Source organism: Streptomyces yatensis (assembly GCF_018069625.1).
Classification (GTDB): Bacteria; Actinomycetota; Actinomycetes; order Streptomycetales; family Streptomycetaceae; genus Streptomyces; species Streptomyces yatensis.
In genome coordinates this window covers 8,067,929-8,181,170 of the sequence record NZ_CP072941.1, presented here as the reverse complement: position 1 = coordinate 8,181,170, position 113,242 = coordinate 8,067,929, and the positions used below count along the sequence as shown (strand labels likewise).

Annotated in this window: 104 protein-coding genes, 1 tRNA gene and 5 pseudogenes (2 of these 110 cut by a window edge); 52 read left to right on the top strand and 58 right to left on the bottom strand. The window is 71.6% G+C overall.

What is annotated here, in order from left to right; translation table 11 throughout:
- From tatA to J8403_RS34150, 9 genes are all read right to left on the bottom strand, one after another.
- A protein-coding gene (gene tatA / locus J8403_RS34190) for a Sec-independent protein translocase subunit TatA (protein WP_059148647.1) crosses the window boundary here: on the bottom strand, window positions 1-30 show its 5' end (the start). Its footprint begins 258 nt before the window's first position; 30 of the gene's 288 nt are visible here — the first part of the coding sequence; it begins with the start codon at window positions 28-30; its stop codon lies beyond the left edge, outside the window.
- 310 nt (window positions 31-340) lie between these two features.
- Window positions 341-544, bottom strand: coding sequence for a hypothetical protein (locus J8403_RS34185; RefSeq protein WP_211126519.1), 204 nt, complete (start codon window positions 542-544; stop codon window positions 341-343).
- 10 nt (window positions 545-554) lie between these two features.
- Window positions 555-797, bottom strand: coding sequence for a hypothetical protein (locus J8403_RS34180; RefSeq protein ID WP_211126518.1), 243 nt, complete (start codon window positions 795-797; stop codon window positions 555-557).
- A gap of 13 nt (window positions 798-810) precedes the next feature.
- Window positions 811-1,770, bottom strand: a complete 960-nt coding sequence (locus J8403_RS34175) for a helix-turn-helix transcriptional regulator (RefSeq protein ID WP_211126517.1) — start codon at window positions 1,768-1,770, stop codon at window positions 811-813.
- 19 nt (window positions 1,771-1,789) lie between these two features.
- Window positions 1,790-2,755, bottom strand: coding sequence for a helix-turn-helix transcriptional regulator (locus tag J8403_RS34170; RefSeq protein ID WP_211126516.1), 966 nt, complete (start codon window positions 2,753-2,755; stop codon window positions 1,790-1,792).
- A gap of 114 nt (window positions 2,756-2,869) precedes the next feature.
- Window positions 2,870-3,244, bottom strand: a complete 375-nt coding sequence (locus tag J8403_RS34165) for an FKBP-type peptidyl-prolyl cis-trans isomerase (RefSeq protein WP_059148601.1) — start codon at window positions 3,242-3,244, stop codon at window positions 2,870-2,872.
- A gap of 39 nt (window positions 3,245-3,283) precedes the next feature.
- Complete coding sequence (locus J8403_RS34160) at window positions 3,284-4,279, bottom strand: FKBP-type peptidyl-prolyl cis-trans isomerase (protein WP_211126515.1); 996 nt, start codon at window positions 4,277-4,279, stop codon at window positions 3,284-3,286.
- 113 nt (window positions 4,280-4,392) lie between these two features.
- Complete coding sequence (pafA, locus tag J8403_RS34155; RefSeq protein WP_078640498.1) at window positions 4,393-5,754, bottom strand: Pup--protein ligase; 1,362 nt, start codon at window positions 5,752-5,754, stop codon at window positions 4,393-4,395.
- Window positions 5,755-5,763: 9 nt separating this feature from the next.
- Complete coding sequence (locus tag J8403_RS34150) at window positions 5,764-7,047, bottom strand: MFS transporter (RefSeq protein WP_211126514.1); 1,284 nt, start codon at window positions 7,045-7,047, stop codon at window positions 5,764-5,766.
- Window positions 7,048-7,534: 487 nt separating this feature from the next.
- Here J8403_RS34150 and J8403_RS34145 point away from each other — a divergent pair, with 487 nt between their 5' ends.
- Window positions 7,535-8,515: a LacI family DNA-binding transcriptional regulator gene (locus J8403_RS34145; RefSeq protein WP_211126513.1), complete on the top strand. Its 981-nt coding sequence runs from the start codon at window positions 7,535-7,537 to the stop codon at window positions 8,513-8,515.
- 138 nt (window positions 8,516-8,653) lie between these two features.
- Here the strand turns inward: J8403_RS34145 and prcA are convergent, their stop codons facing one another.
- From prcA to arc, 5 genes are all read right to left on the bottom strand, one after another.
- Window positions 8,654-9,427, bottom strand: coding sequence for a proteasome subunit alpha (gene prcA, locus J8403_RS34140; RefSeq protein WP_211126512.1), 774 nt, complete (start codon window positions 9,425-9,427; stop codon window positions 8,654-8,656).
- 53 nt (window positions 9,428-9,480) lie between these two features.
- Window positions 9,481-10,326, bottom strand: coding sequence for a proteasome subunit beta (prcB, locus tag J8403_RS34135; RefSeq protein WP_211126511.1), 846 nt, complete (start codon window positions 10,324-10,326; stop codon window positions 9,481-9,483).
- A gap of 109 nt (window positions 10,327-10,435) precedes the next feature.
- Window positions 10,436-10,654 carry a ubiquitin-like protein Pup gene (locus tag J8403_RS34130; RefSeq protein ID WP_059148607.1) on the bottom strand — a complete coding sequence of 73 codons (219 nt, stop codon included), beginning with the start codon at window positions 10,652-10,654 and terminating at the stop codon, window positions 10,436-10,438.
- Window positions 10,655-10,789: 135 nt separating this feature from the next.
- On the bottom strand, window positions 10,790-12,301 hold the full coding sequence (gene dop / locus J8403_RS34125) for a depupylase/deamidase Dop (protein WP_079059857.1): 1,512 nt from the start codon (window positions 12,299-12,301) through the stop codon (window positions 10,790-10,792).
- 259 nt (window positions 12,302-12,560) lie between these two features.
- Complete coding sequence (arc, locus tag J8403_RS34120) at window positions 12,561-14,327, bottom strand: proteasome ATPase (RefSeq protein ID WP_137965053.1); 1,767 nt, start codon at window positions 14,325-14,327, stop codon at window positions 12,561-12,563.
- A gap of 224 nt (window positions 14,328-14,551) precedes the next feature.
- Between arc and J8403_RS34115 the strand changes: the two genes are divergently transcribed.
- Window positions 14,552-14,875 (top strand): ferredoxin, encoded by a 324-nt coding sequence (locus tag J8403_RS34115; protein ID WP_086705815.1) that lies wholly within the window; start codon window positions 14,552-14,554, stop codon window positions 14,873-14,875.
- A gap of 18 nt (window positions 14,876-14,893) precedes the next feature.
- Here J8403_RS34115 and J8403_RS34110 read toward each other — a convergent pair whose 3' ends face one another.
- The 3 genes from J8403_RS34110 to J8403_RS34100 form a co-directional block, all read right to left on the bottom strand.
- Window positions 14,894-15,523 (bottom strand): hypothetical protein, encoded by a 630-nt coding sequence (locus tag J8403_RS34110; RefSeq protein WP_211126510.1) that lies wholly within the window; start codon window positions 15,521-15,523, stop codon window positions 14,894-14,896.
- A 96-nt stretch (window positions 15,524-15,619) separates the two neighbouring features.
- On the bottom strand, window positions 15,620-16,585 hold the full coding sequence (locus tag J8403_RS34105) for a tRNA (adenine-N1)-methyltransferase (RefSeq protein ID WP_211126509.1): 966 nt from the start codon (window positions 16,583-16,585) through the stop codon (window positions 15,620-15,622).
- 49 nt (window positions 16,586-16,634) lie between these two features.
- Window positions 16,635-17,885 (bottom strand): site-2 protease family protein, encoded by a 1,251-nt coding sequence (locus J8403_RS34100; RefSeq protein ID WP_211128571.1) that lies wholly within the window; start codon window positions 17,883-17,885, stop codon window positions 16,635-16,637.
- Between the two features lie 128 nt (window positions 17,886-18,013).
- On the opposite strand from J8403_RS34100, the gene J8403_RS34095 reads away from it, so the two are divergent.
- Window positions 18,014-18,922 carry a RecB family exonuclease gene (locus J8403_RS34095; protein ID WP_374212232.1) on the top strand — a complete coding sequence of 303 codons (909 nt, stop codon included), beginning with the start codon at window positions 18,014-18,016 and terminating at the stop codon, window positions 18,920-18,922.
- 158 nt (window positions 18,923-19,080) lie between these two features.
- Window positions 19,081-19,752 (top strand): response regulator, encoded by a 672-nt coding sequence (locus J8403_RS34090; protein ID WP_009719179.1) that lies wholly within the window; start codon window positions 19,081-19,083, stop codon window positions 19,750-19,752.
- A gap of 78 nt (window positions 19,753-19,830) precedes the next feature.
- Here the strand turns inward: J8403_RS34090 and J8403_RS34085 are convergent, their stop codons facing one another.
- The 4 genes from J8403_RS34085 to metH form a co-directional block, all read right to left on the bottom strand.
- Window positions 19,831-21,423: an ABC transporter substrate-binding protein gene (locus J8403_RS34085; protein WP_211126507.1), complete on the bottom strand. Its 1,593-nt coding sequence runs from the start codon at window positions 21,421-21,423 to the stop codon at window positions 19,831-19,833.
- 51 nt (window positions 21,424-21,474) lie between these two features.
- Window positions 21,475-23,073: an ABC transporter substrate-binding protein gene (locus tag J8403_RS34080; RefSeq protein WP_211126506.1), complete on the bottom strand. Its 1,599-nt coding sequence runs from the start codon at window positions 23,071-23,073 to the stop codon at window positions 21,475-21,477.
- Window positions 23,074-23,411: 338 nt separating this feature from the next.
- Window positions 23,412-24,113 (bottom strand): HAD family hydrolase, encoded by a 702-nt coding sequence (locus J8403_RS34075; RefSeq protein WP_211126505.1) that lies wholly within the window; start codon window positions 24,111-24,113, stop codon window positions 23,412-23,414.
- Between the two features lie 149 nt (window positions 24,114-24,262).
- On the bottom strand, window positions 24,263-27,766 hold the full coding sequence (metH, locus tag J8403_RS34070) for a methionine synthase (RefSeq protein ID WP_211126504.1): 3,504 nt from the start codon (window positions 27,764-27,766) through the stop codon (window positions 24,263-24,265).
- A gap of 236 nt (window positions 27,767-28,002) precedes the next feature.
- On the opposite strand from metH, the gene J8403_RS34065 reads away from it, so the two are divergent.
- The 6 genes from J8403_RS34065 (at window position 28,003) to J8403_RS34040 (ending at window position 34,679) form a co-directional block, all read left to right on the top strand.
- Window positions 28,003-28,767, top strand: a complete 765-nt coding sequence (locus J8403_RS34065; RefSeq protein ID WP_211126503.1) for an IclR family transcriptional regulator — start codon at window positions 28,003-28,005, stop codon at window positions 28,765-28,767.
- Between the two features lie 276 nt (window positions 28,768-29,043).
- Window positions 29,044-29,838 (top strand): MIP/aquaporin family protein, encoded by a 795-nt coding sequence (locus J8403_RS34060; RefSeq protein ID WP_211126502.1) that lies wholly within the window; start codon window positions 29,044-29,046, stop codon window positions 29,836-29,838.
- Window positions 29,839-29,871: 33 nt separating this feature from the next.
- Window positions 29,872-31,419 (top strand): glycerol kinase GlpK, encoded by a 1,548-nt coding sequence (gene glpK / locus J8403_RS34055; RefSeq protein WP_211126501.1) that lies wholly within the window; start codon window positions 29,872-29,874, stop codon window positions 31,417-31,419.
- Between the two features lie 3 nt (window positions 31,420-31,422).
- Window positions 31,423-33,033 carry a glycerol-3-phosphate dehydrogenase/oxidase gene (locus tag J8403_RS34050; RefSeq protein ID WP_211126500.1) on the top strand — a complete coding sequence of 537 codons (1,611 nt, stop codon included), beginning with the start codon at window positions 31,423-31,425 and terminating at the stop codon, window positions 33,031-33,033.
- A 344-nt stretch (window positions 33,034-33,377) separates the two neighbouring features.
- Window positions 33,378-33,848, top strand: coding sequence for a hypothetical protein (locus J8403_RS34045; RefSeq protein WP_059148619.1), 471 nt, complete (start codon window positions 33,378-33,380; stop codon window positions 33,846-33,848).
- Window positions 33,849-34,007: 159 nt separating this feature from the next.
- On the top strand, window positions 34,008-34,679 hold the full coding sequence (locus J8403_RS34040) for a FadR/GntR family transcriptional regulator (protein ID WP_093460521.1): 672 nt from the start codon (window positions 34,008-34,010) through the stop codon (window positions 34,677-34,679).
- 22 nt (window positions 34,680-34,701) lie between these two features.
- Here the strand turns inward: J8403_RS34040 and J8403_RS34035 are convergent, their stop codons facing one another.
- The 7 genes from J8403_RS34035 to J8403_RS34005 form a co-directional block, all read right to left on the bottom strand.
- Window positions 34,702-35,553, bottom strand: a complete 852-nt coding sequence (locus tag J8403_RS34035) for an amidohydrolase family protein (protein ID WP_211126499.1) — start codon at window positions 35,551-35,553, stop codon at window positions 34,702-34,704.
- Window positions 35,554-35,555: 2 nt separating this feature from the next.
- Window positions 35,556-36,578: an aldo/keto reductase gene (locus J8403_RS34030; protein ID WP_211126498.1), complete on the bottom strand. Its 1,023-nt coding sequence runs from the start codon at window positions 36,576-36,578 to the stop codon at window positions 35,556-35,558.
- A 20-nt stretch (window positions 36,579-36,598) separates the two neighbouring features.
- A complete protein-coding gene (locus J8403_RS34025) occupies window positions 36,599-37,636 on the bottom strand; it encodes an ABC transporter permease (protein ID WP_059148622.1) in 1,038 nt (345 codons plus the stop codon).
- A complete protein-coding gene (locus tag J8403_RS34020) occupies window positions 37,633-39,219 on the bottom strand; it encodes a sugar ABC transporter ATP-binding protein (RefSeq protein ID WP_211126497.1) in 1,587 nt (528 codons plus the stop codon). The genes J8403_RS34025 and J8403_RS34020 overlap by 4 nt, the downstream gene beginning before the upstream one ends.
- A gap of 2 nt (window positions 39,220-39,221) precedes the next feature.
- Window positions 39,222-40,256, bottom strand: a complete 1,035-nt coding sequence (locus J8403_RS34015; RefSeq protein WP_208517858.1) for a sugar ABC transporter substrate-binding protein — start codon at window positions 40,254-40,256, stop codon at window positions 39,222-39,224.
- A 117-nt stretch (window positions 40,257-40,373) separates the two neighbouring features.
- Window positions 40,374-41,150, bottom strand: a complete 777-nt coding sequence (locus J8403_RS34010) for an SDR family NAD(P)-dependent oxidoreductase (protein ID WP_211126496.1) — start codon at window positions 41,148-41,150, stop codon at window positions 40,374-40,376.
- Window positions 41,147-42,595, bottom strand: coding sequence for an enolase C-terminal domain-like protein (locus J8403_RS34005; protein ID WP_425519852.1), 1,449 nt, complete (start codon window positions 42,593-42,595; stop codon window positions 41,147-41,149). The genes J8403_RS34010 and J8403_RS34005 overlap by 4 nt, the downstream gene beginning before the upstream one ends.
- Before the next feature lie 218 nt (window positions 42,596-42,813).
- On the opposite strand from J8403_RS34005, the gene J8403_RS34000 reads away from it, so the two are divergent.
- Window positions 42,814-43,956 carry a PAC2 family protein gene (locus tag J8403_RS34000; RefSeq protein WP_211126495.1) on the top strand — a complete coding sequence of 381 codons (1,143 nt, stop codon included), beginning with the start codon at window positions 42,814-42,816 and terminating at the stop codon, window positions 43,954-43,956.
- Window positions 43,957-44,164: 208 nt separating this feature from the next.
- Here J8403_RS34000 and mshC read toward each other — a convergent pair whose 3' ends face one another.
- From mshC to J8403_RS33980, 4 genes are all read right to left on the bottom strand, one after another.
- The gene (gene mshC / locus J8403_RS33995; protein WP_211126494.1) at window positions 44,165-45,394 is read right to left on the bottom strand and encodes a cysteine--1-D-myo-inosityl 2-amino-2-deoxy-alpha-D-glucopyranoside ligase; all 1,230 of its coding nucleotides are present in this window, start codon (window positions 45,392-45,394) and stop codon (window positions 44,165-44,167) included.
- Between the two features lie 263 nt (window positions 45,395-45,657).
- Window positions 45,658-46,614 (bottom strand): SCO1664 family protein, encoded by a 957-nt coding sequence (locus tag J8403_RS33990; RefSeq protein ID WP_211126493.1) that lies wholly within the window; start codon window positions 46,612-46,614, stop codon window positions 45,658-45,660.
- Entirely contained in the window at window positions 46,578-47,168 is a 591-nt protein-coding gene (locus J8403_RS33985) for a DUF3090 domain-containing protein (protein ID WP_078640529.1), read from the bottom strand. Before J8403_RS33985 ends, J8403_RS33990 begins: the two co-directional genes overlap by 37 nt.
- 123 nt (window positions 47,169-47,291) lie before the next feature.
- A complete protein-coding gene (locus J8403_RS33980) occupies window positions 47,292-47,987 on the bottom strand; it encodes a histidine phosphatase family protein (RefSeq protein ID WP_211126492.1) in 696 nt (231 codons plus the stop codon).
- Window positions 47,988-48,084: 97 nt separating this feature from the next.
- Here J8403_RS33980 and corA point away from each other — a divergent pair, with 97 nt between their 5' ends.
- Window positions 48,085-49,077, top strand: coding sequence for a magnesium/cobalt transporter CorA (gene corA, locus J8403_RS33975; RefSeq protein ID WP_211126491.1), 993 nt, complete (start codon window positions 48,085-48,087; stop codon window positions 49,075-49,077).
- A gap of 130 nt (window positions 49,078-49,207) precedes the next feature.
- Here corA and J8403_RS33970 read toward each other — a convergent pair whose 3' ends face one another.
- Window positions 49,208-50,014, bottom strand: a complete 807-nt coding sequence (locus J8403_RS33970) for a ferritin-like domain-containing protein (RefSeq protein WP_211126490.1) — start codon at window positions 50,012-50,014, stop codon at window positions 49,208-49,210.
- A gap of 332 nt (window positions 50,015-50,346) precedes the next feature.
- The gene (locus J8403_RS33965) at window positions 50,347-51,396 is read right to left on the bottom strand and encodes an LLM class F420-dependent oxidoreductase (protein WP_211126489.1); all 1,050 of its coding nucleotides are present in this window, start codon (window positions 51,394-51,396) and stop codon (window positions 50,347-50,349) included.
- A 127-nt stretch (window positions 51,397-51,523) separates the two neighbouring features.
- On the opposite strand from J8403_RS33965, the gene J8403_RS33960 reads away from it, so the two are divergent.
- Together J8403_RS33960 and J8403_RS33955 are read left to right on the top strand one after the other, a co-directional pair.
- Window positions 51,524-52,504: an aldo/keto reductase gene (locus J8403_RS33960; protein ID WP_059148632.1), complete on the top strand. Its 981-nt coding sequence runs from the start codon at window positions 51,524-51,526 to the stop codon at window positions 52,502-52,504.
- Complete coding sequence (locus J8403_RS33955; RefSeq protein WP_246586116.1) at window positions 52,501-55,326, top strand: helix-hairpin-helix domain-containing protein; 2,826 nt, start codon at window positions 52,501-52,503, stop codon at window positions 55,324-55,326. The genes J8403_RS33960 and J8403_RS33955 overlap by 4 nt, the downstream gene beginning before the upstream one ends.
- A gap of 113 nt (window positions 55,327-55,439) precedes the next feature.
- Here the strand turns inward: J8403_RS33955 and J8403_RS33950 are convergent, their stop codons facing one another.
- Entirely contained in the window at window positions 55,440-56,120 is a 681-nt protein-coding gene (locus J8403_RS33950) for a hypothetical protein (protein ID WP_211126488.1), read from the bottom strand.
- A gap of 47 nt (window positions 56,121-56,167) precedes the next feature.
- On the opposite strand from J8403_RS33950, the gene J8403_RS33945 reads away from it, so the two are divergent.
- Complete coding sequence (locus J8403_RS33945; protein ID WP_014059547.1) at window positions 56,168-56,356, top strand: DUF5703 family protein; 189 nt, start codon at window positions 56,168-56,170, stop codon at window positions 56,354-56,356.
- 226 nt (window positions 56,357-56,582) lie between these two features.
- Here the strand turns inward: J8403_RS33945 and J8403_RS33940 are convergent, their stop codons facing one another.
- Both J8403_RS33940 and J8403_RS33935 read right to left on the bottom strand, forming a co-directional pair.
- The gene (locus tag J8403_RS33940; protein ID WP_211126487.1) at window positions 56,583-57,452 is read right to left on the bottom strand and encodes a chaplin; all 870 of its coding nucleotides are present in this window, start codon (window positions 57,450-57,452) and stop codon (window positions 56,583-56,585) included.
- Between the two features lie 327 nt (window positions 57,453-57,779).
- Entirely contained in the window at window positions 57,780-59,117 is a 1,338-nt protein-coding gene (locus J8403_RS33935; protein ID WP_211126486.1) for a M20/M25/M40 family metallo-hydrolase, read from the bottom strand.
- 233 nt (window positions 59,118-59,350) lie between these two features.
- On the opposite strand from J8403_RS33935, the gene J8403_RS33930 reads away from it, so the two are divergent.
- Window positions 59,351-59,438: transfer RNA gene (locus J8403_RS33930), tRNA-Leu, on the top strand.
- A gap of 130 nt (window positions 59,439-59,568) precedes the next feature.
- Here the strand turns inward: J8403_RS33930 and J8403_RS33925 are convergent.
- Window positions 59,569-59,722: pseudogene (locus J8403_RS33925) on the bottom strand (short-chain dehydrogenase); the annotation flags it as partial.
- 71 nt (window positions 59,723-59,793) lie between these two features.
- Between J8403_RS33925 and J8403_RS44640 the strand changes: the two are divergent.
- The 7 genes and pseudogenes from J8403_RS44640 to J8403_RS33890 form a co-directional block, all read left to right on the top strand.
- Window positions 59,794-59,892 (top strand): annotated as a pseudogene (locus J8403_RS44640) (transcriptional regulator); the annotation flags it as partial.
- Window positions 59,893-60,027: 135 nt separating this feature from the next.
- Window positions 60,028-60,279 (top strand): annotated as a pseudogene (locus tag J8403_RS33915) (short-chain dehydrogenase/reductase); the annotation flags it as partial.
- 128 nt (window positions 60,280-60,407) lie between these two features.
- Window positions 60,408-61,001, top strand: a complete 594-nt coding sequence (locus tag J8403_RS33910; protein ID WP_211126485.1) for a TetR/AcrR family transcriptional regulator — start codon at window positions 60,408-60,410, stop codon at window positions 60,999-61,001.
- Window positions 61,002-61,306: 305 nt separating this feature from the next.
- A complete protein-coding gene (kdpF, locus tag J8403_RS33905) occupies window positions 61,307-61,396 on the top strand; it encodes a K(+)-transporting ATPase subunit F (protein ID WP_037770757.1) in 90 nt (29 codons plus the stop codon).
- Between the two features lie 32 nt (window positions 61,397-61,428).
- Window positions 61,429-63,090 (top strand): potassium-transporting ATPase subunit KdpA, encoded by a 1,662-nt coding sequence (gene kdpA / locus J8403_RS33900; protein WP_211126484.1) that lies wholly within the window; start codon window positions 61,429-61,431, stop codon window positions 63,088-63,090.
- A complete protein-coding gene (gene kdpB / locus J8403_RS33895) occupies window positions 63,090-65,228 on the top strand; it encodes a potassium-transporting ATPase subunit KdpB (RefSeq protein ID WP_211126483.1) in 2,139 nt (712 codons plus the stop codon). Before kdpA ends, kdpB begins: the two co-directional genes overlap by 1 nt.
- 5 nt (window positions 65,229-65,233) lie before the next feature.
- Window positions 65,234-65,902, top strand: a complete 669-nt coding sequence (locus J8403_RS33890; RefSeq protein WP_211126482.1) for a potassium-transporting ATPase subunit C — start codon at window positions 65,234-65,236, stop codon at window positions 65,900-65,902.
- 113 nt (window positions 65,903-66,015) lie between these two features.
- On the opposite strand, the gene J8403_RS33885 is transcribed toward J8403_RS33890, so the two are convergent.
- On the bottom strand, window positions 66,016-66,543 hold the full coding sequence (locus tag J8403_RS33885; protein ID WP_246586115.1) for a MarR family winged helix-turn-helix transcriptional regulator: 528 nt from the start codon (window positions 66,541-66,543) through the stop codon (window positions 66,016-66,018).
- Between the two features lie 80 nt (window positions 66,544-66,623).
- On the opposite strand from J8403_RS33885, the gene J8403_RS33880 reads away from it, so the two are divergent.
- The 6 genes from J8403_RS33880 (at window position 66,624) to J8403_RS33855 (ending at window position 72,409) form a co-directional block, all read left to right on the top strand.
- Entirely contained in the window at window positions 66,624-67,139 is a 516-nt protein-coding gene (locus J8403_RS33880) for a flavin reductase family protein (RefSeq protein ID WP_211126480.1), read from the top strand.
- A gap of 63 nt (window positions 67,140-67,202) precedes the next feature.
- A complete protein-coding gene (locus tag J8403_RS33875) occupies window positions 67,203-68,222 on the top strand; it encodes an Ldh family oxidoreductase (RefSeq protein ID WP_211126479.1) in 1,020 nt (339 codons plus the stop codon).
- Complete coding sequence (locus tag J8403_RS33870) at window positions 68,215-68,727, top strand: PaaI family thioesterase (protein WP_211126478.1); 513 nt, start codon at window positions 68,215-68,217, stop codon at window positions 68,725-68,727. Before J8403_RS33875 ends, J8403_RS33870 begins: the two co-directional genes overlap by 8 nt.
- Before the next feature lie 10 nt (window positions 68,728-68,737).
- On the top strand, window positions 68,738-69,769 hold the full coding sequence (locus J8403_RS33865) for an LLM class flavin-dependent oxidoreductase (protein WP_211126477.1): 1,032 nt from the start codon (window positions 68,738-68,740) through the stop codon (window positions 69,767-69,769).
- Window positions 69,766-71,409 carry an AMP-binding protein gene (locus J8403_RS33860; RefSeq protein WP_211126476.1) on the top strand — a complete coding sequence of 548 codons (1,644 nt, stop codon included), beginning with the start codon at window positions 69,766-69,768 and terminating at the stop codon, window positions 71,407-71,409. The genes J8403_RS33865 and J8403_RS33860 overlap by 4 nt, the downstream gene beginning before the upstream one ends.
- 19 nt (window positions 71,410-71,428) lie before the next feature.
- Window positions 71,429-72,409, top strand: coding sequence for a beta/alpha barrel domain-containing protein (locus J8403_RS33855; protein WP_246586114.1), 981 nt, complete (start codon window positions 71,429-71,431; stop codon window positions 72,407-72,409).
- A 15-nt stretch (window positions 72,410-72,424) separates the two neighbouring features.
- Here the strand turns inward: J8403_RS33855 and J8403_RS33850 are convergent, their stop codons facing one another.
- From J8403_RS33850 to J8403_RS33835, 4 genes are all read right to left on the bottom strand, one after another.
- The gene (locus J8403_RS33850; protein ID WP_211126475.1) at window positions 72,425-73,222 is read right to left on the bottom strand and encodes a hypothetical protein; all 798 of its coding nucleotides are present in this window, start codon (window positions 73,220-73,222) and stop codon (window positions 72,425-72,427) included.
- Entirely contained in the window at window positions 73,219-73,767 is a 549-nt protein-coding gene (locus J8403_RS33845; protein ID WP_211126474.1) for a sigma-70 family RNA polymerase sigma factor, read from the bottom strand. Before J8403_RS33845 ends, J8403_RS33850 begins: the two co-directional genes overlap by 4 nt.
- Window positions 73,764-73,922, bottom strand: a complete 159-nt coding sequence (locus tag J8403_RS33840) for a hypothetical protein (RefSeq protein WP_211126473.1) — start codon at window positions 73,920-73,922, stop codon at window positions 73,764-73,766. Before J8403_RS33840 ends, J8403_RS33845 begins: the two co-directional genes overlap by 4 nt.
- A 225-nt stretch (window positions 73,923-74,147) precedes the next feature.
- The gene (locus tag J8403_RS33835; RefSeq protein ID WP_211126472.1) at window positions 74,148-74,987 is read right to left on the bottom strand and encodes a helix-turn-helix transcriptional regulator; all 840 of its coding nucleotides are present in this window, start codon (window positions 74,985-74,987) and stop codon (window positions 74,148-74,150) included.
- Window positions 74,988-75,090: 103 nt separating this feature from the next.
- Between J8403_RS33835 and J8403_RS33830 the strand changes: the two genes are divergently transcribed.
- Window positions 75,091-75,798: an SDR family NAD(P)-dependent oxidoreductase gene (locus J8403_RS33830; protein WP_211126471.1), complete on the top strand. Its 708-nt coding sequence runs from the start codon at window positions 75,091-75,093 to the stop codon at window positions 75,796-75,798.
- Window positions 75,799-75,826: 28 nt separating this feature from the next.
- Here J8403_RS33830 and J8403_RS33825 read toward each other — a convergent pair whose 3' ends face one another.
- Window positions 75,827-76,570 carry a CDP-alcohol phosphatidyltransferase family protein gene (locus J8403_RS33825; protein ID WP_211126470.1) on the bottom strand — a complete coding sequence of 248 codons (744 nt, stop codon included), beginning with the start codon at window positions 76,568-76,570 and terminating at the stop codon, window positions 75,827-75,829.
- 117 nt (window positions 76,571-76,687) lie between these two features.
- Between J8403_RS33825 and J8403_RS33820 the strand changes: the two genes are divergently transcribed.
- From J8403_RS33820 to J8403_RS43925, 5 genes and pseudogenes are all read left to right on the top strand, one after another.
- Window positions 76,688-77,686 carry a zinc-dependent alcohol dehydrogenase gene (locus tag J8403_RS33820; protein ID WP_211126469.1) on the top strand — a complete coding sequence of 333 codons (999 nt, stop codon included), beginning with the start codon at window positions 76,688-76,690 and terminating at the stop codon, window positions 77,684-77,686.
- 78 nt (window positions 77,687-77,764) lie between these two features.
- Window positions 77,765-78,163, top strand: a complete 399-nt coding sequence (locus tag J8403_RS33815) for a 6-pyruvoyl trahydropterin synthase family protein (RefSeq protein ID WP_211126468.1) — start codon at window positions 77,765-77,767, stop codon at window positions 78,161-78,163.
- Complete coding sequence (locus J8403_RS33810) at window positions 78,160-79,266, top strand: glycosyltransferase family 4 protein (protein ID WP_211126467.1); 1,107 nt, start codon at window positions 78,160-78,162, stop codon at window positions 79,264-79,266. Before J8403_RS33815 ends, J8403_RS33810 begins: the two co-directional genes overlap by 4 nt.
- Window positions 79,194-80,099: a class I SAM-dependent methyltransferase gene (locus J8403_RS33805; RefSeq protein WP_425519851.1), complete on the top strand. Its 906-nt coding sequence runs from the start codon at window positions 79,194-79,196 to the stop codon at window positions 80,097-80,099. The genes J8403_RS33810 and J8403_RS33805 overlap by 73 nt, the downstream gene beginning before the upstream one ends.
- Window positions 80,096-80,938, top strand: a pseudogene (locus tag J8403_RS43925) (lysylphosphatidylglycerol synthase transmembrane domain-containing protein); the annotation flags it as partial. The gene J8403_RS33805 and the pseudogene J8403_RS43925, both read left to right, overlap by 4 nt.
- Before the next feature lie 276 nt (window positions 80,939-81,214).
- On the opposite strand, the pseudogene J8403_RS43920 reads toward J8403_RS43925, so the two are convergent.
- Window positions 81,215-81,853: pseudogene (locus tag J8403_RS43920) on the bottom strand (RibD family protein); the annotation flags it as partial.
- Window positions 81,853-82,602: a creatininase family protein gene (locus J8403_RS33795; RefSeq protein WP_211126464.1), complete on the bottom strand. Its 750-nt coding sequence runs from the start codon at window positions 82,600-82,602 to the stop codon at window positions 81,853-81,855. The gene J8403_RS33795 and the pseudogene J8403_RS43920, both read right to left, overlap by 1 nt.
- Before the next feature lie 97 nt (window positions 82,603-82,699).
- On the opposite strand from J8403_RS33795, the gene ribA reads away from it, so the two are divergent.
- The 9 genes from ribA to J8403_RS33750 all read left to right on the top strand — a co-directional run bounded on the left by ribA (window position 82,700) and on the right by J8403_RS33750 (window position 93,956).
- Window positions 82,700-83,356: a GTP cyclohydrolase II gene (ribA, locus tag J8403_RS33790; protein WP_093460564.1), complete on the top strand. Its 657-nt coding sequence runs from the start codon at window positions 82,700-82,702 to the stop codon at window positions 83,354-83,356.
- A gap of 169 nt (window positions 83,357-83,525) precedes the next feature.
- Window positions 83,526-84,032: a 2Fe-2S iron-sulfur cluster-binding protein gene (locus J8403_RS33785; protein ID WP_093460566.1), complete on the top strand. Its 507-nt coding sequence runs from the start codon at window positions 83,526-83,528 to the stop codon at window positions 84,030-84,032.
- The gene (locus tag J8403_RS33780; protein ID WP_211126463.1) at window positions 84,029-85,018 is read left to right on the top strand and encodes an FAD binding domain-containing protein; all 990 of its coding nucleotides are present in this window, start codon (window positions 84,029-84,031) and stop codon (window positions 85,016-85,018) included. The genes J8403_RS33785 and J8403_RS33780 overlap by 4 nt, the downstream gene beginning before the upstream one ends.
- Window positions 85,015-87,147 (top strand): xanthine dehydrogenase family protein molybdopterin-binding subunit, encoded by a 2,133-nt coding sequence (locus tag J8403_RS33775; protein WP_211126462.1) that lies wholly within the window; start codon window positions 85,015-85,017, stop codon window positions 87,145-87,147. Before J8403_RS33780 ends, J8403_RS33775 begins: the two co-directional genes overlap by 4 nt.
- A 2-nt stretch (window positions 87,148-87,149) precedes the next feature.
- Window positions 87,150-88,064: an NmrA family NAD(P)-binding protein gene (locus tag J8403_RS33770; protein ID WP_211126461.1), complete on the top strand. Its 915-nt coding sequence runs from the start codon at window positions 87,150-87,152 to the stop codon at window positions 88,062-88,064.
- Between the two features lie 42 nt (window positions 88,065-88,106).
- On the top strand, window positions 88,107-89,192 hold the full coding sequence (locus J8403_RS33765) for a hypothetical protein (RefSeq protein WP_211126460.1): 1,086 nt from the start codon (window positions 88,107-88,109) through the stop codon (window positions 89,190-89,192).
- A gap of 42 nt (window positions 89,193-89,234) precedes the next feature.
- On the top strand, window positions 89,235-91,787 hold the full coding sequence (locus tag J8403_RS33760; RefSeq protein WP_211126459.1) for a SpoIIE family protein phosphatase: 2,553 nt from the start codon (window positions 89,235-89,237) through the stop codon (window positions 91,785-91,787).
- A gap of 205 nt (window positions 91,788-91,992) precedes the next feature.
- Window positions 91,993-92,940 carry a DMT family transporter gene (locus J8403_RS33755; protein ID WP_211126458.1) on the top strand — a complete coding sequence of 316 codons (948 nt, stop codon included), beginning with the start codon at window positions 91,993-91,995 and terminating at the stop codon, window positions 92,938-92,940.
- Between the two features lie 65 nt (window positions 92,941-93,005).
- Window positions 93,006-93,956 carry a LysR family transcriptional regulator gene (locus J8403_RS33750; RefSeq protein WP_211126457.1) on the top strand — a complete coding sequence of 317 codons (951 nt, stop codon included), beginning with the start codon at window positions 93,006-93,008 and terminating at the stop codon, window positions 93,954-93,956.
- Window positions 93,957-93,972: 16 nt separating this feature from the next.
- Here the strand turns inward: J8403_RS33750 and J8403_RS33745 are convergent, their stop codons facing one another.
- Window positions 93,973-95,166, bottom strand: coding sequence for a glycosyltransferase (locus J8403_RS33745; protein WP_211126456.1), 1,194 nt, complete (start codon window positions 95,164-95,166; stop codon window positions 93,973-93,975).
- Window positions 95,167-95,443: 277 nt separating this feature from the next.
- On the opposite strand from J8403_RS33745, the gene J8403_RS33740 reads away from it, so the two are divergent.
- A complete protein-coding gene (locus tag J8403_RS33740; protein WP_211126455.1) occupies window positions 95,444-97,363 on the top strand; it encodes a glycosyltransferase family 2 protein in 1,920 nt (639 codons plus the stop codon).
- Between the two features lie 31 nt (window positions 97,364-97,394).
- Here J8403_RS33740 and J8403_RS33735 read toward each other — a convergent pair whose 3' ends face one another.
- The 4 genes from J8403_RS33735 to J8403_RS33720 all read right to left on the bottom strand — a co-directional run bounded on the left by J8403_RS33735 (window position 97,395) and on the right by J8403_RS33720 (window position 101,773).
- Entirely contained in the window at window positions 97,395-98,375 is a 981-nt protein-coding gene (locus J8403_RS33735) for a glycoside hydrolase family 6 protein (protein ID WP_246586113.1), read from the bottom strand.
- Between the two features lie 162 nt (window positions 98,376-98,537).
- Window positions 98,538-99,287, bottom strand: coding sequence for a cytochrome b/b6 domain-containing protein (locus tag J8403_RS33730; protein ID WP_425519850.1), 750 nt, complete (start codon window positions 99,285-99,287; stop codon window positions 98,538-98,540).
- Window positions 99,271-100,005 carry a molybdopterin-dependent oxidoreductase gene (locus J8403_RS33725; RefSeq protein ID WP_211126452.1) on the bottom strand — a complete coding sequence of 245 codons (735 nt, stop codon included), beginning with the start codon at window positions 100,003-100,005 and terminating at the stop codon, window positions 99,271-99,273. The genes J8403_RS33730 and J8403_RS33725 overlap by 17 nt, the downstream gene beginning before the upstream one ends.
- A gap of 112 nt (window positions 100,006-100,117) precedes the next feature.
- Window positions 100,118-101,773, bottom strand: coding sequence for an FAD-binding dehydrogenase (locus tag J8403_RS33720; RefSeq protein ID WP_211126451.1), 1,656 nt, complete (start codon window positions 101,771-101,773; stop codon window positions 100,118-100,120).
- A 274-nt stretch (window positions 101,774-102,047) separates the two neighbouring features.
- On the opposite strand from J8403_RS33720, the gene J8403_RS33715 reads away from it, so the two are divergent.
- From J8403_RS33715 to J8403_RS33700, 4 genes are all read left to right on the top strand, one after another.
- A complete protein-coding gene (locus J8403_RS33715; RefSeq protein WP_211126450.1) occupies window positions 102,048-102,779 on the top strand; it encodes a hypothetical protein in 732 nt (243 codons plus the stop codon).
- A gap of 29 nt (window positions 102,780-102,808) precedes the next feature.
- Window positions 102,809-103,345, top strand: coding sequence for an NUDIX domain-containing protein (locus tag J8403_RS33710; RefSeq protein ID WP_211126449.1), 537 nt, complete (start codon window positions 102,809-102,811; stop codon window positions 103,343-103,345).
- Window positions 103,346-103,452: 107 nt separating this feature from the next.
- A complete protein-coding gene (locus tag J8403_RS33705) occupies window positions 103,453-103,818 on the top strand; it encodes a YidH family protein (protein WP_093470166.1) in 366 nt (121 codons plus the stop codon).
- A gap of 18 nt (window positions 103,819-103,836) precedes the next feature.
- Complete coding sequence (locus tag J8403_RS33700) at window positions 103,837-104,175, top strand: DUF202 domain-containing protein (protein WP_211126448.1); 339 nt, start codon at window positions 103,837-103,839, stop codon at window positions 104,173-104,175.
- Window positions 104,176-104,273: 98 nt separating this feature from the next.
- On the opposite strand, the gene J8403_RS44440 is transcribed toward J8403_RS33700, so the two are convergent.
- The 3 genes from J8403_RS44440 to J8403_RS33685 all read right to left on the bottom strand — a co-directional run bounded on the left by J8403_RS44440 (window position 104,274) and on the right by J8403_RS33685 (window position 106,273).
- Window positions 104,274-104,408, bottom strand: coding sequence for a hypothetical protein (locus J8403_RS44440; protein WP_281427957.1), 135 nt, complete (start codon window positions 104,406-104,408; stop codon window positions 104,274-104,276).
- A gap of 115 nt (window positions 104,409-104,523) precedes the next feature.
- Complete coding sequence (locus J8403_RS33690) at window positions 104,524-105,450, bottom strand: NADP-dependent oxidoreductase (RefSeq protein ID WP_211126447.1); 927 nt, start codon at window positions 105,448-105,450, stop codon at window positions 104,524-104,526.
- A gap of 169 nt (window positions 105,451-105,619) precedes the next feature.
- The gene (locus J8403_RS33685; RefSeq protein ID WP_211126446.1) at window positions 105,620-106,273 is read right to left on the bottom strand and encodes an NADPH-dependent F420 reductase; all 654 of its coding nucleotides are present in this window, start codon (window positions 106,271-106,273) and stop codon (window positions 105,620-105,622) included.
- Window positions 106,274-106,493: 220 nt separating this feature from the next.
- On the opposite strand from J8403_RS33685, the gene J8403_RS33680 reads away from it, so the two are divergent.
- From J8403_RS33680 to J8403_RS33670, 3 genes are all read left to right on the top strand, one after another.
- On the top strand, window positions 106,494-106,898 hold the full coding sequence (locus J8403_RS33680; RefSeq protein ID WP_211128568.1) for a winged helix-turn-helix transcriptional regulator: 405 nt from the start codon (window positions 106,494-106,496) through the stop codon (window positions 106,896-106,898).
- Window positions 106,899-107,061: 163 nt separating this feature from the next.
- Complete coding sequence (locus tag J8403_RS33675) at window positions 107,062-108,084, top strand: phosphotransferase family protein (protein WP_211126445.1); 1,023 nt, start codon at window positions 107,062-107,064, stop codon at window positions 108,082-108,084.
- 7 nt (window positions 108,085-108,091) lie between these two features.
- A complete protein-coding gene (locus J8403_RS33670) occupies window positions 108,092-109,306 on the top strand; it encodes an acyl-CoA dehydrogenase family protein (protein ID WP_093460587.1) in 1,215 nt (404 codons plus the stop codon).
- Window positions 109,307-109,445: 139 nt separating this feature from the next.
- Here J8403_RS33670 and J8403_RS33665 read toward each other — a convergent pair whose 3' ends face one another.
- From J8403_RS33665 to J8403_RS33650, 4 genes are all read right to left on the bottom strand, one after another.
- Window positions 109,446-110,039, bottom strand: coding sequence for a TetR/AcrR family transcriptional regulator (locus J8403_RS33665; protein WP_014059592.1), 594 nt, complete (start codon window positions 110,037-110,039; stop codon window positions 109,446-109,448).
- Window positions 110,040-110,078: 39 nt separating this feature from the next.
- Window positions 110,079-111,722, bottom strand: a complete 1,644-nt coding sequence (locus J8403_RS33660; RefSeq protein WP_211126444.1) for a class I adenylate-forming enzyme family protein — start codon at window positions 111,720-111,722, stop codon at window positions 110,079-110,081.
- A 72-nt stretch (window positions 111,723-111,794) separates the two neighbouring features.
- Window positions 111,795-112,577 (bottom strand): SDR family oxidoreductase, encoded by a 783-nt coding sequence (locus J8403_RS33655; protein WP_211126443.1) that lies wholly within the window; start codon window positions 112,575-112,577, stop codon window positions 111,795-111,797.
- 113 nt (window positions 112,578-112,690) lie between these two features.
- Window positions 112,691-113,242, bottom strand: partial view of a LysR family transcriptional regulator gene (locus J8403_RS33650; protein WP_211126442.1) — the 3' portion only. Its footprint extends 489 nt past the window's final position; the window shows 552 of its 1,041 coding nt (coding positions 490-1,041); its start codon lies off the right edge, out of view; the stop codon is at window positions 112,691-112,693.

Below are 113,242 nucleotides of genomic sequence, written 5' to 3'. Positions count from 1 at the left end.
AATCTCGGGAACGCCGATCTTTCCGAACAGCATAAGCGTCTTCCTTCTCACCGAGGCGGCTGGGGGTGGGGCTGCCCGACCGGTCGGACAGGTGTCCGGCAGCCGTGCTGTCAGCGATCGTAGCGCGCAGGGGTAAACCGGAAGCAATCCCCGTGCGGACTCCGGGTTGCGGCCCTCCGCCTCGCTACCAGGGCCGCGAAATCTCAGCGTACCCCGCTTGGCTGTGGCACAGCAGAGCGCCCGGGCTCTCACCCGCGACGCAGAGCGGCACTCACCCCCGACGCAGAGCGGCACTCACCCGCGGCGCAGAGCGGCTCCTACTCGCGACGCAGAGCGGCTCTCACTCGCGACGCAGAGCGTCGACCGTTGACCCCAGCGGAGCCGAGGCCCGCTCCAGGTCCTCGGCGGCCCGGGTGATCCGCTGCGAGCTGTCCGACACCTGCCGGGCCAGCCTGCGGACCTCCGCGTGGACCCGCACCGCGAGCACGGCGAGTACGGCGATTCCGCAGAAGGCGAGGGCGAGGGCGAGCATCGGCCAGAGCATGCGCCAGAGCCTAGACGGTGGAGTGCAGCCGCAGCGTACGCACCCCGCCACCGGTGAGCAGCTCCACGATCCGCTCCCCGGCCGGTTTGCGCACCATGGTTCCGCAGTCGGGGCAGGTGAACGAGTAGAAGGTGGTGCGGTCGCTGGCCCCGATCGCCAGCCGCAGCGCGCCCGCGGCCAGCTCGAAGCGGCCCCGGCACTCCGGACAGGCTGCCTTGAAGACAACCGAAGCGGCACTCCCCCGTGTGGTCACCGTGTGTGTCCCTTCACTCACCGTACGCCGCGAGCGCCTGCCGCGCCGCGTCCCGGGCACTGTCCGCCAGACCCTGCGGCGAGACGATCCGGCCGTCCCTGCCCAGCCGCAGCGCCAGGCGCCGCAGCGAGCCGGGGTCGGGCGCGCGCAGGGTGATCCGGAGGCCGCCGTCGGGCAGCTCGTCCGCGCTGTCGTGCGGGTAGTACTCGGCGACCCAGCGCCCGCCGGGGCCGACCTCGACGACCACCTCGGGGTCCTCGGCGCCGGTCTGCACCAGCGCGGAGGACAGCTCCGACAGATCGCGCAGCTCGATCGGCGGCGGATCGGACGCCTCGTCGAGCAGCTTGATCTCGACGACCCGGTCGAGCCGGAAGGTCCGCCGCGCCTCGGAGAGGCGGCACCACGCCTCCATATAGGTGCGGCCCACGGCGAAGAGCCGGATCGGGTCGACCTCGCGCTCGGTGATCTCGTCGCGCGCCGGCGAGTAGTAGCGCAGCCACAGCCTGCGGCGCTCGGAGATGGCACGGTCGACGTCGGCGAAGACGCCGCCCTCCGACTCGAAGATCACCGAGAGCCGGGAGCTGGCGCCCGCCGCCTCGCCCGCCGCGGCCTCCAGCTTGGCGGTGGCCCGCAGCAGCGCCTCCCGGTCGCCCTCGCGCAGCCCGGGGAGGGTGGCGACGGCGCGGGCGGCGACCAGCAGCGCGGTGGCCTCGTCGGCCGCCAGCCGCAGCGGCTCGGCGACGTCATCGGGGTTGTGCCACCAGATCCGCTCCCCGTCGGTGTCGATGTCCAGCAGATCGCCGCCGCGGAAGCTGGTGCCGCACAGCGGCAGCACATCGAGGTCGGCGATCAGCTCGTCCTCGCTGATGCCGAAGGCCCGGGCGACATCGGCGACGCGGGCGCCGGGGCGCTCGCGCAGATAGGTGACCAGGGAGAGCATCCGCCGGGTCTGGTCAATGGCGTTTCCGGCCATGATGAAGTGATCCGTCCCCTCAGCCCTTGGCGACCGCGCGCAGCCGGTCCACGACATCCGCCCGCAGTTCCTCGGGCCCCAGTACGACCACGTCCGGGCCGAACTCCACGAGCCAGGCGTCCAGGCCGTGCCCGTAGGGAATCTCCAGCTCGTCCCAGCCGTCGCCGGCCGCCCGGGTGGACAGCGCCTTCGCCCGCAGCGGATAGCCGTGGCCCGAGCGCAGCCTGATCCGGGCGGTGCCGGTGGCGGTCTCGCCCGCCCAGGTCTCCACGGTCTCCCGGACGGTGACGTGGTCGGGCACCTCGGCGGTGAACGCGTCGGACCGCAGCCGGACCCGGCCGGTGATCCGGGAGAGCCGGAAGACCCGCTCGGCGGCGCGCTCGCGGTCCCATCCGGCGAGATACCAGTGGCCGCGCCAGGACTCCAGGGTCCAGGGCTCGACCTGCCGCTGCTCGGGGCGGGCGGCGTTCGACTTGCGGTAGTCGAAGAGCACGGGGCGGCGGTCGCGGCAGGCGAGCATCAGCGGCTCGAAGGCGGCCTCGTGGACCGGGATCCGCGGCTCCAGCGCGCTGTGCCCCGGTGTGTCGTACGGATCCTCGGCGACCGGCATCCCGGCGGCGCGCAGCTTCTGCAGCGCGCCGCTGGCGGCGCCCGCGAGCCGGGCCTGCTGCCAGACCTTGGCGGCCAGGCCCAGGGCGGCGGCCTCCTCGGCGTCGAGGGTGATCGGCGGGAGGCGGTTGCTGTCCCGGCGGGCGAGATAGCCGATCTCGCCGTCGAGGCCCTCAACCGTCTCGATGATCAGGCCGAGTTCGCGCAGATCGTCCTTGTCACGCTCGAACATGCGGTTGAACGCTTCGTCGTTCGCCGCGTCGGTCTGGAGGTACGCCTCTATGGAGCCCCGCAACTCCCGTTTGGTCAGCGGGCGCCGCGTTCCCAGCAGGCACAGGGCCAGGTTCATCAGCCGCTCGGCCTTGGCAATCGCCATCGACGCCCTTTCTTCGTGACCTTACGCACGTGACCGTACCGCTACCGGGACGCGCGGCAAAAGCCGAGGGCCCCTGCCCATCGGCAGGAGCCCTCGGCGCGACGGACCGCCGTCTCAGACGGAGACCAGATCGCAGACGAAGATCAGCGTCTCGCCCGGCTTGATCCGGCCACCGCCTGCGCCCCGGTCCCCGTAACCGAGGTGCGGCGGGACGATGAGCTGCCGGCGGCCGCCGACCTTCATCCCCTGGAGGCCCTGGTCCCAGCCGGTGATGACCTGGCCGACCCCGAGCTGGATCCGCAGCGGGGTGCCGCGGTTGTAGCTCGCGTCGAACTCCTCACCCGTGCTGAAGGAGACGCCCACATAGTGCACGGCGATGTTGTCGCCGGCCTTGGCCGTGGGCCCGTCGCCCTCCCAGATGTCCTTGATCTCCAGCTCGGCCGGCGGCTCGCCGCCCGGGAAGTCGACCTCGGGCTTCTCGATGCTCACGAAATTGCTCCTTGTGACGTTGTGGGCAACCCGCACAGGCTACAGAACGGCCAGGATGTCCACGGAGAACACCAGCGTGGAGTTGGCGGGGATGCCCTTCTGGGCCGCCTTGCCGTAGCCGAGGTCCGGGGGCACGACGACCAGCACCCGGCTGCCGACCTTCTTGCCGGTGAGCCCCTGCGACCAGCCCTTGACGACCTGCTGCAGCGAGAACTGGGCGAGCTCACCGCGCTTGTAGGTGGAGTCGAACTCCTTGCCGCCGTCCCACAGCACGCCCTTGTACTGGACGAGCAGCGCGTCGGTCTTCTTGACCTCCTGGCCGTCGCCCTCGATGACGTATTCGGAGACCAGCTTCTTCGGCGCGGGCTTCTTGGGGACGGTGATGGTGGGCGCCTTGCCGTCGGTGTTGGCGGACACCTTGGGCAGGTCGGCGTCGGTCTGCTCGACCTTGCGGCCCTTGGCCGAGCTCTTGGCGTTGAAGGCATCGACGAGGTCGATGACGAAGACCAGCGTGTCGGTCCCCTTGATACCGGCCTGGGGCTGGCCCTGCTTGCCGTAGGCGTAGGCGGGCGGGACGGCCAGCTCCAGCCGGCTGCCGAGGTTCCGGCCCAGCAGTCCCTGGTCCCAGCCCGGGAGGACCTGGCCCTTGCCGATCGGGAAGGCGGCGGTCTTCTTCTTGTCGAAGGTGTTGTCGATGACCTTCCCGGTGTCCCAGATCTGCGCCAGGTAGTTGATCTGGACCCAATCCCCCTTGACCGTCTTCCTGCCGTCCCCTTGGCTGATCGTCTTGACCGCGAGATCGTGCGGCGGCTTACCCGTGCCCTTGGCCACCTTCGGCTTCTCACCGAACTTCTTACCGGCGGTAATGGGCGGCACCGGTCCGGAGACGATCTTGCCGCTGGGGGCCGGTGAGGGACTCTGGCTCGTCGGCTCCTGTGACGGCTTGGTCTTGTCGGACCCTGATTTGTCGTCACCACAGCCCGCGAGTGTCAGCAGGCCCGCGGGCACGGCAAGGAGTACGGAGCGTCGGCGCACGGAGTCCTCGTTAGGTAGATCTTGCGATGGCCAATGCGCGCCACTCTACGACGTGACTCGGGCCCCGTCCGGAGAACGCACGGGGCCCGAGGGCAAGGTAAGCCGTACGCCGGTCACATACCGGCGATGAGTTTCTCCACCCGGTCGTCGACCGAACGGAACGGGTCCTTGCACAGCACGGTGCGCTGTGCCTGGTCATTGAGCTTCAGATGTACCCAGTCGACGGTGAAGTCGCGGCGCTGCTCCTGGGCCCGGCGGATGAAGTCGCCGCGCAGCCGGGCGCGGGTGGTCTGCGGTGGCACCGACTTGCCCTCGAAGATCTTCAAGTCGTTGCAGACCCGGGCCGCCTGGCCGCGCTTCTCCAGCAGGTAGTAGAGGCCGCGGCGGCGGTGGATGTCGTGGTAGGCGAGGTCTATCTGGGCGATCCGCGGATGGGACATGGTGATGTTGTTCTTGGCCCGGTACCGCTCGATGAGCTTGTACTTCATCACCCAGTCGATTTCGGTGCCGATCCGGTCGAGGTCCTCGGTGCGGATCGCGTCCAGGGTGCGGCCCCACAGCTCGAGGACGCGCTCGACCATGCCGGTGCGGATGCCGCGGCGCTCGCAGAAGTCCACGGCCTTCTCGTAGTACTCCTGCTGCACTTCCAGGGCGGACGCCTCGCGCCCGCTGGCGAGCCGCACCTTGCGCTGCCCGGTGATGTCATGGCTGACCTCGCGGATCGCCCGGATGGGGTTCTCCAGGGTCAGGTCACGCATCACGGTGCCCGCCTCGATCATGCGGAGCACCAGATCGGTGGCGCCGACCTTGAGCAGCATGGTGGTCTCGGACATGTTGGAGTCGCCCACGATGACATGCAGCCGGCGGTAGCGCTCGGCGTCGGCGTGGGGTTCGTCGCGGGTGTTGATGATCGGCCGGGAGCGGGTCGTCGCGGAGCTGACGCCCTCCCAGATGTGCTCGGCGCGCTGGCTGACGCAGTAGACCGCGCCACGCGGGGTCTGGAGCACCTTGCCCGCACCGCACAGCAGCTGCCGCGTCACCAAGAACGGGATGAGAATGTCGGCGAGCCGGGAGAACTCGCCGTGCCGTGCCACCAGATAGTTCTCGTGGCAGCCGTAGGAGTTGCCCGCGGAGTCGGTGTTGTTCTTGAAGAGATAGACGTCGCCCGCGATTCCCTCCTCGTGCAGGCGACGCTCCGCGTCCACGAGCAGACCCTCGAGAATGCGCTCGCCTGCCTTGTCGTGGGTGACCAGCTCGGTCACGTTGTCACACTCGGGGGTTGCGTATTCCGGGTGCGAGCCCACGTCGAGATAGAGGCGGGCGCCGTTGCGCAGGAAGACATTGCTGCTGCGGCCCCAGGAGACGACACGGCGGAAGAGGTAGCGCGCCACTTCGTCAGGAGACAACCGGCGCTGTCCCCTGAATGTGCACGTGACGCCGTACTCGTTCTCCAGCCCGAAAATGCGGCGGTCCATGCCTGAACATTACGCCTGATGGCGTGCTCTGAAACCGGGTTCGACGGCACGGTTGCGATCATTTTCCGCACAGGGTTCATCCGGTGTTGGGGGAACGGTCGGCCGGACGACGGGGCGTGGCCGGTCCAGGAGGAACCGCTGGGCCGCCAGCAGCACCGCCAGCGCGGCCACTCCACCGGCCGCGGGCACCGCGAATCCGGGTGCCACTCCGCCGAACTGGACCGCGGGCCCCGCCACGGCGGTGCCGACCGCGTTGCCCACCACGAACGTGGTCACCAGCCAGGAGAACGCCTCGGTGACCGTGCCGCTGGGCGCGTGGCGGTCCACGACGACGAACGCGCAGGCCAGCGCCGGGGCCAGGAACACCCCCGCCACCCCGGCGAGGACGGTCATCATGACGACGCCCGGCACCAGCACGAGCGGCAGATAGCCGAGCGCCAGCGCGGCCACCAGCAGTCGCAGTCGCCGCTCGGGCGCGCCGGGCCAGGTGCGGCCGCCGTAGACGATGCCACCGACCAGCGCGCCCGCGCCGAGGGCGGAGAGCAGCGCGCTGGAGACCACGCCGCCGCCGTGCTCGTCGGCGTAGGCCACCGCGGCCACCGCGATCGCGCCGAGGGCGAGCCCGATGAAGAAGAACGACCCGAGCAGCACCAGCAGCCCGGGCGAGCGCAGCGCGCCCAGCCAGTGCGCCTCGCGGGGCGCCGAGCGCCACTGCCGCGACGGCCGCGAGACCACGACCCAGAGCGCGCCCGCGACCCCGATGGCGTTGATGACCAGCAGCGCGGCCGCCTCGGACCACACGGCCACACTCAGGGTGACCAGCAGCGGGCCGACGGCGAACATCACCTCCTGGGCCACGGCGTCCAGCGCGTACGCGGTGTGCACCTGGTCCTCGCGCCGCAGCACCGAGGGCCACAGGGCCCGCAGCCCGCCCTCCAGCGGCGGCGTGAACAGACCGGCGATCAGCATCGCGGCGTACGCCACGGGCAGCGGCTCGAGCCCGACGACGGCGAACAGGACCATCCCGAGCGCGGAGGTCACGGCGGCGGGGAGCATCACCCAGGTCTGGCCGAAGCGGTCCACGGCCCGGCCCAGCAGCGGCTGGCCCACCGCGTTGGCCACGCCGTAGACGGCCGACAGCCCGCCGGCGAGGGCGTAGCTGCCGCCCTCGGCGCGGGCGAAGAGCAGCACGGCGAGGGCGGCGGTGGCGTTCGGGAGCCGTCCCAGCAGCGTGCCGATGAGCAGCCGTGCCGCGTGCGGGGTGCGCAGCAGTTCCCCGTAGCCAGCCGCCATGTACCTGCCCCTTCCTTGCCAGATCCTGTTTCGGGTCCTGCGTCAGGGTCCTGTTTCGGGTCCTGCGTCAGGGTCCTGTTTCAGGTCCTGCCGATTTCTCCGGGTTGTCGCGAACGCGTCGCGGGTGCGGCGCGGGTCGGTTGTGACGTTGTACGTATAACTGCCAGCGTCATACGTACCATGGCCGCCACCGCGGGTCCACTCGCGGGCCGAAATGAGCAGCCGCGCGGCGGGACGTGTGGCGGCGGAGGGAGCGGAGGCGATGGTGGCGAGCGCGGACCGCGCCCACGCGGCGGAGGGGGCCGCCGGGAAAGGTTCCCGGGCAACCGGCCGGACGGGTGAGCCCGCGCGGCGCGAGGGCCCGGGCGGGGGCGCGGCGGCTCGCTCAGGGGGCGCGACGGCTGGCTCAGGGGACGCGGCGGGCGCCGGTCCGGGTGGCGCGGCGGCCGCGGGACGCCCGGCCGCGGGACGGGCGACGAGCCGGGATGTGGCGCGGGTGGCGGGCGTGTCCCAGGCGACCGTGTCCCTGGTGCTCGGCGAGAAGTGGCCCGGACGGGTCTCCGAGCGCACCGTGGAGGCCGTGCGGGCCGCCGCGCGCGATCTCGGCTACCGCCCCAACCTCGCGGCCCGCAGCCTCCGCCTGGGCCGCACCAGGACCGTCCTCCTCGTGGTGCCCGCCCTGACGACCGAGTTCTTCGCCCGCGTCTACACCGGCGCCGAGCGGGTCGCCGCCGACCACGGCTTCGGGGTGGTGCTCTATCCGTCCCCCGAGGGCGTGGGCCCGGCCCGGGACCCGTTCGACCCGGCGCGCGCCTCGCTCGACGGGGTGATCGCCTCCTCCATGGCGGCCGGCGCGCTGGCCGCGGTGCGCGGCGGCGGGCTGCCGCTGGTGATGCTGGACAGCGACCCGGACGACGCGGCCGCGGCGGCCACCGTCAACCTCGACATCGCGGACGGGGCGCGGCAGGCGGCGGGGCATCTGCTGGCGCTCGGGCACCGCCGGGTGGCCCATCTCGCGGCGGCGGTGGACTCCTGGACCTTCCAGGTCCGCGCCCGGGCCCTGGCGGAGGCGATGGACGAGGTCCCGGGCACCGCGTTGGGCACCGAAGCGGCGGGGCTGACCGTCGAGGAGGGCCGCCGGGCCGCCGAACGCGTCCTGGCCCGCCCCGGGCCCCGGCCGACCGCGCTGGTCTGCGACGACGACATCCTGGCCGCGGGCGCCTGCAAGGCGGCCCGGCGGCTGGGGCTGCGGATCCCGGACGACATCTCGGTGACCGGCTTCGACGATCTGGCGCTGGCCACGGCGGTGGAACCGGAGCTGACCACGGTGCGGCTCCCGGCGGAGGCGGTGGGCGCGGCCGGTATGCGGGCCCTGATGACGCTCATGGACGGCGAGACGCCCCGGGACACCGTGCTGCCCGTCGAGCTGATCCCCCGGGGTTCCACGGCCCCTCCCCCACGGTCCTGACCGGCCCCGGGGCCACCGCTCCGGCTGGGACGCGGTCTGGGCGCGGGGACCGTGGGGTCGCGTCGCCGCCACGACGTCGCCGCCGCCCCGGGTGGGCCCGGGACGGCGGCGACGGAGAAACGAACGGCGGCGGGCGGGTCAGTCCTCGGACTCCGAGGTGGACTCCTCGGTCCCTTCGGAGTCGGACGACTCCTCCGAGGCCGCGGCGCTCTCCCCCGACTCCAGGAGCCGGGAGAGCTGACCGCCCAGGACGCGCTTGAACTTGCGCTTCTGGGGGCGGTTGCGGTCCAGGATCGCGACCTCGAGCTGCTCGGCGGTGAGGCTGCGCTCCCCGCCGTTGTTGTCACGGGAGAGCGAGTCGACGGCCAGCTTGAGGGCCTCGGCGAGGGTCATGCCGTCCCGGTGGCGCTGGTCGAGATAGCTGCTGATCTGGTCGGCGTTGCCACCGACGGCGACCGAGCCGTGCTCGTCCACGATGGAGCCGTCGTGCGGGAGCCGGTAGATCTGGTCGTCCTCGGGGCCCTCCCCGACCTCGGCGACGATCAGCTCGACCTCGTACGGCTTCTCGGCGGCGCTGGAGAAGATCGTGCCCAGCGTCTGGGCGTAGACATTCGCCAGTCCGCGGGCCGTGACATCCTCACGGTCATAGGTATAGCCACGCAGATCGGCGTAACGGACACCGCCGATGCGCAGATTCTCGAATTCGTTGTACTTACCGACCGCCGCGAAGGCGATCCGGTCATAGATCTCGCTGACCTTGTGCAGCGCGCGGGACGGGTTCTCCGCAACGAACACGATGCCGTCGGCGTACTGCAGCACGACCACGCTGCGGCCGCGCGCGATGCCCTTACGGGCGTATTCGGCGCGGTCGGCCATGGCCTGCTGAGGAGAAACATAGAACGGCGTCGTCACCGGCTGTCCGTCCCTTCTGTCAATGGCGAATGCATTCCGGCTGGACCGTCCTCTCAGAGAAGGGCGGCGCGGGGGCCGTCCGGCTCTTCGAGGCGCCGTTCATGGATGGCACGGGCGAGCTCGGACACCTCGTCCTCGCCGAACCTCTTGAAACCGTCCTCGGTGATGGAGGTGATGATCGGGTAAATGCGGCGGGCGAGATCCGGCCCTCCGGTCGCCGAATCGTCGTCGGCGGCGTCATAGAGCGCCTGGAGCACGGCGGTGGCGGCCTGCTCCTCGGTCAAATCCTGGCGATAGAGCTTCTTGAGCGCGCCCCGGGCGAACATCGAGCCCGAGCCGGTGGCGGCGAAGCCGCGCTCCTCCGAACGCCCTCCGGTCACGTCGTAGGAGAAGATGCGGCCCTTCTCCCGGTCGACGTCCCACCCCGCGAAGAGCGGGACCACGGCGAGGCCCTGCATCGCCATGCCGAGGTTGCCGCGGATCATGGTCGAGAGCCTGTTCGCCTTGCCCTCGAGCGAGAGGACGGTGCCCTCGACCTTCTCGAAGTGCTCCAGCTCGAGCTGGAAGAGCTTGACCATCTCCACGGCGATACCGGCGGTCCCCGCGATCCCGACGGCCGAATACTCGTCGGTGGGGAAGACCTTCTCGATGTCACGCTGCGCGATGACATTGCCCATGGTGGCGCGGCGGTCACCGGCGAGCACCACGCCGCCGGGGAAGCTCACCGCCACGATGGTGGTGCCATGGGGGGCCTCGATGGCGCCCTGCACCGGGGGCAGCGGACGGTTCCCCGGAAGCAGCTCGGGCGAGTGCTCGCCCAGGAAGTCCATGAACGACGAGGAGCCGGGCGTCAGGAAGGCAGCCGGCAGACGCCCTGTGCTACGAGTGTTGGCTTCCACACGTTTCCTTCCACCAGATCTTGAAATACTGCACGGACCATACCCCTGGCCATGGAAGTCATCCGTCCTGCGCCCCCTTCGCGGGGACGCAGGACGGAGAAGACGCGCTTTACTGCCCGCCCTTCTGGACGAACGACCTCACGAAGTCCTCCGCGTTCTCCTCGAGCACGTCGTCGATTTCGTCCAGCACGGAGTCGACGTCGTCGGAGAGCTTCTCCTGCCGCTCCTTCAGATCCTCCGCGGCCTGCGCGTCCTGCGCCTGCTCCTCGACCTCTTCGGTCGAGCGCGACGCCTTCTGCTGACCGCCGCCGGTGTCCTTGGTCGCCATATCCCTCACCCCGCTCGGTTCGCCCGCTGATTCGATCGGTCTCAAGATCAGACCCTACAAGCCGGGTCCGACATCGGCCTCCCACTCGCTACAACGTACGGAGGCCACCTCGATGATTCCCGGATGGGGGGCATTTCAGCCGCCGGACAGCACCCGGACCAGGTCCTCGGCCGTGCGGCAGCGGTCCAGCAGCTCCTTGACGTGGTTGCGGGTGCCGCGCAGCGGCTCCAGCGTGGGGACCCGTTGCAGAGAGTCACGACCCGGCAGATCGAAGATCACCGAGTCCCAGGAGGCCGCGGCGACGTCGTCCGCGTACTGCTCCAGGCAGCGGCCGCGGAAGTAGGCGCGGGTGTCCTCCGGGGGCTTGTTCTGGGCGCGGGCGACCTCCTGGTCGTCCAGCAGCCGCTTCATCTTGCCGCGGGCCGCCAGCCGGTTGTACAGGCCCTTGTCGGGGCGTACGTCGGCGTACTGCAGGTCCACCAGGTGCAGCCGGGCGGCGTCCCACTCCAGGGTGTCGCGCCGGCGGTAGCCCTCCAGCAGCTCCCGCTTGGCGATCCAGTCCAGCTCGCCGGACAGGCTCATGGGATCGCGCTCCAGCCTGTTCAGCACGTCCTCCCAGCGGGTCAGGACGTCCCGGGTCTGCTCGTCGGCGTCCGCTCCGTAGCGGTCCTCGACGTATTTGCGGGCGAGCTCGAAGTACTCCATCTGGAGCTGCACCGCGGTCAGTGTGCGGCCGCTGCGCAGCGTGATCAGACGGCGCAGCGTCGGGTCGTGCGAGACCTGGTGCAGGGTGCGCACCGGCTGGTCCACCGCGAGGTCCACGGCGATGAAGCCGTCCTCGATCATCGACAGCACCAGGGCGGTGGTGCCGAGCTTGAGGTAGGTCGAGAGCTCGGAGAGGTTGGCGTCCCCGATGATCACGTGGAGCCGGCGGTACTTCTCGGCGTCCGCGTGCGGCTCGTCGCGGGTGTTGATGATCGGGCGCTTGAGCGTGGTCTCCAGGCCGACCTCGACCTCGAAGTAGTCGGCCCGCTGGCTGATCTGGAAGCCGTGCTCATGGCCGTCCTGGCCGATGCCGACACGGCCGGCGCCGGTGACGACCTGGCGGGAGACGAAGAAGGGCGTCAGGTGGCGCACGATGTCCGAGAAGGCGGTCTCCCGCTTCATCAGGTAGTTCTCATGCGTGCCGTAGGAGGCGCCCTTGTTGTCGGTGTTGTTCTTGTAGAGGTGGATCGGCTGTCCGCCGGGCAGCTCGGCGGCGCGGAGCGCGGCCTCGGCCATGATGCGCTCGCCCGCCTTGTCCCAGAGCACCGCGTCCCGGGGATTGGTGACCTCGGGGGCCGAGTACTCGGGGTGGGCGTGGTCCACATAGAGCCGCGCGCCATTGGTGAGGATCACATTGGCCAGGCCGATGTCCTCGTCCGTGAGCTGGCTGGCGTCGGCGGTCTCGCGCGCGAGGTCGAAGCCGCGGGCGTCCCGCAGCGGGTTCTCCTCCTCGAAGTCCCAGCGGGCGCGACGCGCCCGGTGCATCGCCGCCGCGTAGGCGTTGACGACCTGGGATGAGGTGAGCATGGCATTGGCGTTCGGGTGCCCGGGGACGGAGATCCCGTACTCCGTCTCGATTCCCATTACGCGCCGTACGGTCATGCGGCCCTCCTTGCCCGGCGCCGCCCCCGGCTGAGGTCGGCGCTCAAGTACCGCTGCGCTCCCGGTCCATATGCGGCCCCCGATCCCCCGTGCCGCGATCGTGCGGTACCGAAGAGCCTAGAACGGCCAAGCGGTGCTGCGGAGATCATTTCAGTCATTGCTCCGGTCGGGCTCGTAGGACTCATACGAAGAATGCGGTCCGAAAAGCGCATCCGGCTGCGGATGCCCCGTCCAGGACATCCGCAGCCGGACTGCGGTGTTACAGGTACTGACCGGTGTTCGCCACCGTGTCGATGGAGCGTCCCGTGTCCGCGCCCTGCTTTCCGGTGACCAGGGTGCGGATGTAGACGATCCGCTCACCCTTCTTGCCGGAGATCCGGGCCCAGTCGTCCGGGTTCGTGGTGTTCGGCAGGTCCTCGTTCTCCTTGAACTCGTCCACGCAGGCGGCGAGCAGATGGGAGACGCGAAGGCCCTTCTGGTTGTGGTCCAGGAAGTCCTTGATCGCCATCTTCTTGGCGCGGTCCACAATGTTCTGGATCATGGCGCCGGAGTTGAAGTCCTTGAAGTAGAGGACTTCCTTGTCGCCATTGGCGTAGGTGACCTCCAGGAAGCGGTTCTCCTCGGACTCGGTGTACATCTGCTCGACCACCGACTGGATCATCCCGCCGATCGCGGCCTTGGGCGACTGGCCGTGCTCGGTGAGGTCGTCCGTGTGGATCGGCAGGGACTCCGTGAGGTACTTCGAGAAGATGTCCTTGGCGGCCTCGGCGTCCGGACGCTCGATCTTGATCTTCACATCGAGACGGCCGGGGCGCAGGATCGCGGGGTCGATCATGTCCTCGCGGTTGGAGGCACCGATCACGATCACGTTCTCCAGGCCCTCCACGCCGTCGATCTCGGAGAGCAGCTGGGGGACGATGGTGTTCTCCACGTCCGAGCTGACCCCGGAGCCACGGGTGCGGAAGAGAGAGTCCATCTCGTCGAAGAAGACGATGACGGGCGTGCCCTCGCTGGCCTTCTCCCGAGCCCGCTGGAAGACCAGCCGGATGTGCCGCTCCGTCTCACCGACGTACTTGTTGAGCAGCTCGGGACCCTTGATGTTGAGGAAGAAGCTCTTCCCCGCGGGCTTGCCGGTCACCTCGGCGACCTTCTTGGCAAGGGAGTTGGCCACGGCCTTGGCGATCAGCGTCTTGCCGCAGCCGGGCGGACCGTACAGCAGCACACCCTTGGGCGGCCGCAGTTCGTGCTCCTTGAAGAGGTCGGGGTAGAGGTAGGGGAGCTCGACCGCGTCGCGGATCAGCTCGATCTGGTTTCCCAGACCGCCGATCTTGTTGTAGTCGATGTCCGGAACCTCTTCGAGGACGAGCTCCTCGACCTCGCTCTTCGGAACGACCTCGTAGACATAGCCGGACCGGGACTCGAGCAGCAGGGCGTCACCGGGGCGGATCGTGGTGTGCAGCAGCGGCTCCGCCAGCCGCACCACCCGCTCCTCGTCGGTGTGCCCGATCACCAGGGCGCGCTCGCCGTCCTCAAGGACTTCCTTGAGGGTGACGATGTCCCCGGCGCGCTCGAACTCCATGGCCTCGACCACATTGAGCGCCTCGTTGAGCATGACCTCCTGGCCGCGCTTGAGGTCGTCGAGCTCGACGCTTGGGCTGACATTCACCCGGAGTTTACGGCCCCCGGTAAAGATGTCGGCCGTACCGTCCTCGTTCGCCTGCAGAAAGGCTCCGAAACCGGCCGGCGGCTGGGCAAGCCGGTCGACCTCCTCCTTGAGGGCCACGATCTGGTCGCGGGCCTCACGGAGTGTGTTCGCGAGCCGCTCGTTCTGTGCGGACACTCCCGCCAGATTGGTCTGCAGCTCGACGATCCGCTCTTCGAGAATCCTCGTATGACGCGGAGAGTCGGCGAGCTTGCGGCGCAGGACGGCGATTTCCTGCTCGAGATAGGCAACCTGGCCGGCAGGGTCGTCAGACCCCCGCCCCGGCCGGATGCCGCGGTTGATGTCGTCGTCGTGGGCTGCCACGGTCCTCACCTCCTCCAAGGGGAGCTGGACGCTTCCTGACCCTACCTGGGCCGGTGCGGGTTGAAACCCCTAGATCACAAACCCGGTCGGCGTGTGTCCGATCTTCACCCTTGCGCACTCCCTCACACCAGCCGAATACCCACCCAACAACATCGGAAAGCGACCGGTTGTATCGTCGACACGGTCAACACCCGTCAGGGCTGGCGATATTTAGACACTGTTGAATGGCGTATCGAAGGAACAGCAGGGGGCACACCGTGCGAAACGAGGAGCTCGGCGATCTTGAAGTGTGGATTGACCAGGACCTGTGCACCGGCGACGGCATCTGCGCCCAGTACGCTCCCGAGGTCTTCGAACTCGACATCGACGGTCTAGCCTACGTCAAGAGCGCCGACGATGAGCTGCTACAGGAGAAGGGTGCCACCGCTCCGGTGCCCCTGACCCTGCTCACCGAGGTCAAGGATTCGGCCAAGGAATGCCCCGGCGACTGCATCCACGTACGCCGCGTCACGGACCGGGTCGAGGTCTACGGCCCCGACGCGGAGTGACGCTCCGCGAGCGACCGCTCACACACTCCCCGGAACCGGCAGCGCCTTCAGAACGAACCGGCCGTCCCGCCACTGCCAGTTGACCTTGCGCTGCTGATCCGGACAGCACCGCGGCACCTTGGCCGAGGAGTAGCCGAGCAAGGTGGCCGAAACCGTCTTTCCGCGCACCGCGAAATCGCTGACGCTCATCCCTTCCTCCGGGTCCACGAAGGTGGCCACCACGCGGGGCGCGGCGCCCGCGCGGGCCGGCTGGGAGAGCACATACACGCCACTGGGCGGGGTGCCGAACGCCGTCCGGCAGCGCACCACGACGGCGGTCTCCGGCCGCCCGTCGCCGTCCAGGTCCGCCGAGGCCCGGTCGATGATGTCGGGCCCGGCCCGTCCGCAGTCCATCGGATAGTCCGCGGCGCGGGGGTCGGGGGCCTTGGCCGCAGGAAGCCCCCCGGCACGCGGGGCGGAGGCGGCGGTGGACGTGGTGGCCTTCGCGTCGGAGGGCTGGAAGAACGACCCCCCGGCGATGACGGCGGCCACGGCGGCCGCGGTCGCGACCCAGTGCACCGGACGGGGATGGGTGTGCGCGAGATCCGGGCCCAGAGGCTGCACGCGGGATGACTCCAGGTAAGAGCTGATGCGGGAGATGCCCCGCATCGTGCCACATCTCACAGGGGCGCGGCCACCGCCCGCACACGGGGAATTCGGTGGCCGCGCCGAGCCGTTGTGGCGCCGGTGTCCGTCAGGCGGCTCTCAGGCGTCGCCGGACGGGGCGTCCTGGCCACCGGAAGCGCTCCGGCCGCCTCCTGAGGCGTCCGCGGCGCCGGTGTCCTTCGCGGTGCCCCAGCCCACGTAGTCCTCGCCGTAGGCGCCCTTGGCGGGCCTGCGGCGGCGCATCGGGGGCTCCACACCGTCGGCGAGCCGGCGGGCGGTGAGCAGGAAGCCGGTGTGGCCGATCATGCGGTGGTCGGGCCGTACGGCCAGGCCCTCGACGTGCCAGGTGCGGACCATGGTCTCCCAGGCCGACGGCTCGTTGAAGGTGCCGTGCTCGCGGATGCACTCCACGGTGCGGGCGAGCTGGGTGGTGGTGGCGACGTAGGCACACAGGATGCCGCCGGGGACGAGCGCCTTGGACACCGGCTCCAGGCACTCCCAGGGGGCGAGCATGTCCAGGATCACACGGTCGACCTCGGTGTCGCTGAGGTTGTCCTGGAGGTCGCCGACGGTGAGCCGCCAGGCGGGGTGCGGGGCGCCGAAGTAGCGCTCGACGTTCTGGGCGGCGATCTCGGCGAAGTCGGCCCGGCGCTCGTAGGAGTGCAGCATGCCCTGGTCGCCGATGGCCCGCAGCAGAAACATGGAGAGCGAGCCGGAGCCGACGCCCGCCTCGACGACACGTGCGCCGGGGAAGATGTCGGCCATCGCCAGGATCTGCCCCGCGTCCTTGGGGTAGACCACGGCGGCACCGCGGGGCATGGACAGGACATAGTCGGGGAGCAGGGGGCGCAGCGCGAGATACGCGACGTTTCCCGTGGTACGCACGACGGTTCCCTCGGGGGCACCGATCAGCTCGTCATGGGGGAAGGATCCCTTGTGGGTGTGGAAGTTCTTCCCGGCCTCGAGCGTGAAGGTGTAGTGGCGTCCCTTGGGGTCGGTGAGCTGGACCTGGTCCCCGACCTGGAAGGGCCCGCGACGGCGGGCGGCACCGGTCGGTTCGGACATGTGAACAGCCTACCGGGCACTTCACCCTGCCCGGACCACACCGGCGGCCTCAGGCGGGGCCGGCGGGCGTCCTGGCCATGGCCGCCACGAAGGCACGCTCGACATCGGCCGTGGAGAGCACCCCGTAGATCTCGCCGCTCTCCTCCACCACCAGGTACTCGGTGGCGGGGGTGGCCCGCAGGGTGTCCAGCAGCTCCTCGCCGGTGAGCTCGGCGGAGACCCGCATACCGTCCTTGAGGTCCTGGGCGAGACCGCTGACCGCGACCCAGGGGCGGCGGTGCTCGGGGATGCCCACGATGGCGGCCTCGCGCACCACGGCGGTCGGGGTGCCGTGGCCGTCCACCACGACAAGGGCGCGGGCCCCGGCCTCGTTCGCCCGGCGCAGCGCCTCGGAGAGCGGGGTGTCGGCCGCCACGGGGACGGCGCGCCGGGTGAGCGTACGGGCGCGCAGGTCCGGCAGCCGCTCCCGCAGCCGGGCCATCCGCAGGCTGTTGCCCGCGCCGGTCCAGATGATCGCGGCGAGTATGGCGGCCAGCAGCGCGTCGGTGAGCGAGTCGACGCTGCCGAAACTCTCGGGCTCCTCGCCGAGCCCGCCCGCCTGGGTGAGCAGCGGCAGTCCGACGAGCACCGCGACGGCCAGCGCGCGGCCGCTCCAGGCGGCGGCGACGGTGCCGGTCATCGGCCTGCCGCTGATCTTCCAGACGACGGCGCGCAGCATCCGCCCGCCGTCCAGCGGCAGCCCCGGCAGCAGGTTGAACGCGGCCACGATCAGGTTGGAGATCATCAGCCCGGCGAGCAGCACCCCGGGCACCGTGCCGGGCTCCACGACCAGCATGCCGAGGTAGAACACGCCCGAGAGGACCAGGGAGAGCAGCGGGCCGACGAAGGCGAGCACGAACTCCCGGCCGGGGGTCTCGGTCTCCTTCTCGATCTCCGAGACACCGCCGAAGAACTGCAGCTGGATCCGGCGCACCGGCAGCTTGAAGCGGAGCGCGGCCACGGTGTGGGCGAGCTCGTGCACCAGCACCGAGGCGTAGAAGGCCACCGCGAAGAAGAGCGAGACCAGATAGCGGGCGGCGCCGAGCTCGGGCAGCACCCGGTCGAGCTGACCGCCGAAGACCCAGGTGATGAGGGCGGCGACCAGGAACCAGCTGGGCGAGACATACACGGGCACGCCGAACGGGCGGCCCATGAGAATGCCGCCGCCCGCCTCGCGTGGGCGCGGCTGTTTGCCGCCCTCGGGCTCGGTCGTGCGGTCCGATTCCCCGTTGTCGGACTGCCGCTGCCCGCTGTTGTCCACGGTGTCCCCTCGTCGGATGCTCGGTCGCACCCCTCTTTTGATACGGTCCCCACGATCATGCAGTGCGAGGGGCTCGGACGTCGATGGTATGCGTCCGGCTGTCAGTGGCGGGTCGTAGGGTCTTCGCCATGGGAACCACCACGGGAACCACCACCGGGAAGGCCGAACCGTCGGACGGGCCGCCGAAGTCCGGTCCAGCCGCCTCGTTGTCACCGTCACGGGCGGCCGATTTCATGCGGTGCCCGCTGCTGTACCGCTTCCGAGTGATCGACAAATTGCCGGAGAAGCCCAGCGCGGCGGCCACCCGCGGCACGGTGGTCCACGCGGTGCTGGAGCGGCTCTTCGACGCCCCGGCCGCCGAGCGCACCTCGCCGCGGGCCCGGGCGATGGTGCCGGGCGAGTGGGATCGGCTGCTGGCGGCCAAGCCGGAGCTGGCGGAGCTGTTCCAGGAGGAGGACGGCGCCCCGGCGCCGGACCGGCTGGCCGAGTGGCTGACAGGGGCTCAGACGCTGGTGGACCAGTGGTTCTCGCTGGAGGATCCGACGCGTCTGGAGCCCGCGGAGCGGGAGCTGTTCGTGGAGACGGAGCTCGAGTCCGGGCTGCGGCTGCGCGGCATCATCGACCGGATCGACATCGCTCCCACGGGTGATGTGCGGATCGTGGACTACAAGACGGGCAAGGCCCCCGCCCCGCAGTACGCGGGCGAGGCCCTGTTCCAGATGAAGTTCTACGCGCTGGTGCTGTGGCGGCTGCGCGGGGTCATCCCGCGGCGGCTCCAGCTGGTCTATCTGGGCAGCGGCGATGTGCTGACGTACGACCCGGACGAGCGGGATCTGCGGGCGGTGGAGCGCAAGGTGCTGGCCCTGTGGGAGGCGATCCGGCTGGCCACGGAGACCGGTGCGTTCGTCCCCCGTCAGACGAGGCTGTGCGGCTGGTGCGACCACCAGGCCCACTGTCCGGAGTTCGGGGGTACGCCGCCGCCTTATCCGCTGGCGGTCGTGCCGCCTCAGAAGGAGGTGCCGCGTAGCGCCCCCTGAGGGTGGTGGTGGGTGACGGGCAAGAAGGAGGTGCCGCGTAGCGCCCCCTGAGGGTGGTGGTGGGTGACGGGCAAGAAGAAGGTGCCGCGTAGCGCCCCCTGAGGGTGGTGGTGGGTGACGGGCGGGCAGAATGGACGCGGTCTAGCGAAGGAGTTCCCGTGGCGATCCGCGTCCTACTGGTCGATGACCAACCGCTGCTGCGCACCGGCTTCCGGATGATCCTGGAGGCGGAGCAGGATCTGGCGGTCGTCGGCGAGGCGGGGGACGGTCTGCAGGCCCTCGACCAGGTGCGGGCGCTGCAGCCCGATGTGGTCCTGATGGACATCCGGATGCCGCGGATGGACGGCGTGGAGGCGACCCGCCAGATCACCGGTCCGGGGCGGGACGGCCCGGCCAAGGTGCTGGTGCTGACCACCTTCGACCTGGACGAGTACGTGGTGGAGGCGCTGCGCGCCGGGGCCAGCGGCTTTCTGCTGAAGGACGCGCCCGCCACCGAGCTGGTGCAGGCCATCCGCGTGGTGGCGGCGGGCGAGGCGATGCTGGCGCCCAGCATCACCCGCAGGCTGCTCGACAAGTACGCCGGGCATCTGCCGTCGGGCGAGGAGCCGGTGCCGGACACCCTGCACACCCTCACCGAGCGCGAGGTCGAGGTGCTGAAGCTGGTGGCCCGGGGGCTGTCCAACGCGGAGATCGCCGCGGATCTGTTCGTCAGCGAGACCACGGTCAAGACGCATGTGGGCCATGTGCTGACCAAGCTGGGGCTGCGCGACCGGGTGCAGGCCGCCGTCTACGCCTACGAGAGCGGCCTGGTCCGCCCCGGCGCACAGTAGCCACACACGGTACGGCGGGAGGCCCGGGGCGCGCGCCCCGGGCCTCCCGCCGTACCGCCGTAGAGCCGCGCGTCCCCGTCAGCTGTCGGACGACTTGCCGATCTCCCAGAAGCGGAAGACCGTCGAGGAGTCGAGGGTCCACTGCAGCCCGGAGATGTCGTCCTGGGCCACCGCGTACTGCTTGCCCTGCCACAGCGGGAGCATCGGCACCTCGTCGGCCACGATGTCCTGGATCCGCTGGAAGTCGCCGACCGTGGCCTCGCGGCTGGGCTGCTCGGCGGTGGCGGGGATGAGCTGCGCGGACAGCCGCGGCGAGGTGTAGTGGTTGGCCAGGACGTTGCCGGCGCCGAAGAACGGGGCGACGAAGTTGTCCGGGTCCGGGTAGTCGGGCACCCAGCCCTTCACATAGACGCCGTACTTCCCGCCGGCGACGCCCTTCTCGTACTCCGCGACGTCCGCGCTCTTCACATCGACGTCGAACAGCCCGCTGGCGTTGAGCTGCCGGGCGATCTGGCGCAGGCCCGGGACGGTGCCGGGGCCGTAGCGGATCGGAGTGCCCCACAGCGTCAGCTTGACCTTGCCGGTGATGCCCTCGTCCCGCAGCGCCTGCTTGGCCTTCTCGGGCTGCGGGCGGTCGCCGTACTTGTCGTAGAAGGCGGTGTTGTGGCCGGTGATCCCGGCCGGGACCACCGAGTACAGCGGTTCGGCGGTGCGCTTGTAGACGTCCCGCACCAGGGTGGAGCGGTCGATGAGGTACGCCATCGCCTTGCGCACGCCGAGCTTGCCCGCCACCGGGTCCTTCATGTTGAAGACCAGGTGCTGGACCTCGGCGCCGGTGCCCTCGACCACGTTCAGGCTCTTGCCGCCGCCGAGGCTCTGCGCCTGGAGGTCGGCGAGGTCGCGCATGGCCAGGCCGCGGTAGGCGAGGTCGACATCGCCCTTCTGCACGGCGGACTTCAGCCGCGCCTGCCCGCCGTGGAAGAACTTCAGGTTCAGCCCGGAGTTCTTCGGCCGGGCCGGCCCCCGGTAGCCGTCGTTGACGGAGAAGTCGGCCTCGTCCTTGGTGAAGGAGTCCAGCTTGTAGACGCCGGAGCCGACCGCCTTGTGGTCCGTGCGCAGCTTGTCGGCGGGGTATTCCCGGTGGTCGACGATGGACCCGGCGCCGGAGGCGATCTTCTGCGGGAAGGTCGCGTCGGAGCCCTTCAGATGGAAGACGACGGTCCGCTTGTCCGGGGTGCCGATGCTCCCGATGGAGGTGAGCATCAGCGCCGGGCCGTTGGCGTCATTGATCCGCTTGGTGCGCTCGAAGGAGAACTTCACGTCCTCTGAGGTGAGCGGATGGCCATTGGAGAACTTCAGGTCGTCCTTCAGGGTGCAGGAGTAGACCCGGCTGGCGTTGTCCTTGAAGGAGCACTTCTCCGCCGCCTCCGGCTGCGGTGTGGTGCTGCCCTTCGGGAAGCTCAGCAGGGACTGGAAGACGTTGTTGAACAGCAGCCAGGAGCCCGGGTCGTAGCCGGATGCCGGGTCGGTGGCGAGCACCTCGTCCGACATCCCCATGACCACGTGCTCGCCGCTGCCCGCGTCCCCGTCCTCACTGCCGCATCCGGTGAGCAGGGCGGCGGCCAGTCCAGCGCCGAGGGGAGCTGCCAGCCACTGATCACGTTTCCTCAACGGTCTTCCTCACACATTCGTCGTTTTGTGCCTGACCCCCGTGGGTCCCTCTCAGTTGTCCTTGCCGAGCTCCCACAGCTGCAGCATGGTCGAGGAGTCGAAGGCGTACTCGGCGCCGATGACGTTCTCGCGGGCGGCCACGTAGGTGTTGCCCTGCCACAGCGGAAGATAGGGCACGTCGCTGGCGACGGCGTTCTGGATCGACTGGAAGTCCTTGTCGGCGAGGCTGCGCTGGGCCTCCTGCCGGGTCTTGGGGATCAGCTCGTCCTGGATGGTGCTGTTGCGGTAGGGCGAGTTGAGGAAGTTGTCCGTGGTGAGGAACGGCGCGGTGTAGCTGTCGGGGTCCGGGAAGTCGGGCAGCCAGCCCATCCCGGAGGCGGAGAACTGGCGCTTGATGAGCGCGGGGCGGAAGTCCCGCCACGGGTAGCCCTTGATCGTGACGGAGAAGAGCCCGCTGGCGTTGAGCTGCTTCTTCAGCTCCTTGAACTCCCCGGCCGTCTCCGGACCGTAGTGGTCGGTGGTGTAGGTCAGCGTCAGCTTCACCGGGGTGTTGATACCGGCGTCGCGCAGCGCGCTCTTGGCGGCCGCGGGGTCCGGGTCGCCGTACTCGTTGTGGAACGAGTTGATGTGCGAGGAGATGCTGGTGGGGATCATCGAGTAGAGCGGCTCGGCGGTCCGCTTGTACACATCGCGCACCAGCGCCTGGCGGTCCACGAGATGGGCGATGGCCTGCCGGACCGCCTTGTTCTTGACCGCCGGGTCCGAGGTGTTGAAGACCAGATAGCGGATGCCCTGCCCGGAGGACTCGAAGAGCCGGACGCCCTTGATGTCGCCCTTGTTGAGCTTGTCGATCTGGTCGGGCGAGAAGCCGCGGTGGACCACGTCGAGGTCGCCCTTGACCAGCGCCTTCTCCATGGTCGCGGCGGAGTCGTAGAAACGCATCTCCGCCTTGTCGGCCTTCAGCTCGACATCGCCCTTGTACTTGCTGTTCTTGGTGAAGACGACCTTGACCAGCCGGTTGTCGCGCACCTCGGTCTTCGCGGTGTACGGGCCCGAGCCCGTCATCTCGAACCCGTTGCGCAGCGCGTCGGGCTTGTAGACCTCGCTGTCCAGGATCGCGGCGGCCGGGGTGGTGAGCTTGGACGGGAAGGTCGCGTCCGGCTGCGAGAGGTGGATGACGATCTCGCGGTCGCTGGGGGTTTCGATCTTGTCCACGTTGGACAGCAGCGACTTGGTGCCGTTGGGGTCGTCGATGCGCAGCACGCGCTCGAGGGAGAACTTGACGTCCTCGGAGGTCAGGTCGTGACCGTTGGAGAACTTCAGACCGCTGCGCAGCGTGCAGCGGTACTGCTCGCTCTGCCGGTCCTGGAAGCCGCACTTCTCGGCGGCGTCGGGTATCGGCTCGGTTCCCGAGCGGGGCAGTCTCATCAGCGTCTGGAAGGCGTTGTGCAGCACGCTCCAGGAGGCGAAGTCGTAGGCCAGGGCCGGGTCCAGCGGAGCGGGCGCCGCCTTCGACGCCTCGATGCGGTCCGTGCTGCCCAGGACGATCGCCTCACCGTCCGAGCCCGAGCCGTCGGTACCACCGCACGCGGCGAGCGTGGAGATCAGGAGGCCGGCCACAGCCGGCAGCACCAGCGACTTGCGCGTCATTGTCGGGAGTCTCCCTGCCATCGATCAACTACTCGCGACGAGATTAGTCCGCGGCGCCGACCATGCTCAGACACAACGAAGTTGAGGCGATATCACGCCCCGATAACGAGCGGCCATCGACCGATATCCGGACGCTGCCGCGATTCGTACGGCATACCACCAATCCGGACACATGGGTTCACCCAAATCGCACCAGACAGGACGCGCGACAGAGAACCGCCCCCTCCGCTCACCGCATGTGCAGTGATAAACATCACGTTCCCTTGTCGCCAACGGAACGCGAAAAGTGCGCCCGCGCTATTCAGTTTGCAATGTACAGAAATACGCTCGGTGCGCGATCAGTGCACTGCAGTGACCAGAGTACGCAAAAATGAGAGATCGACTTCTTCGAGCGAGCCGACGACCGTACGTCCCGCGGCGGGCTCGATCGGCACCACGGACGGCACCGCCACCACCCGGCACCCGGCCGCCTCGGCGGCCCGTACGCCCGTGTCGGTGTCCTCGATGACCACACACCGCCCCGGTTCGGCGGCCAGTCCGACCGCGGCGAACAGATACGGGTCCGGATGCGGCTTGGTCCGCTCCACCTCGTCGCCCGCGACCGTCAGGGTGAAGTGCTCCGGGCCGAGCGAGCGCAGGACCCGGTCCATCACCCGCCGGTGGGAGGCGGAGACCAGAGCGGTGGGGATGGACTGCGCGGCCAGCTCGGTGAGCAGCCTGCGGGCACCGGGCAGCATGGGCACACTGCCGTCGATCAGCTCGGTGAAGCGGCTGTTGAGCAGGCCGGTGAGCTCGGCGAGGGCGATCTCGGCGCCGGTGGCCTCGATCAGGAACTGGGCGCTGCGCGACATCGGGCCGCCGACGACGACGTGGCGGTACTCCTCGGCGAGCGCATGACCGAGTTCGGCGAAGATGGCGACCTCCGCGTCCCACCAGATGCCCTCGGTGTCGACCAGGGTGCCGTCCATGTCGAGCAGAACGGCTTGCAGGGCCGAGCCTTCGGCCGTACGGGTATCGACGGCGGGGATGCTGCTGGTCATCCAAACACCTCCGGACAAGGGGCACGAAGGCCGGCCCCCTTCCACGGACGGGAAGGCGACCGGCCTCTACCGGATCGACCAGTCTACGTCGCGTCGCGCCGACGCGCCTCGTGAGCACCGTAAGGCGGTCACGAACCGCTGCCGCGGGACTACCGCGCGTTGAAGTACTTGGCCTCCGGGTGGTGGATCACGATGGCGTCCGTGGACTGCTCGGGGTGGAGCTGGAACTCCTCCGAGAGCTTCACCCCGATCCGCTCGGGCCGCAGCAGATCGGCGATCTTCGCGCGGTCCTCCAGGTCGGGGCAGGCGCCGTAACCCAGCGAGAAGCGCGCGCCGCGGTACTTCAGCGCGAACATGTCCTCCATCTCGCTCGGGTCCTCACCGGCGAAGCCCAGCTCGCCACGGACCCGGGCGTGCCAGTACTCGGCCAGCGCCTCCGCCAGCTGGACGGACAGGCCGTGCAGCTCCAGATAGTCGCGGTAGGAGTCGGCGGCGAACAGCTCGGCGGTGGCCTCGCCGATCTTCGAGCCGACGGTCACCACCTGCAGCCCGACGACATCGGTCTCACCGGACTCCTCGGGCCGGAAGAAGTCGGCCAGACACAGCCGGCGGCCGCGGCGCTGGCGCGGGAAGGTGAAGCGGGTCCGCTCGCTGCCGTCCTCGTTCAGCAGGACCAGGTCGTCACCCTTGGAGACGCACGGGAAGTAGCCGTAGACGACGGCCGCCTCCAGCAGGTTCTCGGTGTGCAGCTTGTCGAGCCAGCCGCGCAGCCGCGGACGGCCCTCGGACTCCACCAGCTCCTGATAGGTCGGCCCGTCGCCGGTACGGGCCTCCTTGAGCCCCCACTGGCCCTTGAACAGCGCGCCCTCGTCCAGCCAGGACGCGTAGTCGGCCTGCTGGATGCCCTTGACCACGCGGGTGCCCCAGAAGGGCGGGGCGGGCAGGGGGTTGTCGGTGGCCACGTCGGACCGGGACGGGCCCTCCGGCTCCGGCTCGGTCACGGACACGTCCCGCTTGGGCACCCGACGCTGCTTGAGCTCGGGCAGGGTGGCGCCGGGCACGCCGCGCTTGACGGCGATCAGGGCGTCCATGAGGCGCAGGCCCTCGAAGGCGTCGCGGGCGTAGCGCACCTCGCCCTCGTAGATCTCGTGCAGATCCTGCTCGACGTAGGCGCGGGTGAGGGCGGCGCCGCCGAGGATGACGGGGTAGTCGGCGGCCAGCTTGCGCTGGTTGAGCTCCTCCAGGTTCTCCTTCATGATCACCGTGGACTTCACCAGCAGCCCGGACATGCCGATCACATCGGCGCGGTGCTCCTCGGCGGCCTCCAGGATCGCCGAGACCGGCTGCTTGATGCCGAGGTTGACCACGTTGTAGCCGTTGTTGGACAGGATGATGTCCACGAGGTTCTTACCGATGTCATGGACGTCGCCGCGGACGGTGGCGAGCACGATGGTGCCCTTGCCCTCGTCGTCGGACTTCTCCATGTGCGGCTCCAGATGCGCCACCGCGGTCTTCATGACCTCGGCGGACTGGAGTACGAACGGAAGCTGCATCTGGCCGGAGCCGAAGAGCTCGCCGACCACCTTCATGCCGTCCAGCAGCGTCTCGTTGACGATCTCGAGGGCGGGGCGCTCCTGGAGCGCCTCGTCGAGGTCGGCCTCCAGGCCGTTGCGCTCACCGTCGATGATGCGCCGCTTGAGGCGCTCGTCCAGGGGCAGCGCGGCCAGCTCCTCGGCCTTGCCGGCCTTGAGGGACTTGGCGGTGGCGCCCTCGAAGAGCCCCATCAGCTTCTGCAGCGGGTCATAGCCCTCGGCGCGGCGGTCGTAGATCAGGTCCAGGGCGGCCTTGACCTGCTCCTCCTCGAACCGCGCGATCGGCAGGATCTTGGAGGCGTGCACGATCGCCGAGTCCAGGCCCGCCTTGACGCATTCGTCGAGGAAGACGGAGTTGAGCACGATGCGGGCGGCCGGGTTGAGGCCGAAGGAGATGTTCGACAGGCCCAGGGTGGTCTGGACGTCCGGGTGGCGCCGCTTGAGCTCGCGGATCGCCTCGATGGTGGCGATGCCGTCCTTACGGGACTCCTCCTGACCGGTGCAGATGGTGAAGGTCAGGGTGTCGATGAGGATGTCCGACTCGTGGATGCCCCAGTTGCCGGTCAGGTCGTCGATCAGCCGCTCGGCGATCTCCACCTTCTTCTCCGGCGTGCGGGCCTGGCCCTCCTCGTCGATGGTCAGCGCGATCAGGGCGGCGCCGTGCTCCTGCGCGAGCCGGGTGACCTTGGCGAACCGCGACTCGGGGCCGTCCCCGTCCTCGTAGTTGACGGAGTTGATGACCGCGCGCCCGCCGAGCTTCTCCAGCCCGGCCCGGATGACGTCGACCTCGGTGGAGTCCAGGACGATGGGGAGGGTGGAGGCGGTGGCGAACCGCCCGGCCAGCTCCTCCATGTCCGCGACGCCGTCCCGGCCGACGTAGTCCACGCACAGGTCGAGCAGATGGGCGCCCTCGCGGATCTGCTCCCGGGCGATCTCCACACAGTCGTCCCAGCGGGCCTCCAGCATGGCCTCGCGGAACTTCTTGGAGCCGTTGGCGTTGGTGCGCTCGCCGATCGCCAGATACGAGGTGTCCTGGCGGAACGGCACGGTCTGGTAGAGCGAGGCGGCGCCGGGCTCGGGGCGCGGGGAGCGCTCGGTGGGGGTCAGATCCCGGACCCGCTCGACGACCTGGCGCAGATGCTCGGGCGTGGTGCCGCAGCAGCCGCCGACCAGGGAGAGCCCGTACTCGCGGACGAAGGTCTCCTGGGCGTCGGCCAGCTCGCCGGGGGTGAGGGGGTAGTGGGCGCCGTCCTTGCCCAGCACCGGGAGGCCGGCGTTGGGCATGCAGGACAGCGGGATGCGGGAGTGGCGGGCGAGATGGCGCAGATGCTCGCTCATCTCGGCGGGGCCGGTGGCGCAGTTGAGGCCGATCATGTCGATGCCGAGCGGCTCGAGGGCGGTGAGCGCCGCGCCGATCTCGGAGCCGAGCAGCATGGTGCCGGTGGTCTCGACGGTGACCGAGCAGATCAGGGGGAGGTTGGTACCGGTGGCGTCCAGGGCGCGGCGGGCGCCGAGGATCGCGGCCTTGGTCTGCAGCAGGTCCTGGGTGGTCTCCACCAGGAGGGCGTCCGCGCCACCGGCGATCATGCCTTCGGCATTGGCCTGGTAGGCGTCGCGGAGGGTGACGTAGGGCGCGTGGCCGAGGGTGGGCAGCTTGGTGCCGGGGCCCATGGAGCCCAGCACCCAGCGCTGGCGTCCGTCGGCGGCGAACTCGTCGGCGACCTCACGGGCGATCCGGGCGCCGGCCTCGGAGAGCTCATGGACGCGTTCGGGGATGTCGTACTCACCGAGCGCCGCGTGGTTGGCGCCGAAGGTGTTGGTCTCGACGCAGTCCACCCCGGCGGCGTAGTACTCCGCGTGGACCGAGCGGACGATGTCCGGGCGGGTGATGTTGAGGATCTCGTTGCAGCCCTCGAGCTGCTGGAAGTCGTCGAGACTGGGCTCCTGCGCCTGGAGCATCGTCCCCATCGCGCCGTCGGCGACCACCACGCGGGTGGCCAGTGCTTCGCGGAGCGCTTCGGCTCGGGCGGCGGATGTGGGCGATGGCGTATGCGAGGCCATGGATGTGCTCCCTGGAGTGCGACGGCTGTCGGCTTTGCGCCCTCCCTGGGGACGGCGCACCACGCCAGGGTAGCTGCCAGTGGTCATTTGACGATGGTCGTTCCATCAGCCGGGATGGGGCGCGGCCGGGCGGCCCTCGGCGGCCCTTGATCGTCGACAAATGGCCTTGCGGTACCGCGGGGTCGACATGGACCGATAGTGTTCAGCATTGTCGAACCGCAGTCAGGAGGTTGGCGATGGCCCGGAACATCCAGTCGTTGGAGCGCGCCGCCGCGATGCTACGCCTGCTCGCCGGTGGTGAGCGACGTCTGGGACTGTCCGACATCGCCTCCACTCTGGGGCTGGCCAAGGGCACCGCGCACGGCATACTGCGCACGCTGCAGCAGGAGGGCTTCGTCGAGCAGGACGAGGCATCCGGCCGCTATCAGCTCGGCGCGGAGCTGCTGCGCCTGGGCAACAGCTATCTGGACGTGCACGAGCTGCGCGCCCGCGCCCTGGTGTGGACGGACGACCTGGCCCGCTCCAGCGGCGAGAGCGTGTACCTGGGCGTGGTGCACCAGCAGGGTGTGCTGATCGTCCACCATGTCTTCCGGCCGGACGACAGCCGCCAGGTGCTGGAGGTCGGCGCGATGCATCCGCTGCACTCCTCGGCCCTGGGCAAGGTGCTCTCCGCGTACGACCCGGTCGCCCACAGCGAGGCGACCGAGGGCGACCGTAAGGCGTTCACGCCCCGCACGGTGACCGGGGAGCGGGAGTTCGAGGGCGTGCTGGACCTGATCCGGGCGCGCGGCTGGGCCTCCGACGTGGAGGAGACCTGGGAGGGCGTGGCGTCGGTCGCGGCGCCCATCCACGACCGGCGCCGGCTGCCGGTGGGCGCGGTCGGGATCACGGGCGCGGTCGAGCGGGTGTGCGAGGACGGGGAGCTGCGCTCGGAGCTCGTGGCCGCCGTACGGGACTGCGCCCGCGCCGTCTCCCGGGACCTGGGCGCGCTGCGTTTCTGAATCGTGGCAACCCGCGCGGATCTGCCCCCATATCCCGGCATGACCTGCTTCATCACGGTTTCACATACCCCCGATTTTTCCTTCACACGACCCTTGACGGGGTCTTCGCTGTGAAGAAAACTGCCGTTCATCGGTCGGCATTGTCGAACACCTGACGACAATATTCGCTATGGTGGACTCGCCGCGGGCCGACCAACGCCCTCCCACGAGGGCGCGGACCACCGGTGAGAACCCGGGGGTTCGCCTTCCCCTGGACGAAGGACAAAGGAGTCGCGGGTGTCCAGCTCCGACATCTTCATCGGCGAGACCATCGGTACCGCCGTACTCATTCTGCTCGGCTGCGGTGTCGTCGCCGGCGTGATCTTGAAGCGATCCAAGGCGTTCGAGGCGGGGTGGGTCGCCATCACCCTCGGGTGGGGCTTCGCCGTACTCACCGGCGCGTATATCTCGGCGCCTCTCTCGGGGGCCCATCTCAATCCGGCGGTGACGCTCGGCCTCGCCATCAAGGGCGGCATCGAGTGGAGCGATGTGCCGGTCTACTTCCTCGGGCAGATGCTCGGCGCGGTGATCGGCGCCGCGCTGGTGTGGCTCGCCTACCTCGGCCACTTCCACGCCCATCTCACCGACCGCGAGATCGTCGGCGGCCCGGGCGCCCAGGACACGGTGGCGGCGGACAAGCAGCAGGCCATCGACGCCGGCCCGGTGCTGGGCGTCTTCTCCACCGGCCCCGAGATCCGGAACGTCGCCCAGAACCTGGCCACCGAGATCATCGCCACGGCCGTGCTGGTGCTCGCCATCCTCACCCAGGGGCTCAACGGCGACGGCAAGGGCCTGGGCGTCATCGGCGTCATGATCACCGCGTTCGTGGTGGTCGGCATCGGCCTCTCGCTCGGCGGCCCGACCGGTTACGCCATCAACCCGGCGCGTGACCTCGGCCCCCGTATCGCCCACGCCCTCCTGCCGCTGCCCAACAAGGGCGGCTCGGACTGGGGCTATGCCTGGATCCCGGTCGTCGGCCCGCTCATCGGCGGCGCCATCGCCGGCGGGATCTACGAGATCGCCTTCGCCTAGCCCACCCCACGACCCGCAGGAGAGCAGCAGATCATGACCGACACCCACACCACGAGCGCCTCGTCCCACGGCCAGGGCCCGTTCATCGCGGCCATCGACCAGGGCACCACCTCCAGCCGCTGCATCGTCTTCGACCGCGACGGCCGCATCGTCTCGGTGGACCAGAAGGAACACGAGCAGATCTTCCCCAAGCCCGGCTGGGTGGAGCACAACGCCACCGAGATCTGGGAGAACGTCAAGGAGGTCGTCGCCGGCGCCATCAGCAAGGCCGGCATCACCGCCATCGACGTCAAGGCGATCGGCATCACCAACCAGCGCGAGACCACCCTGCTGTGGGACCGCAAGACCGGTGAGCCGGTGCACAACGCCATCGTCTGGCAGGACACCCGCACCGACGCCCTCTGCCGCGAGCTCGGCCGCAACGTCGGCCAGGACCGCTTCCGCCGCGAGACCGGCCTCCCGCTGGCCTCCTACTTCGCCGGTCCCAAGATCCGCTGGCTGCTCGACAACGTCGAGGGGCTGCGCGAGCGGGCCGAGGCGGGCGACATCCTCTTCGGCACCATGGACTCCTGGGTCATCTGGAACCTGACCGGCGGCGTCAACGGCGGTGTGCACGTCACCGACGTCACCAACGCCTCCCGCACCCTCCTGATGAACCTCCACACCCTCGACTGGGACGAGAAGATCCTCACGTCGATGGACATCCCGGCCACCGTGCTGCCGCGGATACGCTCCTCCGCCGAGGTCTACGGCCACACGGCCGAGGGCATCCTGGCGGGCGTGCCGGTCGCCTCGGCGCTCGGCGACCAGCAGGCGGCCCTCTTCGGCCAGACCTGCTACGCCGAGGGCGAGGCCAAGTCGACCTACGGCACCGGCACCTTCCTGCTGATGAACACCGGCGAGAAGCCGGTCAACTCCTACAACGGGCTGCTGACCACCGTCGGCTACCGGATCGGCGACGAGAAGCCGGTCTACGCCCTGGAGGGCTCCATCGCGGTCACCGGTTCGCTGGTGCAGTGGATGCGGGACCAGATGGGCCTGATCAACAGCGCCGCCGAGATCGAGACCCTCGCCAGCTCCGTGGAGGACAACGGCGGCGCGTACTTCGTGCCCGCCTTCTCGGGCCTGTTCGCCCCGTACTGGCGGGACGACGCGCGCGGTGTGATCGCGGGCCTGACCCGCTATGTCACCAAGGCGCACATCGCGCGTGCCGTGCTCGAGGCCACCGCCTGGCAGACCCGCGAGATCGTCGACGCGATGACCAAGGACTCCGGGGTCGAGCTCACCGCGCTCAAGGTCGACGGCGGCATGACCTCCAACAACCTTTTGATGCAGACCCTCTCGGACGCCCTGGACGCACCCGTGGTGCGCCCGATGGTCGCCGAGACCACCTGCCTCGGCGCGGCCTACGCCGCCGGTCTGGCCGTCGGCTTCTGGCCGGACACCGACGCCCTGCGCGCCAACTGGCGCCGGGCGGCCGAATGGACCCCCCGAATGGACGCGGACGTCCGCGACCGCGAGTACAAGAACTGGCTCAAGGCCGTGCAGCGGACCATGGGCTGGATCGAAGACGAGGAGTAATCAATGACCACCCTGCAGAGCGTTCCGTCCCTCGGAACGCACCCGGCTGCCGGTTCGAACCCGAGCCGAGCCGAAACCCGGGAACAGCTTTCCAAGGCGACGTACGACCTCCTGGTGATCGGCGGCGGCATTCTGGGCATCACCACTGCCTGGCACGCCGCGCAGTCCGGGCTGCGGGTGGCGATGGTGGACGCCGGTGACTTCGCCGGCGCCACCTCCTCCGCCTCCTCCAAGCTGCTCCACGGCGGCCTGCGCTATCTCCAGACCGGCGCGGTCAAGCTGGTCGCCGAGAACCACTTCGAGCGGCGCGCGGTCTCCCGTACCGTCGCCCCGCACCTGGCCAACCCGCTCACCTTCTACCTGCCGGTCTACAAGGGCGGCCCGCACGGCGCGGCCAAGCTGGGCGCGGGTGTCTTCGCCTACTCGGCGCTCTCCGCGTTCCGCGACGGCGTCGGCCATGTGATCGGCGCCGAGCGGGCCGCGCGCGACGTCCCGGAGCTGCGCACCGAGAACCTCAAGGCGGTCGCGGTCTACGGCGACGGCCAGATGAACGACAGCCGCATGGCCCTGATGACGGTCCGGGCGGCGGTGGAGGCGGGCGCCACCGTCCTCAACCACGCCGAGGTCGTGGGTCTGCGCAAGAGCGACGGCCGGGTCACCGGCGCCGAGCTCAAGGACCGCACCGACGGCACCGAGTTCGGGGTGAACGCCCGTCTGGTGCTGAATGCCACCGGCCCCTGGGTGGATCATCTGCGCCGGATGGAGGACCCGAACGCGGCGCCGTCGATCCGGCTGTCCAAGGGCGCGCATCTGGTCCTCAAGCGCACCTCCCCCTGGCGGGCGGCGCTGGCGACCCCGATCGACAAGTACCGCATCACCTTCGCCCTCCCCTGGGAGGACATGCTGCTGCTGGGCACCACGGACGAGGCGTTCGAGGGCGACCCGGCCGATGTCGCGGTCAACGAGGCGGACATCACCCAGATCCTAGACGAGGCCGCCTTCTCCATCCGCGACCAGCAGCTCTCCCGCGACCTGATCACCTACTCCTTCGCCGGGCTCCGGGTGCTGCCCGGCGGCCCCGGCGACACCGCCAAGGCCAAGCGCGAGACCGTGGTCACCGAGGGCAGGGGCGGGATGCTCTCCATAGCCGGCGGCAAGTGGACCACCTTCCGCCACATCGGCCGCACCGTGATGCACAAGCTGGCGCAGCTCCCGGGCCGCCCGCTCGCCGACGACATGGAGCCGGTCAAGCTGCTGCCCAAGCACATGCCGCTGCCGGGCCTGGCCAATCCGCACGCCGTCGAGCACCGGCTGCTGGTGGACGGCGGCACCCCCGGCCCGCGCATGGCCGCCGACACCGCCCGCCACCTGGCGACCCACTACGGCTCGCTCTCCTTCGACATCGCCCGGCTGGCCAGCGGCGACGCGGCGCTCGCCGAGCGGATCCACCCGGACGCCCCGGAGATCTGGGCCCAGGTCGCCTACGCCCGGGACTACGAGTGGGCGCGCACGGCGGACGACGTACTGCGCCGCCGCACCACCCTGACCATCCGCGGCCTGGACTCCGAGGCCATCCGGAGCCGGGTCGAGGACCTGCTGGCCAAGCGACCCTGACCCCCGCGGGGCCGCCTTCCCGAGCCGGGCGGCCGGGTGAGAGGAAACGTCTTCTCACCCGGCCGCCCGGACCCGGTCCGGGCCCCGGCCGGATCGCCCCGGTGGTACGCCGGGGGGGGCGCGCGGCACGCCGGGGAGCTGACCTGAGGCTTCCCCAAGTTCCGCCGCCTGTACGGCAGTTGGCGGTGATCTGGTGCGGCGGCCGCGGACTTACTCGCGCGTTAAAAATCTGCTGAATCGCTCTTGCCTTCTTCGGCGGTGCGCGCATCAATGACATCGCCCGTGGATGACGGGCGGGAACCCCCCACACATCAGCGCACTCCCCCACTCCGGAAGGCAGTCCCATGAGACGCTTCAAGCTCGGGATCAGCACGGCAATGGGAACAGCAGCACTGGCCGCCGGCGCGCTGGCGCTGGCGCCGACCGCGTCCGCGGTCGACCCCACGACCGCGACCCTGACCGCCGACTGCGGCACCTACGGGTCCGGCCTGGCCACCCTCACGGCCACGCAGAGCGGGACGGCCGCGACCATCACCCTGTCCTCGGGAGCGATCAAGGCTCCGATCGACGTTCCGGCGGGCTCGGTGAGCTCGACGCTGACGCTGTCGAAGAACGGCTCCGGGACGGCCACCTTCACCGGCAACGCCAACCCGGCGATCCCGACCGGCTCCGATGTGACCACCGGCCCGCTCAAGGGCACGGTGGCCGCGGGCGACGTGCTGGAGGCCAAGTCGCTCAAGCTGGTCATCTTCGGCCTGATCACGGTGAACTGCACCGCCACCTCGCCCCAGAACCCGGGGCCGTTCACCTTCTGAGCCCTCCGATGAACCGGCTCTGAGCCGGTCTTCGGGCCCTCCCGGCAGCAGGTCCCAGCGGACCGGCGGCGTCCCCGGCAGACGCCGCCGGTTTCGCGCGCGCCATAAGTCATAATGGACCCCTGATACATCGGATGTTTGGCTCCGGGGAGGTCCACCATGGCGGTCACCGACGAGGCGATCGAGAAAATCAAGGGCATGATCGTCTCGGGCGCGCTGCGTCCCGGTGACCGGCTCCCCAAGGAGAGTGAGCTGGCCGCCGATCTGGGGCTGTCCCGCAACTCGCTGCGCGAGGCCGTGCGGGCCCTGTCGCTGATCCGGATCCTCGACGTACGCCAGGGCGACGGCACCTATGTGACCAGCCTCGACCCCCAGTTGCTGCTGGAGGCGCTGAGCTTCGTCGTGGACTTCCACCGCGATGACACCGTACTGGAGTTCCTGGCCGTACGGCGGATCCTGGAGCCCGCGGCCACGGCGCTGGCCTCCACCCGGATCAGCGAGGCCGAGCTGGACCGGCTCCAGGCGCAGCTGGACGCGCTCGGGCAGGAGCCCTCCGTGGAGGAACTGGTCGCCTGCGACCTGGAGTTCCACCGCGGCATCGTCCAGTGCTCGGGCAACTCGGTGCTGTGTTCACTGCTCGACGGGCTCTCCGGGCCCACCACCCGGGCCCGGGTGTGGCGCGGTCTGACCCAGGAGGACGCGGTCAGCCGCACCCTCCATGAGCACCGGGCGATCCTCTCCGCGCTGCGGGACCGTGACGCGGAGGCGGCGCGGTCCTGGGCGACGGTGCACATCGCGAGCGTGGAGCAGTGGCTGCGCTCCACGCTGTGAGCCCCGGCGGGCGGCGCGCGCCTTACGGCCGGAGGCCGTAGGCGCGGGCCGCGTTGCCGCCGAAGACGGCTGCGCGCTCGTCCTCGCCGAGGTGGAGGGTGGCCCGCTCGGCGAGGGACACCACCTCCTCGTAGGTCGCGGCCAGGAGGCACACCGGCCAGTCGGAGCCGAAGAGCACCCGGCCGGGCCCGAAGGCGTCCAGGACGTGCCGCGCGTACGGCAGCACCTGGTCCGGCTTCCAGCCGTCCCAGTCGGCCTCGGTGACCAGTCCGGACAGCTTGCAGTCGACGTTGGGCAGGGCCGCGAGCGAGGTGAGCTGCCGGGCCCAGAGGTCGCGCTCACCGCTCGCCACGGGCGGCTTGGCCGCGTGGTCGAGGACGAAGCGCACCTGCGGCAGCTCGCGGACGGCGCCGATGGCCGCGGGAAGTTCGCGCGGGGTGACCAGCAGGTCGTAGACCAGCCCCGCGTCGGCCACGGCGGCGAGCCCGCGGCGGGCGTCCTCGCGGTCCAGCCAGCGCGGATCCGGCTCGTCCTGCACCTGGTGGCGCAGGCCGACCAGCCGGTCGCCGCCGGGCCCGGCGGCCAGCTCCGCGAGCACCTCGCCCACCCCGGGATCGGTGAGGCCGGCCCAGCCGACGACGCCCGCGATCCGGTCCGACCCGCCCGCCAGGGCCAGGAGTTCACGGGTCTCCTCGACGGAGGAGCTGGACTGGACGACGACGGTGGCGCCGATCCCATGGGCGTCCAGATGCGGGGCGAGGTCGTCCGGGGTGAAGGTGCGGCGGATGGGCTCGGCCCAGGGGCCGTCCATCCAGGGCTGCTCACGGCGGGTCAGGTCCCACAGATGGTGGTGGGCGTCGATACGGCGAGGCAAGGTCACTCCTCGGGGGTCGGGACCGGCAGCGGGATGTCCTCGTCGAGCAGCCCGCGCGCCACCAGAGCCTGCCACAGCTCATCGGGGATGTCGTGGGTGAACAGCTCGGCGTTGTCCCGGACTTCGGCCGGGGTGGCGCAGCCGACCACCGCCGCGGCCACCGCGGGATGGCCGAAGGGGAAGCGCAGCGCGGCGGCCCGCAGCGGCACCCCGTACTCGGCGCACACCTCGGCCAGCCGCTGGGCCCGCGCCAGGAGCTCGGGCGGCGCCTGCCGGTAGTCGTAGCGGGCCCCGGGGGCGGGGTCGGCGAGCAGCCCGGAGTTGTAGACCCCGCCGACCACCACGGCGGTGCCGCGCCGCTCGCACACCGGCAGCAGATCGTCGTGGGCGGTGCGGTCCAGCAGCGTCCAGCGGCCGGCGCACAGCACGACGTCCACATCGAAGTCGGCGACGAACCGGGCGAGGAGGTCGCTGTGGTTCATGCCGAAACCGATGGCCCGGACGAGCTTCTCCCGCTTCAGCTCGGCCAGCGCCGCGAAGCCCGTCTCGTAGACCTCACGAATGTGGTCTTCCGGATCGTGCACGTAGACGATGTCCAGGGCGTCGACCCCGAGCCGCTCCAGGGAGGACTCGAGGGTGGCGCGGATGCCGTCCCGGGTGAAGTCCCACTCCCGGACCCGGTCGGGGGTGTCGGCGAACCCGTCCGCCTGGACGGGCTCCCCCGGGGCGCGCGGCCGCAGCCGTCGCCCCACCTTGGTGGAGAGGGTGTACGAGGCGCGCTCGCGCCCGGCCAGCACCCGCCCCAGCCGCTCCTCGGACAGACCGACGCCGTAGTGCGGCGCGGTGTCCATATAGGTGAGGCCGGTGTCGAACGCCGCCCTTACGGTGTCCCTCGCGCGCTCCTCCGGCACCGGCTCGTAGAGATTGCCCAGCGGCGCGCAGCCAAGGCCCAGGGGTGGTACGCGCACCCCCGAGCGCCCCAGTTCGCGCGGGCCGCTCGGGGCCCGTCCTCCGTCGCCCACCATGGCTTCCTCCCGACCGGCTCTCAGTCCTGCTTCTCGCCGCTGGCGTAGCGGGAGATGATCAGCGCGACGATGATGATCGAGCCGTTGATGAACTGGTTCCACAGGGGCGGTACCCCGCCCAGGGTCATCACGTTGACGACCAGTTGCAGCGTCAGCACGCCGGTGAGCGCGCCGAAGAGCGTGCCGCGGCCGCCCTTGAGGCTGATGCCGCCGATGACCGCCGCGGCGAAGACCTGGAAGATCCAGCCGTTGCCCTGGGTCGCGGCGACCGAGCCGTAGTGGCCGGTGTAGAGGATGCCCGCGAAGGCGGCGAGAAGGCCGCCGACGCTCAGCACGATCCAGGTGATCCGGTCCACCCGGATGCCCGCCGCCCGCGCGGCCTCGGGGTTGCCGCCGATCGCGTACAGCGCGCGCCCGTGCCGCAGATAGCCCAGCGCCAGGCCGCCGAGGGCGTACAGCCCCAGGCAGATCCACACGGCGGCGGGCACGCCCAGCCAGTCGGCCTTGCCGAGGTAGCGGAAGGACTCGGGGACGTTGACGATCGACTGGCCCTCGGCGACGCCGACCTGCAGTCCGCGCAGCATGGTGAGCATGCCCAGGGTCGCGATGAAGCCGTTGACGCGCAGCTTGAGCATCAGGAAGCCGTTGGCCGCGCCGATCAGCGCCCCGACCGCCAGGCACAGCGGTATGGCGGTCCACACCGGCAGCAGCCCCAGGCCCTCGAACCGCGCCCCGTGATCGGGCAGGACGAGCCACAGGGCGATCACCGGCGCCACGGCGATGGTCGACTCCAGGGAGAGGTCCATCCGCCCGCTGATCAGGATCAGCGCCTCGCCCAGCACCAGCAGCCCCAGCTCGGTGGACTGCTGGACGACGCCGATCAGGTTGTCCTCGGTGAGGAAGGCGGGCGAGACGATGAAGCCGATGACCCCGAGGACGAAGATCACGGGAACCAGTGACAGATCGCGCCAGCGCGCGATGTCGATCCGCGGCCGGCCCCGCCCCGCCGGGCCGTCAGCCACCGCCTCGGCGGTCTGCTGGCGTGCGGTATCGGTCATGACTGCCTTCCTTCTGTGCGGTCTTCTGTGTCCCCCGCCGTGCCGTCGGTGCCCGGCTCCGTCATGCCCTCCATGGCGGCGACGAGCTGGCGGTCGCTCCAGCCGCTGTCGAACTCCGCGACCACCCGCCCGTGGAAGAAGGCCAGGATCCGGTCGCAGACCCGCAGATCGTCCAGTTCGTCGGAGACGATGACCGCGCCGCTCCCGGCCGCGGCGACGTCCCGTACGACGCCGAGCAGGGCGTCCTTGGACTTCACGTCCACCCCGGCGGTCGGGCGGATGGCAACCAGCACGCTGGGCTCACGGGCCAGCGCCCGCGCGATGACGACCTTCTGCTGATTTCCGCCGGACAAACCCGAAACGGGCTGCGAGGGGCCCGAGGTCTTGATGTCCAGTGAGGTGATCATCCGCTGGGCGAAGGCGCGGGTCCGGGAGGGCAGCACCGTGCCGTAGGGCCCGAGTTGGTCGGTGACGGTCAAGGTGGCGTTCTCGGCGACGCTGCGGCCCAGGACCAGGCCCTGGTCGTGCCGGTCCTCCGGGACGTAGCCGATGCCCGCGTCGATGGCGTGCGGCACGCTGCCGGGGCGCACCGGGCGGCCGCGCACCGAAAGCTGCCCGCCGGCCGGTTTGCGCAGGCCCACCAGGGTCTCGCCGACCGCCGTGTTGCCGCTGGCGGTGGCCCCGGCCAGGCCGAGCACCTCGCCGGGGCGCACCACCAGGTCCAGCGGGTCGAACTCGCCCTCCAGGGTGAGCCCTTCGGTGCGCAGCACCGGTTCCCCGCCCGGGTCGGCCTCCTTACGGGCGACGGGGGCGCGGACGACGGCCCGGGAGTCGCCTCCGGGCGCCGCGCCGTCGTCCCCGGTCATCGCCGCCACCAGCTCCTCCTTGGGGAGGTCGGCGACCGGGGCGGTGAGCACATGCCGGGCGTCACGGAAGACGGTGACGGTGTCGCAGAGTTCGTAGACCTCCTGCAGATGGTGCGAGATGAACAGGAAGGCCACCCCCTGCCGGCGCAGCTCCAGCAGCTTGGCGAAGAGCCGGTCGATACCCCCCGCGTCGAGCTGGGCGGTGGGCTCGTCGAGGATGATCAGCCGGGCGCCGAAGGAGAGGGCCCGGGCGATCTCCACGAACTGCCGCTGCTCGACGCTGAGGTCCTTCGCCCGCGTCTGCGGATCCACCTCCACGCCGTACTCGGCCAGCAGCGCGCGGGCGTCCTCGCGCAGGGCGCGCCAGCGGATGTGGCGCGCCCCCGGGAAGCGGTTGAGGTAGAGGTTCTCGGCGACCGTCAGGTCCGGGACCACCATCGACTTCTGGTAGACGCAGGCCACCTTGCGCTGCCAGGCGGCGGTGTCGCCGTAGCCGGGGGCGGGCTCGCCCCCGAAGGTCACCTCGCCCTCGTCCGGGCGCTCCATCCCGGTCAGGACGGACACCAGCGTGGACTTGCCCGCCCCGTTGCGCCCGACGAGGGCGTGGGCCTCCCCGGGCCGTACGGCCAGCCGGGCCTGGTCCAGGGCGACGGTGGGACCGAACCGTTTGACGACACCCTGGGCCCGCACCACGGCGGGCTGCTCGACCGTGCCCATGGTCACTTCTTCTCGAGCTGGTTGGCCCACAGCTTCTTGTCGTCGACGTTCTCCTTGGTGACCAGCGGCGCCGGGAGCTGGTCCTCCAGCCCGTTCTCGATCTTGACGATGTTGGAGCCGTGGTCGGTGGGGCCGGGTTTGAACGTCTTGCCGTCCAGAGCGGCCTTCGCGTAGTTCAGGGCCCACTGGGCGTAGAGGTCGGCGGGCTGGGAGAGCGTGGCGTCGATCTTCCCGGAGCGGATCGCGTCCAGCTCCTCGGGTATCCCGTCGTTGGAGATGATCGTGATGTGCTTGTCCGAACCGGCGGGCTTCAGCAGCCGCTTCTGCTCCAGCAGCGCGAGCGTGGGCTGCAGGAAGACGCCGCCCGCCTGCATGTAGATGCCGTTGATGTCCTTGTGCTGGGCCAGCAGGCTCTGCAGCTTGGCGGAGGCCACATCGCCCTTCCAGTCGGTGGGCAGCTCATGCACCTTGATGCCGGGGTACTTCTTCTTCATGCAGGAGGCGAACGCCTGCGAGCGGTCCCGGCCGTTGATGGAGCTGAGGTCGCCCTGGAGTTCGGCGACCCGGCCCTTGCCGCCCAGCTTCTCGCCGAGGTATTCGCACGCCTTGGTGCCGTACGCCCGGTTGTCGGCCCGGACCACCATGTAGATCTTGCCGGAGTCGGGCCGGGTGTCCACGCTCACCACGGGGATCTTCTTCTCCTCCAGCTGTTCCAGGGTGGAGGAGATGGCGCCGGTGTCCTGGGGTGCCATGACGATCGCCTTGGCGCCCTGGTCGGTGAAGGCCTGGACGTTGGCGACCAGCTTGGAGATGTCGTTCTGGGAGTTGGACAGCGGCAGCGCGGAGACGGTGCCCTTGTCGACACCCTTCTCCAGGTACTGCTGGTAGGAGTTCCAGAAGTCGGTGTCCGTCCGCGGCATGTCGATGCCGACCTTGCCGCCGCCGGCGCCATTGCTCTCTCGGTTGCAGCCGGTGAGCGCTGCGACGGCCAGCAGCACGGCGCAGGCGGCGGTGCCGGTGGTGCGGAGTCTCGTCATCGAGTCCCGTCCTTGGTCGTTCTGGGTCGAGTGGTGCGGGTGGTGCTGGTCTCGGGAGTAGCGTCGGGCGAGGCCGTTGTCCACAGTGGCGGCGCTGTCCGGGGTGGAGACGGTGTCTCAGGAGGAGGCGGGGCGCAGTCGCAGTCCCTGCATCCCTCCGTCGACGGCCAGCGCGGTGCCGGTGACGGCCGCGGCGGCGGGGCTGGCGAGATACGCGACGGCGGCGGCCACCTCATCCGCGGAGACCAGCCGTCCGGTGGGCTGACGGGCCTCCAGGGCGGCGCGCTCGGCCGCCGGATCGGGGGCCTGGTCGAGCAGCCGGCCGACCCACGGGGTGTCCGCGGTGCCGGGGTTGACGCAGTTGACGCGGACCCCCTCGCGGATGTGGTCGGCGGCCATGGCGAGGGTCAGCGAGAGCACCGCGCCCTTGCTGGCGCTGTAGGCGGCGCGCTGCGGCAGCCCGGCGGTGGCGGCGATCGAGCAGGTGTGGGTGATGGAGACGGCACCGGGCCGGTCGGCCGCGGCGGCGCGCAGATGGGGCAGCGCGGCCCGCGCGGTGCGGACCAGGCCCAGCACATTGATGTCCAGCAGCCGGTGCCACTCCTCGTCGGAGTTGTCCTCGACGCTGCCGATCGCGCCGATGCCCGCGTTGCCGACGAGGGTGTGCAGGGCGCCGAACTCGGTCACCGCCGCGTCCACCGCGCTCCTGATCGCCTCGTCGGAGGTGACGTCGGCCTTGAGCGCCAGCGTGCCGTCCGGGGCGCCCGACGGGTCGCGGTCGAGCACGGCGACCCGCGCTCCCCGGTCGCGCAGCGTGGCGGCGATGGCGGCGCCGATACCGGAGGCGCCGCCGGTGACGAGCGCGGCCAGCCCTTCGAAGTCGCCGGTGGTCACTGGTGGTCCTCCTGTCGTACGGGCTGTGCGGGTGCGGGTGCGTGCGGTGCGGATGCGGGCGGTGCGGATGCGGGCGGCGCCGGTTCGGGCCCCGCGAGGCGGGCCCGCCATTCGGGTCCGTCCGGATAGCGGTAGGCGGCGATCGACTCGGGGTACATACGGGCGGAGAAGCCCGGGGCGGTCGGGGTGCGGTAGCGGCCCGACTCGATGACCACGGGATCGGCGAAGTGCTCGTGGAGGTGGTCGACATACTCGATGACCCGGTCGTCCCAGCTGCCCGATACGGCCACGAAGTCGAACATGGCCAGATGCTGGACGAGTTCGCACAGCCCGACGCCGCCCGCGTGCGGGCACACCGGCAGTCCGTACTTGGCGGCGAGCAGCAGGATCGTCAGGTTCTCGTTCACCCCGGCGACCCGCGCCGCGTCGATCTGGACGAAGTCGACCGCCTCGGCCTGGAGCAGCTGCTTGAAGACCACCCGGTTGGCGACATGCTCACCGGTGGCGACCTTGACCGGCTGCCCGGCGCGGATGGCGGCGTGGGCGAGGACGTCGTCCGGGCTGGTGGGCTCCTCGATCCAGTGCGGGTCGTACGGCGCCAGGGCGCTCATCCAGCGCACCGCCTCCGCCACGTCCCAGCGCTGGTTGGCGTCCACGGCGATGCGCACATCGGGGCCGACCGCCTCGCGCGCGATCCGCATCCGCCGGAGGTCCTCGTCGAGATCGGCGCCGACCTTGAGCTTGATCTGGCCGAAGCCGTCGGCGACGGCCTCCTGCGCCAGCTTGATCATTTTCTCGTCGGAGTAGCCGAGCCAGCCGGGCGAGGTGGTGTAGGCGGGGTAGCCCCGCTCGCGCAGCAGCGCGGCGCGCTCGGCGCGGCCGGGCTCGGCGGCGCGCAGGATGGCCAGCGCCTCGTCACGGGTGAGCGCGTCGGTGAGGTAGCGGAAGTCGACCAAGCCGACCAGTTCCTCGGGCGACATCTCGGCGAGGAACTGCCACAGCGGCTTGCCCGCCTGCCGGGCGGCGAGGTCCCAGGCGGCGTTGACCACCGCGCCCGCAGCCATATGCATGACGCCCTTCTCCGGCCCGAGCCAGCGCAGCTGCGAGTCATGGGTCAGCTCACGGTGCAGGGCGGCCAGATCGGCCGCCGTCAGCGGCGCGGGGCGGCCCACCACATGGGGGCGGAGCGAGCGGATGGCGGCCGCGGTGACATCGTTGCCGCGGCCGATGGTGAAGACGAAGCCGTGTCCCTCGGACGCCGCCCCCTCCCCCGCGTCCGTGCGCAGCACGACATAGGCGGCGGAGTAGTCGGGGTCCGGGTTCATGGCGTCCGAGCCGTCGAGCTGCTCCGAGGTGGGAAACCGGATGTCATGGACCTCGAGCTCGGTGACGGATGGACGCAGACTCAATGGGGGCTCCCTGAAACGATGCGCGAGAGAGAACATCGGACCTTTCGCGATGATCCGATGTATAGCGCTGCGCGAAGGGTTTCGTCCAGAGGTACGCCGGAACTTTCCAAGGACAGATCGGATGAATCTCTTAGTGGTCCTGGACAGGGGCTGCGGCCGGAGCACCGGAAAGCCGTAGGCTTGGGTGGCACGCAATGGGAACTGCAGCCGGTGGCGGCACCGATCCGTCCGCCCCGGTCGGAAGGAGGCGCTGGGTGATCGAGCTTGAGGGGGTTCCCGAGCTGATCGACCCGGTCATGATCTGTGCCTTCGAGGGCTGGAACGACGCCGGAGACGCCGCCTCGACCGCGGTCGGGCACCTGGACCGGGAGTGGAAGGGCGAGGTCTTCGCCTCGCTCGACGCCGAGGACTACTACGACTTCCAGGTGAACCGGCCCACCGTTGCCCTGGAGGGCGGCGTGCGCAAGATCACTTGGCCGACGACCCGGCTCTCGGTGGTCCGGGCGGACACCGGGGAGAAGTCCCGGGACCTGGTGCTGGTGCGCGGTATCGAGCCGAGCATGCGCTGGCGGTCGTTCTGCAACGAGATCCTCGGCTACGCCCATGAGTTGGGCGTGGAGATGGTCGTCATCCTCGGCGCACTGCTCGGCGACACCCCGCACACCCGGCCGGTGCCGGTCAGCGGGGTCACCTCCGACGCGGACCTGGCCCGCAGCCTCGACCTGGAGGAGACCCGCTACGAGGGCCCGACCGGGATCGTCGGAGTCCTCCAGGAGGCCTGCGCCCACGCCGGCGTCCCGGCGGTGAGCCTGTGGGCGGCCGTGCCGCACTACGTCTCGCAGCCGCCGAACCCGAAGGCCACCCTGGCGCTGCTCAACCGCCTCGAGGACCTGATCTCGGTGCGCATCCCCCTCGGCGAGCTGACCGAGGACTCACGGGCCTGGCAGCTGGGCGTGGACCAGCTGGCCGCCGAGGACAGCGAGGTCGCCGAGTACGTCCAGTCGCTGGAGGAGGCGCGGGACACCGCCGAGCTGCCGGAGGCGTCGGGCGAGGCCATCGCCCGCGAATTCGAGCGCTATCTGCGGCGGCGCGACGGCCAGCCCGGCCCGGGCGGCCACGCGACCGAGACCGGCGGTCTCGCGGAGGGCGGCACGGGCGGCCCCGGCGCCCCCTATCTGCGGGATCCCTCCACGGGCCATGGGCGGCCGCGCAAGCCGTCGCCCAGGGATGAGGTGGCCAACGACGCCGAGGACACCGGCGGCGCCGAGGACGACGCCAAGGGTCCGGACGACGCCCAGGGTGCTCAGGGCGGCGAGGGCCAGGACGCCTCCCGCCGCGAGGAGGGCGGCACGGACCGGGGCGGCGACGGGGACGAGGGGTCCGGCTCCGGCCGGTAGCCCCACCACCGCGCCGCCGCGCGGGTACGCCACGCTCCACACGGTGCACCGGCGCACGGTGCACGGGCCCGCATGACGCCCGGCGTCGCACGCCCCCACGTCAGCCCGTGGAACGGCACACGGCAAGCGGCGACGAGCCCGCGCCGGGAGGGTCCCGGCGCGGGCTCACGCGTTCACCGTCATGACGGTGCGGCGATACGACGCCGCGTCAGAGGGCCACGCCCAGCAGCGCGTCCACGGCGCGCGAGACCAGCCCGGGCGCCCCCTCGTCCGTACCGCCGGTGGCCGTCTGCGCGGCGGCCCAGCGGTCGACGGCGGCCAGGGCGGTCGGGGAGTCCAGGTCGTTCGCGAGCGCCTCGCGGATCTCCTCCACCAGCGCGGCGGCCGAGGGCCCGTCCGGCCGCGAGACGGCCGCACGCCAGCGCCCGAGGCGCTCCTCGGCCTCCCGCAGCACCCCGTCCGTCCACTCCCAGTCCGCGCGGTAGTGGTGGGCGAGCAGCGCGAGCCGTATGGCCGCCGGGTCCACACCGTCGCGGCGCAGCGCCGAGACGAAGACCAGATTGCCCTTGGACTTGGACATCTTCTCGCCGTCCAGGGCCACCATTCCGGCGTGCACATACGTTTTGGCGAACGGCCGCTCACCGGTGAGCACCTGGGCGTGCGAGGCGCCCATCTCATGGTGCGGGAAGGCGAGATCGGATCCGCCGCCCTGCACATCGAAGCCCATGCCGAGGTGGTCCAGGGCGATGGCCACACACTCGATGTGCCAGCCGGGGCGGCCGGCGCCGAGCGATCCGCCGTCCCAACTCGGCTCGCCGTCACGGGCGGCCATCCACAGCATCGGGTCGAGCGGGTTTTTCTTGCCGGGGCGCTCCGGGTCGCCGCCGCGCTCGGCGGACAGCAGCCGCATGGCCTCGGCGTCGAGCCGGCTGACCGAGCCGAAGGAGGGGTCGGACTCCACGGAGAAGTAGATGTCGCCCTCGAGTTCATAGGCGGCGCCCAGGTCGCGCAGCCGCTCCACGAGCGGCACGATGCCCGGTATCGACTCGACGGCGCCGATGTAGTGGCGCGGGGGCAGCATCCGCAGGGCCGTCATGTCCTCGCGGAAGAGGGCGGTCTCGCGCTCGGCGAGGGCCGTCCAGTCGTCGCCGTTCCGCTGGGCCCGCTCCAGCAGGGGATCGTCGACGTCCGTGACGTTCTGGACGTAGTGAACCTGGCGCTTGGTGTCGAGCCATACGCGCTGAACGAGGTCGAACGCGTTGTAGGTCGCGGCATGACCCATGTGGGTCGCGTCGTACGGGGTGATCCCGCAGACGTAGATGCGCGCGACGGGACCGGGGGTCAGAGTGATCCGTCCCCCGGTCGCGGTGTCGTGAATGCTCAGGTCCCGGCCACTGCCGGGCAGGGCGGGAACCTCAGAAGCGGGCCAGGCATACATGCAATGAGCGTAACCGGATGCAGCGTCCGCATACGAACCGGACCAGCGGTGTTGGCCGGATCGGCGGTCTTGTGGATGCGCCCGTGAGCTGCATAGCCCCCTGAGCCGCGTTCCACCGCCGCCGGGCGGGGACGCGCCGGAGCGCCGCACGGAGGCGGAACGGGCCAGTCCGCTCAGACCGGCGGCGGACCCGGAGCGGACCCGGCCGCCTCGGACCGGGGCCTCGGACCGGGGCCTCGGACCGACGCCTCGGACAGGTGGTCTCAGACCGGCGGCCAGGGGATGGCGGGCCACTGGCCGCTGGGCTCGGGGTGCTTCCCGGTCCGCAACAGCGTGGCCACACGGGCCCTCAGGGCCTCGATCTCGGCCCCGGTGATCAGCTCCGCCAGCCGGGCGCAGAGCGCGCCGCCGTCGGCCAGCTGGTCCGCCAACCGGCGCAGCACCTCCAGCACATCGTCCGGCAGCGGCTCCCCGGCCCAGCCCCACAGCAGCGTGCGCAGCTTGTCGTCGGCGTTGAAGGTCACTCCGTGATCAATCGCATAGAGCCGGCCACCGGCCGCGGGCAGCAGATGGCCGCCCTTGCGGTCGCCGTTGTTGATCACCGCGTCGAGGACGGCCAGCCGGCGCAGCCGTACGTCATCGGCGTGGACCAGCAGCGCCGTACGGCCCTCGCCCACCTCGGCGTAGCCGATCGCCTTCCAGCCGGGGCCCGGTTCGTCGCCCTCGACGAGCGCGAGCAGCTCCGCTCCCCCGGTCTCCCCGGACCCCTCGCCGTCGCCGTCCGCGAATCCGTCGCCGTCCGCGGATCCGTCGCCGTCGACCCCGTCGGGGGCCGCCTCGACCTCGATCCAGAGCTGGCACATCCCCTGCCCGTACGGCCCGTCGCGCAGCACGGTGGGCGGCACCAGGCCCCAGCCGGTGGCCTCGGAGATCTCGTACGCCGCGACCTCGCGCTGGGCGAGCGTGCCGTCCGGGAAGTCCCACAGCGGCCGCTCCCCGGCCACCGGCTTGTAGACGCAAGGGGCGCTGTGGCCGTCGTACTCGACCGTGCAGTACAGCACCGCGTTGGACGCCTCCCGGACCTGTCCCCGCACCGTCAGCTCACCGAGAGCCAGCAGCTCGGACGGGGACAAGAGGCGCGAAGCCTCCGCCCCGGGTGGTGATGGGAGACGGGTGGGCGGCGTCAGGCTCCGCGGCGGTATCCGTTCTGGCGCGGACATACGTGTCCCTCCGGGTCGAGCGGCAGACTGCACAGCGGGCAGGGCGGCCGGCCGGCGTTGACGACCTCCAGGGCGCGCTTGGCGAACGCCCGCGCCTGCGTCCCGGTGAGCCGCACCCGCAGCATGGGCGGGCCGTTCACATCGTCCTGGAGCAGCCGCTCCTCGGCCTCGGCCAGGTCCTCCTCGGACTCGGCCTCCAGCTCGACCAGCGCCTGTGCCTCGACGATCATCCGCTGCTCCTCGCCGTCCCAGGCGAGTGCCATGGTGCCGACCCGGAACTCCTCCTCCACCGGGGCTTCCAGCGGTGCGGTGTCGGTGAGTTCGGTCGGTGCGACGGCGGGGACCGGGGCGTTTCCGCCGGTGCGGCGCACCACCTCGTCCAGCAGCTCGTCTATCCGCTCGGCCAACGCGGCGACCTGCGTCTTCTCCAGGGCGACACTGGTGGTCCGGCCACTGGCGGACGCCTGCAGGAAAAAGGTACGGCGACCAGGCAGCCCGACCGTACCGGCGACGAAACGGTCCGGCGGGTCATAGAGGAACACCTGACGGGACAACGTCCTGCTCCATTTTGGTTCGACTGCTCGGCTGACTGACTGCTGACCGCTGGGGCCACGACCGCCCGGTCAGGGCTGTCACGGCGCCCTCGCACCGCGGCACCACCCTACTGCGCACGGAGATCACGGTGCTCCCGCGTCGCCGCCCACCGCCGCGTCCCCGCCCCGGTCGCCGGTGGTCTGCTCGCGCGGGGCCAGCCCCGCGAAGTCGCCGGTGTCGCCGAGCCGGACGACGAAGGGCCGGGTCGGGGTGTACCGGATCGCGGTGACCGAGCAGGGCTCGACCGAGATCCGCTGAAAGAGATCGAGATGGAGTCCGAGGGCGTCCGCGACGATGGCCTTGATGACGTCCCCGTGGGAGCACATCAGATAGACCGCGTCGGCGCCGTGCTCCCGCTCGATCCGGGCGTTCCAGTCGCGCACCGCCTCGACCGCGCGCGTGTGCATGGCGCGCATGGACTCGCCACCGGGGAAGGCGGCGGCCGACGGATGCTGCTGGACGATGTTCATCAGTGGTTCATCGGCGAGCTCGGCGAGCTTACGGCCCGACCAGTCGCCGTAGTGGCACTCCCCGATCCGGTCGTCGGGGTGCAGCGGCAGTTCGGGACGGGCGGCGAGCAGCGGGGCCAGCGTCTCCCGGCAGCGCTGCAGGGGGCTGGTGACGGCGGCGGCCAGGGGCAGCCCGGCCAGCCTGCCGGGCAGCGCCGCGGCCTGGGCCGCACCGCGCTCGTCGAGGGCGACACCGGGAGTCCAGCCCGCCAGGACGCCCGCGGTGTTGGCGGTGGACCGGCCGTGCCGGACGAGGATCAGCATGGGCATGCCTGCCACCCTACGACCCCTCCGCCGCCGCTCAGCGGGCATGCGCACCGATCCCGCACAAGGGCCCCCTGTGCGTACCGCCATCACGCGAGGCAGAATGCGCTGCGTGATCGTGGATTGTGCCATCTACCGGGACGGGTGCCGCACCGAGGGACCCGCCGACTTCTCCGACGCCCTCGACGAGGCGCGCGCGAGGGGGGACGCCTTCTTGTGGATCGGCCTGCATGAGCCGACCGAGAAGGAGTTCGAGCTGGTCACCAGCGAGTTCGGACTTCATCCGCTGGCCGTGGAGGACGCCCTGTGCGCCCACCAGAGGCCGAAGCTGGAGGTCTATGACGATTCGCTGTTCCTGGTGCTCAAGCCGATCCAGTACGACGACAAGGCCGGCACCGTCACAGCGGGTGAGCTGATGGTCTTCGTCGGTGACTCCTTCGTGGTGACCGTGAGGCACGGCGAAGCGAATCCGCTCGGCACGGTGCGGGACCGGCTGGAGAAGAGGCCCGAGGTGCTGCAGCACGGTCCGACGGCGGTGATGTACGCGGTCTCCGACGCGGTCGTGGACCACTACCTGGACGTGGCCGACGCGCTGCACGGGGATCTGGAGGGGCTGGAGACGGAGGTGTTCGCCCCGAACGCGGGCGCCGGGCAGAACACCGCCGGCCGGATCTACGCCTTCAAGCGCGAGGTGATGGAATTCCGCCGGTCGGCTGGGCCGTTGGGGGAGCCGATGGAGCGGCTCACCGGCGCCGGGGTGCCGTTCGTGCACGAGGGCTCCCGGCCGTTCTTCCGCGATGTCAGCGACCATCTGACCCGGGTGAACGAGCATGTGGAGGGGCTCGACCGGCTGCTGTCGGACATCCTCTCCGCCCATCTCGCGCAGATGGGCGTGCGGCAGAACGACGACATGCGGAAGATCTCGGCGTGGGCGGCGATGGCCGCGGTGCCGACGATGATCGCCGGGATCTACGGCATGAATTTCGAGCATATGCCCGAGCTGAAGCAGCCCTGGGGATACCCGGGGGTGGTCGCGCTCATGGTGGGTGTGATCGCCGTGCTGTACCGCTGGTTCAAGCGCCGCGGGTGGCTCTGAGCCGGCGACTCACTCCGATCGGCGGGCCGACTGACGGCAACTGTCCCCGGGCCTACGTCTGTCCCTGAGCCTGCACCTGTCCCTGCGCCTGCACCTGTCCCTGGGCGCGCCCGCGGGCCCGTCGTCGGCCTCAGACGAACTCGGGCGCCTCGGATGCCCCGGACGCGCTCTGCGCGGGCCCGCCGAGCGCGTTGCGCCGCTCGGGCATCCGCAGGGACACCATGCGCCGCCAGCCGCCCAGCCGCTCGTACATGTGCAGGGCGTGGATCCCGGCCGCGAACAGCGCGGACTTCGGCTTGGGCCAGCCGAGGACGCGCCCCATGTGGGCCATCACGGCCAGGCTGACGTCCCGGTAGACCTCCAGCTCGACGAGCGCGCTCTCCCGCAGCGCCCGCTGGATGGTCCGGCCGTGTCCGGCAGCGGCCAGGCGCAGCAGCTCCTCGTGGCAGTAGGCGAGGTGGTTGTCCTCATCCTCGGCGATCATGCGCACGGCGCGGCCGAGGTCGGGGTGGTCGCCGAAGTACCTGCGCAACATCACCATCTGCGCGGAGGCGCGCTGTTCGGTGACCCGGCTGTGGGCGAGGTAGATCACGATGTCGTGCTCGGTGAGCGGCTCGTCGCGGCGCAGCTTGTCATGGGCGAGGCCGATGCCGCGCGCCTCCAGGAGCATCGTGTAGTCGGCCTCGCGCGGCACCTCCATGGGCTCTAGATCGCGCTTGCTCAGCAGGGCGTTGAAGATCCGGCCGTGTTTGTCCTCGTCGGCGCCATGGCGGGCGATCTTGGGGGCGAGGTCGCGCAGGCTCTCGGGCACGAGGGCGGCGATCCGGCCGTTCTCCCAGCCTCCCTGGGCCTCCCCGCTGGCCGCCACGGAGCAGAAGAGCCGGAACGACTCGTCGTTGTCGAGGATCTCCTGGAACACGCTTTTCGCCGAGAGCATGCCGCCACCTCCGTGCGCTTGTCGTGCGCCGCCGTGCGCTTCCGTGCCGACATCCACGCAGGGGCTGCGCAGAAAAAGTCAACGGCCCGGTGGGCGCGGCGGCAACAGCTCAGGCGTACGGCTCGGCCGAACGGAGGACCGCGTTGGGTGCCGCGCCCCCGTAACTCCTGGGCGGCGGAGGCGTTGTGCTGGATGACGGCCGTGGCGGGGAAGACCCCCGAGCCCCCACCACGGCCGCAGAACTGTCCGGGCGCGCGGCGCCGAGCCCACGCATCAGCCGAAAGCCGACTCCTCAAGGGTCTTCGACGGCCTCTGTGCGGCTTGCCACGGCGCTACGCGACTCCGGCCCGCTCCAGGGCCTCCACGCCCGCCCGCAGCCCGGCGAGGCGCTCCTGAAGCGTGAAGCCCGCGGGGGTGAGCGACAGGGTGGTGACCCCGGCCTCGGCGTACGCCTGCATGCGGTCCGCGATGCGCTCGACGGGGCCGAGCAGCGAAGTGGAGTCGATCAGCTCGTGAGGGACGGCCGCGGCGGCGCCCTCCTTGTCCCCGGAGAGGTACTTCTCCTGGATCTCGGCCGCCTCCTTCTCGTACCCCATGCGCTGCGCGAGCTTGTTGTAGAAGTTCTGCTTGGCGCTGCCCATACCGCCCACGTACAGCGCCGTGTACGGGCGGAACTGGTCGGCGAGGGAGCGGACGTCGTCGCCGAGGGCCATGGGGACGGTGGGCACCACGTCGAAGCCCTCCAGGTCCTTGCCCGCCTTCTCCCGGCCCGCGCGCAGCGAGCTGAGGGTGGTCGCCTCGGCGTGCTCGGGCGCGTAGAAGAGGACCAGGGCGCCGTCGGCGATCTCGCCGGTCTGCTCCAGGTTCTTCGGGCCGATGGCCGCGATGTACAGCGGGATGTACTCCCGCACCGGGTGCACGGTCAGCTTGAGGGGCTTGCCGGGGCCGTCGGGCAGCGGCAGCGTCCAGTTCTGGCCCTCGTGCGTCAGCCGCTCGCGTGACATCGCCTTGCGGATGATCTCCACGTACTCGCGGGTGCGGGCGAGCGGCTTGTCGAACCGCGTCCCGTACCAGCCCTCGGACACCTGCGGCCCCGAGACGCCGAGCCCGAGGCGGAAGCGGCCACCGGAGAGGGTGTCGAGGGTGGCGGCGGTCATGGCCGTCATGGCGGGGGTACGGGCCGGAATCTGGAAGATGGCGGAGCCGACGTCGATGCGCTCGGTCTGCGCGGCGACCCACGCGAGGACCGTGGCCGCGTCCGAACCGTAGGCCTCGGCGGCCCAGCAGACGGAATAGCCGAGCCGGTCGGCCTCGCGGGCGACCTCGAGATTGTCCGCGTCCATTCCGGCGCCCCAGTAGCCGAGGTTGATCCCGAGCCTCATACCGCACCCCTTACTGATCAGTAACGTCGCTGTTCCGGGGACTCTAGCGCGCATGGCCGGGATACGTCAGGGGTGGGTTATCCACAGGCTGCCACGGCTCGCTATCCGGACAGTAATCTCGATGTTCATGGAGCTAAGGCACCTCGGCCGCACGGGCCTGCGCGTCTCCCGGCTCGGGCTCGGCACGCTCACTTGGGGGCGGGACACGGACGAACACGACGCCGCGGATCAGCTCAAGGCGTTCTGGGAGGCGGGCGGGACACTGGTCGACACCGCGGATGTCTACGCGGACGGCGGCGCCGAATACCTCCTGGGGCAGCTGCTGGAGGGGCTGCTGCCGCGGCGTGATCTGCAGATCGCCACCAAGGCCGGCAGCGTGCCCGATCCCGACCGCCGCTTCGACGGTTCGCGCGGCCATCTGCTGGGCGCGCTGGACGCCTCCCTGGAGCGGCTGGGCACGGACTATGTCGACCTGTGGCAGGTGCACGCCTTCGACCCGTTCACCCCGCTCGAGGAGACCTTGCAGGCGCTCGACATCGCGGTGAGCAGCGGCCGGGCCCGCTATGTGGGGGTGTCCAACTTCAGCGGCTGGCAGCTCGCGAAGGCCGCCACCTGGCAGCTGGCCTCCTCCGGCGCGCACACCCGGCTGGCCAGCACACAGATGGAGTATTCACTGCTCCAGCGCGGTGTGGAGCGCGAGGTGCTGCCCGCCGCCCTCGACCTCGGCGTCGGGCTGCTGCCGTCCTCACCGCTCGGCCGCGGTGTGCTCACCGGCAAGTACCGCCATACGACGCCCGCCGACTCGCGCGGCGCCTCCGAGCTCGCGGCCTTCGTCGCCCCGTATCTGGACGAGGAGGCGAGCCGGATCGTCGAGGCGGTCGCCATAGCAGCCGACGGCCTGGCGACCACCGCGCTCAATGTGGCGCTCGCCTGGGTCCGCGACCGCCCGGGTGTCACCGCGCCGATCGTCGGCGCGCGCAACGCCCAGCAGCTGAGAGCGGCGTTGTCGGCGGAGAGCCTTAGTCTTCCGGACGAGATCTGCCAGGCGCTCGACGATGTGTCGGCGCCCGTGCACCGCTATCCCGATCAGGACTGGAGCACGCTGTGAGTACCGACCGCCTCGCCGGCGAGGCCGCATCCGCGCCCGAGGAGGCCGAGCCCCATCCCGCCGAGCCGGCGGAGCCGGGCGGCACCGGGACCCCGGCCCCGGGCGGGCCCGGAGGCCCTGCCGCCGCCGCGACGGATCCGGACCACACCGGAGCCGCGACGGATCCGGACCACACCCCGGGCGACCACAGCGAGCCCGGCGGCGTGGGCGCTCCCGCGGGGGCGGACCGGAACGACGCGGGGGCGGCGGCCGCCGCAGAGGGCGGGGGCGACGCCACCGAGGCTTCCGCCGCCGGAACGGGCTCTCACGCCCCCCGAGGCGCCGACGGCGAACAGCCCCAGGCAGGCGGGGCCGGCGGTTCCGCTACGGGAGCGGGCGCCCGCGGCGGGAGCGCCGATCGGGAGCCGACCCCGCCCGCCGGACAGGGCGCATCCGGCGGCCCAGAGGCGGGCCAGGACTCCGGGGGCCCGCAAGCGCCGGGCCCAGCCGAGGCGACCGCTGACGCGGCCCCGGGCGCGGGCGCAGGAACCGGTGCTTCCGCAGCCGCCGGACAGGGCGGGCCCGGCGGCGGCGCGCCTGCGGACCAGAACGACGCGGGGGCCACGGCTGCCGCACGAGGCGGGGGCGACGCCACCGAGGCTTCCGCCGCCGGAACGGGCACCCACGGCCCCCGAAGCGCCGACGGCGAACAGCCCCCGGCAGGCGACGCCGGCGGTTCCGCTACGGGAGCGGGCGCCCGCGGCGGGGGCGTCGACCGTGAGCAGGCTCCGGCTGCCTCCGATGACGGTGCGGGCGGGAAGGGGCGGCGGTCGGCGGCGGCTGAGGCGTTGGCCGCTGCCGTACGGGCCGTGGAGAGCGGTGAGCGGTCGGCGGCGTCGTTCTTCAACGAGGCCCCCGCGCGCCGTCCGGCGGCGCCCGGCGCCTCTGCCGCCCCCGCCGCGCCCGAGCGCGAGCGGCCCCGTGCGGCGGCCCCCGCACCCGCGCCCGCTCCCGTGCGCCCGCCGTCGGCCCGTCCGGCGCCCGGGCCAGGGGGCGAGATCCCCGGCAGCGGGGACGTCCGGCAGGTGCTCGCGGCGGGCGGAGCGCCCGAAACCCTGGCCGGGCCGGTCGCCGAAACGCTCGGGGAGCGCGCCGCCGAGGCGCTGCGCGAGGACCCCTGGCAGCTGCTGACCGTGCCCGGGGTGCGCCCCGACCAGGCGGACGGCTTCGCCCGCGCCCTCCTCGGCCCGGCCTGCGAGCCCGGCGACGAGCGCCGTGCGCTGGCGCTCACCGGCTGGCTGCTGGAGCGCGCCGCCCTCGAAGGACACACCGCCCTGGAGTCGTCCACGCTGCGCGACGCGCTCGCCAAGGTGTCCGTGCCCGACCCGGACGAGGCGCTGCGCACCGCGATCGCGGAGGGCGCGGTGCTGGTCTTCCAGGACGCGCTCGACGCCCCGCCGGGGGCCCGTCCCCAGGCGGCCGACGACGAGGACGCCGAGCAGCCGGTGCGGGTGCTGCTGGGGCTGGACCGCTATGCCCTGGCGGAGGAGAGCCTGGCCGACGCTCTCGCCCGGCTGGCGAGCACCTTCGTCCCACCGCAAGACGGCGAGGCCCCCGCGGAGGGCCCCGGCGCCCCCCAGTGGGAGGCCGCGGCCGCCTCCGCGCCGACCGTCTCGGCCGCGGAGCTGATCCGTACGGCCGCGGCCCACGGCCTGGTCGCCCACAGCGGTGGCGAGGCGGCGCGCGCCGAACCGGCGGCGCTGGTCGCCGCCGCCCGCGCCCTGGGCCTGCGGGCCTTCGCGGCGGCGCACAGCGAGGACGGCAGGCGGCGGCTGGCCGCAGCCCTGAGCGAGACCCCGGGCGCCGGCCCGGAGGCCGCTTCCGCGGCCGTCACCGTCGCCGGGCTGCTGGCCGACGCCGAGGGCCCCGGACGCGACGAGGAGGGCGCGCTCGCGCTCGATCTGCTCGCCGTGCTGGACGCCCCGCAGCTCGATGTGGAGACGGCCGCGATGCTCGTCGAGTCGCTGCCGGACGGCGCCCGTCTGGTGCTGAGCGGGGATCCCGGGGTGCTGTGGTCGGCCGGCCCCGGCCGGGTCTTCGCGGATCTGGTGGCGGCCCGCCGCTGCCCGCAGGTCGTCTCCCGCACCCCCGACCCGGGCCCGATCGGCGAGCTGGTCTCGGGGATCGGGATCGGCGAGCTCAACCAGGTGGAGGCGCCCGGCAAGGAGGTCGTGATCGTGCCCGTGCGGGACGCGGGCGAGGCGGTGCACCGCACGGTGCAGCTCGTGGCCGACTCGGTGCCCCGTGCGATCGGCATCCCGGCGGAGCAGACCCAGGTGATCACCCCGGGCCACGGTGGCGCGGCCGGCACCCGCGCGCTCAACGCCGCCCTGAAGACCCGGCTCAACCCCGGCCCGGGCCAGTTCGGCGGCTTCGACCCGGGTGACCGCGTGGCGTACACCCCGGCCCCGGGCCGTACGGTGCCGGGCACGGTGGTCTCGGCGGACGCCGAGGGGCTACGGCTGGACTGCGCGGGCAGCCCTGTCGTGGTGCCACGAGCGGAGGTCGGTGAGCTGGTGCGGCACGGCTGGGCCCTCACCGCGCACCAGGCGGCCGGAGCGCGCTGGCCCGCGGCCGTGGTGGTGCTGCCGGGCGACGCCGCGGCGGGGCTGACCCGCGCCTGGATCTACACGGCCTTCAGCCGCGGTGAGCGCCATCTGTCGGTGGTCCACGGCGCCGAGGGGGCGCTGCCCCGGGCGGTGGCGGAGATCCCCTTCAAGGAGCGCACCACCCGGCTGCGCGCCCTGCTCCAGGCCCAGGTCCCGGCCGGTTCCGCGGGCTGACCGGCGGCCCGGCCCCGGCCCGGGACAGGCCCCCGGAAACACCATGGCCCCGGATCACCCCACCGTGAGGCGGGGCGATCCGGGGCCGGGCGATCAGTCCGGAGTCGCGGTGCTCAGCTGCCCGGCTCCAGCACCTCTAGCTCGTCCTCGTCCTCGAGCTCTTCGTCCTCGAGCTCCTCGTCGAAGACCGAGCTCATGTCGAAGCGGCACACGACCATATGCGGATCCGCCTGGTCGAAGGGGGCCGAAAGCCACTCCCCCGGCTCCGGGGCCTCCTCGGCCGCCACCACCCAGAGCGTGGAGTCGCCTTCCTCCAGGCCGAACTCCTTGTGGCGAGAGGCGATCTCATCGGCCTCGAACTCGCCGAAGACCACGCCAAGGGCGGTGTGCACACTCTCCCCGGCGGCCGCGCCGCCCTGCCGGTCGTTCCCCGTGTCGATGTCCGGATCCAGGTCAGCGATCCGCTGCGCCTGCGAGAGCAGCCGCTGCGGTTCGACGACGACGTAGTCCCTGCGGATCAGCACGCTCAGCGCGCTCGGCTCCTCCGGCCCGGCATAGGCAGGGAGGCGGTCATCACCAGGGATCTCGAAGGGCGTCACCTCGTCGTAGGCGTCATAGAGCAGCTCGTCGTAGACCTCGGCTGCCGCGGCCAGTTCGTTGAACGCGGCGTAGACGGCCGGATCGCCTTCCCCCGACCGGCGTTCGACAGCGTCGAGGTGACGATCCAGTGCGGCTTTCACCGCTTCGGCAGCGGCGCGTACCTCGGCAGCGGATGGCTGCGCAGCATCAGACATAGTGCAGACGCTATCCGTAGCAGGGCAGTTCCCGCACAATAGATGCGATGCCGGAATACGAATTCTGTGATGTGTATGTGCCGCGCGGGGTTTCCCGCAAGGCCACTACCCGCCTGCTCACCGACCATGCTGAGTACGGACACTGGGAGTTGGATCGCCTCAGACTCAACCCCGACGGCAGCCGCAGAGTGCGATTGCGGCGCCGGATCATCCGCCAGCTTCGGGCCACCTGGTAGCGGGCCGGGACAAGGCGGAGCGGGCCCCGCTCGGTGCGGGGCCCGCCGAGAGTGATGCCACGGTCACCCGGCGCGAGTGATCCGGTGGGTGATGCGTGGCGTGCGCGGTGCGCTAGGTGCGGTACGCGATGTGCGGTGCACGGCCGGTGATGCGTGACGACCACCACACGGCACGCTCAGCACCTGTCGCACCTGTCTCGCACCTGCCTGGCAGCGCGAGGTGTGATCAGCGCTGCGCGGCGCGGGCCCGACGGTAGAGCACCGTGCCCGCCAGCAGCAGGCCCGCGGCGGCCGGGATGGCCAGCTCGACGGGGCCGGCGCCGGTGTGCGCCAGCTGCTCCTTGCCGCCGAGGTTCGCGGACGGGTCGAGGCCGTGGTTTCCCGCCTGCTCAGCGGGGTCATCCGAGTCACCGCCGGGGTTCGAGCCCCCGGGGTTACCGGGGTTGCCCGGATTGCCGGGGTTCCCAGGGTTACCGGGCTCACCCGGGTTGCCGGGGTTGCCTGGGTTCCCGGGGTTGCCAGGCTCACCAGGGTTTCCGGGGTTGCCCGGGTTCCCAGGATTGCCCGGGTTCCCAGGGTTACCGGGGTTCCCAGGATTGCCCGGGTTACCGGGGTTGCCCGGCTCCCCCGGCTCACCCGGGTTCTCCGGCACCGCCGGGACCGTCTCCGTGCAGTCCGCGCCGTCGCTGGTGTTCCCGAACCCGACCGCGCTGATGCTGTTCCCGCACACATTGACCGGAACGCCGATCGGGGCCTGGATGTTGTTGCCGGAACCGATCCCCGACGAGTCACTGGCGCTGCCCTGCGCCTGCGGACCGCCGGCCTGGGTACCGCCGCCGGACGAGTCGTCCGAGCCGCCGCCGCACTGCCCCCCACCGGCACCGTTGAAGACGCCGATGACGCTCACCGTGTTCCCGCACAGATTCACCGGCACATGCACCGGGACCTGGATGTTGTTGCCCGAGACGACGCCCGGCGAGTACGCGGCGCCACCATCGGCCCCCGGACCCGCCGCCTGGGCGTAGCCGCCGGTCACGGCGAGAACGCCGCTCGCCGCGGCTACGGTGATCAGGCCCTTTTTCGCAACCTGTCGCATAACTGTCTGCTCCCCTAGCCTTCCGTCCCGGCCGGAGTGCGCGCGGGCGATCTCGCCCGCACCCCCATCCCCGGGCGTCCCGGAGCACGCACACTCCGAAACCACCCGGGGCTCACACCCCGGTGGACCGTGACCCGATGTCACGTGATCGATGCGGTAGTTGCCGAAGGCGGGGTACAGCACCACCCCTTGTCGGCACCGCGGCCCGGTTACGGGCCGCACACACCATGTAACGAGGAGGGAGCAATCAAGCTATCAAGCTACGACACCATTCACCCTTTTTGGTTCCTTCGGTATGTGTGATCGATTAGGCCGTTCGTGCGTCCCTCAGCAGGCGTCCAGGAACCGGTCCAGCACCCGCACGCCGAACTTCAGCCCGTCCACCGGCACCCGCTCGTCGACCCCGTGGAACATCCCGGCGAAGTCCAGCTCGGGGGGCAGCCGCAGCGGCGCGAATCCGAAGCAGCGGATGCCGAGGTCGTCGAAGGACTTCGCGTCCGTACCGCCGGAGAGGCAGTACGGCACGGCGCGGGCGATCGGGTCCTCGGCCTTCAGCGCCGACTGCATGGCCTCGACCAGCGCCCCGTCGAAGGTGGTCTCCAGCGCCTTGTCCGCGTGCACGTCCTCCCGCTTGACCCGCGGGCCGAGGATGCGATCGAGGTCGGCCAGGAACTCGTCCTCGAACCCCGGCAGGAAGCGCCCGTCCACATGCGCCGTGGCCTGCCCCGGAATGACGTTGACCTTGTAGCCGGCGCTGAGCATGGTCGGGGCTGCGGTGTTCTGGAGCGTGGCCCCGATGATCTTCGCGATGCCGCCCAGCTTGGCCAGCGTCTCGTCCATGTTCTCCGGGTCGAGCGGGGTGCCGAGGGCGTCGGACAGCTCGTCCAGGAAGGACCGTACGGTCTTGGTGACCCGCACCGGGAACTTGTGCCGCCCGAGCCGCCCGACCGCCTCGGTCAGCTCCGTGATGGCGTTGTCGCTGTTGGTCATCGAGCCGTGCCCCGCGGTGCCGTCCACCGTGAGCCGCATCCAGTGCATGCCCTTCTGCGCGGTCTCGATCAGATAGAGCCGCAGATCCTCGTTGACGGTGAAGGAGAAGCCGCCGACCTCGCCGATCGCCTCCGTCACCCCCTCGAAGAGGTCGGGGTGGTTGTTGACCAGGTGCTTGGCCCCGTAGACCCCGCCCGCCTCCTCATCGGCGAGGAAGGCCAGCACGATGTCGCGCGGGGGCTTGCGGCCGGTGCGCAGCCGGTCCCGGACGACCGCGAGCGTCATCGCGTCCATGTCCTTCATGTCCACCGCGCCCCGGCCCCAGACGCAGTCGTCCACGATCTCGCCGGAGAAGGGGTGGTGGGTCCAGTCCTCGGCGTTGGCCGGTACGACGTCGGTGTGGCCGTGGATGAGCAGCGCCGGACGGGACGGATCCTCCCCTTCGATCCGTGCCACGGTCGACGCCCTGCCCTGGTGCGACTCGAAGATCTTCGGCTCGAGCCCCACCTCGGCGAGCTTCTCGGCCACGTACTCGGCGGCCGCGCGCTCACCGGGGCCGGAGTGGTCGCCATAGTTACTGGTGTCGATCCGGATCAGGTCACGGCAGAGGTCGACCACCTCGTCCTCGCCCCTGACCGTTCCGGTCGTCGTCGCGTCCGAAAGCGACTCACTCACGATGCCTCCTCGTCGTTGCGCTGCCGCGGGACGCCCAGGTACGGACCCCCGCGGCAGGGGTCACCCGCCCATCCTCCTCCGCTCGCCCGCCCAGCCCAAGGCTGCAATACCGCCGTCACGCCCCCGTCACACAGCGCGGCCGCGGGGGCACGACCGGCCGTGATCGAGCACGTCCCGATGTTTGCTATGGTTTTCCACGTCGGAACGGCCGCGGGCCGACCGGCAGACACCTGGTCCGGGTGGCGGAATGGCAGACGCGCTAGCTTGAGGTGCTAGTGCCCTTTATCGGGCGTGGGGGTTCAAGTCCCCCCTCGGACACCAGCTGATACCCCACTTCACGTGGGGTTTTCTGCTTTCCAGGGCTTGTGGCGTGACCCTTTTCGGGACTGTGGCGTGACCAACAGTCCTGCGTGCCCCCTGTTCAGGCGCCGGCGCAGGTCACGGCCGCGGTCTCGGTGATGCTGTTGAGCGCGTCCGTGCCGCGGGCGGCGAGCACGACGGCGGCGCCCTCAGCGGCGAAGAGCCGGGCCGCGGCCGGCGCCGGTGACGAACACGACCTTGCCGGTGAGCAGGCCGATGGGTGCGATGTCGACGTTGTTCGTCATGAGGACCGTGTCAGCTCGACGAACTCCGCGCCGCCGGCCCCGACGTCGCCCGGCTCTGGGAGCGGCACGATGTGCAGGCCGCGCCGATGCTCACGAGGGCCTTCCGCCATCCGGTCGCGGGGGAGATCACCCTCGGCTGCGACTCGCTCGCGCTCACCGACCGCGACCAGCACCTCGTGCTCCACAGCGCGACGCCGGGATCCCCTCGCGACGGGGCTCTGTCGCTGCTGCATGTGCTGGGAGCCGAGGCCGGTGGATATCCGCAGTGGCGGACAACTATCTGCGTCGTGGCGAAAAAAATCGACGACGCGTTGTTCGCACCGATCCGCGAGGCGCGGATCAAGGCCAGTGGCAACCAGCTCGGCAATCCGCGGAGCGCCGCCGAAGCGCTGCTGGATATCCTCGACGTCCCCGAGCCCCCTGCCCATCTGGTGCTGGGCTCGGACGCGCTGCGCCTGGTCACGGCGGCCCGGCAGGCGGTGGACGACGACATCCGCACCTGGGAGAAGCTGTCGCGGACCACCGACTTCCCCGACGGAACTCAGCTCAAGGGCTGATCACCGTGCCGGGACGCGGCCGCTGAAGGCCGTGGCCGGCGCGTGGCCCCTGCCGGGCAACGGACCTGCCGTGGGCCCTTGCCCGGCGGAAGTACAGTGCTCGGGAGAGTCGATCAGGGGAGACCGCAGTGGGAAGGCGCAGTGCCGCTCCGAGGAAGGGAGACCTGCGCGAGCAGGCCCTTCTGGACGCCGCCGAAACGCTGCTCGAGCACACGAGCCTCGAGGAGCTCACGGTCGAGGCGATCGCCAAGGGCGCCGGGATCTCCCGCGGGTCCCTCTACTTCTACTTCGGCAACAAGCACGAGGTCCTCGCCGCTCTCGTCGAGCGCACCATGCGCACCATTCGGGCCGAGGCCGACACCACGGCGCAGGATGCGGCATCCGCGCCCGTCGATGTCATGGAACGGGCCGTCCACGGGGTGGAGCGGGTCTGGCGCGAGCACGGCACCGTCATGCGGGCGGCCGTCGACTACTCCGCGCTGCATCCGGTGGTCGGATCCGCCTGGAACGACACGGTCGACGCCTTCGCCCAGGCCATGACGCAGGTGCTGAGGCGGGCGGGGATCCCTGATGAGGACGGGCCCGGCGGAGCCGCCGCGCCGGCCCGCGCACTGTGCTGGATGACGGAACGGACCTTCTACCGTGCCGCCTGTTCGCCCGGGAATGATCTCGCCCAGGCGACCGCGACCACCGTCGAGATCTGGCGTCGTGTCATGAAGTGATCATGGCCCGTTCCTCGATGCGCACCCGGCGACCTCGGCATGGGCCCAGCCAACACCCGCATCCCTCGCCCCAGCGCCCGTAAGGGTCGCGTCAAGGGGGCGCGGATCGGCGTATGGGACCCGTCAACGACGCTCGGATCCGGCCATGGGCGGGGTTTTCTTCTTTTCACAACCCGTCCGATCCGCCGTTTGCGGATTCCCCCGACCTCTTTCCAGGAGTTCGCGATGGCCGATGTGGCCTTCGTCGTCACCATGCTCGCGGTGTTCGCGCTGGTGGCCTTTGTCGCCAAGGGGGTGACGAAGCTGTGACCGTCGAAAACGTCGTCGGCCTCGTCGTCGCCGTCGCCCTGCTGGGCTATCTCGTCCTCGCCCTGATCTTCCCGGAGAGGTTCTGACGGTGACATCAGCTGCTACCGCGGCGGGAGGCATGGGTCCCGTACTCGCGGGCGTGCTCCAGCTGCTCGCCCTCATGGCGGCGCTGGCGCTCGCCTACGTTCCCCTCGGCACCTACATGGCCAAGGTCTACGCCTCCGAGAAGCACTGGCGTGTGGAGAAGTGGATCTACAAGGGCATCGGTGCCAACCCCGACACCGAGATGCGCTGGGCCTCGTATCTGCGCGGGGTGCTGGCCTTCTCGGCGGCCGGTGTGCTCTTCCTGTATCTGCTGCAGCGGCTGCAGGGCAGCCTGCCCGGTTCGCTCGGGTTCTCCTCGATCGAGCCCGCGCAGGCGTTCAACACGGCCGCGTCCTTCGTGACGAACACCAACTGGCAGTCGTACTACGGCGAGCAGGCCATGGGCCACGTCGTGCAGACCGCCGGGCTCGCCGTGCAGAACTTCGTCTCGGCCGCGGTCGGCATCGCCGTCGCGGTGGCGCTGGTGCGCGGCTTCGCCCGCTCGCGCACCGGTGAACTCGGCAACTTCTGGGCCGATCTGGTGCGCGGCACGATTCGCGTCCTGGTGCCGGGCGCGGCCATCGCCGCCGTCGTGCTGGTCGCCTGCGGCGCCATCCAGAACTTCTCGGGCATCCACGAGGTGGGCCAGTTCATGGGCGGCTCGCAGCAGTGGAACGGCGGGGCGGTGGCCTCGCAGGAGGCCATCAAGGAGCTGGGCACCAACGGCGGCGGTTACTTCAACGCCAACAGCGCCCACCCGTTCGAGAACCCGACCCCGTTCACCAACCTCTTCGAGATCTTCCTGATCCTGGTCATCCCGCTCGCGCTGACCCGCACCTTCGGCATCATGGTCGGCTCGGTCAAGCAGGGCTACGCGATCCTGGCGACCATGGTCACCATCTGGGTCGGCTTCGTGGCCCTGATGATGTGGACCGAGTTCGCCCACCACGGCCCGGCCCTGCAGGCCGCCGGTGGCGCGATGGAGGGCAAGGAGGCCCGCTTCGGTGTCGGCGGCTCGGCGCTCTTCGGGGTGTCGACCACGCTCACCTCGACCGGAGCGGTGGACTCCTTCCACTCCTCCTTCACGGGCCTGGGCGGCGGCATCACCATGCTCGGCATGATGCTGGGCGAGATCGCGCCCGGTGGTATGGGCTCCGGCCTCTACGGCATGCTGATCATGGCGATCATCGCGGTGTTCATCGCCGGGCTGATGGTCGGCCGCACGCCCGAGTATCTGGGCAAGAAGATCGGTGCCCGCGAGATGAAGCTGGCGGCCTGCTACATCCTGGTCACCCCGGCGCTGGTGCTGATCTTCACCGCCGCCTCCATGGCCCTGCGGACGCCGCCGAACTCGATGCTCAACTCCGGTGCGCACGGCTTCTCCGAGGTGCTGTACGCGTTCACCTCCGCCTCGAACAACAACGGCTCCGCTTTCGCGGGCCTGAACGCGAACACCGACTGGTTCAACACCACGACCGGCCTCGCGATGCTGTTCGGCCGCTTCGTGCCCATGGTCTTCGTCCTGGCGCTGGCGGGCTCGCTCGCCGAGCAGAAGCCGGTGCCGGCCACCGCGGGCACGCTGCGCACCGAGAAGCCGCTGTTCACGGGATTGCTGGTGGGCGCGATCCTGATCATCACCGGTCTGACGTACTTCCCGGCGCTGGCGCTGGGGCCGCTGGCCGAGGGGCTGGCGTGATGACCACCCGCACAGAAAACCACGAGGACTCCATGTCCACTGCCACTCCGACCAGGGCGCCGCGAGGCGGCGTTCCCACCGGGCACGGCCCGGCCGAGGACCGTGTCGGCGCGGGCCTCTTCGATCCCGGACAGCTGCTGAAGTCGCTGCCGGACGCCTTCCGCAAGCTGGACCCGCGGGTGATGGTGAAGTCGCCCGTGATGTTCGTCGTGCTGGTCGGGTCCGTGCTGACCACGGTGTTCTCTTGTCAGGATCCGGGCGACTGGTTCGGCTGGGCGATCAGCGCCTGGCTGTGGCTGACCGTGATCTTCGCCAATCTGGCCGAGGCGGTCGCCGAGGGCCGTGGCAAGGCGCAGGCCGACACCCTGCGCAAGGCCAAGACCGACACGGTGGCGCGGCGGCTGGCCGCGGACGGCACGGCCGAGGAGCGGATCCCCGGCACCGGGCTGAAGATCGGTGACCTGGTGGTCTGCGAGGCCGGCGATGTCATCCCCGGCGACGGCGATGTGGTCGAGGGCGTCGCCTCGGTCGACGAGTCGGCGATCACCGGCGAATCGGCGCCGGTCATCCGCGAGTCCGGCGGCGACCGTTCGGCCGTGACCGGCGGCACCAAGGTGCTGTCCGACCGCATCGTCATCAGGATCACCACCAAGCCGGGCGAGACCTTCATCGACCGGATGATCAACCTGGTGGAGGGCGCCGCCCGGCAGAAGACGCCGAACGAGATCGCGCTCAACATCCTGCTCGCCTCGCTGACGATCGTGTTCCTGCTCGCCTGCGTCACGCTGCCGCCGTTCGCCGATTACGCGGGCACGCATCTGACGATGGTGGTGCTGGTGGCGCTGCTGGTCTGTCTGATCCCGACGACGATCGGCGCGCTGCTGTCGGCGATCGGCATCGCGGGCATGGACCGGCTGGTGCAGCGGAACGTGCTGGCGATGTCGGGCCGGGCCGTCGAGGCCGCCGGTGACGTCTCCACGCTGCTGCTGGACAAGACCGGCACGATCACCCTGGGCAATCGGCAGGCGGCGGAGTTCGTGCCGGTGCGCGGCACCACCGAGGCCGAGGTCGCCGACGCCGCCCAGCTGTCCTCGCTGGCCGACGAGACCCCCGAGGGGCGGTCCATCGTCGTCCTGGCGAAGGAGACGTACGGGCTGCGCGAGCGCCACCAGGGCGAACTGGTGGGCGCCGAGTGGATCGAGTTCACCGCGCAGACCCGGATGTCGGGTGTGGACGTCGGCGAGCGGAAGATCCGTAAGGGCGCGGCCGGTTCGGTCATCGCCTGGGTCCGGGAGCGGGGCGGCACGGTCGCCGAGGACGCGGACCGGATCGCCCACCGGATCTCCGAGGCCGGCGGCACCCCGCTGCTGGTGGCGGTCCAAGGCGCGGACGGGGCGCGGGTGCTGGGCGTCATCCACCTCAAGGACGTCGTCAAGGAGGGCATGCGGGAGCGGTTCGACGAACTGCGCCACATGGGCATCAAGACCGTCATGATCACGGGTGACAACCCGCTGACGGCCAAGGCGATCGCCGAGGAGGCGGGCGTCGACGACTTCCTCGCCGAGGCCACTCCCGAGGACAAGATGGCCCTGATCAAGCGGGAGCAGGCGGGCGGCAAGCTGGTCGCGATGACCGGCGACGGCACCAACGACGCCCCGGCGCTGGCCCAGGCGGACGTCGGGGTGGCGATGAACACCGGTACGTCGGCCGCCAAGGAGGCCGGCAACATGGTCGACCTCGACTCCAACCCGACCAAGCTGATCGAGATCGTGGAGATCGGCAAGCAGTTGCTGATCACCCGTGGCGCGCTGACCACCTTCTCCATCGCCAACGACGTCGCGAAGTACTTCGCGATCATCCCGGCGCTGTTCGCGGCGGTCTACCCGGGCCTGGACAAGCTGAACATCATGCAGCTGTCCTCGCCGGACTCGGCGATCCTTTCCGCGGTGATCTTCAACGCGCTGATCATCGTCGCGCTGGTGCCGCTGGCCCTGCGGGGTGTGCGCTACCGGCCGATGAGCGCGGACCGGATGCTGCGGCGCAACCTCGGGATCTACGGCCTCGGCGGCCTGATAGCGCCCTTCATCGGCATCAAGATCATCGACCTGCTCATCTCCCTCATCCCCGGGATCGGCTGACCGCCATGAACCATTCCGTCATGAACACCGCCCGGCTGTTCGGGGCCGGTCTGCGGGCCCTGCTCGTACTGACCCTGGTCACGGGCGTCATCTATCCGCTGGTGGTCACCGGCATCGCCCAGGGGCTGTTCCACGACAAGGCGAACGGCTCCGAGATCACGGCGAACGGCAAGGTCGTCGGCTCCTCGCTGATCGGGCAGCCGTACAACCTGCCGCTGAAGAAGGGCCAGGAGACCCCGGACCCCGATCTGAAGTGGTTCCAGGGACGTCCGGCGAACGGCCTCGGCGCCAACAGCGTCAACACCCGGTACACGCTGCTGCTGTCCGGAGCCACCAACCTCTCCGCCGACAGCGAGGACCTTCTCCAGCAGGTCAAGGACGCCAAGGCCGCGGTCGTCAGGAACAACTCGGTGCCCGGCCACACCGTCCGGCCGTCCCAGGTGCCCGCCGACGCGGTGACGTCCTCCGGCTCCGGCCTGGACCCGGACATCTCCCCGCGCTACGCGGAGCTCCAGGTCCACCGGGTCGCGGAGCGGAACGGGCTGTCCGTCGCCCAGGTGGAGAAGCTGGTCGAGGACAGGACCGAGGGCCGCACCATCGGCTTCATCGGCGAGCCGCGGGTGAACGTCCTCGAACTCAACATCGCGCTCGAGGGCCTCGTGGCCAAGCACTGACGTGGCCAAGCACTGACGGGCTGACGCGCGAAGAGAAGCGGGAGCCGGTGGCCGGGGACATTCTCCGGCCACCGGCTCCCGTCGTCATGTCCCGGGGGCCGGAGCCGCCCGGCTCATCCGTCGCCCTCCGGCCGCTTCATCTCCCGCAGTTCGTTCTCCACCACCAGCGCGGCCCGGCGCAGATGCTGGTCGGCCGCCACGATGTCCTCCGGGCCGAGCGTGGCGTTCAGGGTGTCGCTGATCTTGAGTACCTCGGCGCCCATCTCCGCCAGCGCGGCCAGGCCCGCGTCGGTGACCCGCAGCGACAGCGCCCGTTCGCTCTCCGGATGCGAGCCGCGGGCCACGAAGCCGCGGTTCTCCAGCTGGGTGACGATGCGGGTCATGGTCTGCGGCCGCGCGTAACAGCGCCGCGCCAGCTGGGCGAGGGTGAGCTGGGGCTGGTCGGCGATGATCCGCAGCGCGGTATAGCTCGACAGCGTCATGTTCCACGGCCGCAGTCGGCCGTTTCCGATCCTGGTGACCGCTCGCTCGAGCCGGAAGGCCGCGTCGATCAGCGAGGACGCCTCGTCCATGCCCGTGGCCGCCCGCGGCGGGGTCCGGTCGTCGTTCAGGGGGCTGATGTACGGCAGCGGGTCTGTCACGTCTGCAGCGTAATGGCACGGTCCCCGACCGATGGCATCAGCTCTCTTGCAATATGCACGCATGCTTATATCATCTCAGCATGCTTACAACGCGCTTCCCTCATTCCGCGCGGCAGGGCCCCGATCCCACCCGGTTCCGGTCCGTTCTGGGGCACTTCGCCAGCGGCATCACCGCGATCACCTCCCGTGACGCGCACGGCAATCCGGTGGGCATGGCCGTCTCGTCGTTCACCTCGGTCTCGCTCGCCCCGCCGCTGGTGGCGTTCCTGCCGGGCAAGAGCTCATCGACGTTCCCGGCCATCGCCGACCGCGGCACCTTCTGTGTGAACGTCCTCGCCGCCGGTCAGGAGGACATCTGCCGCGCGCTGTCCGCGTCCGGCGGGGACAAGTTCGCGAACGTGGCCTGGCGGCCGGGGCCGCACGGGGATCCGGTCATCGAGGGCGTGGTGGCGTGGATCGGCTGCACCATCCAGGCCGTCCACGACGCCGGTGACCACCACATCGTCATCGGCCAGGTCGACGACCTCGACGCCCGCGCCGAGGCGTCCCCGCTGCTGTTCTTCCAGAGCGGCTACCGCCACCTCGCGGCCGCCTGAGCGGCGAACTCCCCGAACTCACCGCTGACGGAAGGCCCCTTGATGACCCGACAGCACCCACCCATGACCACGCTGACGCCCTCCGACGCCCACGCCCTCGTCTCCGCGGCGATGACCCGCGCCGGGCACACCGCGGCCGAGGCCGGCATCATCGCCGACCATCTGCTCGACTGCGAACTGCGCGGCCTGTCCTTCGGCGGGCTCGCCCGCGCGCTGTCCGTGGTGGAACGCATCCGCGCCACCGCGGAGCCCCCGGGCCCGATCCGGGTCGTCGCCGAGACCGCGGTGTCCGCGACCCTCGACGGCGGCGACCGGGTCGGCTATCTCGTCGGCATGCGCGCGCTGGACCTGGCCGTGGCCAAGGCCCGTGCGCACGGCATCGCGGTCGTGGGCGCCCGTAACACCTGGTACACCGGCATGTTCTCGTACTACCTGGAGAAGGCGGCGGACGCCGGACTCGCCGGGATGATCGCGGGCAGCGGGCCCGCGGTGGTGGCACCGCACGGCGGCACCGAGGGCCGGTTCGGCACCAATCCGATCGCCTTCGGCTTCCCCTCCACCCCGGCGCCGGTCATCTGGGACATCGGCACCGCGTCGGTCATGTACGGCGAGGTGCTGCTCAAGGCCCGGCTCGGCGCGGAGCTCGCGCCCGGCCAGGCGTACGACGCCACCGGCGCCCCGACGCTCGACCCGGCGGCCGCGCTGGAGGGCGCGTTCGGGGTGTGGGGCGGGCACAAGGGCTCCGGGCTGGCGATGGTCGTCCAGCTGCTGGGCATGATGGCCGGCGCGGCCGCCGACCCGCCGGGGATCTCGGACTGCGGCTTCTTCGTCGTGCTGGTCGACCCCGGTGTGCTGACCGACGCGGAGGACTACCGCCGACGGGTCGCCGCCTTCGCCGACGCGGTCCGGGCGACCCGCCCCACCGAGGGCGGCGGCGCCGTACGGGTGCCGTTCGACCGCTCGGCCGCCTGCCGCGACGAGGCGCTTCGGCGCGGCACGATCGAGGTGTCCGCGGCGGTGGTCGAGGCCATGCGCCGGGAGGCGGGAGACGTCACCCACGCCGGGGGAACGGCCCATGGCTGACGCCCGCGACGCCGACGCGTTCGCGATCGAGCCGTCCGCCTCGGGCCGGCTGCTGTGCGGCGGCTGCGCCCCGGACGACGCCTGCCGGCTGGGTGTGGAGGCCGCCGGTGCGCACGACGGGGACCTGCGGTTCGACGTCGTCTGCGCACGCTCCTGGCACGGCGGTCCGGACGTGGCGCACGGCGGCTGGATCGCCGCGGTCTTCGACGATGTGCTCGCCATGGCCGCCCTGCGCACCGAGCCGCGGCTGGTCACCAAGTCCCTGGCGGTCGAGTACCTGCGCCCGGTGCCCGTCGAGCGGCAGCTCACGGTCCTGGCGCGGATCGACGCCCACCACGGCAGACGCTGGAAGGTCTCGGCGCGGATGACGCTCGCCCCCACCGGGACGCCGCTGGCCACCGCCCGCGCGGAGCTGCGCACCCGCCGTCCCGATCACTTCGCCCGGCACCGCGACTGGCTCGTCCGCCGGCCCCTTCCCCATCAGGCACTCCCCCCAGAAAGCTGAGGACCACACCATGGTCGACTTCTTCACCGGGCTGCAGCCCCTCCAGGCCGACGAGACCGACCCCGACCGGCTGCTCGCGAGGGTCCAGGAACTGGACCGCTCGCAGGTCATCGACCGCGTCCTGGTCGGATACTCCGCCACCTGGCCGCACAACCACGCCACCGCGCCGTTCGCGCTCGCGCACTCCAGGAAGTTCTCGCCCATCGTCGCGCACCGGCCCGGGGTGATGCCGCCGGTCGCCGCCGCGCGCTACTTCGCCACCCTCGACGTGCTCGCCCGCGGCCGGCTCGCCGTCAACGTGGTCGTCGGCGGCTCGGACAAGGACCTGCGCCGCGAGTCGGACCACCTCGCCAAGAGCGAGCGCTACCGCAGGGCGGTCGAGTATCTCGACGTCGTCCGCCGTACGTGGACCGAGACCACGCCCTTCGACCACCACGGCGCGTACTACACGGCCGAGGCGGTGAAGCTCCGGACCAGGCCGGTGCAGGGGCAGGTCCCGATCTTCATGGGGGGCGAGAGCGACGACGCGGTGGACTTCGGAGCCCGCCACGCCGACCTCTACATGCTGTGGGGCGAGCCGTTCGCCGGCACGAAGGAACGCATCGACCGGGTCACCGCCGCGGCCGAGCGCTACGGCCGCGCCATGCGGTTCTCCCTGAGCCTGCGGCTGTTCGTCGGCGACACCGACGACGACGCCTGGGCCCGGGCCCGCGCCGTGGAGCGGCGGATCGCCGAGGCCGCGGGCACCACGACCTACCTGCGCTCCTCCTCGACCGACACCTCCGTGGGGCGGGAGCGCGCGCTCGCGCTCACCGAGGACGAGCTGCACGACGACTGCTTCTGGACCGGCCTGACCAAGCTGCTGGGCGGATTCGCCAACTCCCAGGCGCTGGTCGGCAGCGAGGAGCGCATCCTGGACACCCTCGGCAGGTACCGGGATCTGGGAGTCGGCACCTTCCTCGTGACGACCGGCGCCGAGGCGGCGTGGGACCCGGCGCTGGAGGGATTTCTGGCCCGAGTGAAGAGGGAGCTGGGCGCATGAGGGGAACCACCGGAACCACCACCTCGCGAAGGACCGGTGTCCCTTTCGACGATCTCGCCGACGGGACGGTGGGCGGGCTGATCGCCGCCCGGGCCGCGGCGCACCCGGACCGGACCGCGCTGGTCTTCGACGGCACCGAGCTGACCTATGGGGCGCTCGACGCGGCGGTGTCCGAGGTGGCGCGCGGGCTGCTCGCGCTGGGCGCCGCCCCGGGCAGCTCGGTCGGCATCTTCCTGCCCAACCGGCCCGAATACCTGCTCACCTGCTTGGGCGCGGCCCGCGCCGGGCTGGTGGAGGTGCCGGTCAACACCGCCTACAAGGGCTCGTTCCTCGACCATGCGCTGCGCGGCACCGACGTACGCGTCCTGGTCACCGAGGCGGCCCTGCTGGAGCTCGTCGCCGAGCTGCCGGAACCGCCGGAAACCCTGACGTCGGTGGTGCTGCTGGACGACGCGGTCCCCCGTCGCACCCCGCCCGGGGTCGAGGTGTGGACCTGGCGCGAGCTGCTGGCGGCCGGCGACCCGGCGGCGCCGCTCCCCCGCGTGGCGCCGGACCATCCGTTCGCGATCATGCTGACCTCGGGTACCACCGGGCGCAGCAAGGGCGTGGTGCAGCCGCATCTGATGGCCCTGGTCGGCGGGCGCGAGTGTGCCGCGCAGATGGGCACGGCGCCCGACGAGCGGCTCTACACCTGTCTGCCGCTGTTCCACGGCGCGGCCCAGATCAACATCTCGCTGCACTGCTTCTACGCCGGTGCGACGCTGGTGCTCGGCCGCAGGTTCAGCGCGAGCGGGTTCTGGGACGAGGTGCGGACGCACCGGGTCACCCAGTTCAACGCGCTCGGCTCCATCCTGCCGATGCTCCTGGCCCAGCCGCCGTCGGAGCGCGACCGGGACCACCGGGTCAGCAAGCTGTTCGCCGCGCCCGCCCCGCCGCAGATCCTGCATCCCTTCGAGGAGCGGTTCGGCGTGCACATCGTCGAGGGCTACGGTCTCACCGAGATCAAGAACGTCCTCTACAACCCGCTGGACGCCCGGAAGATCGGCTCGATCGGCCTGCCCACCGCGTCGTCCATCCTCGAGATCCACGACGAGTCCGGCCACCGGGCCGCCCCCGGCCAGGCCGGGGAGATCGTCTACCGGCCGCGGCTGCCGCACATCATGTTCTCGGGCTACCACCGGAATCCGGCCGCGACGCTGGCGACCGTGCGGGACCTGTGGTGGCACACCGGGGACCTCGGCTACACCGACGACGACGGCTACTTCTACTTCATCGACCGCAAGAAGGACGCCCTGCGCCGCCGCGGCGAGAACATCTCCTCCCACGAGGTGGAGTCGGTGCTGCTCGCCTATCCCGGAGTGGTGGCCGCCGCCGCGGTGGGCGCCCCGTCCGAGCTGGGCGAGGAGGAGGTGCTGGCGGTGCTGCAGGTCGAACCCGGCCGCCGGCTGGACCTGGAGCGGCTCTTCGCGCACTGCGACCGGTCCATGCCGCACTTCATGGTCCCGCGCTACTACCGGATCCTCGGCGAGCTGCCCGCCACCCCGACCGGCAAGGTGCGCAAGGACGACCTGCGCCTGCAGGGTGCGGCGGACGCCTGGGACTCGTACGCCGCCGGGCTCAGGCCGACCCGCCATGTCTGAGGAACGGACCCGCCCCGCCATGTCCGAGGAACGGACCCGCCCCGCCATGTCCGAGGAACCGACCGTGACCCTGCCCGACGACGTGCGCATCCGCGAGATCGCGCCGCGCCTGACCTTCCAGGACCATCTGGTCCCCACCGAGGTGAAGACCGAGCTCGTCCGACGGCTCCTGGACGCCGGGGTCCGCGCGTTCGAGCTGTCCTCGTTCGTACGCCCCGATCTGGTGCCGGGCCTGGCCGACGCCGCGGAGGTGTTCGCCCGGGTCCCGCGGGTCCCCGGCCTCACCCTGGGATGCTGCGTCGGCAACGCCCGCGGGCTCGCCCGCGCGGTGGACGCGGGGGCGGACACGGCGTCCTTCCTCCTGTCGGTGGACGAGGACTTCGCCCGCGCCAACACCGGCCGGCCGACGACGGAATCCCTCGCCGAGCTGGAGCGCATGGCCGCGTTCGCCGCCGACCACGACATCGTGCTCGGCACCTATCTCATCTTCGCCTGGGGCGGCCCCACCGGCCCCGCCCGCTCCGGCGCGGACCTGGAGCCGCTGGCCCGGCGGCTCCTCGACATCGGGGTGGACCACTGGATCCTCGCCGACTCCGTCGGCTACGCGGCGCCGCCGCAGATCCGGGAACTCGTCACCGCCGCGCTCGCGCATGTGCCCGCCGACCACCTCACCGTGCAGATCCACGACGGGCGCGGCATGGGCCTGGCGGCCCTGCTCCCCCTGCTGGAGCTGGGCGTCCGTGGCATCGACACCTCGCTCGCCGGCAGCGGCGGCCATCCCGCCATGCCCGGCACCCACGGCGGCGGTCTGTGCACCGAGGACGCGGTGCAGCTGCTGGAACTGGCCGGGGTGCGCACCGGAATCGACCTGGCCCGGCTCATCGACGCCGCCAACTGGCTGACGGAGGAGGTCGGCGCGCCCGGCAAGGGATTCGTCCGGCACACCGGCCCGGTGCCTGCCCCCGGCCGACCGGGTAAGCCACTCGCCTTCACCTGGTGATACGCGGGTGGGCCGCTACGCGGGGGAGCCGCTGCGCGGCCGCTCGGGCAGTACGGCCCGGTCGGGCGAGGGCGCGCCGGCCGTGGTGGTCTCGGTGGCGGTGAGGTCTTCGATGCGGTCGGCGAACCCCGGTTCGGGCAGGGGGAGATCGATGTCGGGGTCGTCGGTGAAGTCGACGGCCCGGGCGACGTAGTGGATGACGGCCGTGGTGGCGGGCGGCACCTCCTGTTCCCGTTTCAGGCCGTGCAGGATGCGGAGGGCGGCGGCCATCTCATGGTCGGTGGCGGCCCAGTCCTCCACGGTGTCGGTGACCGGCGGGATGTCGTGGCCCGCCTGCTCGTGCCACCACTCCAGCCAGGCGTGCGCCTGGCCGTCCTCGCCCAGGGCCATGTGGTGGAGGTAGAGGCAGTACGCGGCGGCGGGGTCACCGGCGCCGGCGGCGAACTGCCACCAGAACTGGGCGTGGTCCTCATGGCCGGCCAGTTGCAGAACACACCCGAGGACCCGGGAGCCGGGCGGTTCGAGGATGCGGCGGGTGAGGAAGTCCCGTAGCTGGGTGAGGGCGTCGGGCCGGGCGATGATCGCCTCGCACAGGGTGTGCAGGTCCTGCGCCATCCGTTCGTCCACGCCCGGCGCCGCGGCCCCGGCGGCCGCGGACGTCCGCTGGGCGTGCCGCGGCGGGCGCTCCTGGGATGAGGCGCCGCCGGGGTCGGCGTGGCGGATGGCGAGCCGGGCCTCGGCGGCCTCGAAGTCGACGGGAGGGGTGGGGTTGAGCAGGGCCCGCGCGAGGATGCGGTCAATGGCTGAGGTCATCGGTCCTCCTTGGCCAGGAGTTGTTGCAGACGGCGGCGGGCGTAGCGGGCGGTGGAGCGGACGCCGGCCTCGGTGATGCCGAGGTGGGTGGCGGTCTCGGCGACGCTGTAGCCGCGGCAGTGGAGCAGGATGACCACGTCCTGCTGGCGCTCGGGGAGCTTCTTGATGGCCTGGTAGAGGTTCAGGCTCTCCTCGAGTACGGCGATGGGGTCGACCGCGTCCCTGAGCAGCGCCGTCTCGAAGGTCGCGTTGTCCAGGAGGGCGGGGCCGCGGTTGCGGGCGCGGGCGAGGTCGATGGCCCGGTTCTTCATCACCTTCCAGGCGTAGGCGGCCGGATTCTCCATGGTCAGCACCTTGGGCCAGCAGCGCAGCAGTTGTTCGAAGGCGGCGTCGACGGCCTCTTCGGCGTCCGCGTGGCTGCCGAGGTAGACCACGGCCCGGTCGATGTACGCCTTCCGGTGGAGCTGGTGGAAGGCACGGAAGTCCGCGGGGAGCCCGGGTGTCATCGAGGTGGTCTCGCGCGAGCGCAGGAATTCGCTGGTCATCGCTCCCCTCCCGCCCGGTCGCCGCGTCGCAGTTCCGATACGCCGACGCGGACTCCCATCGCGGCCGCGCGGCGCAGGAGGGCGATGGCGTCACTGCCGAATACCCGCGCCACGAGTACGGCGGTGACGACGTTCACCACGGTTTGAAGATTCACGGACTTCGTCGTCCTTCTGTTCGTTGTACGAGGGGTGGCCCCCACACGCCCCGCGAGTGCGCGGTGTTGCGCTCTCTGTTTCAGATAGCGCTCACGGACGCCGGTTCGTGCATCGGATGAGCTTAAAATCTTACGGAACGCAGCGATCCAATTACGCAAATATGAAAAACATATGGACCTGGTTCGACGATCCGGTCCCGATCGCGCCGCCGTACGAGGAGCGGGCTAGCCGGTGAGCGTCTGGGTGCCGAGCACGGTGAGCAGGGCGAGGCGTTCGGCGTCCTCGGTGCCGGGCTCGGCCGTGTACACCACGATGCGCAGATCGCTGCCCGCCACCGTGAGCACATCGCAGTCCAGCGTCAGCGTGCCCACCCGCGGATGGTCGATGGTCTTGCGCGACGCCTCATGGTGGCCGACGGTGCCGGAGTCCCACAGCTCGGCGAACCGCTCGCTGCGGGCGCGCAGCTCCGCGACCAGCCGCCGCAGCCCCTGGTCGGCCGGGTAGCGGGCGGCGGCCGTACGGAGATCGGCGACCAGCGCGGCCTGGAACTCGCGCCGGTCCTCATGCGTCTGCCGGGATCCGCTGTCCTCGCAGACGAAGTGGCGCCAGACTCCGTTGCGTTCGTTGCCGCGCCACCGGGACGGATCGCCCCTCAGGGCCACATACGGCGGATTGGCCATGAGCAGCGTCCAGGACGCGTCGCTCACGGCGACGGGTGTGCCGGTCAGCCGGTCCAGCAGCCGCTGGACGCTCGGGGTGATGTACGCCGGCACCGTCTCCGGGCCCGGTGGCGCCAGCCCGGCCAGCCGGAAGAGATGGGCGCGCTCGGTCCCCGACAGCCGCAGCGCCCTGGCCAGGGCCTCGACGATCTGGGTCGAGGGATGGGAGGCCCGGCCCTGTTCGAGGCGGGTGACGTAGTCGACGGAGATCCCGGCCAGCATCGCCAGCTCCTCGCGGCGCAGCCCGGCCGCGCGCCGCTGCCCGCCGGACGGCAGCCCGGCGGCCTCCGGCGGGACCCGGTCCCGCCAGCGCCGCACCGCCTGCCCGAACTCCGTGGTCGCCATGACCACCAGTGTGCACCGCGGGCCCGGGGACCTTCCTGGTACTCGCGGTCCCAGGAAGACGGGGCAGCTGGCTGCTCCCACGCCCCGGGCGCAGCCTGGAGACATGACGACAACACTGATCACCGGAGCCAACAAGGGTCTCGGCTTCGAGACCGCCCGCCGACTGATCGCCGCGGGACACACCGTCTATATCGGCAGCCGGGACGCCGAGCGCGGCCGCCGGGCCGCCGAGCGGCTGGGGGCGCGGCTGGTCGTCCTCGATGTCACCGATGACGCCTCCGTGGCCGCAGCCGCCAAGACCGTCGAGGCCGACGGCGGACTGGATGTGCTGATCAACAACGCCGGTATCGAGGCGCGGACGCCGGACGGCGGGGTGATCGGCGCCGCCGAGGTCACCGCCGACATGATGCGGACGGTGTTCGAGACGAACGTCTTCGGCGTGGTGCGGGTCACCCACGCCTTCCTGCCGCTGCTGCGGCGGTCCGCCGCCCCGGTCGTGGTCAATGTCAGCAGCGGGCTGGCCTCGCTGGAGCGGGTCTCCACCCCCGACACCCCGACGCACGCCTATCCGGGGGTCACCTATCCGGCGTCGAAGGTCACGGTCAACATGCTCACCGTGCAGTACGCGAAGGCGTTCCCGCAGATGCGGATCAACGCCGTCGAGCCCGGCTACACCGCGACGGACCTCAACGCGCACACCGGCCACCAGACCGTCGAGGAGGGCGCCGAGATCATCGTCCGGATGGCCCAGGTGGGGCCCGACGGCCCGACGGGTGGGTACTTCGACATCGAGGGCACTCTCCCCTGGTAGCGCGGCGGGCCGGTGGGCGACGCCGCCCTCACCGGGCCCCCGCGGTCACCTCGGCCCGGCTGTCCCGGGTGCGCCACAGCCACCTGATGTCACGGGCGAAGGACCAGCTGAGCAGGGTCAGGGCGAGCAGGGCGGCGCCGAACGCCAGCGCATGGGGCAGGACGCCGGCGCCGACGATCAGCAGCAGCACGCCCTGGAGCGCGGCCACCGTCTTGCGGGCCGTGCTCGGGGGGAGCGCTCCGTTCAGCCAGGGCAGCACCCGGGCCGCGGCGACGAAGGCGTAGCGCATGGCGCCGATCAGCAGCACCCAGGGGCCGAGCGAGGTGGCCACATAGACGCTGAGCACCAGGATGAGGACGGCGTCGACCTCCATGTCGAACCGCGCGCCCAGCGAGGACGAGGTGCCGGTGCGGCGGGCCACCTGGCCGTCGACCGCGTCCAGGAGCAGCGCGACCGCGGTGAGGGCCACCAGGACGGTGACCGGCGGCGGGCTCTCGAAGGAGTCCGCGACCAGCGCGGTCACCCCGCCCACGAGCGTGGCCCGCGCGAGGGTGACGCGGTTGGCCGCGCCGAAGGAGACGAGCCAGGACCGCGACAGCGCGCGGGTGAGCACCGCCCAGGTGGCGACCGCGAAGGCCAGGCCGGTCAGCCAGCCCACGGGTCCCAGGTCGATCGCCGTGCCGAGCAGCACGAGCAGCAGCAGCTGCGCGGCCGCGCCCGCGGCCGTCTCGTTCCGCACCGGCGTCGTGTTGTAGGGATTGTTCAGGGCCACCGTGCACCCTCCGGGCTGTGTGGCGGAGTGGATGGGTGCCGCGTACCGTGTTCGCGGCTTCATGGTCATCGGTACGTGAGCCACCGCCCGATTGTTCAGCCCCTTGGAGAACGTCGTATGACGCGCACCGCCCGCGCCTTCTGGCTCCGCTCCCCCGGCCGTGGCGAGATACGGGAGGTGGCCCTGCCCGACCCCGGGCCCGAGGACGTGGTGGTGCGCACGCTGTGTTCGGGGGTGAGCCGCGGTACGGAGACCCTGGTCTTCCGCGGTGGCGTACCGGTCAGTCAGCACACCGCGATGCGCGCGCCGTTCCAGGACGGCGAGTTCCCCGGGCCGGTCAAGTACGGCTATCTCAACGTGGGTCTGGTCGAGGAGGGTCCGGCGTCGCTGCTGGGGCGCACCGTCTTCTGTCTGTATCCGCATCAGACCCACTATGTGGTCCCGGCGAGCGCGGTGACCCCGGTGCCCGAGGGCGTGCCCGCCGCGCGCGCCGTGCTGGCGGGCACGGTGGAGACCGCGGTGAACGCGGCGTGGGACGCCGCGCCCCTGCTGGGCGACCGGATCGCCGTGGTGGGGGCGGGGATGGTGGGTGCCTCCGTGGCGGCGGTGCTGGCGCGGTTCCCCGCCGTACGGGTGCAACTGGTGGACGCCGAGCCGGCACGCGCGGAGGTCGCGCGGGCGCTCGGGGTGGACTTCGCGCTCCCCGGGGAGGCGGCGGGCGACCTCGATCTGGTCGTGCACGCCAGCGCCACCGAACAGGGGCTCGCGCGCTCGCTGGAGCTGCTCGCCCCGGAGGGCACCGTGCTGGAGCTGAGCTGGTACGGGGACCGGCTAATCAGCCTGCCGCTGGGGGAAGCCTTCCACTCCCGCCGGCTGACGGTGCGCGCCAGCCAGGTGGGGACGGTCTCCCCGGCCCGGGGCACCCGCCGCGGCTACGGCGACCGGATGGCGCTGGCGCTCGAACTGCTCGCCGATCCGGCCTTCGACGCCCTCATCACCGGCGAATGCGGTTTCGAGGAGCTTCCCCAGGTGCTGCCGGGGCTCGCCTCCGGGGAGATTCCGGGGCTGTGCCACCGGGTTCGCTACGCCGCGGAATCTGCCGTGTCATCCGTCTGAACACGGGGAACGCGACGGCCGTACTAGAGGGCGTGCCCCGGCTGAGGGCCCGACGCGCCGTATCTGGAGGGTCATCCGTTGTTCAGCATCACCGTCCGCGATCACATCATGATCGCTCACAGTTTTCGCGGGGACGTCTTCGGACCCGCGCAGCGGTTGCACGGGGCGACGTTCCTCGTGGACGCCACTTTCCGCCGTGCCGAGTTGGACGACGACAACATCGTCGTGGACATCGGTCTGGCCACCCGTGAGCTGGGGGAGGTGTGCGGCGCGCTCAGCTATCGCAACCTCGACGACGAACCCGATTTCGAGGGGATCAACACCTCCACCGAGTTCCTCGCCAAGGTGATCGCCGACCGCCTCGCCGAACGGGTGGCCTCCGGGGCGCTGGGCGAGGGCGCCCGCGGGCTGTCCGGGATCGCCGTCACCCTGCATGAGTCGCATGTCGCCTGGGCGAGTTACGAGCGCGGCCTATGAGCCCGGCCGCACCGCGCACGGTGCATATCGTGATGCCCGGCGCCGTGGCCGACCCGGCCGCGCCGAGCGGCGGCAACGTCTACGACCGGCGGATCTGCCGGGATCTGCCGGGCGCCGGCTGGCGGGTCGAGGAGCACGCCGTCGAGGGTGGCTGGCCCCGGCCGGGCCCCGCCGCCCGCGCCGAGCTGACCCGGATCCTGGCCGGGCTGGCGGACGGCACGGCCGTCCTGCTCGACGGGCTGGTGGCCTGTGCGCTCCCGGCCATCGTCGTCCCGCAGGCCCAGCGGCTACGGCTGGCGGTGCTGGTGCATCTGCCACTCGGCGACGAGACGGGGCTTGCCCCCGGCCGGGCCGCGGAGCTGACGGCGCTGGAGGGCCGGACGCTGCGTTCGGCGCGGGCGGTGGTGGCCACCAGCGCCTGGGCGGCCGGGCGGCTGGTGGAGCTGCACGGGCTGGTGCCCGACCGGGTCCATGTGGCGGCGCCCGGCGCCGACATCGCCCCGCTCGCCGCCTCGGGCGGCGCGGGCTCACGGCTGCTGTGCGTGGCCTCGGTGACCCCGCGCAAGGGGCAGCTGCGGCTGGTGGAGGCGCTCGCGGAGATCCCGGAGCTGCCCTGGACCTGCGACTGTGCGGGAGCCCTGGACCAGGACCCGGAGTACACCGCCCGGCTCCGGGCGCTGATCGAGAAGCTGGGCGTGGGTGACCGGGTGCGGCTGCTCGGCCCGAGGACCGGCGCCGAGCTGGACGCCGCTTACGCGGGTGCCGACACGATGGTGCTCGCCTCGTACGCCGAGACCTACGGCATGGCGGTGACCGAGGCGCTCGCCCGGGGGATCCCGGTGCTGGCCACGGCCGTCGGCGGGGTGCCCGAGGCCATCGGGCAGGCCCCCGACGGCAGGGTGCCGGGCATGCTCATCGACCCGGACGACCCCGGGGCGCTCACGGCGGCGCTGCGCCGCTGGCTGGGCGACCCCGGTATCCGCCGCCGGCTGACCGCCGCCGCGCATGAGCGGCGCACCGCGCTGGCCGGGTGGGAGAACACCACCCGGAACCTGGCCGGTGCGCTGGAAGAGCTCCGAGACGAACCGCGGAGGGCCGCGTGAAGACGACCGACGTACCGCGTTACACCCCCGACTGGCTGGAGCTGCGGGAGAGCGCCGACGCGGCGGCCCGCTCCCCCGAACTCGTCGAGGAACTCCGCCCCCGGCTGTCCGGCCCGCCGCTGGTGATCCACGATCTGGGCTGCGGCACCGGCTCCATGGGGCGCTGGCTGGCGCCCCGGCTGAGCGGCCCGCAGCTGTGGATCCTGCACGACCGCGACCCCGAGCTGCTGGACCGGGCGGCCCTGCGGATGCCCCGGGCGGCCACCGACGGCAGCCGCATCACCATCGCGACGGCGCGTGGTGACCTCGCCCGGCTGACCGCGAGCACGCTGGACGGCGCCTCGCTGGTGACGGCGTCCGCGCTGCTGGACGTGCTCACCGCCGAGGAGGTGGACGGGATCGCCGCGGCCTGCGCCGCCGCCCAGTGCCCGGCGCTGCTGGCGCTGTCCGTGGTGGGGCGGGTCGAGATCACCCCGGCCGATCCGCTGGACGCGGAGATCGCCGAGGCGTTCAACGCCCATCAGCGGCGCGGCTCTCTGGTGGGCCCCGACGCGATGGCGGTGGCCGCCGAGACGTTCGCCCGCTACGGCGCGACGGTACGCACCCATGCCAGCCCCTGGACGCTCGGCGCCGAGCAGGCCGCGCTGACCACGGAGTGGCTGCGGGGGTGGGTGGCTGCTGCCGTGGAGCACCGGCCGGAGCTGGCCGGGCGCGCCGAGGCGTATCTGCGCCGCCGGCTGGCGATCGCCGCGACGGGCGCGCTGCGGGTGGTGGTGCACCACCGCGATCTGCTGGCGCTGCCCGCGTCCCGCACGATGGGGGCGGCCGCGTGACCGCCGCGCTGCGGGCCCGGCTCGGTGCGGCCGCGGGCGTCGCCATCCTCGGGGTGGTGCTGTGGCGGCTGGGCACCGGGGCCTTCGTGGACGGTCTGCGCACCATCGACGGCCCGACCCTGCTGGCGGCGCTCGGCCTCGGCCTGCTCACCACGGTCTTCAGCGCCTGGCGCTGGTGTCTGGTGGCGCGGGGGCTGCGGATCCGGCTGCCGCTGGGTCCGGCCGTCGCCGACTACTACCGCGCGCTGTTCCTCAACGCCGCGCTGCCCGGTGGGGTGCTCGGCGATGTGCATCGCGCGGTGCGGCACGGGCGGGACGCGGGGGATGTCGGCCGGGGCGTACGCGCGGTGGTGCTGGAGCGGGTCGCGGGCCAGGTGGTGCTGATCGCGGTGGGGGTGGCGATCCTGCTGGCCCACCCCTCGTCGGCCCTGGAGCAGGTGGGCCGGCCGGCCGGCGGTCTCGGCGGCCCGATGGCGTGGGCCGCGGTGTTCGCGGGGTGCGTCGCGCTGCTCGTCGCCGTGACCGTCCGGCGCCGCCGCCGCGCGGCGCCGGTGGCCACACGGCGGCGGGGCGCGGTCCGCGGCGCGCTGGCCGAGGCGCGCCGCGGGCTGCTGGCCCGGGGCAGCTGGCCGGGGGTGGTGGTCTCCTCGGTCGTGGTGCTGGCCGGGCATCTGACGACGTTCGTCCTCGCCGCCCGGGCCGCGGGGTCAGACGCCCCGCTGACCGAGCTGCTGCCCCTGATGGTGCTCGCCCTGATCGCCATGGCGCTGCCGCTGAACGTCGGCGGCTGGGGCCCCCGCGAGGGCGTCACCGCCTGGGCCTTCGGCGCCGCGGGCCTGGGCGCCGGCCAGGGGCTGACCGTGGCCGTGGTCTACGGGGTGCTCACCTTCGCCGCGAGCCTCCCCGGTGTCGCGGTGCTGGCCGTCCAGTGGGGCGCCCGGCTGCGGGGCCGCCAGGTCGAGTTCGAAGAGGGTGTCCTCGCCGAGGGTGGAGCGGCGGACGGGCGGGCGCAGCGCGTCCCGCATGACCGGCGTCCCGTCGAAGCGCAGGCCGGGAATGCCGTCGCCGAGCAGCACCGGGGCCACGGTGACATAGAGCCGGTGCAGGGCCCCCGCGTGCAGAAAGCGGGACACGGTGACGCCGCCGCCCTCGATGAGCACCCGGCCCAGGCCGCGCCGCGCGAGCGCCCGCACCAGCTGGTGGGGGGCAAAGGCGTCGGGCTCCGTGAGCGTCAGCAGCTCCACCCCGTCCGGCGGCGCCGGCCGGCGCTCGCCGGTGGCCCCCACCACCCACAGGGTCGGAGCTGAGCCATCGGTGAACACGCGTCGGTCGAGCGGCACCCGTCCGCGGGGATCGAGGACGACCCGTACCGGGTGGGTGCCCGCGCAGGCGCGCACGGTCAGCTGGGGGTCGTCCGCGACGGCGGTGCCGGCCCCGACGACCACCGCGTCGGCCAGGGCGCGCAGCCGGTGGAGATGACGGCGGTCCTCCTCGCCGGTGACGTAGTCGGCGTCGCCGGTGCGGGTGGCGATGAAGCCGTCCAGGCTCTGACCGAGCTGAGCGATCGTCAGCCGCGGCCCGGCCAGGCACAGCGGGAGATAGCGGTCGACCAGGAGCCGGGCCTCCGGCGAGACGGGCTCACTCCACCGCCGTCTGCCGTCCGGGCCCCGGACCAGACCGGCGTCCGCGGCGTCCGCCTCGCTCCGGACGGAGCACAGCCGCTCCCAGGCCTCTTCCGTTTCCGACGAGGTCATCACGCCTCCTTCTCGGCGCCGACCAGGGAAAGATACTCTGCGAACGAATCGACGAGCCCGGCCAGCACTTCCTTTCCCTTATCCGCGGACGCCCTGGACGGCCGGCCGATGACACCGGACTCGGTATAGGCGGACATACCGAGGGTGAGCAGATGTTTCCGCTCATCCGATATCCAGTCGGAGGTTTCATGACCGGGCCGGACGAGTTCTGGATGGGCATGCAGGAGTATGGATGTCTCCAGTTCCCCCGCATGCATATCGCTGTTGGACGGGGTGCGTACTCCGGCGCGGGTCCTGGCGGCATCCCAGTCCGCCGATCCTGGAAATAGCGCCATACCGAAGTCACCCCCGGCGGATTCCTGAACGATGTTGCGCAGTACGTAATTTCCGCCGTGTCCGTTCACCAGAATCAGACCGCGTATACCCGAGCGCCGCAGCGAGTCCGCGATATCGCGGACCACGGCGTAGAGGGTGGCCGCGGACAGGGAGATCGTCCCTGGCCAGGCCGCATGTTCATGGGAGCAGGAGATCGTCACCGGGGGCAGCTGAAGCACCGGATACGCTGCCGCGATCTCGCCTGCGATCGTGCAGGCGATGACCGTGTCGGTCGCCAGTGGGAGAAATGCGCCGTGTTGTTCGAAGCTGCCTACCGGAAGCACGGCGACATCGGCCCGGTCGGCCCGCACTTCCTCCGTCGTCTGTGTCGGCAACACCATGCCGACCTGCGGGCGCGTTCCCGAACCGCTCATATCTCATGCACCTTTCCTGTGTCGGCCGGACAGCTTGTTGCCCCGGCTTTGTCATTCTCCTGTACAAGGGCGGTGGTTTTCCAGATAAGATCGGGACATGACAGAAAGTGATGGCGTGTTCGATGTCGACGCCCGCCCCTCGGGTGTCGAACGAGTGGTGAATGTCCGGCTGTCCACGAAGCATGGCGACTTTCTCGCGATCGGCTATCGGGACCTCGTTCGCGGTGATGAACAAATGGCGCTGGTATACGGCGATGTCACCGGTGAGGAAGCGCTTACCCGCCTGCATTCGGAGTGCCTCACCGGAGACGCGTTCGGCTCCCGTCACTGCGAGTGCGGCGACCAGCTCTCCGCGGCGCTGAAGGCGATCGTGGCCGAAGGCCGGGGCGTTCTCGTCTATCTGAGGGGTCATGAGGGACGCGGGATCGGGCTGCTCGCCAAGCTCCAGGCGATGAAGCTCCAGGCGGAGGGGCTGGACACGGTCGAGGCCAACCTCGCCCTCGGCCTGCCGGCGGACGCCCGGGACTACAAGGTGGCGGCGGATGTCCTGCACGACCTCGAGGTGCGCTCCGTGCGGCTGCTGTCCAACAACCCCCAGAAGCGGGACGCGCTGCTGCGGCACGGCGTCAGGGTCAGCGAGCAGGTGCCGCTGCTGATGACTCCGCACAAGGAGAACCTCCCGTATCTGCTCACCAAGCGGGATCGCATGGACCACTATCTGCCGCATCTGGAAGCCGTGATCCAGCGCACCTGAAGAAGACCCTGCCCCGGGGGCCGCGGCCCCGTCCACCGGCGTCGGCCGGGCGCGAGCCGCGGCCCGCCATCGGTATGGCCATACCGCCGAACGGGCGATCAGTGCCCATATGTCCCAGAATGGGGGTGCTGCGTGACGTTCCGACGGACGACGATCAAGGGTAGGGACCATGGACCTGGAGATCGAGCTCCGGGTGGACGGGACCGAGCACCGCCTCACCGTCGACACCCGTACGACGCTGCTGGACGCCCTGCGCGAGCAGCTGGGGAACACCAGCCCCAAGAAGGGCTGCGACCACGGACAGTGCGGCGCCTGCACCCTGCTGCTCGACGGCCGCCGGATCCTCGGCTGCCTCGCGCTGGCCGTCGCCCACCAGGGCGCGGACATCGTGACGGCGGCGGGGCTCACCAACGGTGAGCTGCATCCGCTCCAGCAGTCCTTCATCGCCCATGACGCCTTCCAGTGCGGCTACTGCACACCCGGTCAGATCGTCTCGGCGGCCGGCATGCTACAGGAGGCCGGGGAGGGCTGGCCGAGTGCCGCGAGCAAGGATCTGGGCGCCACCGATGTGGTGCTCGACGACGAGGAGATCGCCGAGCGGATGAGCGGCAACCTGTGCCGCTGCGCCGCGTACGCGAACATCGTCCCGGCGATCGCGGAGGTGGCGCACCGATGAGGCCCTTTCGCTACGAGCTCGCCGACGAGGTGTCGGCGGCCGTCACCACCCTGGTCGAGGAGCCGGACGCGGCCTATCTGGCCGGCGGGACCAATCTGGTCGATCTGATGCGGCTGGAGGTGGCCACCCCGGAGCTGCTGATCGACGTCCGGCGGCTCACCTCCGACCGGATCGAGGAGCTTCCCGACGGCGGGCTGCGGATCGGCGCGGCCGTGCCCAACAGCGATCTGGCCGCCGACTCCCGGGTCCGGCGGCGCTATCCGGTGCTCTCCCAGGCGCTGCTCTCGGGCGCCTCGGGCCAGCTGCGCAACCTCGCCACCACCGGCGGGAATCTGCTGCAGCGCACCCGCTGCCCGTACTTCCAGAACGTCACCACCGCCTGCAACAAGCGCACACCGGGCGCGGGCTGTTCGGCCATGGAGGGCTATCAGCGCGATATGGCGATCCTGGGCGCCTCCCCCACCTGTGTGGCCACCCACCCCTCCGACATGGCCGTCGCGCTGGCCGCGCTGGACGCGGTGGTGACGGTGGCCGGCCCGGCCTCCGAGCGGCGGATCCCGCTGACCGACCTGTACCGGCTGCCCGAGGCCGAACCCGAGCGCGACACCGTCCTGGAGCGCGGTGAGCTGATCACCGGGGTGGAGCTGCCGCCCCCGCACTCCGCGCTCCGCTCGCGCTACCGCAAGGTGCGCGACCGCGCCTCGTACGCCTTCGCGCTGGTCTCGGTCGCCGCCGCGCTGGAGGTCACCGACGGGGCGGTACGGGACGTAGCGATCGCGCTGGGCGGGGTGGCGCACAAGCCCTGGCGGGCCACCACGGCCGAGGCGGTGCTGCGCGGCGCGCCCGCGACCCGGGAGAGCTTCGTGGACGCGGCCGCGGCCGAGCTGTCCGCGGCGCGGCCGCTGGCGGGCAATGCCTTCAAGGTCCCGCTCGCCCGCAACACGATGGTCGCCACGCTGCTGGAGCTGCTGGAGGAGGCGCGATGAGCCACGTCACAGCCCGCCCGCACGCGATCGGCATCCCGATGGACCGCGTCGACGGCGCGCAGAAGGTCACCGGCACCGCCACGTACGCCTATGAATGGCCCCTCGACCAGCCCGTCTATCTGTATCCGCTGCAGTCCACGATCGCCTCCGGGCGGGTCACGGGGGTGGACAGCGCGCTCGCGGAGGCGGAGCCGGGGGTGCTGGCCGTGCTCAGCCATCTCAACGCCCCCACGCTGACCCGGCCCGACGATCCGGAGCTCGCGGTCCTGCAGTCCGACGAGGTCGCCTGGCGCGGCCAGTTCATCGGGGCGATCGTGGCCGAATCCCTGGAGACCGCGCGACGGGCGGCGGGGCTCGTCCGCGTGGACTACGAGAGCCGGCCCCCCGATGTGGTGCTGCGCGCCGGCCGCGACGACCTGTACTCCCCGGTGCACGCCGCCACCTTCGGCACCGGCGGCGGAGAGCTGCAGGACGGCTCGCCGGCCGACAGTGTGCTGGGGGACGTCGATACGGCGCTGGCGGCGTCGCCGACCATGGTGGACACCACGTACTCCACGCCGATGTACCACAACAACCCGATGGAGCCGCACACCGCGGTGGTCACCTGGCTCAACGGCGAGCTGCTGGTGCGCTGTTCCACCCAGGGGGTCTCCCTGAGCCAGGCCCTGATCTCCGGGGTGCTGGGGCTGGAGCCGGGGCGGGTGCGGGTGGTCTCCCCGCATGTCGGGGGCGCGTTCGGCTCGAAGGTCTACCCCCACGCGTATGCCGTCCTCGCCGCGATGGCCGCCCGGATCGTGCGGCGGCCGGTCAAGTTCACCCTCACCCGGCAGCAGATGTTCGCCCTGGTCGGCTACCGTCCGGCGTCGATCCAGCGGATCCGGCTGGGCGCCGGACGGGACGGCAGGCTCACCGCGCTGGCCCACGATGTGATCGAGCAGACCGCCAAGGCCAAGGGGTACGCGGAACAGGTGGGCGTCTGCTCCCGGATGATGTACGCGGCGCCGCACCGGCGCACCACCCACCGGCTGGCCCCGCTGGATGTCCCGGTGCCGACGATCATGCGGGCGCCGGGCGAGGCGCAGGGGATGTACGCGCTGGAGTCGGCCATGGACGAGATGGCGATCGCCTGCGGACTTGACCCGGTGGAGTTCCGGATCCGCAATGAGCCGGAGGTGCATCCGGAGTCCGGGCTGCCGTTCTCCAGCCGCCATCTGACCGACTGTCTGCGCGAGGGCGCCCGCCGGGCCGGCTGGGAGCACCGCGACCCGGCCCCCCGGGCGCGCCGCGAGGGGCGCTGGCTGGTGGGCACCGGTGTGGCCGCCTCGACGTATCCCTCGCCCCGCTTCCCCGGCAACGCGGCCACCATCCGGATCGGCCCGGACGGCCGCTACACGGTGCGGATCGCCGCCGCCGACCTGGGCACCGGCACCTGGACGGCGCTCACCCAGATCGCCGCGGACGCGCTGAGCGTCCCGGTCGGGCAGGTGGAGATGCGGATCGGGGACACGGCGCTGCCGGCCGCGTCGGTCGCCGGGTTCTCGGCCGGTATCAACAGCTGGGGCACCGCGATCTGGGAGGCGGCGGACCGGCTGCGGGACCGGCTGCGGTCCGAACACGGCGGTGTCGCACCGCCGGAGGGGCTGGAGGTCACCGCGGAGATGCCCGGCGGCAACCCGGACGCCGAGCGCTATGCGATGCACAGCTTCGGCGCCCAGTTCGCCGAGGTGCGGGTCGACGAGGACACCGGTGAGCTGCGGGTGACGCGGCTGCTGGGAATGTTCGACGTGGGCCGGGTCATCAACCCCAAGACCGCCCGCTCCCAGCTGATCGGCGGGATGACCCAGGGGATGTCGATGGCGCTGTACGAACACAGTGTGCTCGACCCGCGGTTCGGCCATGTGGTCAACCACGACTTCGCCCAGTACCACATCGCCTCGCACGCCGATGTCCACGCGGTCGAGGCCCACTGGCTGGACGAGCCCGATCCGTACACCAACCCCATGGGCGCCAAGGGCCTCGGCGAGGTGGGCATCGTGGGCACCGCCGCGGCCATCGGCAACGCCGTGTACCACGCCACCGGAGTCCGGGTCCGCGAACTGCCCATCACCCTCGACAAGCTGGTGTCCTAGCCATGCCCCCGGCACCGATCCTGGTGACCGGCGCCGCGGGGAGCGTCGGAGGCATCGGCCGCACCGTGGTGGAGGAGCTGCGCCGGCGCGATCTGCCGGTGCGGGCCATGGTCCACCGGGAGGACGAGCGGGCCGACGCCCTGCGCGCGACGGGCGCGGAGGTGGTGGCGGGCGATCTGACCCGCGCCCCGGACGTGGTCCGCGCGCTGGACGGCTGTGGACGGATGTACTTCGGCATGAGCGTGTCGTCGGGGTATCTGGAGGCCACGGTGACGACGGCGGCGGTCGCGCGGGAGTACGCGCGGCTGGAAGTGCTCGTCAATATGTCGCAGATGACGGTCTCGCAGATGGACTTCACCAGCACCACGGAGTCCGATCAGCACCGGCTGCAGTGGCTGGGCGAACAGGCCCTCGACTGGTCCGGGTTGCCCGTCACCCACCTCAGGCCCACCGTCTTCATGGAGAATCCGCTCTTCTCGGTCTTCGTCTACTCCTCCATCGCGCAGGAGGGCACGATCCGGCTGCCGTTCGGCGCCGGGCGCACCTCCCCGGTCGCCGCGGGGGACGTGGCCGCGGTGGTGACGGAGATCCTGGTGGACCCCACCGCGCACATCGGCAAGACCTACCATCTGACCGGCCCGGCCTCCGTCGACATGACCACCATGGCCGCGGAGTTCGCCGAAGCGCTCGGCCGCCCGGTGAGCTATGTGGACGTCTCCTACGAAGCCTGGGTCAACCACGATCTGCGGTCCCTGGGCCTGCCCGACCACGTCTTCCAGCATCTGGCGACCATGGCCCGGCTGCACGCGGAGAACCGCTACGACCGCCGGACCGACGACATCGAGACGATCACCGGGAGGCCCGCTACCGGGGTGCGGGAATTCGTCGGCACCCACCCCGAGATGTTCACGGCCTGAGCGGGTGGGACGAGAGGGCACGCACGCAGGAACGGAATCGCGGTGCGAGTACTGCTGGGCATCATCGGCGCCGTCATCGTGCTGGGCATCTTCGCCTCGGTGCTGCGCACCCTGGTCATTCCCCGGCCCACCCCCGCCGGCTTCACCGGCTTCGTACAGCGCTCGGTGAGCCGGCCGTTCCGGTTCATGGCCGACCGGTTGCCGGGCGTCGAGGCGAAGGACCGGGTGCTGGCCCCGGTGGCGCCGGTGTCCATCGTGATCACACTGCTGGGCTGGCTGGTCTCGTTCATGGTCGGCTACGGGCTGCTGGAGGCCGCGGTGAGCGGGCTGGGCGTCCACGACGCGCTGTACGAGGCCGGGTCCTCGCTCTTCACCCTCGGCTTCGCCAGCAGCCGCCGGGCCGGCCTGACCGCCATCGACTTCTGCGCGGCGGCCACCGGCCCCATCGTGGTCGGTCTGCAGATCGGCTATCTGCCCACCCTCTACAACGCCTACCAGCGCCGCGAGACCGAGGTCACCCTGCTGCAGACCCGGGCCGGCGCCCCGCCCTGGGGCCCGCAGATCCTCGCCCGCTACGCCCAGGTCGACCTGCTGGACGACATCGGCGACCTCTTCCGCGGCTGGGAGCGGTGGTGCGCCGTGGTGAGCGAGACCCACACCACCTATCCGGTCCTGATCCACTTCCGCTCCCCCAAGGCCGACCGCAACTGGCTGATCGCCCTGCTGGCGGTCCTGGACGCGGCCGCGCTGCGGCTGGCCTTCAACCCCTCCCAGCCCCAGGCCAGGACCCGGCTGGCGCTGCGGGCGGGCTTCGTCTGCCTGCGCGACATCGCCGATATCCGCGGTATCCCGTACGACGCCGACCCGCGCCCGGAGGATCCGGTGCGGCTCGGCTACGAGGACTTCCTGCGCGGGGTGGAACGGATGCGCACCTACGGCTATCCGATGGAGCGCACCGCGGAGGAGGCCTGGCCGCACTTCCGCGGCTGGCGCGTGAACTACGAGACGCTCGCCTACCGCCTGGCCCAGGACATCGACGCGGTCCCGGCCCCCTGGTCGGGCCCGCGCCGCACCACCTTGTCCGTCTGGTCCCCGCTGACCCCGGTAGACCGCCGCCCGGCGGGGTAGCACATTCCCGTACACACACCCCCAAGGGAGTAAATTTTCTCCATGGGCATGGACGAGGCCATCGCCGCACGGATACGCATGATCACCGAGGCGGGTGACGGGCTGAGCGGCCCCGATCTGCTCGGATACGTGCTCGACCACGCCGTGACGGAGACCGGCGGTCTCGGCGGCATGGCGCATCTGCGCGGCCCCGGCACCCGGCCGCTGCTGCTCACGGCGGTGCACGGGCTGATCCGTACGGTCGCCCGGGACTGGGTGGAGCTCGATGCGGCCGGCGCCGGCGCCCCGGCCCGCGCGGTGGCCCGGGGCGCGCCGGTGTGGGCGCCGGCCCTCGGCGCCGGGGGCGGCACGGGCCCGGCGCTGCCCGCCGGAAGCGGACTGCTGGCGGTTCCGCTGATCACTCCGGAGAAGGTCATCGGCGCGCTGTCGGTGCTGACGGCCCCGGCCGAGCGGCCCGCACCGGAGCGGCAGGCGGCCGTCGAGGCGCTGGCCGCGTGGGCCGCCCCGCGGCTGCCGGAGGACCCTCCCGACCAGGACCGGGACCAGGACCGGGACCGGGACCGGGACGCCATCGGCACATTGATGGCGAACGACCAGGTGAGCCGGGCGCTTTGGCATATGAGCGACGCGTTCTTCGCGGTCGACAGCGGCTGGCGCGTCACCTTCGTCAACGGCGAGGCGGAGCGGCTGCTCGGCGCCGCTCGGACGACGCTCGGCCGGACCCTGTGGGACGCCTTCACACGGCTGCGCGTCGACGAGGCGGAGCCGGGCCTGCGGAGCCGCTACCGGCGGGCCGCCGAGAGCGGCACCCCGGTCGGGTTCGAGGTGCGCTGGCCGACCGATCAGCGCTGGTACTACATGCGGCTGGTCCCGGTGCCGAACGGTCTCACGGTCTACGCCGCCGATATCACCGGGACCCGGGCGCGCGAGGCGGAGCGGGCCGCGGCCGAGCGCGCGGCGGCCGAGCGCAATGCGCGGATCGGCGAGCTGACCGACGCCCTCGCGCAGGCCCTGACCATGCGCGACGTGGTGAACGCCATCGCCGACCGGGTGCTGCCGCCGTTCGGCGCCTCGGGGATGGTGGTGCAGCTCATCGAGGGCAGCGTGATCCGGATCGCCGGGGCGGTCGGCTATCCGCAGCCCTTCCTGGAGTCGATCGACGGGGCCTCGATCCATGATGTGTCGCCGGTCTCGGAGGTGTACCGGACCGGGGCACCGGCCTTCGTCGAGTCGGTCGAGGCGTACACCGCGCGCTATCCCCGCATGAGTGGGCGGCCCGCCGCGGCGCAGAAGCAGGCATGGGCCTTTCTGCCGCTGATCGTCTCCGGCCGGAACATCGGCTGCGCCGTGATCGCCTTCGCCGAGCCGCGCCGGCTCGACGCGGAGGAGCGGGCCCTGCTCACCGCGCTCAGCGGACTGATGGGGCAGGCCATCGAGCGCGCCCGGCTGTACGACATGGAGCACACCCGGGCCAAGGAGCTCCAGCGCGGGCTGCTGCCCCGCGCTCTGCCGTCGCTGCCCTCGGTCACCACCGCCGCCCGCTATCTGCCCGCCAGCGAGGGCATCGACGTGGGCGGTGACTGGTACGACGTGATCCCGCTGTCCGGCGCCCGGGTGGCCCTGGTCATCGGCGATGTGATGGGTCACGGGCTGTCCGAGGCGGCCACCATGGGCCGGCTGCGCACCGCCGTGAACACCCTGGCCGAGCTGGAGTTTCCGCCCGCCGAGCTGCTCACCCGCCTCAACGACCTGGTGAGCGACCTGGGGGACAACCTCTACGCGACCTGTCTGTACGCCGTGTACGACCCGGCCAACGCCACCTGCGTCTTCGCCAGCGCCGGGCATCCACCGCCGGCCGTCGTACGCCCCGGTCAGCCGGTCCGCTTCGCCGGCGGCGCCCCCGATCCACCGCTGGGCGCGGCCCGGCCGCCGTTCGAGACCACCGAGGTGACGCTGGAGGAGGGCAGTCTGCTGGTGCTGTACACCGACGGTCTGGTGGAATCCGTCGCCCGGGACATCGACCGCGGGATGCGGCATCTGGCAAGCGCGCTGTCCAGTGCGGCCCGGACTCCCGGCCCGGGGGACGCCCTGCGCGACGGGGACCGGGGCGAGCACGCGTCGCTGGAGCGGCTGTGCGACGAGGTGCTGGCCGAGCTGCTGCCGGAGAAGCAGCTCACCGCCGATGACGCGGCGCTGCTCGTCGCCCGCACCCATGCGCTCGCCTCCGACCATGTGGCCGCATGGCCGCTGTCCGAGGGGCCGACCGCCGCGGGCGAGGCGCGCGATCACGTCCGGGACCAGCTGACCCGCTGGGAGCTGGCTCCGCTCACCCCCATCGCGGAGCTGCTGGTCAGCGAGTTGGTCGCGAACGCGATCCGGCACGGCAGGGGCCCGTTCGGGCTGCGGCTGCTGCACAGCGAGGAGCTGATCTGCGAGGTGACCGACGGCTCTTTGACCACCCCCCGGATCCGCCATGCCTCGGAGACCGACGAGGGCGGGCGCGGGCTCCAGCTGGTCTCGGCCCTCTCCCAGCGCTGGGGCACCCGCTACACGTCCACCGGCAAGTGCATCTGGACCGCACAGCCACTCCCCTGACCCCCGCCCCCGGCGGGCGGCGGCGCTGTCCGTCGCGCGTCAGCCGGCCCAGGCGCCGCTCCCGGCGGTCTCGCGGACGTAGTCGGCGGGCGCGAGCGCGGCCTCAGCCCGCGGGCGTACCGCGAGGCGGCCAGTAAGCGCGGCTAACGCTTTCGGCAACAAAAGCTCACTCGATTTTTGCTTTTGCGGCGGGGACGCTGAAGGCATGTTCCCGCGCATCGCCTCTCCCCGTTTTCTCGCCCTGGCCGGCACCGTCGTGCTGTGGGCCTCGGCCTTTCCCGCCATCCGGGTCGGTATCGACGGGCTGGGGGTGGCCGGGCTGTCGTTTCTGCGGCTCGGGGTCGCGGCGCTCGCGCTGCTGCTGGTGGCGCCGTTCACGAAGGTACGTCTGCCGCGGCGGCGCGATCTGCCGATGATCGCCCTGTGCGGGGCCACCGGCATGACCGCCTATCAGGTGCTGCTGAACTGGGGCGAGGTGCATGTGGCGGCGGGGACCGCGAGTCTGCTGATCTCGGTCGCCCCCGTGTTCAGTGTGCTGCTGGGCACCGTGTTCCTCGGGGAGCGGATGACCCGCCAGATCGTCGTCGGCAGCGTCATCGCGCTGGCGGGCGCGGCCATCGTCAGCCTGGCCGAGGGCACCAGCGGGTTCACCGTCTCCGCCCTCGTGGTGCTGGCGGCCGCCGTGGTCCAGGGGGTGTACCACTTCTCGTCCAAGCCGCTGCTGCGCCGCTACACCGGTCTGGAGGTCGCCACCTACGCGATGGTCACGGGCACCGTCTTCGCGTTGCCGCTGATCCCCGCCAGCTGGGACGCGGCCGCTCACGCACCGGCCGGCGCGCTGGCCTCCGCGCTCTATCTGGGCCTGCTGCCGTCCGCGCTCGGCTTCGTCATCTGGGCCTACGCCGTGGCCCGGCTGCCGCTCGCGGCGTCCACGGCGGCGCTGTACCTGGTGCCGCCGGTGGCGCTGGCGGTCTCGTTCGTCTGGCTGGGCGAGGTGCCCCACCCCATCGAGCTGACCGGCGGGGCGGTCAGCGTGGCGGGGGTGATCCTGATCAACCGGCGTACGGCGGACCGGCGCTCCTCCGGCAGCGTGGACGCGGCCGCGTCCGGAGGCACCGCCGAGCGGGCCGGCCGGCGGACCCTGACACGGTGACGGTGCGCCCGGGCATCCCGGGCGTTGCCCCGTCCCCACTCCGATATCCGAGCAAGGAGCCCTCCGTGCTTGACGTACGCCGGCTGCGGATCCTCCAGCACCTCGCCGCCTACGGGACCATCGCGGCCACCGCGGAGGCCCTGCACCTGACCCCACCGGCCGTCTCCCAGCACCTCGCCGCCCTGCGGAAGGAGGCGGGCACGCCCGTGGTGGAGAAGCAGGGGCGCACGCTGCGGCTGACCGCGGCCGGGGAGCTGCTGGTGGCCCACGCCGAGATCATCCTGGCGGAGCTCGCGGCGGCCGAGTCCGGGCTGGCCGCCCTGCAGAGCGGCCGTCAGGGCATCGTGCGGATCACCGCCTTCGCCTCCGCCGCCCGTGCCCTCATCGCGCCCCTCTGGCAGCGCCTCGCCGGGTCCGGCGCGGCCCCCGATCTGTCGCTGCGGCTCTCCGTCCAGGAGCCCGACCAGGCCCTGGACGAGCTGCGCAAGCGCTCGACGGACCTGGCCCTGGTGCACAGCTACACCGTGCTGCCGCGCAACTTCCCCGCCACCTGCGAACAGGCCGTCCTGATGGAGGAGCCGGTGCTGCTCGCCCTGGAGCCCCGCCAGGCCGACGCGGTGGGCCTGGCGGCCGGGCAGCCCGCGGATCTGTCCCGGCTGTCGCATCTGCCGTGGCTGACGCCCGGCCCGGAGACCTCCTGTTACGAGATGATCCAGCGCGCGTGCGGGGCCGCCGGGTTCGTCCCGGACATCCGGGCGCGCAGCAGTGACTTCGCCGTACTGACGGCCCTGGTCGCGGCGGGGGCCGGGGCCGCCCTGGTGCCCCGGATGGCACTGCCGGACACCCTCGGGCCCGTCAGCCTGCACCCACTGGTCCATCCCGTCTCCCGGACCGTCTTCACCGTCAGCCGTGCGGGCACCGGCAACCGGCCCGGGCTGCGGCATGTGCTGGAGCTGCTCCGCGACCTGGCCCCGGGGCCCGATGACGACCGCGGCGAGGCCGCGCGACGCGGTTGACGGCGCGCGATCCCTCTCAGCCCGCGGGCGCGCCGCGCCGCGGCATGCGGCGGCTGATGGGCGACACCCGCAGACAGCCGTCCGGCCCGCAGGTGGTGGCGCGGTCGTAGAGGTCCATCAGGCGGCGGGCGCCGCGGGCGATGTCGTAGCGGTCGATGGCGTCCGGGACCGGGAAGCGCAGCGGGCCCGCGGCGGCCTGCCGGCGCAGGGCGTCGGCGAGGGCGGCCGGGCCGGGGGCGATCCGGCGGGCGCCGGGGACGGCACCGGCGGGGAGCTCGTCGAGGGCGGGGCAGACCGTGTGCAGCACCGGCAGCCCGGCCGCCAGCCCCTCCAGCGCGGCGAGGCCGAACGCCTCCTCGGTGGAGGGCGAGACCAGCACGTCCATGGCGGCCAGCAGTCCGGGCAGCCCCGCGGGCCGGTCGTCCGGCGGGGCCACCGCGCCGTCGCGCTCGCCCAGCAGCCGCACCCGGTCGGCCACGCCGAGCCGGGCGGCCAGGTCCTCCAGGGCGGGGCGCTCGGGGCCCTCGCCGACCAGCAGCAGCCGAGTGTCCGGCACCTCGGCGACGGCCCGCACCGCCGCGTCGAACCGCTTGTCCGCCACCAGGCGGCCGACCCCGCCGACCACGAAGGCCCGGTCGGGGAGGCCGAGACGGGCCCGGGCGGCCGCCCGGGCGGCCGGTTCGAAGCGGAAGTGGCGTGCGTCGATCCCGTTGGGCACCAGATGGATCCGGGAGTTGGGCACGCCCCAGTCGCGCAGCCGGTCGGCGACGGCGGCCGAGACGGCGACGGTGGCCGAGCCCAGCCGCTCGGCGGCGAGATAGCGGGCGCGGAGTGCGGCGGTGAGCGGCCGGCCGTCGATCCGCCGCTCGCCCAGGCTGTGTTCGGTGGCGATGACCGCCCGCACCCCGGCCAGCCGGGCGGCGATCCGGCCGAGCACACACGCCCGGTACAGATGGGTGTGCACCAGGTCGTAGCCGCCGGAGCGGATGATCCGCACCAGCCTGGGCACCGTGGTGAGCTGCCGCTCGCGCCCGGCGCCCAGGGGCACATGGGCGACCGGGATGCCGTCCGCGCGGATGCCGTGCGCGGTGGCGCCGGGGCCCGAGAGGGCGATGACGTCACAGCGCACCGGCAAATGGCGCAGCAGCAGCCTCAGTTGCTGTTCGGCTCCTCCGGCCCCGAGGCGGGAGATGATGTGCAGGACTCTCATCGGGCGACTGCGCCCCATCCTCCGTATTCCGATGGGCTTCGATCGGTGCCGACCCTGCCAGACGGCGGGATGTAAATCACGTAAGACGCGCACCGCTGGGCCGTCGGAGTGGATGTCCTACGGGCCCTCAACAAGGGCGCGCCGAATATCCGAAGTGCACCGCCAGCCCCCATGGGATTGTTACCTTCTCATCTCGCGCGATGACCTGAAGAATATGGCCCGAATGGGTCATCGCGGCGCGCCATTCGGTTCGAGCCAGCCCCGCGGGAGTGCCCAGATGTCTGCACCGACCCCCGTCAGAGATTCCCCCCGGAAAGCCACCGCACACACCGTATCCGCCGGGCCGCCGCCCGCGCGTACCGCGTCGGATTCCCGCGTCCCGCACCGCCGTTCCGCCTCGGTGTACGAGTACAAGCGGTACAGCGAACTGGCGGGCCCGCTGACCAACGCCCCCATGGACCGCCCCTACCGGGTGCGCTGCCGGAGTCTGCTGGCGCAGGAGCCGCACCGGATCCGGGCCGCGCTGCTGCTGTGCGCGGCGCCGGTGTGCTCGGCGCTGCTGCTGCTGTGGCTGCTGCACCCCGATCACTGGCTGTGGCGCGCCTACGCGCCGTGGTGGCAGCGGGCGGCGGACCTCGCGATGCTGGTCTCGATCGCGCTGATCGAGGGCTTTCGCCTGTTCACGGTCGTCTCCAACGCCCATGCGACGCTGGTGGCGCGGGATCCGGTGCCGGTGGTGGCCGAGCCGGGGACCCGGGTGGCGTTCCTGACCAGCTTCGTGCCCGGCAAGGAGCCGATCGCGATGGTCCGGGCCACGCTGGAGGGGGCGGTGCGGATCCGGCACACCGGGCCGCTGGACGTATGGCTGCTGGACGAGGGGGACGACGAGGAGGTGAAGGCGCTGTGCGCACGGCTTGGCGTACGGCATTTCTCCCGCAAGGGCATCGAGAAGTGGAATCAGCCGAAGGGCGCTTTCCGGGCGAGGACCAAGCACGGGAATTACAACGCCTGGCTGGACGCGCATGGTGACGCGTATGAATTCATGGCGTGTGTGGATACCGACCATGTACCGCTGCCCAACTTCCTGGAGCGCATGCTGGGTTACTTCCGGGATCCGGATATCGCCTTTGTGGTCGGCCCGCAGGTCTACGGGAATTACGACACCCCGGTCACCAAGGCCGCCGAAAGCCAGCAGTTCCTTTTCCACGCACTCATCCAGCGGGCCGGAAACGCCTATGGCGGCCCGATGTTCGTGGGCACCAACAACGCGGTGCGGATCAGCGCGCTGCGCTCGATCGGCGGGCTGTACGACTCGATCACCGAGGACATGGCCACCGGCTTCGAGCTGCACCGCCACCGCAACCCGGCCACGCGCAGGAAGTGGCGCTCGGTCTACACCCCCGATGTGCTCGCGGTCGGCGAGGGGCCGAGCACCTGGACGGACTTCTTCACCCAGCAGATGCGGTGGAGCCGCGGCACCTACGAGACGGTGCTCAAGCAGTTCTGGAAGGGCCCGTTCACCCTGTCGCCGGGCAAGCTGCTCAACTACTCGCTGATGATCGCGTACTACCCGATGACCGCGCTCAACTGGATCCTCTCCGCGCTGTCGTGTGCGCTGTTCCTGGTGCTGGGCGCGGCCGGGATCCACATCCCCGCCGAGATGTGGATGATGCTCTACAGCGACGCGGCGATGCTGCAGATCGGGCTGTACATCTGGAACCGGCGGCACAACGTCTCCCCGCACGAGCCGGAGGGCTCCGGCGGGCTGGCCGGGATGCTGCTCTCGGCGCTGTCGGCCCCGATCTACGCCAAGTCGCTGTGCGACGCGGCGCTGCGCCGCACCAGCCGGTTCGTGGTCACGCCCAAGGGCGACTCGTCCAGCCCGGACCGGCTCTCCACGTTCCGTATCCATCTGCTGTGGGCCGCGGTGTTCGGTTCCTCCCTGGTCGCCTCGTTCTTCCTGGGCCACGCCCATGCGGTGATGCGGACCTGGGCGGCGCTCGCCCTCGCGCTGTGTCTGGCGCCGGTGGCGATCTGGTCGGTGGGGCTGGTGCGCCGCGGCCGGAAGCGCCCGGCGCGCGGAACGGTGCCGACGGCGCGCGACGCGGCCAGTCCCTGTGGGGTCCCGAAGGCGAAGAACAAGAAGAACAAGAGCGAGCACGAGGACAAGGAAAAGGCGCCGGTCTGCGCGCTGTGACCGGCGGCCGGGCGGCTGTACGGCCGGGCGGCTAATGCCGGCGGGGCGCGTTACGGGCCAGATCGAGCGCGTACGCGGTCCACCAGCGGCCCGCCGGAGGGCCGCCGTTGCAGGTCCCGTCGGACTCTCCCGGACGCTTGATCCACAGATAGGCGTCCACCAGCCGGTCCCCGGTGGCGGTGCTGGGCCGCTCGCCCAGCGCCCGCCCCGGCGGATTGCACCAGGAGTCCCGGGCCCGGATACCGTGCCGGGCCGCGCCGCGCAGCCGCAGCGGGCCGTTGCCGTTCCGGCTGGTGTCGATGACGAAGTGGGCGCCGTCGAGGGCGGTGGAGAGCCGGTGGCCGTACGCCACGGTGGGCCGGGTCGGCTGGAAGTTGGAGACGTTCAGCGCGAAGCCGTCCGCCTGCTCGATACCGCCCTCGCGCAGCGGCCGCACCAGCCGCTGGGGATTCTTGATCCAGCCCGGGTTCCCCGCGTCCACGTACACCCGGACGTGGGGCAGGGCGGCGAACATGGCGACCGCGTCGCGCAGCATCGCCAGCCGGGCGGTGCGCAGCCTGGCCGGTACGCAGCCGTCGACGAGCTGGGCCACCGCGTCGGGTTCCAGGACGACGATCGCCTTGCGGTCGCCGATGCCCAGGGTGATCTGCTCGATCCAACGCCGGTACGCATGGGCGCTCCGCGCCCCGCCCGCCGAATACCGTCCGCAGTCGCGGTACGGGATGTGATAGGCGACCAGGACCGGGGTGGACCCGGTCCGCGCCGCGGATTCGGTGATGAAGCGGACCCGTTCACGGGGCGGCGCGGGGCCGAGCCACTCCGCGACCGGCTGCTGGGCGATCTGCCGGATGAGCGCGGCGTCGCGGTTCTTTCCCTCGTCCTGCCGCTCACGGACCTGCCGGGCGGCCGGGCTGTCCGGGTTCACCCAGAGCCCGCCCCGCCGCGGCGGGGCGTCGAACATGCGGCAGCCGCTCAGCGGAAGCATCGCCACGGCGCACAAGGCGGCATGCATCGCAAGCCGCATAACGGTCTTTCTTGCACCTTTCACGCGCATGCGACGCATCATGGCACCGGGTGTCATGGGTTCAGCGGACGTGGCGCTCGTGGCCACTGGTTCAGCGGATGCGGCGCGTGGCTATTGGTCCAGCGGCACGCGGCGCCCGTGGCCACGGGTTCAGCGGATGCGGTGTTCGTGGTCTCCGGTGTCGTGCCCCGCGTCCCGGTGGCCCCCGTCCGCGGCGTCCTCGTCCGTATGCCACAGCGGATGCTCACGGGCCGCCCACGCCCGCTCGACCTTGCCCGTGCGCATCCCGCGCCGGGCCTCCGGATCGGCGTACGCCTTGCCGATGTGGCCGAGCAGGACGATGCCGATGGCCAGCGCCAGCCAGTCGTGGACGAAGGTGGCGCTGGTGCGCCACACCAGCGGGGCCAGATCGGTGAACCACATCAGCAGCCCGGTGCCCGCCATCACCATCACCGCGCCCGCGATATACCCCGCGTACAGCTTCTGCCCGGCGTTGAACTTCCCCGCCGGGCGCTCCTGCCGCCGGTGGTCGCGGCGCAGCGCCGCGCTCAGCCAGCGGCGGTCGTGCGGGCCGAAGCGGTTGAGCCGGGTGAGATCGGCGCGGAAGGCGCGCGAGGCGAGCCCGAGCAGGGCCGGGAGGGGCGTCAGGATGCCGCTCCACTCATGGACGGTGACGACGAGGGCGCGCCGCCCGACGAGTTCGGCGAGCTCGGGCAGATAGAGACAGCCCGCGCTGAACACACACACGCCCAGCAGGAGGGCCGTGGTGCGGTGGATCCAGCGCTCGGCGGGGCTGAACCGGCGCACCCGCGACCCGTTCCGGTCCCGGTCTCCGGCTCGCGGGGATGAGGTCATCGTGCCCTGGGGCGGTGGCGTCGTCTGGTCAGGCGGTGGGGTCATCGTCGCGTCCGTTCGATCTGCCGACCCAGGCGTCGACGTCATAGCCCCGGTCCTCCCAATAGCCGGGCCGCACCTCGTCGGTGACGGTGATACCGGAGAGCCATTTCGCCGACTTGTAGAAGTACATGGGCGCCACATACAGCCGCACCGGACCGCCGTGGGAGTGTCCCAGCGGCTTGTCCTGCAGCTTCAGCGCGACCAGGACGTCAGCGCGCCGCGCCTGATTAAGGGTCAGGCTCTCGCTGTACGCGCCGTCGAAGCAGGTGAAGCGGACGGCCTTGGCCTGCGGACGCACCCCGGCGGCATCCAGCAGCGTCGAGAGCCGCACCCCCTCGAACGGGGTCTCGGGCACCCGCCAGCCGGTGACGCACTGGACATCGCGGACGAGGCGGGTCTGCGGAAGGGCGCGCAGATCGGCGAGGCGGTACTCGGCGGGCTTGTCCACGAGTCCGTCGACGGTGAGGCGGTAGTTGCCCGCGTCCTTGTGGGGCACGGAGGAGGTGACGGAGTAGTAGCGGAATCCCCCGCCGTTGGGGAGGAGTCCGGTCACCCCCGTCGGATCCTTGTCGGCCACCGCGCCCAGGGCGATCTCCAGGCGGCCCTGCAGCCAGGGGGCCGCGGCCATCGCGCCGGCGCCCAGGCCGAGCATGCCGAGGACGAGGCGCCGGCCGACGGGGGCGCCGTGGCCGTCGGATCCGGCACCGGTGTTGGGGTCCATGGGTCGATAAGAGCACCGGGCGGGGGTGGTGCGCCATATCCGGCGGGGATTCGTCAGACTTCGGTAAGACTCCGGGAGCGGCGTCAGGGAGCCAGGGAGCCGCGCCCCGGGTCTACCCCACCGCCTTGGCCGCCGCGCGGCCCGCCGTACGGCCCGAGAAGAGGCAGCCGCCCAGGAAGGTGCCCTCCAGGGAGCGGTAGCCGTGCACTCCCCCGCCGCCGAAGCCCGCCGCCTCCCCGGCCGCGTAGACGCCCGGCAGCGGTTCGCCGCCCTCGGTCAGGACGCGGGAGGAGAGGTCGGTCTCGAGGCCGCCGAGCGTCTTGCGGGTCAGGATGTTCAGGCGCACGGCGATCAGCGGACCCGCCTTGGGGTCGAGGATGCGATGCGGCGCCGCGGTGCGGATCAGCCGGTCGGCCACATATTTGCGGGTGCCGCGCAGGGCGGTGACCTGGAGGTCCTTGGTGTAGGGGTTGGCGATCTCGCGGTCGCGGGCGACGATCTCCCGCCGCAGCCCCTCCTCGTCGATGAGCGGCTCCTTGGTGAGCTCGTTCATCCGCCGGACCAGCGCCGTCAGCGACCGCTCCACGATGAAGTCCGCGCCGTGGTCCATGAACGCCTGGACCGGGCCCGGGGCCCCGGCCCGGCCGCGGCCGATCACATCGCGGACGCTCTTGCCGGTGAGGTCGGGGTTCTGCTCGGAGCCGGAGAGCGCGAACTCCTTCTCGATGATCTTCCGGGTGAGCACGAACCAGGTGTAGTCGTAGCCGGTCCGCATGATGTGCTCGAGCGTGCCGAGGGTGTCGAAGCCGGGGAACAGCGGCACCGGCAACCGCTTGCCGCGCGCGTCGAACCACAGTGAGGACGGGCCGGGCAGGATGCGGATGCCGTGCCGGGGCCAGATGGGGTTCCAGTTCTCGATGCCCTCGGTGTAGTGCCACATCCGGTCGCGGTTGATGATGCGGCCGCCGGTCGCCTCGGTGATGCCGAGCATCCGGCCGTCCACATGGGCCGGGACGCCGGAGATCATCCGCTCGGGCGGGGAGCCCAGCCGCTCGGGCCAGTTGGCGCGGACGAGGTCGTGGTTGCCGCCGATGCCGCCGGAGGTGATGATCACGGCTTGGGCGCGCAGTTCGAAGGCGCCGGCCACCTCGCGGCCGCTGGGGGCGCCGCGCTCGGCGTCGCTGGGCTCCAGGATGTCGCCGGTGACGGTGTCGACCGCGCCCGCGCTGCGGGCCAGCCCCGTCACCCGGTGCCGGAACCGCAGCTCGACCAGGCCACGGGCGGCCGCCGCCCGCACCCGCCGCTCGAAGGGGGCGACCACGCCGGGGCCGGTGCCCCAGGTGATGTGGAAGCGGGGCACGGAGTTGCCGTGGCCGGTGGCGTCGTAGCCGCCGCGCTCGGCCCAGCCGACGAGCGGGAACAGCCGCAGCCCCTGGGCGTGCAGCCAGGACCGCTTCTCACCGGCCGCGAAGTCCACGTACGCCTCGGCCCAGCGGCGCGGCCAGTGGTCCTCCTCGCGGTCGAACCCGGCCGTGCCCAGCCAGTCCTGCCAGGCGAGTTCATGGCTGTCGCGGATGCGCAGCCGGCGCTGCTCGGGTGAGTCGACGAGGAAGAGACCACCGAAGGACCAGTGGGCCTGGCCGCCGAGCGACTGCTCGGGCTCCTGGTCGAGGAGGATCACCTTACGGCCGGCGTCGGCCAGTTCGGCGGTGGCGGCGAGGCCCGCGAGCCCCGCGCCGACCACGATCACGTCCGCGTCGTACGCCATGGTGTGGTGTCCGTTCTCGTGAGCCCGCCGACGCCCGCCAGCGGCGTCATGACCGCGATCCTGCCTACCGCCCAGTACGGCGTCAACCCGGGGTGTGGGAGCGGTTTCCGGCCGCTTCCCGACCGCCAACTCCCCCCGCGAAACCTCGACGTAGAACAAAAGGTCACAATCGTTCACCGAGATTGGACACGGTTAGGCCAACCGTGCATCATCAACGACCATGGCTGACCGCTCCGTTGAGCATTCAGGGCCGACGCCCGAGGTGGAACGTCGCGTGGTGAACCCGACGCTCGTCACCCCCGGCCCGCAGCCCCTCCAAGCCGGGCCGCCCGTGGACGAGGCGCAGGTGCTGCGCGGTGAGGTGATCGGGCCCCGGCACGCCCGCCGCCGTCCGGTGGACAACCGCCGCAAGGCGGCCGCCGGGGCGATTCTGCTGTCGGCCACCGGCGCCGCCACCGCCCTCTTCATGCTCATGGGCAAGGACGCCCGTGAGGCGACGGCCGCCTCCGGACCCGACACCTCGACGGCCGTCCCGGACGAGCCGGAGAGCCATACCGTCCCGTACGCCGAGGCGGCGGTGGGCGACACCCCGCTGCGCGGTGCGCGCGCCGAGAAGCCCAAGGCGCAGCCGCCCGCCGCCCAGCCCGTGGCCCAGGCCCCGGCGGCCGACCCCACGCCGGACAAGCCCCGGACCCCGTCCGCAGGCAAGGGCCGCTCCACGCCGTCCTGGCCGGGCTGGTCCTCCCGGGGGCCGGGACAGTACGACGACTGGCAGGACGCGGTGGAGGCGTTCGACCGCTGGGCCGAGCAGCAGCAGGAGCGGCAGCGCGACGGGGGCGGCGGCTACGGCGGCGGAAACGGCTATGGCGACGGCTACGGGGACGGCTACGGCGGTGGCCATGGGGGCGGGTACGGCGGCGGCTATGGCGGTGGGAACGGCTATGGCGGTGGGAACGGCTATGGGGGCGACTACGGCGGCGGGTACGGCGGTGGCCACCGGCGCTGACCGCGCCCGCGATCTGCTTGTATGGCGGTATGCCTGATCAGGAACCGCTTTCCGCCAACGAACTGCTCGACATCGTGGACGAGCGGGACCGCGTGGTCGGCCAGGCCCGACGCGGTGACGCCATGGCCCACCGGCTCCGGCACCGCTGCGTCTTCATCCAGGCCCGGGACGCCCAGGGCCGCGTCTTCGTCCATCGCCGCACCGCCGAGAAGCTGGTCTTCCCCTCGCTCTACGACATGTTCGTCGGCGGGGTGGTCGGCGCGGGCGAGGGCTATGACGAGGCGGCGCTGCGCGAGGCGGAGGAGGAGCTGGGGGTGCGGGGGCTGCCCGCGCCCGTACCGCTGTTCTCGTTCCTCTACGAGACGCCCGAACACACCTGGTGGAGCCGGGTCTACGAGGTGCGCTGCGAGCTGCCGGTCGATCCGCAGGCCGAGGAGGTCGCCTGGTACGACTTTCTCACCGAGGAGGAGCTGACCCGGCGGCTGCCCGAGTGGGAGTGGGTGCCGGACGGGCGGGAGGCGTACCGGAGGCTGATGGAGTGGCGCCGTGAGAGGGTCGAAGCGTGACCGAATCCTCCGGGCCCGGGCCTTCGGAGCCTCCGCAGCCCTCGGAGCCCACGCGGCCTGCCGAGCCGCGTGGCGGCGGTCTCGCCTCGGCGGCGTCGGACGTACGGCTGTGGTTCGCGCCCGAGCGGCTTCGGGAGGAGGGCGGCACCCCCGACTACCGCTTCTCGCTCGCCAACGAACGGACCTTCCTCGCCTGGCTGCGCACCGCGATGGCGCTGGTGGGCGGCGGATTCGCGGTCGACCAGTTCCTCCCGGAGACGGCCCGGCCGCTGCGGCTCGCGCTGGCGCTCGTCCTGCTGGCGGGCGGCGCGCTGTGCGCCCTGCGGGCCATCAGCCACTGGGTGCGCTGCGAGCGGGCCATGCGGCGGGGCGAGGACCTGCCGATGTCCCGCTTCCCGGTGGTGCTGGGGCTCGCGGTCGGAGTGGTCGCGCTGCTGATGGTGATCGTGGCCGCCTTCGGGTGGGGCGGGTGACCCGGGAGGTGTGAGGCGATGCCGGAGGGGAAGGGGACGCACGGACCACGGACGCGGGACCGGGACCCCGGGCTCCAGCCGGAGCGGACGCGGCTGGCCTGGCGGCGTACGACGCTGGCGTGTGCGGTGGCCGCCTCGCTCGCGGGCCGGCAGACCCTGCACCGCGGTATCGACCCGGCCTCGCTGGTGGTCCTGGCCCTGGTGGTGGTGGCCTGGCTGGCCTTCCTGACGCTGGCCCACCGCCGCATCCGGGCCATGCGGATGCCACGTCCGCCCGCCCTGTCCCCGCGGGCGGCCGTGGCCGCGGTGGCCTGCACCCTCGCCCTGGCCGCCCTGGGAGCGGCCATGCTGCGCTGAGGCCGCGCCTGGGGGCCGCACTCCCGGCAGTCGCGGGCGGGGACCCCGGGGCCGCGAGGACCGGCCCCGCCGCGGGCCCCCGCCCATGGCCGTCACGCCTACTGGACGAAGCGCACGTCGGGATAGGCCGGGGACGGCCCGTCCAGCAGATCGCGCGGCCGGCCCCGCAGGTGCTGGTCGAAGAAGGCGGTGAGGTAGGCGCGCTGGGCGGCGGTGCTGCGCCCGGGATCCACGGTCCCGATGACCTGCTCGCGCTGCCGCGCCGGGATGAGGCGGAGGCGCCCCCTGGCATTCCGTGGGGTGTGCGGGCCGGTTTCTCGGGGCCACCACGAGGGTGATCCCCGTCGCTCAGTCCACCGCGATGGCGATCTTGCCCCTGGTGTGGCCCTCCATGCTGAGCCGCTGGGCGTCCGCCGTCTTCTGGAGGGGGAAGACCGCCGAGACCTCGACGCCGAGGGCGCCGCGCTCGGCGAGGTCGGTGAGGTCCTGGAGGTCGTCGGGGTCGGGGCGGACGAAGACGTAGTGGCCGCCGAGGCCGAGGACGGCGGGGTCGGCGATGGAGGCCAGGCGGCCTTCGGGGGCGAGGAGTTCGGCGGAGACGGTGAGCGCGTCGCCGCCGACCAGGTCCAGCACGGCGTCCACCCCGTTCGGGGCGAGGGCGCGGACCCGCTCGGCGAGGCCCTCCCCGTAGGTGGTCGGCTCCGCGCCGAGCGCGCGCAGATACTCATGGTTGCGCTCACCCGCGGTGCCGATCACCCGGGCGCCCATGTGTCGGGCGAGCTGGACCGCCATCGAGCCGACCCCGCCCGCCGCCGCGTGGACCAGGACGGTGTCGCCCTCGCCGACCCTCAGCGCCCGCACCAGCGACTGGTAGGCCGTCAGCCCCGCCAGCGGGATGCCCGCGGCCTGGGTGAAGGAGAGGTTCCGCGGCTTGCGGGCGAGGGTGCGGATGGGAGCGGCCACATACTCGGCGCAGGTGCCCCGGGAGAGGAAGTCCTCCCGTACGTATCCGATCACCTCGTCACCGGGCCGGAACTCCGTCACCGCGGGGCCGGGCCGCTCCACGACCCCGGAGACGTCCCAGCCGGGGATCACCGGGAAGACCGCGTCCAGGAACGGTTCGAGGTATCCGGCCTGCGCCTTCCAGTCGACCGGGTTCACGCTGGCGGCCCTGACCCTGATCAGGACGGTGTCGGGGCCGACCTTCGGCTCCGGCCGCTCCCCGTACTCCAGGATCTCGGGGCCGCCGTAGCGGCGGTAGGTGATGGCCTTCATGATGGCGCTCCTCGCGGCTCTCATCTTCTCGCGGTTCTCGCAGCTCCTCGGGGCTCCTCGGCGCTCCTCGCGACTCTCACGTTCTCTTTTTCCCGCTCCTCCCCTTCGACGCTCCTGCTCCCCCACCGACGGCGCAAATCCGCACCGCCGCCCCGGCACCGCTCGGGCGCTACGCCGGGCTCTGCGCCGCCAGCGGCGGCAGCGCGGCCCGTGGCTCCACGCCGCCGAACCAGAAACCGAGCAGAAACGCGACGGTGGACTCCAGCAGGCGGGCCCGCTCCAGGCCCCCGGCGTCCAGCGGTACGCAGCCCATGTCGCGGACCAGCGTGCGTACGGCCTCCAGGGCCTCCTCGTCGTCCCCGCACAGCGGGACCGCCAGCGGCCCGTCGGCGAAGACCGGCGGGGTCATCCGCCACACCGCGTCCGAGCAGTGGCAGAACGCCTTCACGACCCGCGCCCCCACGGCATGTGCGGCGATCCGCTCGGCCATGCCCGGGCCGCCGTCGGTGGCGAGGGTGAAGCGCCCGGGGACGACCGCGTTGGTGCAGTCGATCAGCGCCCGGCCGCTCAGCGTGCCCTCGGCCGCGCCCGCCGCCTCCAGGGCCGACTCGACGCCGTCGTACGCCACCGCCATCAGGGTCACCGCGCCGAACCCGGCGGCCTCGCGCGGGCTCCCCGCCCGCGCGCCGTGGCCGAGCCGGGCGGCCAGCGCCGCCGCCTTCGGCCGCGAGCGGCCGCCGATGAGCAGTTCGTGCCCCGCCCGCGCCCACTGGGTCCCCAGCGCGTCCGCCATCATGCCCGTGCCCAGCACTCCGATCCGCATCGCGGTCTCCTTCTCTCTCTCGCCTGCCGATGGGGAAGGACACTAGGAAGTCCGTCGCACACCGCGCGGTGTGCGACGGATGCGCTAGGACGGCGGTCGGCAGGTCAGGAGGTCATCAGTGAGTGAACCGGCGACGCCATCGCGACCCCTCGCACCGGAGGGGCCCCTCGCACGGGAGCGACCCCTCGCACCGGAGCGGCCCCTCGCACCGGAGGGGTTCATCGCCGACTGCCGGGCGCGGCTGGGCTTCGATCTGCTGGCCCGCACCTGGACCGCGGTCGTGGTCTTCGGGCTGCGGGAGGGGCCGCGCCGCCCCGGCGAACTGCGCGAGGCGATCGGCGGCATCAGCCCGAAGGTGCTCAACGACACTCTGCGCCGCCTGGAGGACGACGGGCTGGTGGAGAAGCGCCGGTACGCCGAGGCGCCGCCCCGGGTGGAGTACGCGCTGACCCCGCTCGGTCAGACCCTGCTGGGGCCGGTCGAGGCGCTCGGTGCCTGGTCGGTGGAGTACGGGGAGGCGGTGGTCGAGGCCCAGGAGCGGGCCGAGGAACGGGCCGGGGAACGGGCCGGGGAACGGGCCGGGGAGCGGGCCGGGGAGCGGGCCGGGCGGGGGCGGGGGCGGTAGTTCCGAGCCTCCGGGCCGCCGCCCCGAGGTGCCCGGTGGCGGCCCCGCACTGGACTACATACCGACTGGTCGGCATCATATGGCGGAACGGTTCGCCCGCTCCCCCGACCGAGCGGCTGTGCGTAGTACCCAGAAGTACCGAGGAAACCCAGGAAGAGGTTCGATGAACGCAGGCAATCCCCCAGGGCTCGACCTCGATCGGCTCCGCGCCCACCTCGACCGCGAACGCGCGGGACTGGTACGCGGACCGCTGAGCGCCGAGCTGATCGAAGGCGGCCGTTCGAATCTCACCTACACCGTCACCGACGGCACCTCCCGCTGGGTCGTCCGCCGGCCGCCGCTGGGCCATGTGCTCGCCACCGCCCATGACATGGCGCGGGAACACCGGGTGATCAGCGCCCTGCACCCGACGGCCGTACCCGTGCCGGAGCCGGTGCTGCTGTGCGAGGACGAGACGGTGGTCGGATCGCCCTTCTACGTCATGGAGTTCGTCGAGGGCACCCCGTACCGCACCGCCGAGCAGCTCGCCGGCATCGGCCCGGAGCGCACCCGGGAGGTCGTCCTCTCCCTCGTCGACACGCTCGTGGCGCTGCACTCCGTGGACCCGGCCGAGGTCGGGCTCGGCGACTTCGGGCGCCCGGAGGGGTTCCTGGAGCGGCAGCTGCGCCGCTGGGGCAAGCAGCTGGCGGCCTCGCGCAGCCGTGAGCTGTCCGGGATCGACGAGCTGCACACCCGGCTCGCCAAGGCGCTGCCGGACTCCCCCACGCCCACGGTCGTGCACGGCGACTACCGCCTGGACAACGTCCTGGTGAACGCCGACGACAAGATCACGGCGATCCTCGACTGGGAGATGTCCACGCTCGGCGATCCGCTGACCGACCTCGGGCTGATCGTGATGTACAGCGGTCATCCGAATCTCGCCGACTCCCCCATCTCCTCCACCCAGGGCGCCCCCGGCCACCCCGCCACGGACGAGCTGATCCAGCGCTATGCCGAGGGTTCGGGGCGCGATGTGAGCGGCGTGTCCTGGTACACCGCCTTCGCCTACTTCAAGCTCGCGGTGATCCTCGAGGGCATCCACTACCGCTACACCCTCGGCCAGACCGTCGGCGCGGGCTTCGACCGCATCGGCGACATCGTCCCCGCCTTCATCGACCACGGCCTCACCACCCTCGAGGAGAGCTGATCCCGTCATGGACTTCGCATTCGACGCCCGGACCGAAGAGCTGCGCGCCAAGCTGCTCGCCTTCATGGACGAGCACGTCCATCCGGCGGAGGCGGTCGCGGAGGAGCAGCGCGCGGCCCTGGACTCGCCGTGGCTGACCCCGGCGGTCGTCGGGGAGCTCAAGGCCGAGGCCCGCCGGCAGGGGCTGTGGAACCTCTTCCTGCCCGACGAGGAGTACGGCGCGGGGCTGACCAATCTGCAGTACGCCCCGCTCGCGGAGATCACCGGCCGCAGCCCCCAGCTGGCCCCCACGGCCCTGAACTGTGCCGCCCCCGACACCGGCAACATGGAGGTGCTCGCCCAGTTCGGCGACGAGCGGCAGCGCAAGCAGTGGCTGGAGCCGCTGCTCGCGGGGGAGATCCGGTCGGCCTTCGCGATGACCGAGCCGGAGGTCGCCTCGTCCGACGCGACCAATATCGAGACCCGGATCGAGCGCGACGGCGACGACTACGTCATCACCGGGCGCAAGTGGTACATCTCCGGGGCGATGAACCCCGACTGCAAGATCTTCATCGTGATGGGCAAGACCGACCCGGAGGGCGCCGATGTGCGCCGTCAGCAGTCGATGGTGCTGGTGCCGCGCGACACCCCGGGCGTCGAGGTGCGGCGGGCGATGCGGGTGTACGGCTACGAGGACCACTACCACGGCGGCCATGCCGAGGTGGTCTTCGACCGGGCGCGGGTGCCGGTGAGCAACCTCATCGGCGAGGAGGGCGGCGGTTTCGCCATCGCCCAGGCCCGGCTCGGCCCCGGCCGGATCCACCACTGCATGCGGCTGATCGGCATGGCCGAGCGCGGTATCGAGCTGATGTGCCGGCGGGCGGTGGACCGTACGGCCTTCGGCAAGGCGCTCGCCCAGCAGGGCCAGGTCCATGAGTGGATCGCGGACGCGCGGGTGGCGGTCGAGCAGCTGCGGCTGCTGGTGCTGAAGACGGCCTGGCTGATGGACACGGTGGGCAACCGCGAGGCGCACACCGAGATCCAGGCCATCAAGATCGCGACGCCGCGCACGGTGGTTCAGATTCTGGACCGGGCGGTGCAGTTGCATGGCGCGGGCGGGGTGAGCCAGGACTTCCCGCTGGCCGAGCTGTGGGCGGCCGCGCGGACGCTGCAGCTGGCTGACGGGCCGGACGAGGTGCATCAACGGTCGTTGGCTCGGCGCGAGTTGAAGCGGTACGTGTAGCTGGGGCGGTGCGCGTGGGGGCGGGGTGGGGTTTGTTCCCCGCCCCGCCCCTTCCCGTAACTGGGGGCTCCGCCCCCAGACCCCCGGTCCTCAAGCTCCCCCAGCTACCGCTGGGAGGCGCCCCCTGGACGGGCTGGACTTACGGCCGCAGCGCGCGCAGCAACAGGTCGGCCAGGTGGTCGGCGACCTCCTGGGGGCCCAGTGGGCCGCCGGGCCGGTACCAGGTGCCCAGGTGGTGCACGGAGCCGAAGTGGTAGTCCACCACCAGATCGGCCGGGGTCCGGGAGCTGAACACCCCGGTCCGCTGCCCCTCCTCGATCAGCGCGCGGAACCGCTCGTGGTAGCGGCGGCGCTCGGCGCGCACCTGCTTGTGCTTCTCCGGGCTGAGTTGGTGCATCGACCGGAAGAAGATGGTGGCGTCGTCGAGGTTCTCGATGGTGGTCACCACCACATCGGCCGCCGCGTCCCGCAGCCGCCGCTCCACCGGTGCGTCGGCGTCCGCGAAGGCGTCCAGGCGCTCCTGCTGGAGCCGGAGCACCCGGCCGTAGATCTCATGGAGCAGATCGTCCTTGGAGCCGAAGTAGTGGTAGAGCGCGCCCTTGGTGACGCCCGCCGCCTCGACGATCTCCTGTACGGACGTCCGGTCGTATCCGCGCTCCGCGAACAGGCGGGTGGCAGCCGCCAGCAGCCGCTGTGGCACCGGCTGTCCGTCACCGTCCGTCGTTTTGGCCATGCTCGCCACCCGTTCTCTTCTGCCCTCTGACTTTCTCTTTCATCCTCGCAGTTCCCGCCGGAGGATCTTGCCACTGGTCGTCTTGGGCAGCTCGGGCAGGATCTCCACCTCGCGCGGGTACTTGTACGCGGCCAGCCGCTCCGCACAGTACGCGGACAGCTCGTCCGGTGTGGCCTCGGCCTCCGGCCGGAGGCTCACATACGCCTTGACCGTCTCGCCGCGGTACGCGTCGGGTTTGCCGACGACGGCCGCCTCCCGCACGGCGGGGTGAGTGTAGAGCACGTCCTCGACCTCGCGCGGCCACACCTTGAACCCCGAGGCGTTGATCATGTCCTTCTTGCGGTCGACCACGTACAGCCAGCCGCCCTCGTCCATGAAGCCGATGTCGCCGGTGCGCAGCTCCCCGTCCGGGAGGGCGGCCGCGGTGGCCTCCGGGCGCCGCCAGTAGCCGGGCACCACCATCGGGCCGCTGACGACGATCTCGCCCTGCTCGCCGAACGGCACGTCCTGTCCGGCGTCGTCCACGATGCGCACGACCGTGTCGGCGCCGGGGACGCCGACGGCCAGGGTGCCCGAGACCGGGTCGACGGGGGCGCGGACACCGGGCGGGACGCTGGCGCAGGGCGCGGTGCACTCGGTGAGCCCGTAGCCGTTGTGCAGATACGGGCCGAGGGCCGTCTGGAACCGCTCGACCAGCGCGGGCGGCAGCGGGGCGCCGCCGGAGGAGATGATCCGGAAGGACGAGAAGTGGTCGCGACCGGCCTGGGGGTGGGCCATCAGCGCCATGAAGGCGGTGGAGGGGCCCACGGTGTAGACGGGGCGGTGCTCGGCGAAGGCGTCGAGGACGACGCCGGTCTCGAAGCGGTAGGCCAGGGCCAGGGTGCCCGCTCCGGACATGCACGCGCACAGCTGGCAGACCATGCCGGTGATGTGGAACAGCGGGGCCAGCGCGAAGAGCGTCGAGCCTTCGGGCAGCTCGTGGAGGAGGTGCTGCCGGTCGGCGTTGTAGGCGATGTTGCCGTGGGTGTTGGTGGCCCCCTTGGGGGTGCCGCTGGTCCCGGAGGTGTAGCTGATCAGCGCGATGTCCTCGGCGCGGGGCGCGGGGACGGACGGCGGGCGGGCTCCGGCGCGGGCGGCCGTGAGGAGGTCCTCGGTGTCCTCGGGGACCGGGAGGGGCTCCTCGCGCAGCACCCGCTCGTCGTCGCGGGTCTGGAGCTCGCGGGCGTCGGTGGTGAACGCGATGCGCACCGGGGACGCGGCGGCCGTCTCGCGGATGTAGTCCTCCCAGGCGTGGCGGGAGCAGACCAGGGCGCTCACCTCGGCGTCGCCGAGGATGTGGGCGAGCTCGGCGCCCTTGTACATGGGGTTGACCGGGACGACCGTACCGCCCGCCTTCCACGCCCCCAGCAGCGCGATCACGAAGTGCGGGGTGTTCTGGAGCATGATCGCCATCCGGTCGCCGGGCCCGAAGCCGCGCTCGGCGAGATGGCCGGCTATGCCGTCGGAGAGCTCATCGACCTCGCGGTAGGTCAGCCGTCCGTCGAAGTAGACGAGCGCCGGATGGCCGGGGGCGGTGCGCACGGCGTCCCGGAAGGCGTGCAGCGGACTCGGCCGCGGGGTGATCTTCCGGCGCTGTGCCTCGGTGAGCTGGGCGAGCCATGGCTGGTCCTGGTACGTGGTCATGGGTGCGGCCCTGTCTGGACGGGGGTGAGGGTGGTGGTGCGGAGAGTACGGGAGCGGCGGGGCCCCGCGGGGTCAGCCCGAGGTCCCGGATGCCGCCTCGAGCTGCTCGAGCTTGCGCTGCAGCTTGTTGATGCCGCCCAGCCAGCGGTCGGTGTCGCCGGCGCGGGCCGCGTAGTGGCGGGCCACCTCGGGGTGCGGAAGGATCAGGAAGCGCTCCTCCTCGATGCCCGCGAGGACGGCGTCGGCGACCTGCTCGGGCTCGATCGCGGTGGGGGCCAGCACCAGGTCCCCGGCGGTCCCGGTGGCGGTCAGCATGTCGGTGCGCACCCCCTGCGGGCAGACGGCGTGGACGCCGATGCCGCGGTGGCGGTAGGTGGCGGAGAGCCATTCGGCGAAGCCGAGCGCGGCGTGCTTGGAGACGGCGTAGGGGGCCGAGCCGATCATGGTGAGTATCCCGGCGGCGGAGACGGTGGCGACGAAGCGGCCGCTGCCGCGCTCCAGCCACTCGGGCAGCAGCTCCCGGGCGGCCCGCACATGGGCCATCACATTGACGTCCCAGGACTGCTGCCACAGCTCCTCGTCGGCCTCGGGGCCGCCGTCGTGGCCGACGCCCGCGTTGGCGCAGAAGATGTCGATGGCGCCGCCGAGCGCTTCCCGGGCCGCGGGCACGATGCCGGAGGCGTCGCCGGGGACGGCGGTCGCGCCGATCTCCTCGGCGACGGCGGCGGCCTTGGCGGCGTCGAGGTCGTTGACCACGACCTGGGCGCCCTCGGCGGCGAAGCGCCGGGCGAGCGCGGCGCCGATGCCACCTCCCGCCCCGGTGACCACAACACGCGCCCCACGCACGGTACCCACGATTCGCAGCTCCTCGGTTCGACTCGGATCGGCTCCTGCCCGCAGCGCAGACTAACCAGTCGGTATGTGTAAACGGAAGAGGCACACCGGCCTCCCGGCGCACGGCCGGCGGGTTACCGGCCGGGGCGCTTCTTGCGCATCACCCCGCGCCAGCGGGCGTTCTCCCCGGCGAGCGCGTCCCACAGCACGTTGAGCGGATGACCGGCGTCCTGCGCGGTGCGTTCCCCGGCCCGTACGAACACCCCGATCAGCACTTCCAGCTCCGGCCCCACGCCGTCGGTCAGCTCCAGGGTGCGCAGCCCGGCACCGGCGCGGATCCGCCCGTCGGCCACCGCGTCGCCGATGCCCTCGGTGACGAGCACACAGCCGCGCAGCACCCCCGAGGAGAGCAGTTCCAGCCCGTACTGCACGGTGTCGATCTCGGCGGCGATATGCAGCTCCTGGCGGTAGCGGGCGCCGAACCAGCCGCGCAGAAAGCCGGGTATGAGGCCGTCGGCCGAGACCGCGAGCGGCAGCCGGGGCAGCTCGCTCACCGGGACCGAGGGCCCGGGCAGCTCCTCGGCGTCCAGGCTGGTGACCAGGGACAGCCCGCTGCGCCGCCACTCCATCACCTCGAAGCCGTCGAGCCGGCCGTCGTGGCCCGCCGTGGTGAGAACGCTGCCGCA

Excerpts from the sequence above, each read along its gene's own strand:
- J8403_RS34185 (WP_211126519.1), bottom strand. The coding sequence starts at position 544 with ATGCTCTGGCCGATGCTCGCCCTCGCCCTCGCCTTCTGCGGAATCGCC.
- J8403_RS33820 (WP_211126469.1), top strand. The coding sequence starts at position 76,688 with ATGACGCGCACCGCCCGCGCCTTCTGGCTCCGCTCCCCCGGCCGTGGC.
- J8403_RS33880 (WP_211126480.1), top strand. The coding sequence starts at position 66,624 with ATGCTTACAACGCGCTTCCCTCATTCCGCGCGGCAGGGCCCCGATCCC.
- J8403_RS34150 (WP_211126514.1), bottom strand. The coding sequence starts at position 7,047 with ATGGCGGCTGGCTACGGGGAACTGCTGCGCACCCCGCACGCGGCACGG.
- J8403_RS33710 (WP_211126449.1), top strand. The coding sequence starts at position 102,809 with ATGCCTGATCAGGAACCGCTTTCCGCCAACGAACTGCTCGACATCGTG.
- J8403_RS33860 (WP_211126476.1), top strand. The coding sequence starts at position 69,766 with ATGAGGGGAACCACCGGAACCACCACCTCGCGAAGGACCGGTGTCCCT.
- J8403_RS34115 (WP_086705815.1), top strand. The coding sequence starts at position 14,552 with ATGGCGTATCGAAGGAACAGCAGGGGGCACACCGTGCGAAACGAGGAG.
- J8403_RS33745 (WP_211126456.1), bottom strand. The coding sequence starts at position 95,166 with ATGAGAGTCCTGCACATCATCTCCCGCCTCGGGGCCGGAGGAGCCGAA.
- J8403_RS33850 (WP_211126475.1), bottom strand. The coding sequence starts at position 73,222 with ATGACCTCAGCCATTGACCGCATCCTCGCGCGGGCCCTGCTCAACCCC.
- J8403_RS33740 (WP_211126455.1), top strand. The coding sequence starts at position 95,444 with ATGTCTGCACCGACCCCCGTCAGAGATTCCCCCCGGAAAGCCACCGCA.
- J8403_RS33980 (WP_211126492.1), bottom strand. The coding sequence starts at position 47,987 with ATGCCCATGCTGATCCTCGTCCGGCACGGCCGGTCCACCGCCAACACC.
- J8403_RS33950 (WP_211126488.1), bottom strand. The coding sequence starts at position 56,120 with ATGTCTGATGCTGCGCAGCCATCCGCTGCCGAGGTACGCGCCGCTGCC.
- J8403_RS33890 (WP_211126482.1), top strand. The coding sequence starts at position 65,234 with ATGAACCATTCCGTCATGAACACCGCCCGGCTGTTCGGGGCCGGTCTG.
- J8403_RS34170 (WP_211126516.1), bottom strand. The coding sequence starts at position 2,755 with ATGGCGATTGCCAAGGCCGAGCGGCTGATGAACCTGGCCCTGTGCCTG.
- J8403_RS34005 (WP_425519852.1), bottom strand. The coding sequence starts at position 42,595 with ATGTTCTCTCTCGCGCATCGTTTCAGGGAGCCCCCATTGAGTCTGCGT.
- J8403_RS33660 (WP_211126444.1), bottom strand. The coding sequence starts at position 111,722 with ATGACCACGTACCAGGACCAGCCATGGCTCGCCCAGCTCACCGAGGCA.
- J8403_RS33855 (WP_246586114.1), top strand. The coding sequence starts at position 71,429 with ATGTCCGAGGAACGGACCCGCCCCGCCATGTCCGAGGAACCGACCGTG.
- J8403_RS34105 (WP_211126509.1), bottom strand. The coding sequence starts at position 16,585 with ATGTCCGAACCGACCGGTGCCGCCCGCCGTCGCGGGCCCTTCCAGGTC.
- ribA (WP_093460564.1), top strand. The coding sequence starts at position 82,700 with ATGACAGAAAGTGATGGCGTGTTCGATGTCGACGCCCGCCCCTCGGGT.
- glpK (WP_211126501.1), top strand. The coding sequence starts at position 29,872 with ATGACCGACACCCACACCACGAGCGCCTCGTCCCACGGCCAGGGCCCG.
- pafA (WP_078640498.1), bottom strand. The coding sequence starts at position 5,754 with ATGGACCGCCGCATTTTCGGGCTGGAGAACGAGTACGGCGTCACGTGC.
- J8403_RS33665 (WP_014059592.1), bottom strand. The coding sequence starts at position 110,039 with ATGGCCAAAACGACGGACGGTGACGGACAGCCGGTGCCACAGCGGCTG.
- J8403_RS34175 (WP_211126517.1), bottom strand. The coding sequence starts at position 1,770 with ATGGCCGGAAACGCCATTGACCAGACCCGGCGGATGCTCTCCCTGGTC.
- J8403_RS33780 (WP_211126463.1), top strand. The coding sequence starts at position 84,029 with ATGAGGCCCTTTCGCTACGAGCTCGCCGACGAGGTGTCGGCGGCCGTC.
- J8403_RS33810 (WP_211126467.1), top strand. The coding sequence starts at position 78,160 with ATGAGCCCGGCCGCACCGCGCACGGTGCATATCGTGATGCCCGGCGCC.
- J8403_RS34030 (WP_211126498.1), bottom strand. The coding sequence starts at position 36,578 with ATGGTGGGCGACGGAGGACGGGCCCCGAGCGGCCCGCGCGAACTGGGG.
- J8403_RS34050 (WP_211126500.1), top strand. The coding sequence starts at position 31,423 with ATGACCACCCTGCAGAGCGTTCCGTCCCTCGGAACGCACCCGGCTGCC.
- J8403_RS33755 (WP_211126458.1), top strand. The coding sequence starts at position 91,993 with ATGTTCCCGCGCATCGCCTCTCCCCGTTTTCTCGCCCTGGCCGGCACC.
- J8403_RS33675 (WP_211126445.1), top strand. The coding sequence starts at position 107,062 with ATGAACGCAGGCAATCCCCCAGGGCTCGACCTCGATCGGCTCCGCGCC.
- J8403_RS33970 (WP_211126490.1), bottom strand. The coding sequence starts at position 50,014 with ATGCTCTCGGCGAAAAGCGTGTTCCAGGAGATCCTCGACAACGACGAG.
- mshC (WP_211126494.1), bottom strand. The coding sequence starts at position 45,394 with ATGTATGCCTGGCCCGCTTCTGAGGTTCCCGCCCTGCCCGGCAGTGGC.
- J8403_RS33945 (WP_014059547.1), top strand. The coding sequence starts at position 56,168 with ATGCCGGAATACGAATTCTGTGATGTGTATGTGCCGCGCGGGGTTTCC.
- dop (WP_079059857.1), bottom strand. The coding sequence starts at position 12,301 with ATGACCGTACGGCGCGTAATGGGAATCGAGACGGAGTACGGGATCTCC.
- J8403_RS33690 (WP_211126447.1), bottom strand. The coding sequence starts at position 105,450 with ATGAAGGCCATCACCTACCGCCGCTACGGCGGCCCCGAGATCCTGGAG.
- corA (WP_211126491.1), top strand. The coding sequence starts at position 48,085 with ATGCGCTGCGTGATCGTGGATTGTGCCATCTACCGGGACGGGTGCCGC.
- J8403_RS33770 (WP_211126461.1), top strand. The coding sequence starts at position 87,150 with ATGCCCCCGGCACCGATCCTGGTGACCGGCGCCGCGGGGAGCGTCGGA.
- J8403_RS34040 (WP_093460521.1), top strand. The coding sequence starts at position 34,008 with ATGGCGGTCACCGACGAGGCGATCGAGAAAATCAAGGGCATGATCGTC.
- J8403_RS33685 (WP_211126446.1), bottom strand. The coding sequence starts at position 106,273 with ATGCGGATCGGAGTGCTGGGCACGGGCATGATGGCGGACGCGCTGGGG.
- J8403_RS33865 (WP_211126477.1), top strand. The coding sequence starts at position 68,738 with ATGGTCGACTTCTTCACCGGGCTGCAGCCCCTCCAGGCCGACGAGACC.
- J8403_RS33785 (WP_093460566.1), top strand. The coding sequence starts at position 83,526 with ATGGACCTGGAGATCGAGCTCCGGGTGGACGGGACCGAGCACCGCCTC.
- metH (WP_211126504.1), bottom strand. The coding sequence starts at position 27,766 with ATGGCCTCGCATACGCCATCGCCCACATCCGCCGCCCGAGCCGAAGCG.
- J8403_RS33670 (WP_093460587.1), top strand. The coding sequence starts at position 108,092 with ATGGACTTCGCATTCGACGCCCGGACCGAAGAGCTGCGCGCCAAGCTG.
- J8403_RS33835 (WP_211126472.1), bottom strand. The coding sequence starts at position 74,987 with ATGGCGACCACGGAGTTCGGGCAGGCGGTGCGGCGCTGGCGGGACCGG.
- J8403_RS33830 (WP_211126471.1), top strand. The coding sequence starts at position 75,091 with ATGACGACAACACTGATCACCGGAGCCAACAAGGGTCTCGGCTTCGAG.
- J8403_RS33965 (WP_211126489.1), bottom strand. The coding sequence starts at position 51,396 with ATGAGGCTCGGGATCAACCTCGGCTACTGGGGCGCCGGAATGGACGCG.
- J8403_RS33700 (WP_211126448.1), top strand. The coding sequence starts at position 103,837 with ATGCCGGAGGGGAAGGGGACGCACGGACCACGGACGCGGGACCGGGAC.
- kdpB (WP_211126483.1), top strand. The coding sequence starts at position 63,090 with ATGACCACCCGCACAGAAAACCACGAGGACTCCATGTCCACTGCCACT.
- J8403_RS34130 (WP_059148607.1), bottom strand. The coding sequence starts at position 10,654 with ATGGCGACCAAGGACACCGGCGGCGGTCAGCAGAAGGCGTCGCGCTCG.
- J8403_RS34020 (WP_211126497.1), bottom strand. The coding sequence starts at position 39,219 with ATGGGCACGGTCGAGCAGCCCGCCGTGGTGCGGGCCCAGGGTGTCGTC.
- J8403_RS33960 (WP_059148632.1), top strand. The coding sequence starts at position 51,524 with ATGGAGCTAAGGCACCTCGGCCGCACGGGCCTGCGCGTCTCCCGGCTC.
- J8403_RS34080 (WP_211126506.1), bottom strand. The coding sequence starts at position 23,073 with ATGACGCGCAAGTCGCTGGTGCTGCCGGCTGTGGCCGGCCTCCTGATC.
- J8403_RS33795 (WP_211126464.1), bottom strand. The coding sequence starts at position 82,602 with ATGAGCGGTTCGGGAACGCGCCCGCAGGTCGGCATGGTGTTGCCGACA.
- J8403_RS34110 (WP_211126510.1), bottom strand. The coding sequence starts at position 15,523 with ATGCGGGGCATCTCCCGCATCAGCTCTTACCTGGAGTCATCCCGCGTG.
- J8403_RS34015 (WP_208517858.1), bottom strand. The coding sequence starts at position 40,256 with ATGACGAGACTCCGCACCACCGGCACCGCCGCCTGCGCCGTGCTGCTG.
- kdpA (WP_211126484.1), top strand. The coding sequence starts at position 61,429 with ATGGGTCCCGTACTCGCGGGCGTGCTCCAGCTGCTCGCCCTCATGGCG.
- J8403_RS33735 (WP_246586113.1), bottom strand. The coding sequence starts at position 98,375 with ATGCATGCCGCCTTGTGCGCCGTGGCGATGCTTCCGCTGAGCGGCTGC.
- J8403_RS34075 (WP_211126505.1), bottom strand. The coding sequence starts at position 24,113 with ATGACCAGCAGCATCCCCGCCGTCGATACCCGTACGGCCGAAGGCTCG.
- J8403_RS33870 (WP_211126478.1), top strand. The coding sequence starts at position 68,215 with ATGGCTGACGCCCGCGACGCCGACGCGTTCGCGATCGAGCCGTCCGCC.
- J8403_RS33720 (WP_211126451.1), bottom strand. The coding sequence starts at position 101,773 with ATGGCGTACGACGCGGACGTGATCGTGGTCGGCGCGGGGCTCGCGGGC.
- J8403_RS33990 (WP_211126493.1), bottom strand. The coding sequence starts at position 46,614 with ATGTCCGCGCCAGAACGGATACCGCCGCGGAGCCTGACGCCGCCCACC.
- J8403_RS33875 (WP_211126479.1), top strand. The coding sequence starts at position 67,203 with ATGACCACGCTGACGCCCTCCGACGCCCACGCCCTCGTCTCCGCGGCG.
- J8403_RS33940 (WP_211126487.1), bottom strand. The coding sequence starts at position 57,452 with ATGCGACAGGTTGCGAAAAAGGGCCTGATCACCGTAGCCGCGGCGAGC.
- J8403_RS34025 (WP_059148622.1), bottom strand. The coding sequence starts at position 37,636 with ATGACCGATACCGCACGCCAGCAGACCGCCGAGGCGGTGGCTGACGGC.
- J8403_RS33760 (WP_211126459.1), top strand. The coding sequence starts at position 89,235 with ATGGGCATGGACGAGGCCATCGCCGCACGGATACGCATGATCACCGAG.
- J8403_RS34065 (WP_211126503.1), top strand. The coding sequence starts at position 28,003 with ATGGCCCGGAACATCCAGTCGTTGGAGCGCGCCGCCGCGATGCTACGC.
- J8403_RS33730 (WP_425519850.1), bottom strand. The coding sequence starts at position 99,287 with ATGACCCCACCGCCTGACCAGACGACGCCACCGCCCCAGGGCACGATG.
- J8403_RS34095 (WP_374212232.1), top strand. The coding sequence starts at position 18,014 with ATGGGAACCACCACGGGAACCACCACCGGGAAGGCCGAACCGTCGGAC.
- J8403_RS34045 (WP_059148619.1), top strand. The coding sequence starts at position 33,378 with ATGAGACGCTTCAAGCTCGGGATCAGCACGGCAATGGGAACAGCAGCA.
- J8403_RS33725 (WP_211126452.1), bottom strand. The coding sequence starts at position 100,005 with ATGGACCCCAACACCGGTGCCGGATCCGACGGCCACGGCGCCCCCGTC.
- J8403_RS33845 (WP_211126474.1), bottom strand. The coding sequence starts at position 73,767 with ATGACCAGCGAATTCCTGCGCTCGCGCGAGACCACCTCGATGACACCC.
- J8403_RS33775 (WP_211126462.1), top strand. The coding sequence starts at position 85,015 with ATGAGCCACGTCACAGCCCGCCCGCACGCGATCGGCATCCCGATGGAC.